Below are 112,423 nucleotides of genomic sequence, written 5' to 3'. Positions count from 1 at the left end.
CTGGAGGATGCCCTCAGGTCAAGCGCCCGTCCTCTTCACCGTGGCCACTGAACCAATGCAGCGCAGCTGTCCGGCCAATTGCGGTTCCGGACGCCGATTGGCAAAGTGACGCATGAGAGGGACCTTCATGCATACAATCGACCATTTAAAGACTTCCATCGGCGGCATCAGCGCCGCCTGCATCGCCGATCTGCGCGAGACCGAGGCCGAAGCCTTCCGCAAGGCAAGGCCGAAATCGGCAGCCAAGGTCGGCAACGGCCTGCCGGGCTTCTTCGGCGGCGTGCCGATGCACTGGATGAACGACTGGCCGACGCCGTTTCCGATCCTGGTCGACAGCGCCAGAGGCGCCACGATCACCGATATCGACGGCAACCGGCTCGACGATTTCTGCCTCGGCGACACCGGCTCGATGTTCGGCCATTCGCCGCCGCCGGTCGCCCGCGCCATCCGCCGGCAGGCCGGGCGCGGCCTGACTTACATGCTGCCTTCCGAGGATGTGCGCGCCATCGGCCCGTTGCTGCAACAGCGCTTCGGCCTGCCGTTCTGGCAGATCGCGACGACGGCGACCGATGCCAATCGCTTTGCGCTGCGCGTCGCCCGCACCATCACCGGCCGCGAAAAGATCCTGGTCTTCAACGGCTGCTATCACGGCTCGGTCGACGAGACGATGGTGCGGCTGGTCGACGGCAGACCGGCCAACCGGCCGGGACTGGCCGGCGAATTCCGCGACCTGACCCGGGCAACCGATGTCATCGAGTTCAACGATGTGCCGGCACTCGAGGCCGTGCTCCGGGATAAGGATATCGCCTGCGTCATCACCGAGCCAGTGCTGACCAATTCCTGCATGGTGCTACCCGACCCTGGCTTCCACGAGGCGCTGCGGCGTCTCACCCGCGCGGCCGGCACCCTGCTGCTGATCGACGAGACGCACACGATTTCGACCGGTCCGGGCGGCTACACCGGAAGACACGGCTTGGAGCCGGACCTGTTCGTGCTCGGCAAGCCGATCGCCGGCGGTGTGCCGGCCAGTGTGTGGGGGATGAGCGAAGACGTCGCCACCCGCTATGCCGCCTATAACAGGAGCAAGGAACCAGGCTATTCCGGCATGGGCACGACGCTCTCGGCCAATCCGCTGCAATTCGCGGCAATGCGCGCTACGCTCGAAGACGTGATGACCGACGAGAATTACAACGATATGGACCACCTGGCCCGGCGGCTCGACGCCGGGCTGACCGCCGTCATCGACCGTTACCGCCTGCCGTGGCATGTTGCCCGAGTCGGCGCCCGCGTCGAGTTCATCTGCGCGCCTGGCCCGCTGAGGAATGGCGGCGAGGCGGAAACAGCGCACGCGCCGGCGCTCGAAGCGGCTATCCATGTCGCGCTGGTCAATCGCGGCGTGCTGATCGCGCCGTTCCACAACATGATGCTGATCTCGCCGGCGACCAGCGCCACCCAGGTCAACCGCTTGATCACCGCCTTCGGCGCGGTTGCGGCAAGGCTCGCGGCATGAGACAAGCTTGCGTATGAGAGAAGCGCACAAGCAAACTCTGAACGCCATCATCGCCTCCCCTTCGGGCTCGACGCCCGCTGAGGCGCAAACCTTTCTCGACGCCTATCCCGAGATCGAAGCGTTCGACATCGTGCTGACCGACGCCAATGGCGTCGGGCGTGGCAAGATCGTGCGCCGGCACGAGTTGATGAGCATCTTCGAGGGCGGCCGGCACATGCCGATCTCGATCCTCGGCCTCGACATTACCGGCGAGGACGTGCACGAGACGGGACTGATCTGGACGACCGGCGACGGTGATCTCAGAGCATGGCCGATTCCCGGTACGCTGGTACCGCTGTTCGGCACACAGCCGCCGCGCGGCCAGGTGCTGATGGCGATGTACCATCTCGACGGTCAGCCCATGTCCTCCGACCCGCGCCTGGCGCTGGGCCGTCAGGTGCAGATACTGGCGGCCAAGGGCCTGTGTCCGGCCGGCGCCTTCGAACTCGAATTCTTCCTGCTCGCCAACGAGCGCGACGCCGACGGCAAGGTGCAACCAGCGCACGCAGTGCTCGACGGCCGACGCTCGGCCAAGACCGAGGTCTATTCCGTCGACCATCTGCACGGCATGGAGCCGCTGTTTTCCGACATCTATGCCGCGGCCAAGGTGCAAGGCATCCCGGCGGAGACGGTCATTTCCGAATATGCGCCCGGTCAATACGAGCTGACGCTGAATTATCGCCAAGATGTGATCCGCGCGGCCGACGACCTCGTCATGCTGAAGCGGCTGGTGCGGGCACAGGCGCGCCGCCACGGCGTCACCGCTTGCTTCATGGCCAAGCCGATCGAGAAATATGCCGGTTCCGGCATGCATTTCCATGTCTCGCTGCAGGACAAGGCCGGCAAGAACATCTTCGCTGAGGCCAGCGGCGAGACTTGGTCCTTGCCGCTGCTGCGCGGACTGGGCGGCCTCATCCAGACCATGGCCGAATCGATGCTGGTGTTTGCGCCGCATGCCAATTCATGGCGGCGTTTTGTTTCGCAATCCTATGCGCCGGTGGCGCCGACCTGGGGCGTCAACAACCGCTCGGTGGCATTGCGTGTGCCGGCAGGCGATGCGAAAAACCGGCGCATCGAGCACCGGCCGTCGGGCGTCGACGCCAACCCTTATCTGGTGGCGGCAACTGTGCTGGCCGGCATCACTAAGGGCCTCGACGAAGGCCTCGATCCCGGCCCCGAAACCACCGGCAATGGCTACGAATCAGCCGTGACACGGACGACAATGCCGGTGGACTGGCGCGCGGCGATCGAGGCGGCAAGGGCCTCGACATTCCTCAAAGGGGCACTGGGGGAAGACCTGCACCGGACATTCGTGGCAATCAAGCAATCCGAATATCTGCGGGTGGCGCGCACGGTCAGCGAACTGGATTATCACCTCTATCTGCACGAGGTGTGAGGCGATCGCATCGCCGGTCATTCTCCCAGCGAAAGCCTGGGGTCCGGGCTATTTGAAGGAACCTTTCCGGGGTTTCGCTCATTCCGCATCTGATCGCAGCTGCGGACAAGGCCGCATCAGCCATGATTGCCAGGATGCAGACAACTCCCGCGCCGCACCACGCCAAGGTGCAGGCAAGACGCTGGCCCAACCGTGAATTGCCTGAGACGGCGGAAGACGATGGCGCAAGCACCATTCCCGAACTCAGCGAAGTGGCGAAGGCCTGCCGTCGCTGTCCGCTGTGGCGCAACGCGACGCAGACCGTGTTCGGCGAAGGGCCTGATAAAGCCAAGGTGGTTTTCGTCGGTGAACAGCCTGGCGACCAGGAAGATCTGGCCGGCAAACCCTTCGTCGGGCCGGCCGGCAAGGTCTTCGATGCGATCCTTGACGATGCCGGTGTCGATCGGCTGAAAGTCTATGTCACCAACGCGGTCAAGCATTTCAAATTCGAGCCGCGCGGCAAGCGGCGCATCCACTCCAAGCCGAATGCCGGCGAGGTGCAGGCCTGCCGCTGGTGGCTCGACAAGGAGCTCGATCTGATCAAGCCCAATCTGGCTGTGGCGCTCGGCGCAACGGCTGCGCAGTCTCTGCTCGGCAAAGTTGTGCCGATCATGAAGATGCGCGGCGCGGTCGTGGAGCGCGAGGATGGCTTGCGTGTCTTCGTCACAATCCACCCGTCCTTTATCCTGCGCATCCGCGAGCCGGCGGACAAACAGGCCGAACGCGAGCGGTTCCTGAAGGATATGAAGGCGGTGAAGACGCTGATGGCTGCCTGAGCCTATCTGATCAATATGGCCCGGAGATCATTGACGTTCGTCCCGGTCGGGCCGGGCACGAAAAGATCGCCAATGGCATTGAATGCCGTCCAGGCATTGTTGCCGGCAAGCATCGCCTTGGCATTGACGCCTGCCGCCCGCATCCGCGAAACCGTCGAACCGTCGGCAAAGGCGCCGGCATTGTCCTCCGAACCGTCGATGCCATCGGTGTCAGCGGCCAGTGCATGGACGCCCTCCATGCCGCTGATGCCGATGGCGAAGGCGAGCAGGAATTCCGAGTTACGGCCGCCCCGGCCTTTTGACCGCAAGGTCACCGTCGTCTCGCCGCCCGACAGGATCAGCACAGGCTTCGGGAAAGGCCGGTTGCGCGTCGCCACCTCGCGCGCGATCGCGGCGTGGACACCGCCGACCTCGCGCGCCTCGCCCTCAATAGAATCGGAGAGGATGACCGCCTCGATACCTTGGCGCCTGGCTTCGGCCGCAGCCGCTTCCAGCGACACGCCGGCCGAGGCGATCAGATGCACCTCGTTGCGCGAAAAACGCGGGTCGGCGGCGCGCGGCGCATCTGCGGCCGGCGAATTGATATGCGCCATCACCGCAGCCGGCAGTTTCATGCCATAGGCGGCGATCGATGCCAGCGCCTCTTGGCGGTTGCCGGATTCGGGAACGGTCGGACCGGAAGCAACCAGCGCCGGATTGTCCCCGGGAATGTCGGAGACCACCAGCGACACCACCTTTGCCGGATAGGCAGCTGCCGCCAGCCTGCCGCCCTTGATCGTGGAAATATGCTTGCGGATGGTGTTCATGGCGGCGATCGGTGCGCCGGAGGCAAGCAGCGCCTCGTTGACGGCGATCTCGTCGGCCAGCGTCAGACTTTCGGCAGGCGACGGCAGCAGCGCCGAGCCGCCGCCTGAGATGAGCGCCACGACCAGATCGTCCGCGGTCAGGCCCTGCACCTTTTCGAGCAGCCGGCGCGAGGCTTCGAGACCGGCGGCATCCGGCACCGGGTGCGCCGCCTCGATGATCTCGATGCGCTGGCAGGTCGCGCCATAGCCGTAGCGGGTGACGACCAACCCTTCGATCGGCCCGTCCCACACCTTTTCGAAGGCCGCCGCCATCTGTGCCGAGCCTTTTCCCGCACCAATGACGATGGTGCGCCCTTTCGGCATTGCCGGCAGGTGATCCCTGATGGTCCTCTGGGGATCGGCGGCGGCGACGGCGGCATTGAAGATGGCGGTGAGGAAGGGCTTGGGATCGAGCGCGGTCATTTTGCTTCCGGCGGCAGTGCCAACTCACGCCCGTCGACGCCGAGATGGCTGCACAGCGCATCGACGACGACGCCGTGATCCTCGCGCTCCGGCAGGCCCGAGACCGCGATCACACCGATCACACCGGCGCCTTTGACCGTGACGGGAAAGCCGCCGCCGGCCAGCACGTAGTCTGATATATCGAGCCCCTCGCCCGGCTTGAAGCTGCGGTCGGGACGCTGCTGCTCCAGCACCATGCGGTAGGTGCTTTTCAGGAACCGCCGCACCACGTTGATCTTGCGCCGCGCCCAGTCCGGATTGGAAGCGCTCGAGCCTGGCATTGCCGCGTAGAACAGCGGCCGGTCGAAGGTCCTGATGTCGACGATGATCGGCAGGTCTTCGGCTAGCGCCCGGTCGCGGATCGCCGAGCCGATCTTGAAGGCGACAGCCTCGTCGAAGACGGGGAAGACAAGCGTAGCTTCCTGTTTCTTGATCAGAGCGATGTCGTCCGCAACGGCCATGTCGTTCCCCTGTCAACTTCGCTGCAGGCTTTGACCGATGGCTGCCGCCGGGTCAAGCCGGGACGTGTCGGATAGCTAAACCGCCATATCGGTCTTCATCGCCCGCCCTGCGACATAAACCTCGCGCACGGCGCGATCGTCGCCCAGCGTCTGCAGCAGAAACAGCTCCTCCGCCAGCGTGTCCGCCGTCTCCATCCGCAGCCGCATGGCCGGCGTGGCGCGGGCATCGAGGACGACGATGTCGGCATCGCTGCCTTGGTCGAGCGTGCCGATCCTTTCCACGATCGACAGCGCCTCGGCATTGCCGCGGGTGAGCTGCCAGAACGACTGGAACGGGTTGAGTTTTTCTCCGTTCAGGGCGATCGCCTTGTAGCCCTCGTCCATGGTGCGCAGCATCGAATAGTTAGTGCCGCCGCCGACATCGGTGGCGGCCGCGATCCGAAGAGCTTTGTCACGCGTGCGGTAGCGCTGATAATCGAACAGGCCCGAACCGAGGAACAGGTTCGAGGTCGGGCAGAACACGGCCACCGAGCCTGTGTCCGAAAGCGCATCCGCCTCCCGTTCCGACAGATGGATGCAGTGGCCGAACAGGCTTTTGCGCCCGAGCAGCCCGTATTGCTCGTAGACATCGGTATAGTCGTGTGCCTGCGGGTAGAGTTGCAGCGTAAAGGCAATCTCGGCGTGGTTTTCCGACAGATGCGTCTGCATGTGCAGATCAGGATGTTCGCGGCAGAGCGCGCCCGCCATCTCCAATTGCTCGGGTGAGGAGGTGATGGCGAAGCGCGGTGTGATGGCATAGTGCTGGCGCCCCTTGCCGTGCCACTCGGCGATCAGCGCCTTGCTGTCGTCATAGGCCGATTGCGGCGTGTCGAGCACGCCCTCCGGCGCGTTGCGATCCATCATCACCTTGCCGGCGACGTTGAGCATGTTGCGGTCATGCGACTCGGCGAAGAACGCTTCGGCCGATTCCCTGTGGACCGAGCAATAGGCGGCGACTGTCGTCGTGCCGTGGCGCACCATCTCGTCGAGGAACAGCCTGGCGATGCGGCGGCCATGCTGGGCGTTCTGGAATTTGGTTTCCTCGGGAAAGGTGTAAGTGTTCAGCCAGTCTAGCAGCTCGGCGCCGTAGGAAGCGATAACCTGCATCTGCGGAAAATGCGCATGCGCGTCAATGAAGCCCGGCAGCAGCAAATGCGGGCGGTGGTCGATCTTTTTTACGCCTTCATCAGCCTTTTTCTCGACGTCGGCATAGGCGCCTGCGGCAACGATCCTGCCGTCGCGGAGCAGCAGGCCGCCGTCATCCTCGTAGCGCCAGGCGGAATGGTCGTCGACGGTCTCAGGCCAGCGCAGGAAGGACAGCGTGCGGCCGCGCAGGAGCGTGCTGGTCATGCTTATTTCCCCGCCTCCTCGAACCATGCCACCAGCAGCGCCCGCTCCTTGTCGGTGATATGGGTGACGTTGGCGGGCGGCATCGCGTGGCTGCGGCCGGCCTGCAGGTAGATCTCGCGGGCTTGCTCGGCGATACCGGCGTCAGTGTCGAGCATCACACCTTTCGGCGCGTGATAGATGCCCTCGTAGGATGGCTCCTGCGCATGACACATAGAGCAGCGGCCAAGCACCGTGTCGCGCACTGCGGGAAAGTGCGCCGAGGCGACATAGACCTGTGCCGCCGAGGACGCCTTGACGTCGCCGGTCAGCACTTTCGGCACCGTTGACAGCCAGATAATGATGACGAACAGGACGGCGGCAGCCAGCCAGGTCCAGGTCGGGTTACCCTTGCGCGCATGCATGGTGTTGAAATAGTGCCGGATCAACACGCCGATGGTGAAAACCAGCGAGGCGATTACCCAGTTGAACTCGGTGCCGAACGCCAGCGGGTAGTGGTTCGACAGCATCAGGAACAGAACGGGCAGCGTCAGGTAATTGTTGTGCAGCGAGCGCTGCTTGGCGATCTTGCCGTATTTCGGGTCGGGCCTGCGGCCGGCGATCAGGTCGGCGACGACGATCTTCTGGTTCGGAATGATGACCATGAAGACATTGGCCGACATGATCGTCGCGGTGATGGCGCCAAGATGCAGGAAAGCGGCGCGGCCGGTGAACAGATGGGTAAGACCCCAGGCGATGAACACCAGCACGCCATAGAGCACCAGCATCAGGCCGGTGTCGCTCCTGCCAAGCGGCGAACGGCATAAGAGATCGTAGACCACCCAGCCAACGCCGATCGTCGCCAGCGACAGCAAGATGCCTGTAGGCACCGACATGGCAAGCACGTTGGGATCGATCAGGAAGAGGTCCGCCCCGGCATAGTAGACGACGCACAGCATGGCAAAGCCCGACAGCCAGGTGGCGTAGGATTCCCATTTGAACCAGGTCAGGTGCTCGGGCATTTCGGCCGGCGCCACCAGATATTTCTGGATGTGGTAGAAGCCGCCGCCATGCACCTGCCATTCCTCGCCGAAGGCGCCGACAGGCATGCCCGGACGCTGGCGCAAGCCAAGATCGAGCGCGACGAAATAGAAGGACGAGCCGATCCAGGCTATGCTGGTGACGACATGCAGCCAGCGCACGGCGAAACTCAGCCAGTCCCAGAAAATCGCGAAATCCATCATTGAAAGATCGTCCCTGCCGATCGGGTGACTTTACGGACTGGAGCGCAAACGGAAAGGGCCGAGCTGCACGATGACTTTCAAAAAAAATTGGAAAATACTACAGCGCCGCGCGTCCCTTGGACGCGCAAAGGACGCTGTAGCAGTTTTTATCTGGTGCATGATCCTTTCCGAAAATCGATTCCGATTTTTCGGGGTCATGCACTAGGGTTATCCCTACGCAGCCGCACGAGAGCCCTAAAGCCGCATGGCCTATCTCGACAACATCGCCGTCTTCGTCCGCGTCGTCGAGCTTGGCAATCTGTCGGCGGCGGGTCGTGACATGCGCATTTCGCCGGCGGTTGCCTCCAACCGCATCAAGGAGCTCGAGAAGCACCTTGGTGTCAGGCTGTTCAACCGCACGACGCGGCAGTTGATGCCGACCGAACACGGCACCGTGTTCTACTCCGGCGCCAAGCAGGTTCTGGAAGCCATTACCGAGGCCGAAGCCGCGGTCAGCGCCTTGTCCGGCCAGCCGCGCGGCACCATCAAGGTGACAGCGCCGCTCGGGCTTGGCCGGCGGCTGGTGGCGTCGGGAATCCCCGATTTCCACGACAAATACCCAGACATCGAGGTGCGGCTGAGGCTTTCAGACCACAATGTCGACATCATGAAGGAAGGCATCGATGTCGCCTTCCGGCTGGGCATCATCGAGGATTCCAGCCTCAGGATGCGCGGCATCATGGAGTGCGAACGGGTGCTGGTGGCGGCGCCGAAATATCTGGAGGCGCGCGGTGAGCCGACCGAGCCGCAGGAACTGATCGGCAAGAAGCACGACTGCCTGATGCTGCGCTACGCCGGCGCACGCGAATACGTCTGGACGCTGCAGACGGCCGACGGCCCGCGGAAATTCGAAGTGCACGGGCCCTATGACACCGACGATGGCGACGTGCTGACCGGCTGGGCGCTGTCCGGCCGCGGCATCATCAACAAGCCGCGCTTCGAGGTCGAGCCGTTCATCCGCGATCGGCGGCTGAAGGTGATCCTGCCAGACACCCCGCCGACACCGGTGCAGTTCGCCGCCGTCTACCCGCACAAGAAGCTGCAGGACCCGAAGGTGCGGCTGCTGCTCGACTTCATGGCCGAGCGCTGCCAACGGCTGATCAAGGATATTCTGGCAGGCAAGTGACGGCTTGCTGGACCAGCGCAACCGGTTGCCATCCCTGGAGGTGGCGGACATAGTTCTGGTAGAGCTTTCGCCTTGCAAGGACTATCGATGGGCAACGGCCCCACAATGCATCTCGCCGTTTCCTTGTTGCCGGGAAATGCTCCTTCCAACGAGCCGCCAGCCGGCGGCGCGGATTTCAACCTTCTGGCCCGGTTCGTGCAAAAAGCCGAGGCAGCCGGGCTGGACATGGTGCTGCTTGCCGATTCAGCGCCGGTTTCAGGCGGCGACGCACCAAACCGGCAACTGCCCTTCGAAGCGACGACCCTGCTGGCGGCGCTGGCGACGGTGACCAGCAGGATCGGCCTGGTCGCCGCGGCATCGACGGTCGCCCACCAGCCCTACAATCTGGCGCGCCGTTTCGCATCGCTCGACATCATCAGCCACGGCCGTGCCGGCTGGCGCGCGACGATGACGCCGGATCTGCGCGAGGCGGCCAATTTCAGCCGGCCGGAAGGGTTTTCCGGCGATGATTTTCGCCAACGCGCGGAGGAATTCATCGGTATCGTGCAAGGCTTGTGGCGAGGCTGGGATGCAGATGCCCTGCTGTTCGACAAAAGCGATGGCCGCTTCTTCGATGCCGAAAAGATGCACCTGCTCGATCACAAGGGCGAGTTTTTCTCCGTGCGCGGGCCGCTGAACGTTGCACGCTCGCCGCAGGATACGCCGGTGCTCATCATGCCAGGCCTGTCGGAGCCCGACATGGAAATCGGTGCCCGCGTCGCCGATGTCATCCTGCTGGACGAGCCATCGATCGCGGGCGCCAAGGCTGACGATCTGAAGCGCCGCGCGCTTGCGTTCGGGCGTAGCCCCGGCGCGATAAAGGTGCTGATGAACGTCGCGCCGGGTGCTGAAATGGCCGCCAGGCCGGACGTTATCGCGGACAGGCTCGAAGAGTCCTTCCGGTCGAAAAGCTGCGACGGTTTCAACATACTCATGCCGCCGCTCGAGTCTGTTCTCGACGATTTCGTCGATCACGTGCTGCCGGAGCTTCGTCGCCGCGGCCTTCTCCGGTCGGATTATCCCGGCGCGACGCTGCGCTCCCATCTCCAATTGGTCGGGGAGGAGGGGCAATGACCGCCCGTCAGATGAAGCTCGGCGCCTTTCTGTGGGCAACAGGCCACCACATTGCCGCTTGGCGCCACCCAAAAGCGCATGTCACGGCGGGCGTCGACATCGAGCATTACATCCAGCTAGCGCGGACGGCGGAGGCGGCGAAGTTCGACCTGCTGTTCTGCGAGGACGCCGCCGGCGTGCGCGAGGCCAATGTCAACATTGCCAGCCAGACGTCACGCTCGATCGGGTTCGAACCCATCAGCCTGCTTGCGGCTCTCGCGGTCCAGACCAGCCGCATCGGTCTCGTCTCCACGGCGTCAACAAGCTACAACGAGCCTTACGGGCTGGCGCGGACTTTTTTGTCGCTCGACCATCTGAGCAGCGGCCGTGCCGGCTGGAATCTCGTCACGTCCGCCAGCCACATCGAAGCCGCCAATTTCGGTTCAACCGGCCTGCGCCCCCATGCTGACCGTTATGAGCGCGCGCGTGAATTCGCTGGCGTGGTTACCGCACTCTGGCGAGGCAAGCTCGACGGGGTTTCCGGACCTGGTCACGACAGCAGAAGCTTTTCAGTGCGCGACCCGCTCGACCTGCCGCGCTCACCTCAAGGCGCACCGGTGATGGTTCAGGCGGGGGCATCGGACGAGGGCCGGGATCTCGCCGCCCGAACCGCTGATGTCGTGTTCACGGCGGCGCAGACATTCGAGGAGGCGAAGGCCTTCTACACCGATCTCAAGAGGCGTCTGGCGACCTATGGGCGCGAACCGGACGACATCAAGATCATGCCGGGCGTCGCGCCGATCGTCGCGGCAACCGAAACGGAAGCCAGGGCCAAGCATGAGGAGCTGCAAGAACTGATCCCCGACGATGTCGGCGTGGCGCTGCTTTCCAGCTATCTCAGCATTTCCGATCTATGGCGCTACCCCATAGACGGGCCGCTGCCGCAGCTGCCGGCCAGCGAAGGCATGCAGAGCCGGCAGGCGCTGGTCATCGAGCAGTCGCGCCGGGACAACCTTTCGATTCGCCAGCTTGCCCGCCATTTCGCCGGCGCGCGTGGTCACTGGCGCGTCGTCGGAACGCCTGCCCAGATCGCCGACGAGCTCGAGGCACGCTTCGAGGGCGGCGCGGCCGACGGTTTCAACGTCATGCCGTCTTACTTCCCTGGTGAGCTCGATGCATTTGCCACACTTGTCGTACCGGAGCTGCAGCGGCGCGGCCTGTTCCGCAAGGACTATGAGGGCCGTATGCTGCGCGACCATCTGGGCTTGAAACGACCGAAGTGAGCAGCAGGCTATGGAAGTTCGCCTGCACGAAAATGCAGCTCGGCGGGATACCAGCCGTCAGCCGGCAATCGCTTTGCGACGAGAGGCGGGGTGCGGAGCGGCTGGTGCGACGGCATGCGCGGCCAGCGCCGTCATGATCTCGGCCGCCGCAACTGCCGCGATCACCTGCGGGCGCTTGTCCTTGACTGCATTGCCGCCGATCGGCGAGACGAGGCGGGCAAATTCCGCCGCGCTGCCGTCCGCCGACTTCAGGAACCAGTTCCTGAATGTCGCCTTTTTGGTCTTCGAGCCGATCATGCCGACATAGGCAGCATCCCGGCGTTTCAGTGCCTCGGCGACGATCAGGAAATCCAGTGCGTGGTCGTGAGTGAGCACGATGAACGCGGCGCCAGCCGGAGCTTTGCGCACCGATGCCTCGGGCATCGGCGTCAGACAGGTTTCGACAGTGTCCGGCATACCCTCAAGCGCCTCGGCCCGCGTCTCGACAACGACGACACGTACCGGCAGCAAGGCCACCGCCGAAGCCAGCGCATGGCCGACATGGCCGCCGCCGAAGATGTAGACATGCGGCAGCTGCGCCTGCTCGGCGTCCGCCGCCGCGACCAGCTCTTGCGCCAACGCCGTGTCGACCAGCCGGATCAGCACCTCGACCCTGCCGCCGCAGCATTGCCCGATCTCCGGCCCGAGCGGGACATCGAGTGTCGTGCGCGTATCCCTCCCCCTTGAGGGGAGGGTGGCAGCGAAGCCGTCGGGTGGGGTCGCCGCGGCAGTGCTCGACGCTCTGGCCGTGCCTTCTGAGACGACCCCCTCTGGCCGCTCCGCGGCCATCTGCCCCTCAAGGGGGAAGAGAAGCAGCTGCCGCGCCTTATCGATCGCCATGAATTCGAGTTGTCCGCCGCCGATCGTGCCAAAAATCGCCGCGCCCGAGACGAGCATGAAGGCGCCTTTGTCGCGCGGGGTCGAACCTTTTGTCCCGGCCACCTCGACCAGGACGACCCGACCGGCGCCGGCAAGAAAGGCTTTCAAGCTTTGCACTTTCGAGGTCATGTTTCGCTTTCCCTACCGGGAAATATAGAGTTTTTGGCCCGGATTGCACGCCCTGTCCGAACCTGGGACCTGTTCTGGGGTGGGGTTCAAGCACCAGCCTTGGCTTCCCTCTTCAGCCGTTCGATCGCCATCAGCACCCGCTCCGGCGTCGCCGGTGGGTCGAGGCGCGGACAAATCCTGTGGTCGGCAACGCTCGCCACCGCATCCGACAGCGCATGCAGCACCGAGATGCCGAGCGGCAGAGGCGGCTCGCCGACCGCCTTGGAGCGGTGCACCGTCGGCTCGCTCGCTTCCGGCCAATCGGCCAGCCTCACGTTGAAGATCTTCGGCCGGTCCGAGGCCAAGGGGATTTTGTAGGTCGACGGCGCATGGGTGCGCAGCCGGCCCTTGTTGTCCCACCAAAGTTCCTCCGTCGTCAGCCATCCCATGCCTTGGATGAAGCCGCCTTCGACCTGGCCAAGGTCGATGGCGCGGTTCAGCGAGCGGCCGGTCTCGTGCAGGATGTCGGTGCGCTCGACGACATATTCGCCGGTCAGCGTGTCGACCGAGACTTCCGAGCACGCGGCGCCATAGGCGAAATAGTAGAAGGGGCGGCCCTCGCCCTTGTCGCGGTCCCAGTGGATTTTCGGCGTCTTGTAGAAGCCCGCCGCCGAAAGCTGGATGCGCGCCATGTAGGCCTGCCTGACGAGATCGGCGAAGGCGATCTCCTGGTTGCCGATACGCACCCGGTTGGGCAGGAACAATACCTGATCGCGCGGCACCTGGTATTTTTCGGCGGCGAAGTTGGTCAACCGCTCCTTGATCTGCCGGGCCGCGTTCTGCGCCGCCATACCATTGAGGTCGGAACCGGACGATGCGGCGGTCGCCGAGGTGTTCGGGACCTTGCCGGTCGTCGTCGCGGTGATCTTTACCTGGTCGAGGTCGATCTGGAATTCTTCCGCCACCACCTGCGCCACCTTGACGTAGAGGCCCTGCCCCATCTCGGTGCCGCCATGGTTCAGATGCACCGAACCGTCGGTGTAGACATGCACCAGCGCGCCGGCCTGGTTGTAGTGGGTGGCGGTGAACGAGATGCCGAACTTGACCGGCGTCAGCGCCAATCCACGTTTGATGAAGCGGCTGTTGGCGTTGAACGCTTCAATGGTGCGGCGACGCCTCGCATAGTCGCAACTCGCCTCCAACTCGGCGACGATGCGGTGGACGATGTTGTCCTCGACCGTCTGGTGATAGGGCGTGACGTTGCGGTCGCTGGTGCCATAAAAGTTCTTCTTGCGAATCTCGAGCGAGTCCTTGCCGACGGCAAAGGCGACCTCTTCGATGACACGCTCGGCGCCGACCATGCCTTGCGGCCCGCCGAAGCCACGGAAGGCGGTGTTCGACACGGTGTTGGTGTAGAGCGGCGCCGATTGCGCGTGCACCGCCGGCCAGAAATAGGTGTTGTCACAGTGGAACAGCGCGCGGTCGGTCACTGGTCCTGAGAGGTCCGCCGAGAAGCCGCAGCGCGCGGCGAACATGAAATCGACACCGAGAATATTGCCCTCGTCATCAAAGCCGACTTCGTAATCGACCAGAAAGTCGTGGCGCTTGCCGGTGGCGATCATGTCGTCGTCACGGTCGGGCCGGATTTTGACGGCGCGATGATGTTTCTTCGCGGCGATAGCGGCCAATACTGCAAACTGGTTGCCCTGCGTTTCCTTGCCGCCGAAAGCGCCGCCCATCCGGCGGATCTCCACCGTCACTGCATGGCTCGGCACGCCGAGCGCATGGCTGACCATGTGCTGGATTTCGCTCGGATGCTGGGTCGAGGAAAAGATGGTGACGTCCTGGTCCTCGCCCGGGATGGCCAGGGCGATATGGCCCTCGAGATAGAAATGCTCCTGGCCGCCAATGCGCATTTTTCCCTTCAGCCGGCGCGGCGCCGCTTTGATTGCAGCGGCGGCATTGCCACGCTTCAAGGTCAGCGGCGGTGTGACGAGCTTGTCCTTCCTGGCATCGAGGACGCCGATGTCGGTGACGAAAGGCAATTCCTTGTATTCGACCTTGGCCAGCCTTGTGGCGCGGCGCGCCTGCTCGCGGGTTTCGGCGATGACGCAGAAGATCGGCTGGCCGAAGAACTGCACCTTGCCGTCGGCCAGCACCGGTTCGTCGTGGCGGCCGGTCGGCGAAATGTCGTTTTCGCCCGGCACGTCACTGGCCGTCAGCACGTCGACGACACCGGGCGCTGCGCGCACCGCCGACAGGTCCATGCTGGTGATGCTGGCGTGCGTGGCCGTCGAAAGTCCGAGGCAGCCATGCAGCGTGCCTGATGGTTCCGGCATGTCATCGATATAGACGGCGGTGCCGCGGACATGCTTGTGCGCGGAATCATGGCGCTGGCCGGCGGCAACGCCACCAGCGATTTTCTGTGCCCTGAGGTTGGGAGCGTGGCGGGTCATGGCGCGCCTCTCCTCCCTTCTCCCCGTCCACGGGGAGAAGGTGGCCCGAAGGGCCGGATGAGGGGCAGCGTTGACGTTGACGAGCTTGCGAATATCGATCGAGGACGGCGACGCCCCTCATCTGCCTGCCGGCATCTTCTCCCCGGAAACGGGGAGAAGGACGCTACTCGCGATCGTTCGGCTGTTTGTTTGCCTGAGGTAATATACAAGCTCATCACGCCGCCTCGTGGCGCGATATCTGGATCGGCGCCTTGGTGCCGCTGGTCTCGGCGAAGAACCGCAACAGCAGGTTGCGCGCCGCCAGCGCCCGGTATTCGGCGCTCGCTCGCATGTCGGTCAGCGGGGTAAAGTCTTTGGCGTACTCGGCCATCGCCTTCTCGACCGTCGCCTCCGTCCAGGGCTTGCCAAGCAGCGCCTCTTCAACTGCGGCCGCCCGCTTCGGCGTTGCCGCCATGCCGCCATAGGCGATGCGGATATCCGCCACCGTGCCGTCCTTGGCCAAGGTCAGCAGGAATGCGCCAAGCGCTGCGGTGATGTCCTCGTCACGGCGCTTGGTGATCTTGTAGACGGCGAATTTCGTGTCGCTGCCCGGCACCGGGACATGCACGGCCTCGACGAACTCGCCCGGCTGCCGATCCTGCTTGCCATAGGCGATGAAGAAATCTTCGAGCGGGATCGTCCGCCGCTTGTTGCCGCGGCGCAGCGTCAACCGCGCATCCAAAGCGATCAGCGGCGGCGGCGTGTCGCCGATCGGCGAGCCGTTGGCGATGTTGCCGCCGATCGTGCCCATATTGCGCACCTGGTCGCCGCCGATGCGATCGAACAGCGGCCCGAGCGCGGGTATGCGCTTCGCCAATATTGAGAAAGCTTCGGTATAGGTGACACCAGCGCCGATCGAGATGATGCCCTTATCCTCGGAAACCGCGCAGAGCCCGTCGAGATTGCCGATGAAGATCGCCGGCGCAATCTCGCGCATATGCTTGGTCACCCATAGGCCGACATCGGTCGAACCGGCAACGATGGTAGCGCCGGGCTCCTTATCGAGCACGACGGCGAGATCGTCGGCATTGGCCGGCACGATCAGCCGCTGCTTGCCGGCGCCGATCTCGATACGCGAACCGTCCTTCATCCCTTCGAGCTTGGCCGTGATGGCCTTGCGCTCGGCCGCCAACGGGTCCTTTGCCGCCTTGCCGTAGCTGGAGATGGCGCGAGCGGCGCGGACGATCGCCTCGTAGCCGGTGCACCGGCAGAGATTGCCCTGCAGCGCCTTTTCGATGGCTGCATCCGAAGGCTCGGGCGACCGCATCCAGAGAGCGTAGAGCGACATGACAAAGCCCGGCGTGCAGAAGCCGCATTGCGAGCCGTGGAAATCGACCATCGCCTGCTGCACCGGATGCAGTTTTTCGCCGTCGCCACGCAAATGCTCGACAGTCACGACATGCGTGCCATCGAGCGAGCCGAGGAAGCGGATGCAGGCATTGACGCTTTCATAGACCAGCCGGCCGGCGGAGAGCCTCCCGACCAGCACCGTGCAGGCGCCGCAATCGCCCTCGGCGCAACCTTCCTTGGTGCCGCGCAGCGAGCGCTCGAGCCGCAGCCAGTCGAGCAAGGTCTCGTCGGGTGCAACCTTGATCAACGCAACGTGCTCGCCATTGAGGATGAAGCGTATCTCATTGCGCATCTTGAGCCCGGCCATGTCTCAACTCCCGCGATAGGTCGAATAGCCGTAGGGGGATATAAGCAGCGGCACATGATAGTGCACCGGCTCGGCCATGCCGAAGCGTATCGGCACGCTGTCGAGGAAGGCCGGTTCCGGCAACCTCAACCCCTGCCGGCGCAGATAGTCGCCGGCCGCGAAGACCAGCTCGTATTCGCCGGTGCGGAATTCCGCGTCGGCAAGCAGCGGCGCGTCACAGCGACCGTCGGCATTGGTGACCGCTGTCTTCAGATGCGTCCGCATGTCGTCGTTGATGCGGTAAAGCTCGATCGACAGGCCGGCCGCCGGCCTGCCGGTCGCGGTGTCGAGGACATGGGTCGTCAGACGTCCGCCTTCGGCTTTCGACGTTTCCGCCACTGGCTGCTCCCATTCCGGTACACTCAAACGTGCTTGACGAATTGTGCGCCAATTAAAGGCGATGCATAAGTCCCGGTCGAGCGGAGTGCTGCAAAAACACTTTCAAAATTTTCGGGGGAATGCGCAAGCAGGCCTTTCGATTATCCTGATCACACTATTCGGCAGGAGCGACAATGCGTTACGAACGAGACATGCGCGGCTACGGCGCCAATCCGCCGGATCCGAAATGGCCTGGCGGGGCGCATGTCTCGGTTCAGTTCGTCGTCAATTACGAGGAGGGCGGCGAGAACTGCGTCCTGCATGGCGACAAGGCTTCGGAAGCCTTCCTGTCCGAGATCGTCGGCGCCGCACCCTGGCCCGGCCAGCGCCATTGGAACATGGAATCGATTTACGAATATGGCGCTCGCGCCGGCTTCTGGCGATTGCTGCGCCTGTTCACCGAGGCTGAGGTGCCGGTCACCTGCTATGGCGTCGCCACAGCGCTGGCGCGTTCGCCCGACCAGGTCGCGGCGATGCAGGGGGCCGGCTGGGAGATCGCCTCGCACGGGCTGAGATGGATCGACTATCGCGACCATGCGCCGGAGGACGAGCGCCGCGACATGGAAGAGGCGATCCAGCTGCACTACGAGGTGACTGGGGCGCGGCCGACAGGCTGGTACACCGGCCGCACTTCGATCAACACCGTGCGGCTGGCGGCGGAGGAAGGCGGCTTCGACTATGTGTCGGACACCTATGACGACGAACTGCCCTACTGGTTCGAGCATGATGGGCCAAACGGATCGGCGAAGCCGCAGCTCATCATCCCCTATACGCTCGACGCCAACGACATGCGCTTCGCCACGCCGCAGGGTTTCAACTCGGGCGACCAGTTCTTCGCCTATCTCAGGGATAGTTTTGACACGCTCTATGCCGAGGGCAAGGCAGGGCGGCCGCGCATGATGAATATCGGCCTGCACTGCCGCCTTGTCGGCCGGCCGGGCCGGGTCGCGGCGCTCAAGCGCTTTGTCGACTACGTCAAATCGCACGACAAGGTATGGCTGGCGCGGCGCATCGACATAGCCAGGCACTGGCAGGAAATCCATCCGTTTCGGCCGCCGGCGCTGCGCCCGTCGAAAATGGAATTCGCGGCTTTCGTCCAGGCTTTCGGCGGCGTGTTCGAGCATTCGCCGTGGATCGCCGAGCGCGCCTACGAACTGGAACTCGGCCCAGCGCATGACAGCGCCGGCGGCCTGCACAACGCGCTGTGCCGTGTCTTTCGCGCCGCCAGCGAGGCCGAGCGGCTCTCCGTGCTCAACGCCCATCCCGACCTCGCCGGAAAACTGGCGCAGGCCAAGCGGCTGACGGCGGAATCGACGAGGGAACAGGCCTCCGCCGGGCTCGACGCGCTGACCGACAAGGAGCGCGAGCTGTTCTCGAAACTCAATGCCGCCTACGTCACTTCCTTTGGCTTTCCCTTCATTATCGCGGTGAAAGGCACGACCAAGGCGGAAATCCTGGCTGCGTTCGAGGCGCGCATCGGCAACAGCCACGACGTCGAATTCGACACCGCCTGCAAACAGGTCGAGCGCATTGCGCTGCTTCGCCTCAAGGACATGCTTCCGCAATAGGCTTGGCTTCCACAATAGGTCTTTGAAATGATGGATATGAAAATGGCCGACCGACCCTACTACGCGCCGCAAGGCGGCCACCCCGGCCAGAGTGAGCTGCTGACCGGCCGGGCCGTCTTCACCGAGGCCTATGCCGTCATTCCAAGGGGGGTGATGCAGGACATCGTCACCAGCGCCTTGCCATTCTGGGACAAGACCCGCGTCTGGGTGCTGTCGCGCCCGCTGTCGGGTTTTGCCGAGACGTTCTCGCAATACATAGTCGAGGTCGCACCCGGCGGTGGCAGCGATCGGCCGGAACCGGATGCCGGCGCCGAGGGCGCTTTGTTCGTGGTCGAGGGCGAGCTGACCGTTTTGCTGGCTAACGAGAAAAATGTCCTGCAGCCGGGTGGCTTTGCTTTCCTGCCGCCGGCCAGCGGATGGACCGTTCGCAACGAGAGCGATGAAGCTGTCCGCTTCCACTGGATCCGAAAAGCCTACGAGGCCGTTGAGGGCATAGATACGCCGCAAGGCTTCTTCGCCAACGAACAGGACATCGCGCCCACGCCGATGCCCGGCACCGACGGTCGGTGGGCGACGACGCGCTTCGTCGATCCTGAAGACATGCGCCACGACATGCATGTCACCGTCGTCACGCTCGAGCCGGGCGCGGTCATCCCCTTCGCCGAGACCCATGTCATGGAGCACGGCCTCTATGTGCTGGAAGGCAAGGCGGTCTATCGCCTCAACCAGGACTGGGTCGAGGTCGAGGCCGGCGACTATATGTGGCTGCGCGCCTTCTGCCCGCAGGCCTGCTATGCCGGCGGTCCGGGAAAATTCCGTTACCTGCTCTACAAGGACGTTAACCGCCACGCCAAGCTTGGCGGCGCCGGCGTCGCGAGACACGCGTCTTGACCCGCATCATCGCGCGGCCGCTGACCCGCGAGAACTTCGCCGAATTCGGCGACGTCATCGATATGGGCGGCGAAAACCACTACCCGATCAATGGCGGCAGAGCGGAGCGCTACCATGACCTCGCCGCCGTCGAAGCGCAGGGGCCGAATGCGCGCGTGCTGATATCCATGGTGCGTGGCACGCCTTACGAATTTCCGCTGAAGCTGACCATGGTTGAGCGTCACCCGTTCGGCAGCCAAGCTTTCATCCCGCTGTCGCCACGGCCGTTCCTGGTCATCGTTTGCCATGATGGCGACGAAGGTCCGGGCGAGCCGCACGCCTTCATCACCGCGCCTGGGCAAGGCGTCAATTACCCCCGCAATCGGTGGCACGGGGTGCTGACGCCGATCGGCGAGGCCCAGGATTTTCTCGTGGTCGACCGCGGTGGCGACGGCTCCAACCTCGAAGAGTGCCATTTCTCGCACGCTTATGGGATCCATCTTCCCGACGGGACCGCATGATGGCCGACGTCTCGCTGATCGACCGACTGCTCGACGTCATCGAGCACGACATTGTGCCGAAGACGGCCGAAGGCGTCGCCCACGGCAACAAGCTATTCGGCGCGGCGATCCTGCGGAAGAGCGACCGCTCGCTCGTGCTCGCCGAAACCAACAACGAGACGGAAAATCCGCTCTGGCATGGCGAGGTGCACTGCCTGAAGCGGTTCTATGAAATGCCGAAGGCCGAGCGCGTCGACACCAAGGACGCCATTTTTCTCGCCACGCACGAACCCTGTTCGCTCTGTCTGTCGGCGATCACCTGGACCGGCTTCGATAATTTCTACTATCTGTTCAGCCACGAGGATTCGCGCGACAGCTTCGCCATCCCGCATGACCTTAAGATCCTGAAGGAGGTCTTCACCCTCGACCCCGGCGGCTACAATGCCGAGAACGCCTACTGGAAGAGCTTTTCGATCCGCAAATTGGTGCGGTCGCTGCCCGAGGCCGAGCGCCAGCGACTGCAAACGCGGATCGGCACGATCGCCGCGCGCTACGACGAACTGTCCAATACCTACCAGGCGAGCAAAGCCGAAAACGACATTCCGCTGAGCTGACGCGGATTGACCAGCCGATTTCGTTGGCTGGCCCATGACGCATCGGCAGCGGCTCCATCATGTGGCCGCATGAAAACCGTCACTGAATTTCCCCGTAAGGTCGTCGAGTTTCCGGATATGGGGATCGTCATGCCGGATGGCTGCAGGCTGTCGGCGCGGGTGTGGATGCCAGTCGACGCTGGCGACGATCCGGTGCCGGCGATCCTCGAGCACCTGCCCTACCGCAAGCGCGACGGCACGATCTTTCGCGATCAGCTGACGCATCCCTATTTCGCCGGCCACGGCTACGCCTCGATCCGCGTCGACATGCGCGGCAATGGCGATTCCGAAGGGCTTATGGACGACGAATATTCCGAGCAGGAATTGCAAGATGCTTGCAATGTGATCGCCTGGGCAGCGGCCCAGCCCTGGTGCAACGGCAGTGTCGGCATGATGGGCATCTCCTGGGGCGGCTTCAACTGCCTGCAGACGGCAGCCAAGCAGCCGCCGGCGCTGAAGGCTGTCATCAGCCTGTGCTCGACCGTCGACCGCTATGCCGACGACATCCACTACAAGGGCGGCTGCCTGCTGATCGAGAATTTCGGCTGGGCCTCGACCATGCTGTCCTATTCATCGCGGCCGCCGGACCCGCTGCTGGCCGGCGACAACAGATGGCGCGACATGTGGCTGACCCGGCTGGAGAACCAGCCCTTCCTGGCGCCGCTGTGGCTGAAGCATCAGCACCGCGACGCCTACTGGAAGCGCGGCTCGATCTGCGAGGACTATTCAGCCATCCAAGCCGCCGTGCTGTCGATCGGCGGCTGGCATGACGGCTATCGCAACACCATTTCCCATCTCGCCGCCAATATCGAGGCGCCGGTCAAAGGCATCGTCGGCCCGTGGATCCACAAATACCCGCATTATGCCGCGCCCGAACCGCGCATCGGTTTCCTGCAGGAGGCGTTGCGATGGTGGGACCGCTGGCTAAAGGGCACCGACACCGGCGTCGAGGCCGATCCTGCCTACCGCGCCTATGTCATGGATAGCGTCCGCCCCGCGCGCTGGCATCCCGAGCGGCCGGGGCGCTGGGTCGCGGAACCGGTGTGGCCGTCGCCTGAGATCAAAACGCAGGACATCGAGTTGATCCCAGAAGGCCGCAAGCCGATCATCGTCGCTTCGCCGCAAAGCTGCGGCCTTGCCGGCGGCGAATATTTTCCCTTCACCTTCGGCCCGGAACTGCCCGGTGACCAGCGCCCCGACGATGCGCTGTCGGTGTGTTTCGACCAGCCGGTGCTCACCGAAGCGATCGACATTGTCGGCGCGCCGGAAGTGCTGGTCCGGGTTTCGTCCGACCGGTCTCAAGCGAACATCGCGATCCGGCTGTGCGATGTGCACCCCGACGGCGCTTCCGAGCTGATCTCCTACGGTGTGCTCAACCTGACGCACCGCAACTCGCACGAATTCCCGCAAGCGCTGGTGCCAGGCGAAACCGTCAGCGCGCGGGTCGTGCTCGACCAATGCGCCTACCGCGTGCCATCAGGCCACCGCCTGCGTATTGCCGTTTCGAATGCCTACTGGCCGATGATCTGGCCATCGCCGGAACCGGTCCGGCTTGGCCTGTCGGCGGCAACGCTGAAGCTGCCGTTGCGCCCGCTGGCGCAAGGCGACGAAGTCGGTTTCCCCTCACCCGAGGCAGCCGCGCCCTGGGCAACCGAAACGATCCGCGCCACCAATTCCGAACGTCATGTTGATCGCGACGAAAAGACCGGAATCGTCACGCTTTCCATCGTCGACGATTTCGGCGAGGTGCGCGATCTGGAGCATGGCCTCGCCAATGGCAGCATCGCGCGAGAGACATGGGCGATCCATCCCGACAATCCGCTGTCGGCGTCGGGCAAGACGCATTGGACGCAAACGCTGTCGCGAAATGGATGGTCGGTGCGCACCGAAACATCCGCCGAAATGCGGTCCGACGCGCAAAGCTTCATGGTTAGCGCCAGAATCGAAGCCTATGAAGGCGAAAATCTGGTTTTCGAGCGCAATTTCGAAGAGAAAGTCCCGCGCGCACTGCTTTGAGCGCTTATGCGGATTGGTCCAATTGCGACGTACGATTTACGCCACGGCATGTCGCATTCGGTCTTGCTTACGGCGTTCCCTTGCGGTCATTATTCTCCTCACAAGAAATCATAAAAAACGACCAAAAGGTCGAACCAACAGAGTGAGGAACTCAACATGTCGAACGAACTGGAATTTCTTAGCCGGCGCGTCGCATCCGGCAAACTGAGCCGTCGTGATTTTCTCGGCCGGGCGGCAGCGCTCGGCGTCACCGCGACCTTCGCCAACTCGCTGCTTTCAAGTGCGGCGCGCGCCGCGGGTCCGGTCAAGGGCGGCACGCTGAAGGCCGGTCTGGTCGGCGGCGAGTCCACCAACAGCCTCGATCCGGCCCTGTTCATGACCCAGGTGCCGTTCGCCTTCGGCAAGATGTGGGGCGAACTGATCGTCGAGTTGTCTCCGGAAGGCACTCTCGAGAACCGCATCGCCGAGGAGATCGGCGCGTCGGACGACGCCAAGACCTGGACCCTGAAGATTCGCGACGGCGTCGAATTCCACAATGGCAAGACGGTGACCGCCGAGGACGTGGCTGCCACGCTCGAACGCCATTCGGACGAGAAGGCGAAGTCGGGCGCGCTCGGCTACATGAAGGGCATCGAGAGCATCAAGGCCAGCGGTAAGGAAGTCGTGCTAACGCTGAAGGAGGCCAATGCCGACCTTCCCTATCTGCTCAGCGACTATCACCTCATCGTCCAGCCCAATGGCGGCAAGGACAAGCCCGACGCCGGCATCTCGGCCGGCCCCTACAAGATCACCACCAACGAGCCCGGCGTTCGCCATGGCGGCGAGCGCTTCGCCAACTACTGGCAGGGCGACAAGATGGGCCATGCCGACCAGATCGAGGTCATCGTCATCAACGACGCCACGGCGCGCACGGCGGCCTTGCAGGGCGGCCAGGTCAACATGATCAACCGCGTCGAGCCGAAGATCGTCGACCTGATCAAGCGTCTGCCGGGCGTCACCATCCGCAACCATTCGGGACCCGGCCACTACGTCTTCATCATGCATTGCAACACCGCGCCGTTCGACAACAACGATCTGCGCATGGCGCTGAAGCTGGCGATCGACCGCGAGGAGATGCTCGACAAGATCCTCAGAGGCTATGGCTCGCTCGGCAACGACTTTCCGATCAATGCGTCCTACCCATTGTTCTCCGACGACATCGAGCAGCGCAAATTCGATCCCGACAAGGCCAAATTCCACTACAAGAAGTCAGGCCATGACGGCGCCGTCCTGCTCAGGACGTCGGATGTCGCCTTCCCCGGCGCGGTCGATGCCGCGCAGCTCTATCAGCAGAGCGCGGCCAAGGCCGGCATCACGCTGGAAATCAAGCGTGAACCGGGCGACGGCTACTGGTCGGAAGTCTGGAACAAGCAGCCCTTCTCCGCTTCCTACTGGGGCGGCCGCTCGACGCAGGACCAGATGTATTCGACCGCTTATCTGTCGACCGCCGACTGGAACGACACGCGTTTCCTGCGTCCGGATTTCGACAAGATGGTGTTGGCGGCCCGCGCCGAGCTCGACGAGGCCAAGCGCAAGGCGATGTATCGCGACATGGCGATGCTCGTTCGCGACGAGGGCGGTCTCATCCTGCCGATGTTCAACCAGTTTATCGACGCGACGGGCGCCAAGGTCGCCGGCTGGGTCGACGATCCGCATCAGGAGCTGATGAACGGGTACGCTCTGGCAAAGTGCTGGCTCGAAGCCTGAGCCCGGCCTTGCGGATATGTCCTCACCCCTCGTGAAACTGGTGGCCCAGCGCATTGCGCTGGGTATCCTCCTGCTGTTGGCCGTATCGGTCCTGATCTTCGCCGGCACCCAAATCCTGCCCGGCGATGTCGCGCAAGCCATCCTCGGACAGTCGGCGACACCGGAATCGCTCGCCAATCTGCGCGAGCAGCTCGGCCTCAACGATCCGGCCTTAATCCGCTATTTCCGCTGGCTCGGCGGCGTCGTGACCGGCGATCTCGGCACCGCCATGTCGAGCGGGCAGGATATTGCGACGTCGATCAAGGGGCGGTTGTGGAATACGCTGTTCCTCGCCTTCTGGGCGGCAGTCGTGGCCGTGCCGCTGGCGATCATCCTCGGCCTGATTGCGGTGCGCTACCGCAATGGCTGGGTCGACAAACTGATCTCCGGACTGGCGCTTGCCTCGACGTCGTTTCCCGAATTCTTCATCGGCTACGTGCTTGTCTATTTCTTTGCCGTGAAATACCAGATCTTCCCTGGCATCTCGACGGTCTATGACGGAATGCCTTTCGGCGAACGCATGCAGGCGATCATGCTGCCGGCAGCGGCGCTGACGCTGGTGGTGCTCGCCCACATGATGCGCATGACGCGCGCCGCGATCCTCAATGTCATGCAGTCGGCTTATGTGGAAACCGCCGAGCTCAAGGGGCTTTCGGCATTCGCCGTCATCCGCAGGCATGCCTTCCCCAATGCGATTGCACCGATCATCAACGTCGTCATGCTCAACCTCGCCTACCTGATCGTCGGCGTCGTCGTGGTCGAAGTGATCTTCGTATACCCGGGCATGGGCCAATATCTCGTCGACCACGTCACCAAGCGCGACGTGCCGGTGGTGCAGGCGGTGGGCCTGATCTTCGCCGCCGTCTACATCAGCCTGAACATCTTTGCGGACATAGCGGCCATCGTCGCCAATCCGCGCCTCAGACATCCGAAATAGGGAAGCGGGCATGCTCGACATAAAACGCATCCCCATCCCCGCGCTGATCGGCCTGGTGCTGACGGCATTGTTCGTGCTGGCGGCGATCTTCGCGCCCTGGATCGCGCCGTACGGCAATGGCGAGATCGTCGGCGACGTCTGGGGCCCGATGTCGGCGACACATTGGCTGGGCACCGATAATCTGGGCCGCGACCTTCTTTCGCGCATGATCTACGGCGCCCGCATCACGCTGTTCATTGCGGTGCTGGCCACCGCGCTGTCCTTCTCGCTTGGCGCGATCCTTGGCTTCTCGGCAGCGGTTTTCGGCGGCTGGTTCGACACGCTGCTGTCGCGCCTTGTCGATCTCTTGATGTCGATCCCGACGCTGATCATGGGCCTGGTCGTGCTCTCGGTTCTGCCAACCAATCTGGTGACGCTGATCCTGGTCATGGGCATTCTCGACTCGACCCGCGTCTACCGCCTGTCGCGGGCGGTCGCCGTCGATATCAACGTTATGGATTTCGTCGAGGCGGCCAAGCTGCGCGGCGAAGGCAGCGTGTGGATCATCTTCCGCGAGATCCTGCCCAATGCGTTGTCGCCGCTGGTTTCGGAACTCGGCCTGCGCTTCATCTATGCGGTGCTGTTCCTGTCGACGCTGTCCTTCCTCGGTCTCGGCGTGCAGCCGCCTAGCGCCGATTGGGGCGGCATGGTCAAGGAAAACAAGGATGGTATCGTCTTTGGCATCGCGGCGGCACTGATCCCTGCGGCGGCGATCGCCATGCTGGCGATTTCCGTCAACCTTGTCGCCGACTGGGTGCTCAACCGCACGACAAGCCTGAAGGGAGGGCGCGGGTAATGGCTGACCAGCGAGCAAAGTCCGTGCTGCTCGATATCCGCAATCTGCGCATCGAGGCCACGGTGTTCCCGCCCGGCGAGGCGCCGAAGAACATCGTGCTGGTCCACGACGTCTCGCTGACGCTCGAGAAGGGCAAAGTGCTCGGCCTGATCGGCGAGTCCGGCGCCGGAAAGTCGACCATTGGCCTGGCGTCGATGGGCTATGGCCGCGGCGGCGTCCGCATCACCGGCGGCGAGGTCATGCTGAACGGCCGCGACATCCTTAAGGGCGGCAAGGAGGGTTTTCGCAAGCTGCGCGGCCGCGAGGTCTGCTATGTCGCGCAATCGGCTGCCGCCGCCTTCAACCCGGCGCACAGACTGATGGACCAGGTGGTCGAGGCGACGCTGCTGCATGGCACGGCGACACGGGCCGCAGCCGAAAAACGCGCCGTCGCGCTGTTCAAGAAGCTCAGCCTGCCGAACCCTGAAAGCATCGGCGAACGCTTTCCGCACCAGGTGTCCGGCGGCCAGCTGCAGCGCGTGATGACGGCGATGGCGCTGTGCTCCGAGCCCGACCTGATCGTCTTCGACGAGCCGACCACGGCGCTCGACGTGACGACGCAGATCGACGTGCTGGCGGCGATCAAGGACGCCATCCGCGACACGCATGTCGCGGCGCTCTATATCACCCATGATCTTGCCGTCGTCGCCCAGGTCTCGGACGAAATCATGGTGCTGCGACACGGTCGGCTGGTCGAATGGGGCGGCACCCGCCAGATCATCAAGGAGCCGCGCCAGGAATACACCAATGCGCTGGTCTCGGTGCATGAGATCGAGCACCAGGAGCAGAAGCCCGGCACGACGCCGTTCCTGTCGGTCAAGAACATCACCGCCGCCTATGGCCGCAGCCACATCAAGGTGCTGAAGAACGTCTCGGTCGATATCTATCCGGGCCAGACATTGGCCGTGGTCGGCGAGTCTGGCTCCGGCAAGTCGACGCTGGCGCGCGCCATCACCGGCCTTCTGCCACCCGAAGAGGGCACCGTCACCTTCGACGGACGTCCGCTCGCCAATCGGCTTGCCGATCGGCCGAAGGAGGATTTGCGCCAATTGCAGATGATCTACCAGATGGCCGACGTGGCGATGAACCCACGTCAGACCGTCGGCACCATCATCGGCCGGCCGCTCGAGTTCTATTTCGGTCTGCGTGGAAGGCAACGTGACGCCCGCGTTGCCGAGCTGCTCGACAAGATCGAAATGGGCAAGGGTTTCATCGACCGCTACCCGGCCGAGCTTTCCGGCGGCCAGAAGCAGCGCGTCTGCATCGCCCGCTCGCTCGCCGCCAAGCCGAAGCTGATCATCTGCGACGAGGTGACCTCGGCGCTCGACCCGCTGGTCGCCAATGGCATCCTGAAGCTGCTGCTCGAGCTGCAGAAGGAGGAAAACGTCGCCTATCTGTTCATCACCCACGACCTCGCGACGGTGAAGTCGATCGCCGATTCGATCGCAGTGATGTATCGCGGCGAGGTGGTGCGCTACGGCGCCAAGAGCCAGGTGCTGGCACCGCCCTTCGATGCCTATACCGATCTGTTGCTGTCCTCAGTCCCCGAAATGGAGATCGGCTGGCTGGAAAAGGCGATCAAGGGACGGCGCATGGCCAGCGCGGGGAATTAAACATCCCGGTGGCGCTGACGACAAAACTTCTGCTGATCATCCTCGACGGCGTGCCTTACCGCAACTGGCGCCGGCTGATGGGCAATCTCGAAGGCTGGGTGCAATCGGGCGAAGCGCGGATCTGGAAGATGCGCTCCGTGCTGCCATCGACTTCGGCCTGCTGCTATGCCTCGATCCACACCGGCGTGGCGCCGCAGGTGCATGGCATCTTGACCAACGAGAACCGGTTCCGCGTCGAGCAACCTGATATCTTCTCCGAAGTCAGCAAGGCCGGCGGCAAGACCGGCGCGGTCACCCATTCCTACTGGTCAGAATTCTTCCGGGCCTCTCCTTTCGATCTGGTCGAGGACATGGAGTTCGACGAGCCGGGCGGGCCGATCACCCATGGCCGGTTCCACACCATGACCGGCTACAATGCCAGGAACCAGATGACGCCGAGCGACGTCGACCTGTTCGCGACGCTGACCATGCTGACCAGACGCCACGGCATCGACTACGGCATCCTGCACACCTGCACGCTGGATTCGATGGGCCACCGCTTCGGCCACGACTGCCACGAGATGGACCATGCCGTCTATGCGATGGACGGCATGCTGGCCACCTTCCTGCCGAGGTGGCGGGAAGCCGGCTACGAGGTGATCGTCACCGCCGATCACGGCCAGACAGATCGCGGCCATCATGGCGGCCATGACGACGAGATGCAGGATTTTGCTCTGTATTACTTCGGACAGGGCAACGGGCCGGAGGCCGATACACTGCTCAACCAGCTGCAGCTTGCGCCGACTGTGCTAGCGCGCCTCGGCGTGCCGGTCCCGGCCACCATGAAGGCCAAGTCGTTTCTCGACTGAATGGGGTGCCTAGCCTGCTTGCTTACGGAGAACATGAAGCCGGGGCCGAAATGCGCAACGCCAAATGGAGGCCAGATACAGCAGTCAAAGTTCGAGACAGACCTTGCCAAAATGCTTTTGGGACTCGTAGTGCTTGAAGGCATTGGCGATCTCCTGCAGCGGAAAACCGCGGTCGATAGCAGGCTTCAAACGGTTGGCCTCTATGGCACGAATCATGTCTTCCTGGTCTGCCCTGCTGCCAATCGAGATTCCGCTGACCCTAATCTGATTGGAAAACAGGGCCGGGATCGAAACTTGTCCGGCAAAACCAGTCAAGACACCGATCAGTGCGATGTGGCCGCCCATCCTGCAAGCTGTTATCGATTGCGCCAACGTGCCGGGCCCGCCAACCCTCAATCACATGATCGACGCCGCGTCCGTCCGTCAAAACCCTTGCCTTATGGCCCCAATCCGGCACTGCCTTGTAATTGACGATAATGTCGGCTCGAAACCGCTTTAGCTTTTCCAGCTTCTCCTCCGATGAAGAGGTCGCAATAACCCGAGCGCCCGCAATTTTTGCGAATTGCAGCGCGAACAGCGATACACTTCCCGTGCCAAGGACCAGCACCGTATCACCGGGCTTTACCTGCCCGCACACCATCAGGGCTTTCCAGGCGGTGACGCCGGCACAGGTAAGCGTTGCCGCCTCCATATGCGTGAAGTCTGCCGGTGCCCTTGTGAAGGCGTGCCACGGCATGCACACATACTCGCGGGCATAGCCGTCAACATCATCTCCCAATTCGCCACTCTTATTGGCTGGCGTCGGTTCGCCGGCCAGCCAATGGGGCCAATAGGTGCTGACGACGGCATCTCCGGCCTTGAATTCTTGGACATCATCTGAGACCGCAACCACTTCTCCAGCGCCATCGGACAGCGGGATACGGCCATCGGCGCACGGTTTCTTTCCCAGCGCCACCATGCTGTCGTGGAAATTCAACGAACACGCCCGTATCCTGACAAGCAACTCACCCGGCCCTGGTTCCGGGCAATCCGTCTCGACCAGCTTGAGATTTTCCAAGCCTCCCGGCGCTTTCAGCCTAATCTGTCTCATGGAAAGCTCCTTCCGACCGCGCAAGGCTTCATGCGCCCCACCAGTCGCAATGGACGATTGAGCGCATCGAACACCGGCATCGGCGATCGATCCACGAGAATCGCGGCCGCAAAGCTGTTGTTGGTCATGACATTCGCTTCTTCAGCTGGGTTGTGGTTGCGATCGGGACCTTAGTCGCCCGGCAGCGGACCGGTGAGTTACAAAACTGTCGGGAATCCTGCGCGGCGGTGTCGTCCAATGGCGCTCCGTCCGAGGCTGAACGACTGCACCTTGCCCGACGCGCATGAGCCGCCTTGTGGCCGCCGTCACTGCGAGCCTGACGGCCGCCTTTTGCTTGGCGCCCCTGACTGAGACAGGACCCTTAAAAACCGGGAGAACGTACACTCTGGCAACCTCTCCGCTCTTCGGTTAGCTTTCAAAAATCCGGGCGGAAAGCGGTGAACCTTTTTGGGCCGATCAGCGACAGAGCAGGCAGGAGCCAGGCGGCTCGACCGGCCATGACGGCAGCGACGGAAACCGATCGCGCGCTTGTCGGCCGGGTCGCGAAGGGCGATCGTGCCGCCGTGCGGCTCCTGTTCATGCGCCACCACGCGCGGATCTACCGTTTCGTGGTGCGCCAGACGGGATCGGAAATGATGGCCGACGATATCGCCAACGAGGTGTTTCTCGAACTGTGGCGCCAGGCGCCCGGCTTCGAGGGGCGCTCGGAAGTCTCGACATGGCTGCTCGGCATCGCCCGCTTCAAGGCGCTGTCGTCGCTGCGCAAGAAAAAGGAAGACTGGATCGACGACGATGACGCGGCCCAGATCGCCGACCCCGCCGATACGCCGGAAGTCGTCACCATGAAGGAAGACAAGGGCGCCGCGTTGCGGCGCTTCGTCGATGCCTTGCCGGAAGAACACCGAACGGTGATCGACCTTGCCTATTACCACGGACAGTCGGTGACCGAGATCGGCGAGGTGCTCGGCATCCCGGTCGCCACCGTCAAGACCAGGATGTTCTACGCACGCAAGAAACTCGGCGAGGCCCTCAAGGCCGCCGGTTACGACAGGGGGTGGCCATGAGCGCCGCTGAAAAGATGTCGCGCCGCGATGAAATGGAAACGCTGCTGCCGTTCTATCTGAACGGCTCGCTTGAAGGTGCGGAGCTCGAAGCCGTCGAGGAATGGCTGGCGACCGACCCGGCAGCGCTTGCCGCACTCGGCGAGGCCGAAGCAGAATTCTCCAGCACCGCTGCATCCAATGAGGCGATCCGTCCGCCGGCCGATGCGCTCAGCCGCTTCGCCCGGGCGCTCGACGCCGAGGCCGGCCCGGTGCGCGCGCCGGCGTCGTCGTCCTGGCTGGCACAGGTGTGGGGCCGCTTCACGGCGGTTCCCGCCGCCGTCGCCTGGGCTGCGGCCGCGGCTCTGCTGGCGCTTGTTGTCGTGCAGTCGTTTGAGCAGCCCGGCGGCATGGACAGCGATTTCGAAATTGCCGGCCAGCAAGGCGATCTGGCGAAAATGCCGTTCGCGCTGGTGAAGTTCAAGCCGGATGCGAAGATGGCCGACATCGTCACTTTTCTTGGCGAACACCAGCTGAAGATTGCCGGCGGCCCGACCGCCGACGGCGTCTTCCGCCTTGGCATCCCGGCGACGACCGCAGCGGACTATGAAAAAGTGCTCGGCCTTATTGCCGCTCAGCCTTTCGCGGAGGCTGTGGTCGAGGGTAGGAAACCGGTCGATGGCGGCTAGGGCGGTCATTCGATTTGCGGCGCTGCTTGTAGCGGCGATGATGATCGCCGCCGCGCCGGCCCTGGCGCAGACAAATGACCCGAACCTCACGCAGACGGAAATCGATTGCCTCAACCGAGGGACGACGGCGGCCGACTGCGTCAAGGGCGACACAGAGGATGGCAGCGGCGAAAGGCCCGGCGCAGGTTCCGCCGCGACTGGTGCAGTGTTTCTTCCCGCGCTGATCGTCGACCTGTTCCCCAATCCGGTCGGCGACGGCCAGGCGCCGCTGCCGACGCCCGATCCACGCCGCGATCCGGCCAGCGGTGCGTTGCCGCCGCCGGTCCCGCCCGCCGGTGCGGCAGCGATACAGGCCGCCGCGGCGGGCGGTCCCATCGTTTCGCCCACCGATCTCGTCGCGGCCGAGCCGCCGCGCGCCGTCGTCGGTGATTTCGTGGCAGACGAGGTGCTGGTGACGGTGGACGGCGGCGCCGTCCAGCAGATCGCCGCCTCCTTCGGCCTCGAGGTGCGCTCGCAGCGCCAGTCTCAGCTGCTCGGCGCCACGCTGGTGCGCTTCGGCATACCCGATGGCCGCCCGGTCGGCGTCGTGCTGGCACAGCTTGCCGCCGACGGCCGCACCTTGCGGCGCGAGCCCAACCATATCTACTCGCTGCAGCAGGCAGCCACGATCGTCAATTATGCCTTCGAGCGCATCGCGCTCGATTCGAGAGAGGCCAGTGGCGAGAGTGTACGCATCGCCGTCATCGATACCGCCATAGACGATACCAATCCGGCGCTGTCCGGCGTCATCGCCGATCAGTTCGACGCCATGCCCGATGTGCCGATCGAGGCGCGCGATCATGGCACCTCGATCGACGGCCTGATCGCCGGCGTCGGCGCACTCAAAGGCATGGCGCCGGGCGCCAGGATCTACCATGCCCGCGCCTTCGAGAGCGGCAAGTCGACCATGGACATCATCCTGGCGGCGCTCGACTGGGCGGCGGAGCAGGACGTCCGCATCATCAATATGAGCTTCGTCGGCCCGAAGAACGACCTGCTCGGCGTCGCCTGCCGCAATGCACGCGCCTTGGGCATCGTGCTGGTCGCCGCCGCCGGCAACAACGGGCCGAAGGCGCCCTACGGCTACCCGGCCGCCTTCGACGGCGTCATCGCGGTGACCGCCACCGATGCCAAGGATGGGCTGATGCAGCAGGCCAATCGCGGCGCCTACGTCTTCCTCTCCGCCCCCGGCGTCGAGATGGTGGCGCCGAGCGGTGCCGGTTCGGATGTGGTCACCGGCACCTCGTTTGCCGCAGCGATCGTCACCGGCGCCATCGCCAATCTGTTGCATGCCGCTCCCGACCGTTCCGCCGACTGGGTCGAGAAAGCGCTGGCCGCCACCGCCAAGGATCTCGGCCCCAAGGGCAGGGACAATGATTTCGGCTATGGTCTGTTGGATATCAAAGCGGCCGAGGCAGCCAAGGAGTAGGGTTTGCGCTTCAAGCTTCTGTTTGAGCATTATCCCAAACCGCAGCATTTTTGGGCGACATGGAATAGGCTCAAAAGTCGTTGCCGCAGATGGCCGAGATGGGTGGTTCCCGACATCCATGTGGCCCCTAAGATAGAGCAATGCGTGAACCGGATTTCCAATTGGACGGGTGGTGCCTGGATGATGGCGAGGAATATCATCGGGCGTCGCCGAACACATTCTGGATACCCGATTCGCATGAACGAGAAGGGTTGCAACCGGGAGATCTCGCGAAACTGATCTTTCGAATTTCGGTCGATGATGAGAATGAACCCGTCGCCGTAGAGCGCATGTGGGTGCTGGTGCGTGAGCGGATCGACGGAGGCTACTTGGGTGTCCTCGATAACGATCCGTATGCAGTTGCTCAGAATGATGAGCTTTGGAGTGGGGTTGAGTTACCGTTTTCCGCCCGTGATGTGATCGATATTCGCGAACGTGACGAAAAAACCATTGCCTTGGCCGCACAAACACCGAAGAAGCGTTGGCCTCAAACGTGATTGCGGTCTTATGTCTACAACGGGTCGAACTCGGTCGCTCAGAGTGATTGGAATTTGATCCCTACGTCGGCGCGCCGGCGACCGATCCCCTGATCACCAGATCGACCGGCCAGACTTCGCCGCGGGCGCCCTCCTCCAATCCGGAAATCCGCGCCGCCAGCCGCTCGGCAATGCGCGCGCCGGCCAAACGGATCGACGAACGCGTCGTCGACAACGGCACCGAAAAATTCTCCGGCTTCAGCCAGGGGAAGACGTCGTCGTGGGCGATCAGCGAAAGGTCGCCCGGAATGGTCAGGCCGAGGTCGCGCACTGCGCGCACGACGCCGAGCGCCATGATCAGGCTGGAGCAGGCGATCGCGGTCGGCGCATCGCTCAGCTCGAGCAACCGTCTGGCGGCGCGGTAGCCGTTCTCCTCGGTCATGGCGAGGGAACAGACATGGCCTTCGCCAAGCACCAGGCCGCTTGCCGCCAGCGCCCGGCGCACGCCACGCTCGCGGTGAATGGCGAAGGTCTCGCGGTCGTCGCCGTTGATCAACGCCAGCCGCCGGTGCCCGAGCTGGACGAGCAGCCGTGCCGCTTCGTGGAAGGCGCCCTCATTGTCGATGTCGGTGAAAGGATAGTCGAAATCCAGGCCTTCGCTGCGGCCATGGACGATGAAGGGGATGCCGAGCGCGTTGACCAGCGCCACCCGCCGATCGGCCGGCCTCGGCGACGAGATATAGACGGCGTCGACCTGCCGGTTGGCGACGACGCGCCGATAGGTGGTCTCCTGGTCGTCGGCATCGGCCGGGGACAGCACCAGGTCGAGTTCGTGCGAACGGGCGTAGTCGCCGAGACCGGACAGGAACTCGACGAAATGCGGGTCGATGTCGACGGCCGTCCCGGTCGGCAAGACATAGCCGATCATCCCGGTCTTGCCGGTGGCCAGCCGGCGCGCGCTTGGGTTGGGGCGGTAGCCGTGGCGCTTGGCGGCGTCGATCACCCGCCGGCGCGTTTCCTCGTTGACTTCCGGATAGCCATTCAGCGCGCGGCTTACCGTGGTCTGCGAAAGCGCCAGCATGTGGGAGAGCTGTTTGAGGTTCACCGGAGGCCTCCAAGCCTCAAAGCGCTTTAACTATGGATCGCTTGGACCGCTACGGGCGGCGCTGCCGAATGCAAAGACCATAAGCACCGTTTCTGACCGGTTTGAAGCAAAATTTGCTGCTGCAGCGCCAAAAAAGCATGCTGCAGCGCACTTTCTTTGCTTTTTTATGACAGATACTAAATCGATTAGCCTGCCCCCTCTTGACTTATGATCGATTCAGTGGCGTGATCGAACAGACCAAAGCGCTTTGGAAGACTCTTCGAAAGGTTGCGGTTCCTTTCCGACTGAGTCACAGTCCTGCAGCGTCGGCGGACGGAATGGAGGTTTCGTCCGAGTGCTTGTGACCACTGGGAGGAATACCGATGAAGAAAATGCTTCTGCTGGGCGCCGGGTTTGTCACGCTCGCCCTAGGCGCGCCGGCGCAAGCCGAACTGAAGTTCAAGCCGGGTGAAGACCCCCGCTTCAACTGGGCGAACTACGAAGAGCTCAAGAAGGTCGACCTCAAGGGCGAGACGCTGTCGATCTTCGGACCATGGCGCGGCGAGGACGAAGCCCTCATCCGCACCGTTCTCGACTATTTCTCGGAGGCCACCGGCGCCGAGATCAAATACTCCTCGTCGGAAAATTACGAACAGCAGATCGTCATCGACACGCAGGCCGGCAGCCCGCCCAACATCGCCGTGCTGCCGCAGCCGGGCCTGATCCAGGACCTGGCGTCCAAGGGCCTGCTGACGCCGCTCGGCGACGACACCGCCAACTGGATCAAGGACAATTACGGCGCCGGCCAGTCATGGGTCGATCTCGGCACCTTCAACGACAAGGACGGCAAGCCGGGCTTCTTCGCCTTCCCGTACAAGGCCGACGTGAAATCGCTGGTCTGGTACTCGCCGGACAATTTCGAGGAAGCCGACTACGAGGTGCCGAAGACGCAGGAAGAGCTCGCCGAGCTTGAAAAGAAGATCATCGCCGACGGCGGCACACCATGGTGCATCGGGCTCGGTTCGGGCGGTGCCACCGGCTGGCCGGCGACCGACTGGGTCGAGGACATCATGCTGCGCACCCAGACGCCCGAGACTTACGACAAATGGGTGAAGAACGAGATTCCGTTCAACGACCCCGCGGTGGTCAACGCCATCGACATGTTCGGCAAGATCGCGACCGACGACAAGATGGTCGACGGCGGCGCCAAGGCAGTTGCGGCGACCGACTTCCGCGACAGCCCGAAAGGCCTCTTCTCGGTGCCGCCTAAATGCTACTTGCATCATCAGGCTTCGTTCATCCCGACCTTCTTCCCGGAAGGCACTGAGGTCGGCCAGGACGTCGACTTCTTCTACTTCCCACCTTACGCCTCCAAGCCCGACCTCGGCACCCCGGTGCTCGGCGCCGGCACGCTGGCCATGATCACCAAGGATAGCAAGAGTGCCCGCGCGTTCATCGAATTCCTGAAGATGCCGCTCGCCCATGAGATCTGGATGGCGCAGGGCGGCTTCGTGACGCCGTTCAAGTCGGCCAACAAGGACGCCTATGCCAGCGACGCGCTGAAGAAGCAGGGCGAAATCCTTGCCGAAGCCTCGACGTTTCGCTTCGACGGGTCCGATCTGATGCCGGGCAAGATCGGCGCCGGCGCCTTCTGGACCGGCATGATCGATCTCGTCGGCGGCAAGTCCGCCCAGGATGTCGCCACCGACATCCAGAAGAGCTGGGACGCGATCAAGTAGGCGGCCCGGCTGAACGTTCGGACTGCCGATCCTGAATGGATCCGGGCCTCAGTGGCCCGGATCCGACCGGCGGCCCGCGGCGCAGTAATCTTTGTTTGTGAGCACATTCCGGCATGACGCGCGACCCGCAAGAGCAGAACCCGCCTCGCATCCGGTCGCATTCCAAACAACTGAATCGGCCATGATTCCGTCGCCAAGGCCATTCTCGACTGGCGGATCATGCGCAGAGGGAGGGACCCGTGGCGGCTCAGATTTTCTCGGCCATAACAGTCATCATCGTCGGCGTCGGCGGCTGCGTCGCCTATTTCTGGGGCGCCAACAAACTGGTGGACATCATCTTCCCGTCGCGCGGCGTTGCAGGTGCTGCGGCCATCGACAATCTGCGCCGGCAGGGGATGATCCGGCCGTGGCTGTTCGTCGGCCCGGCCATGATCATCCTCACCATCTACCTGATCTACCCGGTCGTGGAGACGCTGAGGCTGTCGTTGCTCGATCGCGGTGGCGCCAATTTCGTCGGCTTCGCCAATTATGAATGGGCGTTCGGCGACCGCGAGTTCCGCAACGCCATCTTCAACAACATCATCTGGCTGGCGGTCGTGCCTGCCGCCTGTACCTTCCTCGGGCTGATCATCGCCGTCCTCACCGACAAGATCTGGTGGGGCACCATCGCCAAGAGCCTGATCTTCCTGCCGCTGGCCATCTCGTTCGTCGGCGCCAGCGTCATCTGGAAATTCATCTACGAGTATCGCGGCGCAGGCCAGACGCAGATCGGCCTGCTCAACGCCATCATCCAGTATTTCGGCGGCCAGCCTGAGGTCTGGATATCGCTGCCGTTCTGGAACAATTTCTTCCTGATGATCATCCTGATCTGGATCCAGACCGGCTTTGCCATGGTCATCCTGTCCTCTGCCTTGCGGGGTATCCCCGAAGAGACGCTGGAAGCGGCCGTCATCGACGGCGCCAATCCGTTCCAGATCTTCTGGAAGATCATGGTGCCGCAGATCTGGGGCACGATCGCCGTCGTCTGGACCACCATCACCATCCTGGTGCTGAAGGTGTTCGACATCGTGCTGACCATGACCAATGGCCAATGGAACAGCCAGGTGCTGGCCAATCTGATGTTCGACTGGATGTTCCGCGGCGGCGGCGATTTCGGCCGCGGTGCCACCATCGCCATCATCATCATGATCGCGGTCATTCCGATCATGGTCTGGAACATCCGGCAGGCGAACAAAGAGACGGGAGGACATTGAGATGGCCGTGGCGACCGGAAAGTCCTTTGCCAGCCGTTTCGGCGTCCATATCGCTGTCTTCATCTTCGTCGCGATCTGGACCGTGCCGACGCTCGGCATTCTCGTCTCGTCGCTGCGCGACAAGGATCAGATCATCGCCTCGGGCTGGTGGAACTCGTTCGCCAGTTCCACCCAGACGGAAGCGGGCCGGCTGCCACCCGCCTCGGCGCAAGTCGAGAAGGACGGCAAGTTCGTCCTCGAGGGCAACATCTTCGGCGACGATCCGGCCCGCGACATCAGCGCCTTCGGCGTCAAGTCGTCGGCGCCGACGCAATATCCTGCCGGCACAACAGCCGATCTCGGCGACGGTGAGACCCTGCAGCTCAATGCCGACGGCAGTTTCGTCATGACCTCACCGAAGGCCTTCGAGGGCGAGCGCGGCCAGCGCGTCTACTACGCCTCGTCGGCGCCGCCGAAATTCACCACCGACAATTACGATACAGTGCTGTTTTCGGAAGGCATCGGCCGCTCCTTCATGAATTCGCTGACCGTCACCATTCCGGCGACGGTCATCCCGATCCTGATCGCGGCGTTCGCGGCCTATGCACTGGCCTGGATGCGCTTTCCCGGCCGGGCGTTGCTCATCGCGGTCATCATCGGCCTCTTGGTCGTGCCGCTGCAGATGTCGCTGATCCCGCTGCTGAAGCTCTACAACGGCGTCGGCAGCTTCTTCGGCGTGCCGTCGAAAACCTATCTCGGTATCTGGCTGGCGCATACGGGCTTCGGCCTGCCTTTCGCCATCTATCTCTTGAGAAGCTACATTGCCGGCCTGCCGCGCGAAATCATGGAATCGGCGCGCATCGACGGCGCCAGCGATTTCGAGATCTTCGTCAAGATCGTGCTGCCGCTGTCGTTCCCGGTGCTTGCCTCCTTCGCCATCTTCCAGTTCCTGTGGGTGTGGAACGACCTGCTGGTCGCGATGGTTTTCCTCGGCACCGAGGGCGACCAGATCGTGCTGACCGCCAAGCTCAACGCGTTGCTCGGCTCGCGCGGCGGCGACTGGGAGATCCTGACGACATCGGCCTTCATCACCATTGTCGTGCCGCTGATCGTCTTCTTCTCGCTGCAGCGCTATTTCGTTCGCGGGCTGCTCGCCGGCTCGGTGAAAGGAGGTTGAGATCATGCAATCCGCTGTGAAGGCGACGTTGAGCCCCGACGTCGCCGTCGACCGCGACTGGTGGCGAGGTGCCGTGATCTACCAGATCTATCCGCGCAGCTACCAGGACTCCAACGGCGACGGCATCGGCGACCTCAGGGGCATCATCGGCAGGCTGCCCTATATCGCGGCGCTCGGCGTCGATGCCATCTGGATCTCGCCGTTCTTCAAGTCGCCGATGAAGGATTTCGGCTACGACGTATCCGACTATTGCGACGTCGATCCGATGTTCGGCACGCTGGCCGATTTCGATGCCCTGACCGCCGAGGCGCACAGGCTCGGGCTCAAGGTGATGATCGACGAGGTGCTGTCGCATACGGCCGACATCCATCCGTGGTTTAGGGGAAGCCGCTCGAGCCGCACCAACCCGAAGGCGGACTGGTACGTCTGGGCCGACGCCAAGCCCGACGGCACGCCACCCAACAACTGGCTGTCGATCTTCGGCGGCTCGGCCTGGCAGTGGGACACCAGCCGCCAGCAATATTACCTGCATAATTTCCTGGCCGAGCAGCCCGATCTCAACTTCCACAGCCGCGCGGTCCAGGATGCGCTGCTCGATGTCACCCGCTTCTGGCTGGAGCGCGGCGTCGACGGCTTCCGCCTCGACACCATCAATTTCTACTTCCACAGCCAGGGCCTGGAGGACAATCCGCCGCTGCCGCCCGAACAGCGCAACGACCAGACTGCTCCTTCCGTAAACCCCTACAACTACCAGGACCACCTCTACGACAAGAGCCGCCCCGAAAATCTCGGTTTCCTCGAACGCTTCCGCGCCCTGCTTGATGAATATCCGGCGACGGCGGCGGTCGGCGAAGTCGGCGATTCGCAGCGCGGGCTGGAGGTGGTGGCGGCCTACACCGCCGGCAGCAAGCGCGTGCACATGTGCTATTCGTTCGACTTCCTGGCGCCCGAAAAGATCAGCGCGGTAAAGGTGCGTTCAGTGCTGGAGGCCTTCGGCAAGGTCGCCAGCGACGGCTGGTCGTGCTGGGCCTTCTCCAACCATGACGTGATGCGCACTGCCTCGCGCTGGGCGGCCGACGAGGCCGACCGGACCGCTTATCTCAAGGTGATCTCGGCGCTGCTGATGTCGCTGCGCGGCTCGGTCTGTATCTATCAGGGCGAGGAACTTGGTCTTGGCGAAGCGGAATTGCAATTCGAGGATCTGCGGGACCCCTACGGCATCCGCTTCTGGCCGGAGTTCAAGGGCCGCGACGGCTGTCGCACGCCGATGGTCTGGAATGGCGCCGACAGCAATGGCGGCTTCTCCAAGGCAAAACCCTGGCTGCCGGTGCCCACCAAGCACCTTTCGCAAGCGGTCGATGTGCAGCAGGGCGACAACAGCTCGCTGCTCGAACATTACCGGCGCTTTCTTGCCTTCCGCCGTTTACATCCGGCGCTGGCCAAGGGCGAAATCGACTTCATCGAAAGCGAGGGCGATACGGTCGCCTTCACGCGCCGCGAGGGCAATGAGCAGATCGTCTGCGCCTTCAATCTCGGCAGCCGACCGGCCGAGGTCAATCTCGGCGGACGCTCGCTGCAGCCCTTGCCGGGGCACGGGTTTTCGGGACAGACTGTCGCCGGCTCTATCAGCCTCTGCGGCTACGGCGCCTGGTTCGGGCGTATCGACTGAATTTGCAATTCACTGGAGGGAATCATGGCCGATGTCACGCTAAGGCAAGTGAAGAAATCATACGGCAATCTCAATATTCTCCACGGCATCGACCTCGACATCAAGTCGGGCGAGTTCATCGTCTTCGTCGGCCCTTCGGGCTGTGGCAAGTCGACCTTGCTGCGGTCCATCGCCGGGCTTGAGGAAATCACCTCCGGCGAGCTCAAGATCGACGGCGAGGTGGTGAACGACGTGCCACCGTCGAAGCGCGGCATCGCCATGGTGTTCCAGTCCTATGCGCTCTATCCGCACATGACCGTCTACGACAACATGGCGTTCTCGATGAAGATCGGCAAGGAGAGCAAGGCCGAGATCGACAAGCGGGTGCGCCAGGCGGCGGAAATCCTGCAGCTGACCAAATACCTCGACCGCTTGCCCAAGGCGATGTCGGGCGGCCAGCGCCAGCGCGTCGCCATCGGCCGCGCCATCGTGCGTAACCCTAAGGTCTTCCTGTTCGACGAGCCGCTGTCGAACCTCGACGCGGCACTGCGGGTTGCCACCCGCATCGAGATCGCCAAGCTCAAGGAGTCGATGCCTGCTACAACGATGATCTACGTCACCCATGACCAGGTCGAGGCGATGACGCTGGCCGACCGCATCGTCGTGCTCAAGGAGGGCCATATCGAGCAGGTCGGCACGCCGATGGAGCTCTACAAGAGACCCGGCAATCTGTTCGTCGCCCAGTTCATCGGCTCGCCGGCCATGAACATCCTGCCCGCGACGATCGACAAATCAGGCGACCCGACCATCGTCAGTCATGTCGGCGGGCGCAAGGCGACGGTGCCGATCGCCACGCCGGCGTCAGTGAAGGGTGCTTCGGTCAGCTTCGGCGTGCGGCCGGAGGATCTGATGATCGCCACCGGCGCCGATTATCTTTTCGAGGGAACGGTGGATTATGTCGAGCAGCTCGGCGAGGTCCAGCTCGTCTATGTCGACATCGGCCGCGCCGACCTGCCGCTGGTGACCAAGCTGCCAGGCAATGTCGAAGTCAAGCGCGGCGCTGCGTTGCGGTTGAATGCCGATCCCGGCGACCTGCATATTTTCGACGCCGACGGACATTCCTTCACACTCCACATGGCGGAAGCAAAGGCAGCCTAACTACTGGATCAGGCAGTTTGGCGAAGGCAAAAACAAGAGCGGCGGGCAAGGCCCGCCGCTCTTGTGCATTGCATTCAGGTCGCTGTTAGCGGCCGAACAGGTTCCGGTCGCTGCCCTGCGGGGCGGACTTCTGTACGTCGCCCGAGGAATTGAGCAGCTTGTAAACCGGCGAGCCGGTATTGCTTACCGAAGACGTCTGCGTGTTGTCGACGTTGACGGTCGCCTGCTTGTTGATGTCGGTTCCGCCAACGTTGTCGTTGCGGGCATAGGCGCTGCCGGCAGCAATCAAAAGTGCCGCAGCGGTGAGAACGATCTTCTTCATTTCAGTAATCCTGGATTTTCGTATCCCATCAGCGCGGCGGCCGCGGTCTTTGTGAAAGACAATGCCGCCGCTGCTGTTGGGATCGACATTAGTTGTTGCCGAAGAGGTTACGGTCGCTGCCATTGACGGGCTTCTCGTCAGCCGGAACCGGATTCTGCGCCGAAGCCGAATTCTGAATCGAAGCCGTGTACGAGCCGTTGTCGACCGCAGCGGCCGGCTGGTTGGCGCCGTTCAATCCAAAGTTGTCGCTGCCGGCAAAAGCGCTGCCGGAGACAGCCAGGATGGCGGCGGTGGCAAGAATGATCTTCTTCATTTCTAGTACTCCTGAATTTTTCAGATCCCGAGCGGCGGACTGGCCGCTTTGTCTTGTTGTTTGACCATGATCTTTTCCGAAAACCGGTTTCCACTTCGGGATCATGGTCTGGGATCAGCTGTTAATTGTTGCCGAAAAGGTTGCGGTCGGCGCCCTGGTCGACGGGCTTTTCAGCGTGAGCCGACTTCTGAATGGAAGCCGTATACGAACTGTCGACCGAGGCGGTCGGCTGATTGGCGCCGTTGGACCCATAATGGTCGCTGCCAGCAAAGGCGCTGCCGGTGATGGCCAGAACGGCGACGGCAGTAAGAGCAATCTTTTTCATTTTTGGAACTCCAGTATCTTTAGTTTTCCGTCCGTCTAGCGGCGTGTCTTGAGAGGGATTCGCGTCGTTCGGACAGCGCCGATGTGGGAAGGCCATCTGGCAGATTCCAATCACGAAGTTGTTCCATGTGGACCAAGAATCTACACCTTGAAATTGTACCAGAGGCTTCTCTCGTTATTGCTTTCTGGCTTGTTTTCAAAGGTTTAAGACAAAAAGGCTAATCGACCATTTGACGGATTGCCGGACCTGCGTTCACAGCGTCATGCACGCATTGTCAACAGAAACGAACCGTTCGGTTCGATTTTAGAAGCGGCTTAAAAAGCCGGTGCTGAGTTGTTGTCGAATCGTTAACCATTTCGGCGCCATGCAATGGTCAATCCGGCACGCTTTCAGGAGCTCGCAGCAGGCGCAAATTTCATCTTCCTCAAATCCCGGTCCACAGGTTTCGCCGGCGGTGTCGCGCCGCATGGATACGATGTCGCTTTCATGCCGACAGTCAGCCGGCCGTCATGATTAGATCATGCCAACTCAGGTGCCGCTTGGTGACGACGAAGCGGAGAATTGGGAAGCCGGTCAGAACCCGGCGCTGCCCCCGCAACGGTGGTGGAGTTCAAGTCGCAACGGGAGACCACTGGGCCACAAGCCTGGGAAGGTGTCGCGATGGTCCGCAAGGACACTCCAGAGCCCGGAAACCAGCCCGAGATTTCTAGACTCGACTGATCGCGGTGGGCGGTCAAGAGGTGGATAGTGCATGCCCGGCCCTGTCGCCGGCTTGCGGCCGATCCTCCCTCCATCACCACCAGTTCAGTCTTTGGAGCGACGTGCGTCCATTTGGACGCACAAAGTACGCTCCAAGACTTTGAATTGCGCATCGTGCTTTCCGAAATCGATTCCGATTTCGGGCCGATGCGACGGCTATGAGGACAGGACATGGATGCGCGCAACGACATGCTGAGGCTCTTGCACGGCCGCAGGGAAGGCTACTCGCTCGAGCAGCCCTTCTACACCGATCCCGATTTCTTCAAGCTCGACATGGAGCTGATCTGGTATCGCGACTGGCTGTTCATCGGCCACGATTGCGAGTTGCCGAAGCCGGGCAGCTACATCACCGCGCAGATCGGCGACTATCCGGTCGTGCTGGTCCGCGACCAGCAAGGCAAGATCAACGCCTTCCACAATTCCTGCCGGCATCGCGGCAGCCGCGTCTGCAACGCCGACAAGGGTACGGCGGCGAAGCTCGTCTGTCCCTATCACCAGTGGACCTATGAGCTGGACGGCCGGCTCTTGTTCGCAAGGCAGATGGCGGACGGCTTCGACAAGAGCCAGTTCAGCCTGAAGCCGGTGGCTTGCGAAAGCATCAGTGGCTACATCTTCATCTGCCTGGCCAAGGAGCCCGCCGATTTCGCGCCGATGCGCGCCATGATCGAGCCTTACCTCCTGCCGCACCGGCTGCGCGAGGCAAAAATCGCCTTCGAATCGACCATCGTCGAGAAGGGCAACTGGAAGCTCGTCTGGGAAAACAACCGCGAGTGCTACCATTGCGCCGGCAACCATCCGGAACTGTGCAAGACATTCCCGGAAGCGCCGACCGTGACCGGCGTGCAGGGCGCCGACAGCGATCCGGAGATGCTCGCGCACTGGGCGAAATGCGAGGCGGCGGGCTTGCCGAGCAAGTTCCGCATCGATCCGGCCGGGCAGTATCGCGCCACCCGCGCGCCGCTGCTGCGCGATGCCGTCAGCTACACGATGACGGGAAGACGTGCGGTGAAGAAGATCCTCTCCGACGACGTTTCGACCGACCGTATCGGCTCGCTGCTGCTCTATCACTATCCGACGACCTGGAACCATATCCTCGGCGATCATGCGGTCACCTTCCGCGTGCTGCCGATCAGTGCCACGGAAACGGCCGTCACCACCAAATGGCTTGTCCATAAGGATGCGGTCGAAGGCGTCGATTACGACCTCGCCGAACTCACCCATGTCTGGACTGAGACCAACGACCAGGACCGCCGCATCGTCGAGGAAAACGCCTTCGGCATCCTGTCGCCGGCCTATGAGCCCGGCCCCTATTCTGAACTGCATGAGGGCGGCGTCATCCAGTTCGTCGAGTGGTACGCCTCCTTCATCGGGCCGCGCCTTGCCGAGGCCGGGCGGCCGGCGTTGCGCAGCGTCGCCTGAGCGAGGTCAAGGGGATGAATGCGATGACGGACCTCGGCCTCTACCGCCATCTCGACGAGATGGCGCCCTGGAACGACAGGCTTCAGGTGCTGGAAGTGATCGGCGTCAGCGACGAGGCGCCTGACGTGAAGACCTTCACCTTCCGCTCTGACAACCAGACCTGGTTCCGTTACAGACCGGGGCAGTTCGTGACGCTGGAACTGCCGACCACCGACGGCCCGCTGATGCGGACCTATACGCTGTCGTCCTCGCCGTCGCGGCCGTTCTCGATCGCGGTGACGGTGAAAACGCAGGCCGGCAGCCTCGGCACGCGCTGGATGTTCGACAATCTGAAACCCGGCGTTCACGTGAAGGCCTATGGGCCGGCGGGCGACTTTTCGCTGCACAGCCATCCCGCGGCCAAGTATCTGTTCATTTCGGCCGGCTCCGGCGTGACGCCGATGATGTCGATGCTGCGCTGGCTGAACGATTGCGCGCCATGGACAGATGTCGGCTTCGTCAACTGCGCGCGAAAGCCCGAGGAGATCATCTTCCGCAAGGAGCTCGAGCTGCTCGGCAGCCGCATGCCGGGCCTGACGCTCGGCTTCATGATCGAGGAGCGGTCCAGCCGCGAGGGCTGGTTCGGCCATATGGGCCGGATCGACGCGATACGGCTGCCGCTGCTGGCGCCCGATTTTCGCGAGCGCGAAATTTTCTGCTGCGGCCCCGATCCGTTCATGCGCGCGGTGCGGCAGATGCTGGAGGCGGCCGGCTTCGACATGGCCAACTATCATCAGGAAAGCTTCGCGGCCCCAGGGGTGGAGGAAATACCGGCCCCGTTCGGTTCGCCGGCAGAGGGCGGGCCGGCAAAGGGTGGGCCGGCAGAGGGCGGGGTCGAGATACCTACTGAGGCCGCAACGCCGATCCGCTTTTCGCTTTCGGATGTCGATGCCGACTGCGTTGCCGGCCAGACCGTGCTGCAGACGGCGCGCGCTTCGGGCGTACGAATTCCCGCAGCCTGCGAGTTCGGCCTGTGCGGAACCTGCAAGGTAAAAAAGGTCTCGGGCACAGTCGAGATGAGCCACAATGGCGGCATCCTCGATCACGAGATCGACGACGGCTTCATCCTTGCCTGCTGTTCGAAGCCGCTGACGGCGATCGAGATCGACGCCTAACCGGCGGGGAGCTTAAACCCCGTAGCGCTCGGTGCGGATGAGGCTTGCCGGAACGCCGGCATCGATCAGCGCCTGGGCGGCGGCCGACACGAAGGCATTCGAGCCGCAGACAAAGGCGAACCTTGGCGGCGCGGGCAGCCGCACCATCGATTGCTCGATCATCACAACGTCGATCCGCCGCGAATAGTCCGCCGGGCGCCGGGCCGGCTCGCGGGTCAGCGCCAACACCAGATCGAAGCCGTCCCGGCGATCATGGAAGTCGATCAATTCGTCGCGAAAGATCACCTCGTCCCAGATCCGTGCGGAAAACACCAACGCCGCGGGCACCGTCGATTTGCGCGCGGCACGATGGCGGATCATCGCCATCAGCGGCACCACGCCGGACCCACCACCGACCAGCAGAAGCGGGCCGCCGTCGCTGTCGGACCAGACGAAGTGGCCGCCGAGCGGTCCGCGCAGCTCGACCTCATCGCCGACCGCCGCGATATCGTGGAAGAAGGGCGAGATCTCGCCATCGTCGAGCCTTTCGATCGCCAGTTCGATCGTCTCGCCGGCGTCAGGCGCCGAGGCGATGGAGTAGGAACGGCGCGCCTGATAGCCGTCTGGCGCCGTCAGCCTAACGTCGACATGCTGCCCGGCACGATAGGCGAACGGCCGCGACGGCTTGAGGAAAAAGCTGGTGACGCGCGGCGTGCGCTTTTCGATGCGTCTGATGGTCACCGTCTGCCAGGGCGACTGCGCCGCCGGCCCGTCGCTCATGGATCGCCCGTATAGCGCTGCTCGCGCCACGGGTCGCCATAGATGTGATAGCCGCGCAGCTCCCAGAACCCGGGCTCGTCACGCTCGGTGAACTGCAGCCCGTTCAGCCATTTGGCCGACTTCCAGAAATAGAGATGCGGAACCAGCAGCCGCGCTGGGCCGCCATGGTCCGGCGTGATCGGCTTGCCTTCGTAAAGCAGTGCCACCATCGCCTTGCCGGCGGTGAGATCCTTCGTCGGCACGTTGGTGGTGTAGCCGTCGAACGACAGTGCCAGCGTGAAGCCGGTCGGCGGCTCGATGCCGGCATCCGCCAGAATATCGTCGACCAACACGCCTTGCCACGCCGTGTCGAACTTGGTCCATGCGGTGACGCAATGGATGTCGCGGGTCATCTTGGTCAAAGGCAGCGCGTTGAACTCTGTCCAGTTCCACTTCTTGATCGGCCGCGGTCCGTGCTTGAGCGTGAACGACCAGTCCTTGGTGCGCACAGGCGGCGTCGGCCCGGCCGACAGCACCGGAAACCCTTGCTCGAGATACTGCCCCGGCGGGATACGCGCATCCGTATCCGTCGGGGGCTTTCGTCCTGAAAAGAAGCCGCGGGTGACCATCGGGAAATCCATTTAAATCAGGCCGTCTGCCAGCCTTCACCAGTCTTCTCGAAGATGCTCTGGCGGGCAACCATAATTTTGGCTGCAACCTCGCGGCAATGCGCCGCTTCAGCCACTGGCGAAGGGCACGGCGACGAACATCTGCGCGTCGCCGCGTTCGACGAGCAGGAGCACGGACTTCTTGCCGGATTTCCCGGCCTGCGCCTGCGCAATCGCCTGGTCCGCCTGCCTGGCGTTCCGCACCCGGCGCCTGACTGACGGCGACGATGATGTCGCCGGGCTGCATACCGGAAGCCGAGGCTGCTTCATCAGGATTGACGCTCTCGACCAGCGCGCCGCGCTGGTTTGGCGTCAGATTCGAACCCTTCATGAAGGGGGTAGCGCCGATCTGAAACAAAAAACCCGCCTTGCGGCGGGTTGTTGGCGCGATCAGCACCATAGATAAATTGATAGCATAGTTGCCGGCACAAAGCAAGAACAAAATTGCTGACAGGGATCACGAGCTCGCATGTCTGCCTGCCGGCCATCGAAGCCTCCTATGCGCCGATCCCGTCTGTCCGCCTGAGATAGCCCCTGGCGATTTCGCGCATGCGTTTGGCGTCGAAGCTCGGGCCATGGCCGCCATGGCCGATGCGGATCGGCAGGTCGAGCAGCCGCTGCATGGTGCGGCGGTAAGCGCCCCTGTCGGAGTCCGGCAGGTCGTCGATCAGCATCGCGTCGTAGATGGCGTCACCGGCGAAGAACAGGCCGTCGGCCTCGTCGAACAGCGCGATCGAATCGGGCGAATGGCCGGGCAGATGCAGCACGCGGAATTGCCGGTCGCCGAGATCAACCAGATCGCCCTCGTCGAGTGTCCGCGTCAGCGGCGCCGGCGGAATCTTGTAATCGGCCGCTTTCCAGCCGGGCGCCGGCAGCTTCGAGACGGCGCCGTCGAGATCGTGAAACATGTGGGCGTAGGTGACCGCCTCGTCCATGCTGTCGAAATACGCGGCACTCATCCTGGGCCCGGCCCGTAGCGGGAATTCGTGCAGCGAGCCGACATGGTCGAGATGGATATGGGTGGCGACGACGAGCAGCGGCTTGCCATCAGGCGTGTCGATCTCCGGCGCCAGCGGGCGGATGCCCATGCCGGTGTCGACAAGCAGGTCGACGTCGCGGCCGTGCAGATGCCAGATGTTGGCGCGCACGAAATCATGCACGAACGGCTCGGTCAGCATCGTCGTTTGGGCGTCGACTTTCGTCTTGCTGAACCAGTCAAGCATCAGAAGAGACCCGGCATCAGGAGAGATCCGGCATCAGACGAACGGTTTTCCAACCTTATATTTTTCGGGGACCAGCCGCTTCAGATAGGCCATTCCCGCATCGGAGAGCTGGTTGACCTCAGGCAGCATGAAATCGTCGGGCATGTGACGGGTCTTGCCGGCAACGTTTTTCAGCGGCACCTTGTTCAGCACGGTTTTCTCGCCGTCATATTGCAGCGCCACCGAGCCGCCGCCCTGTTCGGCGACAGCGACCGCAAAGACGCCGGCATCAAAGGCCTCCTGTGCATCCACGGGGTTGATGGCGCCGACATAGCCGCGCGGCATGTAGCCGAGCGCATCGACCCGCGCCCGCTTGCCCGGCAATCCTTCGGCCAGGGCGCGCTCGAGGGCGGCCGGCAGGTCGCTGCCCGACAGCTTGACGTTGCCATGCGCATCGCGCTCCAGTTTCTCCGGCGGCACAAGGCTTTCGACCAGCGCCTTGCCGTCGGCGGTGCTGACGCCTTCGGAGACTGCGACGATGCAGCGCTTATGGCGATCGAGCGTGGCGCGCACGTCGTCGATGAAGGCCGCGGCCGAGAACGGTCGCTCCGGCACATAGACTAGATGCGGGCCGCTGTCGGGATCAAGCTGCCATGCGGCGGCGGCGGCGGTGAGGAAACCGGCATGCCGCCCCATGACGATGCCGACATAGATGCCGGGCAGAGCACGGAAGTCGAGGTCGACAGAGAGAAAGGCGCCGGCGACGAACTCGGCTGCCGAAATGAAGCCGGGCGTGTGGTCATTCTCCTCGAGATCGTTGTCGATGGTTTTCGGCGCATGGACGAAAGCCATCTTGCCGCCGGCGGCGTCGGTCAGGATCTGCTGCGTGCCCGACGTGTCGTTGCCGCCGATATAGATGAAGGCGTCGGCGCCGGCCTTCTTCAGGCCGTTGAGGATGATCTCGCAATAGGCGTCATCCGGCTTGTCGCGGGTCGAGCCAAGCGCGGCGCTCGGTGTTGCCGCAATCAGCCGCAGCCGATCCTCCGGAATGGCTGAGAGATCGACATAGTTGCCGTCACGAATGCCACGCACGCCATGGATCGAGCCCAGGACCTTGGCGCCGGGATGCCGCTTGCGGATTTCGAGCGCGGCGCCCACCATCGTTTGGTTGATGACGGCGGTCGGACCGCCGCCTTGCGCGATCACAAAAGTTCCGGACATGCTTCACGTCTCCCGAGCAGTGGCTTTGCAGGCACATTCGCCTGTCTTGCGAGATCACGCAACGGGAGAGTCGAGCAGCCGCGCCGGCCGCGCTATCAGGTCAGACGACGACCGGGAGATCAGACGACGACGACCGGGTTCTTCCTCGAGACGCGGCTGTAGAGGTCTATGATGTCCTGGTTGATCAGGCGAACGCAGCCCGACGACATCGCCTGGCCGATGCTCCACCATTCGGGCGAGCCGTGGATGCGGTAGCCGGTGTCCTGGCCGTTCTGGTAGATGTACAGCGCGCGCGCGCCGAGCGGGTTGTCGAGGCCGCCGGGCTGCCCGGCCTGCCATTTCACCAGTTCCGGCTTGCGGGCGATCATCTCGGCCGGCGGCCTCCAGGCCGGCCATTCCTTGCCGTACTGGATGTTGGCGCGGCCGGACCAGCGGAAGCCTTCCTTGCCGATGCCGACGCCGTAACGGATCGCGTCACCGCCGGGCTGCACCAGATAGAGCAGCCGCTCCTGAGAATGGACGACGATGGTGCCGGGCTGCTCGCCGGTCGGGTCGACGACGATCTGGCGGCGGAACTCCGGCTTGACCTGGAGGTAGGGCACTTCCGGCAGCGTGAAGCCGCCGTCGGTGACGGAGGCATACATCACACCAGGGCTGGTGATGTTCTTGTCGACGCTGATGCTCGGGCGGATGGGGGTGATCGCGCCGGTTGTGACGCCGTCGAGTTGCAGCGCCGACAGGTCGAGCGTCTGGCTGCAGCCGGCGACGCCGAGCAACGCCATGGCACCGGCGCCGGACAACACCGCGCGGCGGGAAAGCTGGTTTTCGGAAATTTCGATGTCGATGGCGTCGCCGTCGCACGGCGGCGTCAGACCTTGCGGCAACTCACGCATCTACCCAAACCCTACGCTCTCGGCGGGAAACACGGTCCCGGCCGGATAGGATGCATTTTCACCAATCATAGTTGAAAAAGCGTGAAGACATCTTGCCCTACCTTAACCTCCTGGCCGAGCCGTCGCGCCGCACATTTTCGATGCAGCCCCTTTACATCTTTGCGAGCCCGAGGATTTATCCTCTTCTTTGAGCTCAAGGAGACGAACATGTCCTTCGAAAACTGGGCCGCCTTTGCCGCCGCCTCGACGATCCTTCTTGTCATTCCCGGCCCGACCATCCTTCTGGTCGTGTCCTATGCGCTCGGCCAGGGCTGGCGCACCGCGCTGCCGATGGCGGTTGGCGTGGCGTTTGGCGATTTTACGGCGATGACGCTGTCGATGCTGGGCATCGGCGCACTGCTGGCGGCGTCGGCCACCGTGTTCACCGTGCTGAAGGTGATCGGCGCCGGCTATCTGATCTATCTCGGCGTAAAGCTGTTTCGCGCCGGTGGCACGCTCAAGGCCGAGCCGCGCCTGGACGCGGTGTCCTCGGCCAAGATGATGGCGCATGCCTGGCTGGTCACCGCGCTCAACCCGAAAAGCATCACCTTCTTCGTCGCCTTCCTGCCGCAGTTCCTCGACCGGCACGCCGATTTCTGGACGCAGATGCTGATCTTCGAAACGACCTTCCTGGCGCTCGCCTTCGCCAATGCCTTCGGCTACGCGCTGATCGCGGCAAGGGTGCGCAACGTCGTGCGTAATCCCCGGGCGATCCGCATCTTCAACCGCACCGGCGGCACGCTGCTGGTCGGCGCCGGCATCGCCACGGTGGCGATGCGCTCGGGCAATTGAGGACATGACATGGCAGTCAGGGATGCATTCGGCCTGACGTTTTCGGGTGCGACCGAGGCCGCGTTCTCGTCCTACAGCCAGGCTGTCCGGGAACTGCAATGCTTTATCGGCGATCCGGTCGCCTCGGTCGACCGCGCCATCGCCGAGGACCCCGGCTTCGTCATGGCGCATGTGTTCAAGGGCTATCTCTTCGGCCTCGCCACCGAACGCGAAGCAACGGCCGTGGCCAAAACATGCCATGAGGCGGCGCTGCCGCTTGCCGCGACGACGCGCGAGCAGGCGCATGTCGCAGCACTTGGCCATCTTGCCGCAGGACGCTGGCATGAAGCCGCTCGTCTGCTCGAGGATATCGCCATCGAGTTTCCGCTCGACGCGCTGGCGCTGCAGACCGGGCACCAGATTGATTTCTTCACCGGCAATGCCCGTATGCTGCGCGACCGCATCGGCCGCGCGCTGCCGTCGTGGCAGAGCGGCATGCCGGGATACCACGCCATACTCGGCATGCAGGCCTTCGGGCTGGAGGAGATGGGCGACTATGCGCGCGCCGAAAAGCTTGGCCGCGCAGCAGTCGACATCGAGCCGCGCGACGGCTGGGCGCAGCACGCCGTCGCTCATGTCATGGAAATGCAGAGCCGGCAAAGGGACGGCATCGCATGGATGCGCGCCAACCCGGAAGCGTGGACGCTGGAAAGCTTCCTGCAGGTGCACAATTGGTGGCATCTGGCGCTGTTCCACTACGATCTCGGCGAGACCGGCGAGGTGCTGGCGCTCTATGACGGCCCGATCTACGGCGAGCGCTCGACGCTGGCGCTTAACATGGTCGATGCCTCGGCGATCCTGTGGCGACTGCATCTCGGCGGCATCGATGTCGGCGACCGCTGGGCAGCACTTGCCGCCAACTGGGCCAAGGCCGGCGCCGGCAACTATGCCTTCAACGATGCCCATGCAATGATGGCCTTCGTCGGCGCCGGCCAAGAAGCGCCGGTTCGCACCTTGCTCGAGGCGCAGCGCGAGGCCATGCACGGCAACGACGACAACGCCGCTTTCACCCGGGATGTCGGCCATCCCCTGACGCTCGCCATCAAGGCATTCGGCGACGGCAATTATGCCGAGGCGGTACGCCTGATCCGGCCAATCCGCGCGATCGCCCACTGCTTCGGCGGCAGCCACGCGCAACGCGACGTCATCGACCTGACGCTGATCGAGGCGGCGCTGCGTTCCGGCGACCATGCGCTGGCACGGGCGCTTGCCGCGGAACGCGCGCTGGCGCGGCCGAACAGTCCGCTGTCGGCATTGTTCTCGCGGCGGGCGGCCGATTTGTCGGAGAATTGACCAGAGGCGGATCTTGTCTTAAAAACTGCCAAGTCAGATTTTTTCGAGATCCGAAAAAATTAATGGCATTGGGAGGACATCATGTATCTCGGCCTGGATCTGGGCACGTCGGGCGTCAAGGCGCTTTTGATCGATGCCGGGCAGACGATCATCGGCTCCGGCCACGCGTCGCTCGACGTGTTGCGGCCGCATCCCGGCTGGTCCGAGCAGAACCCCGCCGAGTGGATCCGCGCCTGCGAGGAAGCGATCGCGGAACTCAAGGCTTCCCATCCAGGACAGCTCGCCGCCGTCAAAGGCATAGGCCTCTCCGGCCAGATGCATGGCGCCACCTTGCTCGATGCCGGCGACCAGGTGCTGCGCGCCTGCATCCTGTGGAACGACACGCGCAGCCATGCCGAGGCGGCCAAGCTCGACGCCGATCCGCGCTTCCGCAAGCTCACCGGCAACATCGTCTTCCCCGGTTTTACCGCGCCAAAGCTGGTCTGGGTAAAGAACAACGAGCCTGATATTTTCGGCAAGGTGGCAAAAGTCTTGCTGCCGAAGGATTTCCTGCGGCTCTGGCTTTCCGGCGAACATATTTCGGAAATGTCTGACACGGCAGGCACGTCCTGGCTCGATGTCGGCAAGCGAGACTGGTCAACCGACCTGCTTTCCGCGACGTCGCTCGATGAAGGGCAGATGCCGTCGCTGGTCGAAGGCACTGAGAAGGCCGGCGCCTTGCGCAGCGAATTGGCCTCGAAATGGGGGATGCAGGCCGGCATCCCGATCGCCGGCGGCGCCGGCGACAATGCGGCCTCGGCCTGCGGCATGGGCACGGTCGCAGCCGGCCAGGCCTTCGTCTCGCTTGGCACGTCAGGCGTGCTGTTCGCCGCCAATGCGTCTTATCTGCCAAACCCGGAAAGCGCGGTGCACACGTTCTGCCACGCGCTGCCCGACACCTGGCACCAGATGGGCGTCATCCTGTCGGCAACCGATTCGCTCAACTGGCTGTCGGAGATATCAGGGAAAGGCGCCGGCGAGCTGACCGCCGAGTTCGGCGATACGCTGAAGGCGCCGACCGGCGTGTCCTTCCTGCCTTATCTCTCCGGCGAGCGCACGCCCCACAATGATTCGGCCATTCGCGGCTCGTTTACCGGGCTTGCGCATGAATCGAGCCGCGCCGTGTTGACCCAGGCCGTGCTGGAGGGCGTGGCTTTCGCCTTTCGCGACAGTCTCGAAGCCCTGGCCAAGGCCGGCACGACGCTGACACGAGTGACGGCGATCGGCGGCGGCTCGCGCTCGCGCTATTGGCTGAAGGCAATCGCCACCGCGCTCGGCCTGCCCGTCGACATCCCGGCCGATGGCGATTTCGGCGCTGCCTTCGGTGCGGCCCGGCTCGGCATGATCGCGGCGACGGGCGCCGATCCGCTCAGAGTGTGCACGGCGCCGGCCACCGATGCCACCATCGAACCGGTCGCCGCGCTAAGCAACGCCTATGCGGATGCTTATCAGCGCTACCGCTTGCTTTACGCAGCCATCAAGGCTGCGACCGCATGAGCGAGGGTTTAGCCCCCTCTGGCCTGCCGGCCATCTCCCCCTCAAGGGTATGGCTATGGCTTTTAGGCAAGCGCCCCCTCACCCGGATTGCCAACCGAATTGCGAAGAGCAATTCGGGGCAATTCGACCTCTCCCCGGGGGGAGAGGAGATCGCCGACCTTGGCGCCAGCCTCTTCTCCCCAGCGGGGAGAAGGTGGCCGCGAAGCGGCCGGATGAGGGGGCTGCCCTTGAGGGGGAGATGGCCGGCAGGCCAGAGGGGGGTGTGTCGCCCCCGCCTCGCCACGAAGTCTTCACTGTGCCGGAACCTTGTCGAGAAAGCCGGTGACGCTTTTCAGGCGGCCATTCTCGATGACACCGATGTCGGTGCCTTCGATGACGGAATCCGTTCCTTCCGGCCCGAGATTCCACGAGAAGCGGATCGTGTCGCCAAACCCGTCCGGCTTGCCCTTCAGCGAAAACCGGAAGCCGGCAAAACGTTTTTGGACACCATCGATGAGCGCGGCGACGCCATCATGGCCATCGCCCTGCATGATCGGGTCACGATAGCTGACGTCTTCGGTGAAGGTCGCCTTGAGCAAGGCAGTCCGGCGCGCGGCCTCGCTCTCGTTCCAGGCGGCGATGTAGTTTTCGGCGATCGTGTTGAGGTCGGTCATGATCTGTCTCCTTTGTTGAGTGGCTTTGACATGACCGTTTTCATCCAGCGCCAGCGCGAAACCAATTACGCCTGAGGTAATCAGGACAGAACCATGCGAGAGGACAGACAATCATGACCAGTGGCTTTTTCGGCGACATCCAGAAGATCAAATACGAGGGGCCGGATTCGACCAATCCGCTGGCCTACCGCTTCTACAATCCCGATGAAATTGTCGCCGGCAAGCGGCTGGAAGACCATCTGCGCTTTGCCGTCGCCTACTGGCATTCGTTCGCCTGGCCGGGCGGCGATCCGTTCGGCGGCCAGACTTTCGATCGGCCGTGGTTTGCTAGGGACGGCGGGGTCGACACGATGGAACTGGCCAAGCTCAAGGCCGATGTCGCCTTCGAGATGTTTGCGCTGCTCGGCACACCCTACTTCTGCTTCCACGATGCCGATGTGCGGCCGGAAGGAAAAGATTTTTCCGAAAGTGCCGCGCGCCTCGACGAGATCTCAGATTATTTTGCGACGAAGATGAAGCAGACCGGCGTCAAGCTGCTTTGGGGCACGGCGAACCTGTTCTCCAACCGCCGCTTCATGTCGGGCGCCGCCACCAATCCCGATCCGGACGTGTTTGCCTATGCGGCAGCGACGGTCAAACACTGCATCGACGTCACCAAGCGGCTGAAAGGCGAGAACTATGTGCTGTGGGGCGGCCGCGAGGGCTATGAGACGCTGCTCAACACCGACCTTGCCCGCGAGCAGGAGCAGGCCGGTCGCTTCCTCAACCTGGTCGTCGACTACAAGCACCGGATCGGCTTCAAGGGCACCATCCTGATCGAGCCGAAGCCGCAGGAGCCGACAAAGCACCAGTACGACTATGACGTCGCCACGGTCTACGGCTTCCTGAAACGCTTCGGCTTGGAGAAGGAGGTCAAGCTCAACATCGAGCAGGGCCATGCGATCCTGGCCGGCCATTCCTTCGACCATGAACTGGCGCTGGCCAATGCGCTCGGCATCTTCGGCTCGATCGACATGAACCGCAACGACTACCAGTCGGGCTGGGACACCGACCAGTTCCCCAACAACGTGCCGGAGATGGCGCTTGCCTATTACCAGGTCTTGCAGGCCGGCGGCTTCAAGTCCGGCGGCACCAATTTCGACGCCAAGCTGCGCCGGCAGTCGCTCGATCCGCAGGATCTGCTGATTGGCCATATCGGCGGCATGGATTGCTGTGCACGCGGCCTCAAGGCCGCCGCTCGCATGGTCGAGGACAAGGCGCTGTCCGCCCCGCTGGCCGAGCGCTATGCCGGCTGGAACTCCGCCGAGGCCAAGGCGATGCTTGCCGGCAAGCGGACGCTGGAGGAGATCGCCGAGCGCGTCGTCAAGAAGAAGATCGAGCCGCAGCCGAGATCCGGCCGCCAGGAACTGCTCGAGAATATCGTCAACCGGTACGTCTGAGGTGTCGCACCGGCGGGTCTTTGACCGATCCGCCGGCCCGGAACAGCTTTGCGCGAAGGCGGAACCGATGACAAGGTTTTGCCTCGCACCGCCCCTCAATCGCCTCGCTCTTGCCTTCAAACAGCCGTCACGAATCCGGTATAGTGTGGTTCGTGGCGGGAACAGAAAGAAGGAGGCGAAACGATATGCAGCACGAACGCGAAATCGACGCCCTGCTCTCATCTGGCGAGGGATCGATCATCGACCGGCTGATGGCGCTGCCGCATCCGAAACATGGTGCGCGGAGTGCAAACGAATGGGATCGCGCGGTCGCCAGCCGTTTTGAGACCCATCTTGCGAGACAGATGCGCTCGCAGATCGACGGCAAAAGCGACCGCAAGGACGCTGCCTAATCCCGACTATCCCCTACGCAGCCTGACCGGCGCTTCGCCGAAAGCTCTGGAAAACGCCCTGGAAAATGCCGCGGCGGACGAGAACCCTGTTCGCCCGGCAATGTCGGCCATGGCCACGCGCGTGTCGACCACCAGCCGGCGCGCCGCACCCAGCCGCAGCCTGAGATAATAAGCGCCCGGCGTCTCGCCGATCGACTTGCGAAAGATGCTTTCCAGCGTTCGCGCCGTCACCCCGGCGCGCTTCGCCACCGCGGCGATGGTCAGCGGCTGGTCGACATGCGCTTCCATCAGCCGGATGGCTTGCGCCAGCCGCGGATCGTAGCCGTCGAGGCGGCCGAGCGAGACCAGCGGCTGCGCGTCGGTCGCCGCCCGCGCCTGGTCGTAGATGAAGACACTTGCCACATCGAGCGCGACGGCCATGCCGAGCCGCGTGCGGATCAGATGCAGCATCAGGTCGAAGGTCGGCGAGGCGCCGCCGGAGGTGAAGACCGGCCCGTCGATGACGTAGCGGTCGGGGCGTACATCGACGCCGGGAAAGGCCGACGAAAAATCCTCCATGTCCTCCCAATGGGTGGTGGCGCTGCGCCCTTCCAGCAGGCCGGCGCGGGCCACAAGCCAGGTGCCGGCTTCGACGCCGCCGCAGGCGCGTGCGGCGCGCCCCGCACGGCGCAGGCCGGCAAGCAGGGCCGACGTGGCATAGTTCTGCGTGCCGAACCCGGCGACGACGACAAGCATATCGGTTGTATCCGCCGCGTCGAAGCGGCCGCTGACCGCAACCGGCAGGCCGCATGTGGTGATTGGTGCTTCGCCGGTCACCGAAACCAGCCTGAAATCGAACAGCGTCTCGCCGGCAATACGGTTGGCGGCGCGCAGCGGATCGACGGTCGAAGCGACGCACATGATCGACGAACCGGAAAACACAAGCAGCGTCACCTTGAGCGGCGAGCGCTCGGCGCGAAAGATCGAAGGCTTTTCGTTTTTGATCATATGGTCTTCGTAAAACGCAAAACAGTTTCCGGCAAGTCAGGCATTGTTGCCATCTGTTCGATCGGGCCCATTTGGGGCCATGTTGGTAGGGACGTCTGTGCCGATTGGGAGAGTCTGATGCCGCTTGCAATGAACCGTGAGGTTTTCATTACCTGTGCCGTGACCGGGTCCGGCAGCTCGCAAGACCGCAGCCCGTATGTGCCGCGTTCACCCAAGCAGATCGCCGATTCGGCCATCGATGCGGCAAAGGCGGGTGCGGCGATCGTCCACTGCCACGTGCGCGATCCCGAAACCGGCAAGCCGCGCCGCGACGTGCAGCTTTATCGCGAGGTAACCGAGCGCATCCGCGCGGCAGACGTCGACGTGGTGCTGAACCTGACCGCCGGCATGGGCGGCGATATGGTGTTCGGTTCGCCGGAAAACCCGCTGCCGCTGAACGAGAAAGCCACCGATATGGGTGGCGCCACCAACCGTGTGGAACATGTGCGCCAGTGCCTGCCGGAGATCTGCACGCTCGACTGCGGGACGATGAATTTCGCCGAAGCCGACTATGTCATGACCAACACGCCCGGCATGCTGCGCGCCATGGGCGCAATGATGACGGCGCTCGGCGTCAAGCCGGAGATCGAGGCCTTCGACACCGGCCATCTGTGGTTTGCCAAGCAGTTGGTCGAGGAAAAGGTACTGGATCCGGACGCGCTCGTGCAATTGTGCATGGGCGTGCCATGGGGCGCGCCTGATGATCTCAACACCTTCATGGCCATGGTCAACAACGTGCCGTCGAACTGGAATTGGTCGGCGTTTTCTATCGGCCGCAACCAGATGGCCTACGCCGCCGCCGCGGTGCTGGCCGGCGGCAATGTCCGCGTCGGGCTCGAGGACAATCTCTGGCTCGACAAGGGCGTGCTGGCGACCAATGCGCAGCTGGTCGAGCGGGCGGTCAGCATCGTGTCGAACATGGGCGCAAGGGTCATCGGCCCGGATGAGGTGCGCAAGAAGCTCAACCTGACGAAGCGCGCGCCGCTTTGAACAAGCAATCGGTAGGGAGGAGCCGCCGATGAAGACCGTGAAATTCACCGCAATGAAGGACGGCGACCGCGACGATTACGCCTTCCTCACCGAGCACGAGATCGACTATGTGGCGAAGACCGGCGAACGGCTGCTTGACGCGCTTGTCCAACTCGACGAAGGCCTGTCCGGCTATAAGATCACCCGGCTCGGTTATTCGCTGCAGGCGGCGACGCGCGCATGGCGCGACGGCGCCGACACCGACTGGCTCGCCTGCGCGTTGCTGCACGACATCGGCGACATCTACGCACCGTACAATCGCGACGAATATGCAGCTTCGATCCTAAAACCTTTCGTGCGCGAGCAGTGCACCTGGGTGGTGGAAAAGCACGGCGACTTCCAGCGCCTCTATTATGCCCACTATCTCGGCGGCAATCCCCATGCGCGCGACCGTTTCGCCGGCCACCTTTATTTCGACGATTGCGACCAGTTCTGTGAGCGCTGGGATCAGTCGAGCTTCGATCCGGATTACGTGACGTTGCCGATCGACTTCTTCCGGTCCTTCGTGCTCGAAGTGTTCGCGCGCAGAGCCTATGACGCCACAGTGATCCGTGCCGGCGAACGCGTGCCCCTCATCGATTCCAAAGTAGCCAGGACAAGAACCGGAGCCTCCGCATGAGCATCATCACCAAGGCGGCCGCCATCGGCGGCGGCGTCATCGGCGCCGGCTGGGTCGCGCGCCTGCTCTTGAACGGCATCGACGTGTCGATCTTCGATCCCGATCCTGACGCCGCGCGCAAGGTCGGCGAAGTGATGAAAGGCGCGCGCCGCGCCTACAAGCAGATGCTGCCCGGTGGCCTGCCAAAAGAGGGCAAACTGACCTTTGCCAAGACCATCGCCGATGCCGTCACCGACGCCGATTTCATCCAGGAAAGCGTGCCTGAAAGGCTCGACCTGAAACACCGCGTGCTGGCCGAGATCGACCTTTATGCGCCGGCCAACGCCATTGTCGGCTCCTCGACCTCCGGCATCAAGCCGACCGACATGCAGGTGGCGATGAAGAAGCATCCCGAGCGGCTGGTCGTAGGCCATCCGTTCAACCCGGTCTATCTCTTGCCGTTGGTCGAGATCGTCGGCGGCGAACAGACCTTCCCCGAGGCGATCGAGGTCGCCAAGGAGATGTACGCCTCGATCGGCATGAAGCCGGTCGTGATCCGCAAGGAGATCGAGGCCTTTGTCGGCGACCGCCTGCTGGAGGCGGCATGGCGCGAGGCGCTGTGGCTGATAAAAGACGGCATCTGCACGGTCGAGGAACTCGACGACATCATGCGCTATGGCTTCGGCTTGCGCTGGGCGCAGATGGGCATGTTCCAGGTCTATCGCGTCGCCGGCGGCGAGGCCGGCATGCGCCATTTCATGGCGCAGTTTGGGCCATGCCTGAAATGGCCATGGACCAAGCTGATGGATGTGCCGGAGTTCAACGACGAGCTGGTCGACCTGATCGCCACCCAGTCGGACGACCAGGCACATGGCCTGTCGATCCGTGAGCTCGAAAAGATCCGCGACGACAATCTGGTCGCGATCATGGAGGCGCTGTCGAAGCAGAACAAAGGCAAGGGTTGGGGCGCCGGCGCCTTGCACAAGGACTATACGAAGCAGCTCGCCAAGCTTGCGGCGAAGAAGCCCGCTACTTCCAAGGCGGCCGAAAAGGCCAAGGCTGAAAAGCCGAAGAAAAACAAGAAAGGCTGAGGCCATGGATTTTGGTCTTTCGGAAGAACAGAAACTCATCGTCGAGACGACGCGCGCCTTCGTCGAGAACGAGCTCTATCCGCATGAGCGCGAGGTCGAGCGCACCGGCGTACTGCGCCGCGAACTGATCGAGGAGATCAAGGCCAAGGCAATCGAAGCCGGGCTCTATGCCGCCAACATGCCAACGGAAGTCGGCGGCGCCGGGCTCGATACGGTGACCTGGCTGCTTTACGAAAAAGAGCTCGGCCGCGCCAATTACGCGCTGCATTGGACCTGCGTGGCGCGGCCTTCCAACATCCTTCTGGCCGGCACGCCGGAGCAGCGCGAGAAATATCTCTATCCCTGCATTCGCGGCGAGAAATGGGATTGCCTGGCGATGACCGAGCCGGGCGCCGGCTCCGATCTGCGCGGCATGAAGGCGACCGCCGTGCAGGATGGCGACGACTGGGTGCTGAACGGCACCAAGCATTTCATCAGCCATGCCGACCTCGCCGATTTCGCCATCGTCTTCATGGCCTCGAGCGAAGAGGAGACGCCGCGTGGAAAACGCAAGAAGATCACCGCCTTCTTCGTCGACAAGGGCACCAAGGGTTTTACGGTGCGTGACGGCTACCGCAACGTCTCGCACCGCGGCTACACCAATGCCATCCTCGAATTCGACGATTGCCGGCTGCCCGGAGCCCAGATTCTCGGCGAGGTCCACAAGGGTTTCGACGTCGCCAATTCGTGGCTTGGCGCAACCCGCCTGCAGGTCGGTGCGACCTGTCTCGGCCGGGCCGAGCGGGCGCTTGGTCACGCCGTCGAATATGCCGCGCAGCGCCAGCAGTTCGGCCAGCAGATCGGCAAGTTCCAGGGCGTGTCGTTCAAGCTCGCCGACATGGCGACCGAACTGAAGGCCGCCGACCTGATGGTGTTCGAAGCCGGCTGGAAGTACGATCAGGGCACCGTCACCGATCAGGACATGGCCATGGCCAAGCTGAAGGCCACCGAAATGCTTGCCTTCGTCGCCGACGAGGCGATCCAGATCCATGGCGGCATGGGGCTGATGGACGATCTGCCGCTGGAGCGCATCTGGCGCGACGCCCGCGTCGAGCGCATCTGGGAAGGCACTTCGGAAATCCAGCGCCACATCATTTCACGGGCGCTGCTGCGCCCGTTCGGGGGCTGAACGATGCACAGGCTTGAACGTCTTCTGCGCCCGCGAACGATCGGCGTGTTCGGCGGCGCGCAGGCCGCCGCCGTCGTCGCGCAGTCGATCAAGATGGGCTTCGCCGGCGATATCTGGCCGGTGCACCCGACCAAGGAGGAGGTCGCCGGGCGGAAAGCCTATCGTTCGGTGGCCGACCTGCCTGCGGCGCCCGACGCTGCCTTTGTCGGCGTCAACCGGCATCTGACCATCGAGGTGGTCAAGGCGCTGGCCGAACGCGGCGCCGGCGGCGCCGTCTGCTTTGCCGCCGGCTTCCTCGAGACCGAGGCCTATGACGAGGACGGCGAACGGCTGCAGGCCGACCTGGTCGCTGCGGCGGGCCAGATGCCGATCATCGGACCGAACTGCTACGGCCTGATCAACTATGCCGACGGCGCGCTTTTGTGGCCCGATCAGCACGGCGGCATCAGGCTGGCCGAGGGCGGCTGCGGCGTCGCCATCATCACCCAGTCGTCGAACATCGCCATCAACTTGACGATGCAGAAGCGCGGCCTGCCGATCGCCTTTCTGATGACTGCCGGCAACCAGGCGCAGACCGGCCTTTCCGAAATGGCGCTCGGCCTGATCGAGGACGACCGCGTCACTTCGCTCGGCCTGCACATCGAGGCCTTCGATTCGGTAGCCGGGTTCGAAAGGCTGGCTGCACGTGCGCGGGAGCTGAAGAAACCGATCATCGCCATGAAGGTCGGCCGCTCCGAGCAGGCGCGGCAGGCGACGGTGTCGCACACTGCATCGCTGGCCGGGTCGGATGCCGCCTCGGGCGCCTTCCTGAAGCGGCTCGGCATCGCCCGCGTCGATTCGATCCCGGCCTTCATCGAGGCGCTCAAGCTGCTGCACGTCACCGGCCCCCTGCCCGGCTATCGGCTGTCGTCGATGAGCTGTTCGGGCGGCGAGGCGTCTGTGATGGCCGACAGCGCCGAAGGCCGCTGGGTGAACTTTCCGGCGTTGACCGATACGCACCGCGCCCACGTCAAATCGACGCTCGGGCCGCTGGTTGCGGTGGCCAACCCGCTCGACTACCACACATTCATCTGGAACAACGAGCCGGCGATGACCGCCACCTTCACCGCCATGGTGTCGGGCGGTTTCGATCTCAATATGCTGGTGCTCGATTTCCCGCGCCCCGACCGCTGCTCGGACACCGACTGGTGGGCGACGCTGCGTGCCTTCGAATCGGCGCTGAAGACCAACAAGGCGCAGGGCGCGATCGTCTCGTCGCTGCCGGAGAACCTGCCCGAGGAATACACCGCCGGCCTGATGGCACGCGGCATGGTGCCGTTGTTCGGCATTTCCGAAGCCATGGACGCCGCCCAGGCGGCAGCCTTCATCGGCTGGGCCTGGCGCGAGCCGCAGGCGCAGCCGATCGACACCTCCGCTTCCGGGGCGCCGGCCGGCGACCATGTCACGCCTGATGAGGCCGAGGCGAAAGCGCGGCTGATCGAGGCTGGGCTTCCCGTGCCGAGGGGCGAACGCGCCGGCAATGCGGTCGAGGCGGTCATCTCCTCGATGGCGCTCGGCTTTCCGGTGGCGATGAAGGCTTTGGGCGTCACCCACAAATCCGAGCTCGGCGCGGTGCGGCTCAACCTCAGGGATGCCGAATCCGTCAGCACCGCCGCCCATGATCTCGATGCGCTCGGCACCGGCCTCTATGTCGAGCGCATGGTGCGCGACGGCGTCGCTGAGCTGCTCGTCGGCTTCACCCGCGACCCGATGTTCGGCGCGGTGATGACGCTCGGCACCGGCGGCGTGCTGGTCGAGCTGCTGCGCGACAGCGTCACGCTGATGCTGCCGGCGACACGCGACGACATCGAGGCGTCGCTGCGCGGGCTCAAATTGTTCCCGCTGCTCGAAGGCTATCGCGGCCGGCCCAAAGCCGATGTCGCGGCGGCCATCGAGGCGATATCAGGCATTGCCGCCTTCGTGCAGCAAAATGCGGGCGAGATAGAGGAGCTCGATATCAACCCGCTGATCGTCTGCGCGCAAGGCAAAGGTGCCTGGATCGCCGACGCGCTGCTGGTGCTGGGAGAGAACAAAAATGTCTGACGTCATCACCACCCGCCGCGAGGGCACGATCCTCGAAGTCGTGCTCGACCGGCCCAAGGCCAATGCCATCGACCTGAAAACGTCGCGGCTGATGGGCGAGACGTTCAAGGCGTTCCGCGACGATCCGGATCTGCGAGTCGCCATCGTCAAGACCGCCGGCGACAAGTTCTTCTGCGCCGGCTGGGACCTCAAGGCCGCGGCCGGTGGCGATGCGGTCGACGGCGACTATGGCGTCGGCGGGTTCGGCGGACTGCAGGAATTGCGCGACCTCAACAAGCCGGTGATCGCCTGCGTCAACGGCATGGCGGTCGGCGGCGGCTTCGAGCTGGCGCTGTCCTGCGACCTCATCTACGCGTCGGATCATTCCTCCTTCGCGCTGCCGGAAATTCGTGCCGGCACGCTGGCCGACGCGGCAACGATCAAGCTGCCGAAGCGCATCCCCTATCATGTCGCCATGGACCTTTTGCTCACCGGCCGCTGGATGGATGTCGCAGAGGCGCATCGCTGGGGACTGGTCAATGAGGTGCTGTCCAAGGACAGGCTCGAGGACCGCGTCTGGGAGATCGCACGGCTGCTGGCCGGCGGGCCGCCGCTGGTCTTCGCCGCGATCAAGGAGACGGCGCGTGTCGCCGAATCGCTCACCTTCCAGGACGCTATGAACCGGGTGACGCGCCGCCAATTGCCGACGGTTGACGCACTGTACGGCTCGGAAGACAATCTCGAGGGCTTTCGCGCCTTTGCCGAAAAGCGCGACCCGGTGTGGAAGGGGAAGTGATACTGCGGAGATGATGGCGATCCTTCCCACCCCCCTCTGGCCTGCCGGCCATCTCCCCCGCAAGGGGGGAGATTGGCAGCTTCGGCCCATCCGCCCTTCCTGCCGCGCTGGAGATTGGCGAAAGCCGATGCGACATCCAATCTCCCCCCTTGCGGGGGAGATGTCCGGCAGGACAGAGGGGGGTGTCCAGGCGCTGTCATCAAAATCCGGTCAGCGCCCATGACCGACTACAAAAAACTCATCGACGCCGAGACCTGGGCTTTTATCGAGCGGACCAATTCCTACTATCCGCCGGACACGATCGACACCACGATCGATCAGCAGCGCGACATCTACGACCGCATGTGCCGGGAGTTCTCTGCCGGCTATCCCCAAGGCGTTACGGCGGAGACCACCGCCATTGCCACGCCCTCGCATCCCATCCCGATCCGCGTCTACCGCACCCCGGCGCCGGAAGCGGCGGCGGTGGTGCTTTATTTCCACGGCGGCGGCTTTATCCTCGGCGGGCTCGACAGCCATGACGACGTCTGTGCCGAGCTTTGCAGCCGCACCGGCTATGAAGTGGTTTCGGTCGACTACCGGCTGGCGCCGGAACATCTTCACCCGGCCGGATTCGACGATGCCATCAGCGCCTTCGAATGGGCGGCGACGACCTACAAGCGCCCGATCCTGCTTTGCGGCGACAGCGCCGGCGGCAATCTTGCCGCTGCGGTCAGCCATGCGACGCGCGGCCATGCACGACGGCCGATCGGCCAAGTGTTGATCTATCCCGGGCTCGGCGGCGACCGCTCGCAAGGCTCTTATGTGACCCATGCCGAGGCGCCGATGCTGACCGTGCGCGACCTCGATTTCTACACGAATATCAGGACCGGCGGCGAGGACCGCACCGGCGATCTCACGCTGTCGCCGCTGGCCGACGCCGATTTCGCCAATTTACCGCCGACCGTGCTGATCACCGCGCAATGCGACCCGCTGTCGTCAGATGGCGAGGCCTATCGCGACCGCGTCGTTGCGGCAGACGGCCACGCCTTCTGGTTCGAGGAGCCGGGGCTGGTGCATGGTTATCTCAGAGCCCGGCATACGGTCGGCCGTGCGCGCTCAAGCTTTACCCGCATCGTCGACGCGGTGGCGGTTTTGGGAAGGCGCGAGTGGATCTGGTGAGGGGTCTACCGCCCCCCCCGTGACGCCGCGCGGCCGGCGCTGCGGCCCGGAAAAGATGCAGCCGCCGAGAAACGTGCCTTCCAGCGCCGCGTACCATGAGCGAATCGACAAGGAAGATGCCGCCGAGCGACTGGCCCGGCTCCTGGTCGACGACGACGATCTTCTAGCCGGCCTCGGCAGTTCCGCCGCGGCGACGAGGCCGGCAAGGCCGGCGCCGACAATGATCACACCGGCATCGTCAGCCATTCTCTCCTCCCCGGGCGCTCCTCCCCGGCTTTGGCGATTTTGTCAGACCGTCTCCCAGCCTTCCTTCTCGCCGGCGCGGAAGATGGCGTCGATGACCTTCTGGTTGAGCACCGATTCCTCCAGCGTAAAGACGCGGTCAGTGCCGCCCTGTGCCGCCCGCACGAACGCCTCGACCTCCAGCCGGTATTGCTGCATCCCGGGGAAGCGGAACACTTGCGCCTCGCTATGGTTCTGGTTGTGCAGCTCGACGCGATGGTGGTCATAGATTCCGGCGTTGAACGGCGAAAGCACCTCGATGAAACCCTTCTCGCCGTGGAATACCATCACCTGCCGCGCCGCCATCTGCGTCGACAGATAGAACGACAATTCGAAGTCGCCGAAATCGGCGCGGATCGAAGAATAGATGTCGGTGCCGAACGTCTTGTCGCGCTCGATCGTCGCCTGGACGCGCAGCGGCTCCTTGCCCGTCGAAAAGCGCGTCGACACCGTCGGGTAGACGCCGATGTCGGGCAGCGCGCCTCCGCCGAGGTCGAGCTGGTTGCGCATGTTCTTGGGATCGACATTGTAGTAGGAAAACGCGCCCTGCACATGGCGCAGCCGGCCGATGGCGCCGTTGGCGATCAGCTCGCGAACCTTGATCCACTGCGGGTGGTAGACGACCATGAAGGCTTCGCAGACGAGCACTTTTTTGGCGTCGCGCAGCTTGATCAGCGGCGGAATGTCCTTGGCATCGAGCGCCAGCGGCTTCTCGACCAGAACATGCTTGCCGGCTTCGATCGCCTTGGCGGTCCATTCGACATGCTGCGCGGTCGGCAGCGGGATGTAGACGCCGTCGACGTCCCTGGATGCGAGCAGCTCGCTATAGGAACCGAAGGCATGGGGCGCGCCGAAACGGTCGGCCAGGGCGCGGGCTTTCGACAGGTCGCGGCTGGCGATCGCCGACAGTACACCGTTCTCCGCCTCGACCATTGCAGGCAAAAGATGCTCGCGGCCGATCTTGGCCGTCGACAAAACACCCCATCGGAACATCAGGCTTCTCCCTCTTTAGATTGCAGTCGTCAGATTGCAGGCGTCGAGGTTTGCCTGAAATCGGCAAAAAAGCCAATGAGAAGCATGGCAGCGAGCAAGGCGATCGTCTGCGGCGTGTTCGGATGCCGGCGCTGCCCCATAGCTTCTCTCCCCCGCTCTCGCGGGGGCGAGGAAGAACCGCTCAGCCCCTTCTACCTGTAAGCGTCATGTCGAAGTCGACGACGTTCGAATAGATCGGAGTGCCGACATCCATGCCGTAGCGCGACCGCAGCACCTTGCCGGTGACATGGAATTTTATCGTGCCTGCCTTGAGACCGGCGAGTTCGGCCGTGAACTTTTCCGAAAAAGTCTTGCCGCGCGCCGTCAGCCGACCGGTGACGAGGGCTGACGTCTCGCCGATGCGTCTCACGCTGGTCGAGCGGAACTGGATTTCCGGGTTGTTGGCGGCGTCGAACACCGCGTCGGAGCGAAGGAAGGCGTCGACGCGGCTCTGGCCGGTGCCGACGCTTTCGGGAAAGATGGTGATATTGACACGGGAGCGTCCGACATCGCTGTTGTCGATGCGGATCGAGCCCTTGAAGCGGGCGAAGGCGCCGGCGAGCCCGCCGCCGCCGGCCTTGCCGACCGAGAAACGGATGCTGGAGCCGGCCGGGCTGATCGTGTAGCTGCCGGCAGCGTCGCTGAGTGCTACCGCCGCGAAAACAGGCATGGCAAGGCACGTGGCGACCGCTGCAAATCCGAAGATGCGCGCAACCATGGGCGTGATCCTTTTCCTGCAGGCAACGCTTCTCTAGCGCCCTCGCCCTATCAACGAATGAGCCGCCTGCTCTATTCCGCGCTGTGATCCGACGAAGGCCTGATCATGCGCGTCAGCACCGCGTCCTTAAGCCAGAAATGATGGCGCAGCGCCGCGACAATATGCAGGGCGACAAGCCCGATGCCGGCATAGGCAAGGTACCAATGCGCCGAGGTCCAGAAGCTTTCCGCCGTGTCCGATTCCGCGAGTGGCAGGTCCGGCATGACGAACAGGTTGAACGGCACGCTCGGTATCTCCAGCATCGACACTGATACCAGTGCCCAGCCGGACAGAGGCAGCGCAAGCTGAAACACGTAGAGCGCAAAATGGACGAGCGGCGCCACGCGGCGCTCTAACGGCCCGACCGAGCGCGGCAGCGCCGGCACCGCATTGCCGAGCCGCCAGGCAATGCGCAGGATCACCAGCCCGAGCACCAGAAAACCCAGGGATTTGTGCAGCTGGATCAGCTCGAAGGCGGTGCGCTGGCTGGACACCCGCATCATAACAAAGCCGAGCACGAACTGGCCGATGAAGATCGCCGCGATCAGCCAGTGGAGGACGATCGCCGCCCAGCCGTAGCGGGTCGTGCTGTTTGTGATCCATGCCGGCATGGGAAGTGAACGAATGCCGGGCCCGCCTTCTTCCATCCTCCCCTGGAGGGTCGCGCAGCAAATGCCGCCAAAGCAGCTTTTGCGAAGCGGGGTCTCGTAGCGCGCTACCCCCACCCCGGCTCGCAGCCTCCGCTTCGCTCCGACCGCGAGCCGACCCTCCCAACAAGGGGGAGGGTGGCTTACCCGCTCATCTTGAAGAAATTGACGAAGGCTCGCAGCGCCGGCCGCATCTGGCGGCGGCTCGGATAGTAGACGAAGAAACCGTCGAAGGGCGGGCACCATTCCTCCAGCACGCGAATGAGCTTGCCGGCGGCAATGGCATCGCGAACATAATCCTCGAACAGGAAGGCAAGGCCGGCGCCGTCGACCGCCGCATTGGCGATCAGATGGTCTTCGTCGAGGATCAATGGTCCTTGCACCGCCATCTCGATCTCCTCGCCGTCCTTCTCGAATTCCCAGCGGTAGAGGATGCCGCTGGAGAAGCGGAAGCGTAGGCAACGGTGACCGGCAAGATCGTGCGGATGGCGCGGCCTGGGCATGGTCGCGAAATAGGATGGCGCGCCGACGACGGCGCCGCGAAGGTTTGGACCGATGCGCACAGCGATCATGTCGCGCTGCAGGCTCTCGCCGAGACGGACGCCGGCGTCGAAGCCGCCTTCGACCACATCGGTGAAGCGATCCTCGATGACGATCTCCAGCACGATGTCGGGATAGGCCGATGCAAAGGCGCCGAGCCGCGGCGTCAGCGCCAGGTGGGCTGCGGTGCGCGGCACGGTCAGCCGGAGATTGCCAGCCGGCCGGTCGCGCGCCTCAAGCGCCGATTCCAGGGCGAGATCGATCTCCGACAGCGCCGGCCTCAGCCGCTCGAGCAGCTGCGCGCCTTCCTCGGTCGGGGCGACGCTGCGCGTGCTGCGCGCCAGGAGCCGCACGCCAAGACGCGCCTCCAGGCTGGAAACCGCGTGGCTGACCGCCGATGGCGCGATGGCGAGCTCCTTGGCCGCGCCGCGAAAGCTGCCGCACTGGGCGACGGTAGCCAGCACTGCAAGTTGGGAAAGATGAGTTCGCTTCATTGATCTATTTCTTGGAACAGCCCGTGCAAATGAGAGCCGATTATCGAACGCGGTGCAAGGCGCTATCTCTGCCGCATCACAACAAGGAGACGCGTGATGCAAACCCGCAAGCTTGGAAATGAACTTGACGTCTATCCGGTCGGCCTCGGCTGCATGGGGATGAGCTTCGGCTATGGCGGCCAGCCGGAGGTGGACGCGATCGCCACACTGCGCCGCGCCGTCGATATCGGCGTCAATTTCTTCGACACGGCCGAGGTCTATGGCCCGTACGAGAATGAGATCCTGCTCGGCAAGGCGTTGAAGCCGGTGCGCGACCAAGTGACGATTGCGACGAAATTCGGCTTCAAGATTCTCGAAGAAGGCAACGGCGTCGAGCGCATGGCGGGTGTCGACAGCCGCCCCGAACACGTCAGGACGGTGGCCGAAGCGTCATTGAAGCGGCTGGGCGTCGAGGTGATTGACCTGTACTACCAGCATCGCGTCGACCCGAATGTGCCGATCGAGGATACGGTCGGCGCCATGGCCGAGCTGGTGCGCGAGGGCAAGGTGCGCGCGCTTGGCCTGTCGGAGGCGAGTGCGGCGACCATCCGCCGGGCGCATGCGGTGCATCCGATATCAGCCGTGCAGAGCGAATATTCGCTGTGGAGCCGCGATCCGGAAGAAGAGGTGTTTGCCGCCTGCCGCGAGCTCGGCATCGGCTTTGTCCCCTACAGCCCGCTCGGCCGCGGCCTGCTGACCGGCACGATCGCCAAGCCCGAGGCTCTCGGCGCCGACGACTGGCGGCGTGGACTACCGCGCTTCCAGGCCGACGCCATGGCGGCCAATGCGGCTGTTATCGCGACGCTGGAGACAATGGCGGCGGACAAGGGCGTGACGCCGGCGCAAATGGCGCTCGCCTGGGTGCTGCATCAGGGCGACTTCATCGTGCCGATCCCCGGCGCGCGAAAAATCCGACATCTGGAACAGAATGCGGCAGCGGCACAGATTGCGCTGAGCCAGGCGGAAGTGGCGGCGATTGGCGACGCCCTGTCGCCGGAGAAGGTGGTCGGCAAGCGCTACACCGAAGAGCTGCTGGCGCTGGTCAACGGGTGAACGGTGATCGACGGAGTAATCGAAACGGGGCGTTTCGGCGCCCCTTTTCGAGCGCCGCGCGATGCAAAAATAATTGCGAGATGTGGGCGCGAGACACCCCCCTCTGTCCTGCCAACTTCCGCGGAGATAGGCTCACCACGGCACAGCAGTGATCGCCATGTGCCCGCAGCCGTCACGCCCGTAGCACGCCACCGGTCTGCTTGTGCACATTCTCGACGATGCGCTTTGCCAGCGCCTCAAAATCCTCGTCGGTCAGCGTCTTTTCGACCGGCTGGATCGACACTTCGATGGCGATCGATTTCCTGGCTGCGCCGAGTGCGGCACCTTCGAAAACATCGAAGACCGAGACGTTGGTGATCAGTTTCCTGTCGGCGGCAAGTGCGGCGCGGGTCAGTGTGCCGGCTTCGACCGCCTTGTCGACGACGAAGGCGAAATCGCGCTTGACCGCCTGGAAGGCGGACAGTTCCAGTCTCGGCTTGGTCCGCGTCGGCTTGGCCTTCGGCTCGGGCACGGCATCGACGAAAACCTCGAAGCCGCAGAGCGGCCCGGAGACGTCCAATTCCTCAAGCGTCTTCGGGTGGAATTCGCCGAACGTGCCGAGAACGACTTTAGGCCCGAGCTTGATCGTGCCGGAACGGCCGGGATGATACCAGGCCGGGCCGCCGGCCTCGATCTGCAGCCGCTCGACCGGCGCGCCGCAGGCTTCGAGTGCTGCGATCGCGTCGGCTTTGGCGTCGAACACGCCGACCGAACCGGCATTGCCGGCCCAATGACGGCCGGAACCGTCGAGCTTCGCCGTGCCGCGCCGCACGCCGGCGGCGACGCGCCGCTGCTGGTCGGCGGCATCGCCCTCATACGTGCCGGAGACTTCGAACAGCGCGACATCGCCGATGCCCTTGTCGGCATTGCGCTGCGCGGCGGCGATCAGGCCCGGCAGCAGCGACGGCCGCATGTCGGACATGTCGGCGGCGATCGGGTTGGCGAGCTTGAGTGCTGTCTGGCCGCCGCCGAACAGTTCGGCATGTTTTGCCGGAATGAACGACCAGGTGACCGCCTCCATCATGCCGCGCACCGCCAGCGCCCGCTTGGCGGCGCGGGTGCGGACCTGCAAGACAGTCAGGATCTTGGCGTTGACGGCATCATGCGCGCCGAGCGGCTGCGGTGCGATATTGTCGACGCCATGTATGCGCATGACTTCCTCGACCAGATCGGCCTTGCCGTCGACATCCGGCCGCCAGGACGGAACCGCCACATTGATGACATCGCCCGCGCCTTCCGGCTTGAAGCCGAGGCGGGCAAGAATGTCGAGGCTTGTCGAGCGCGGTACCTCGATGCCGGTCAGCCGCTTCACTTCCGACAGTGGGAAGGACACGATCTTGGGTTTGTGGCCGCCATAGCCGGCCACCTCGATTTCGGTCGGCGTCCCACCGCAGAAATCCAGCACCAGCTTGGTCGCCAGCTCCACGCCGGGAACCATGAATTCCGGGTCGACGCCGCGCTCGAACCGGTAACGCGCATCGCTGATGATGCCGAGCGTGCGGCCGGTGCGCGCGGTGGTGATCGGATCCCAAAGTGCCGATTCGATCAGCACGTCGGTGGTGTTCTCGTCGCAGCCGGAATGCTCGCCGCCCATGATGCCAGCGATCGATTCGACGCCGTCCTCGTCTGCTATCACGCACATATCAGGCGTCAGCATGTATTCGCGGCCGTCGAGCGCCAGCACCTTTTCGCCATCGCGCGCCCGGCGCACGGTAAGGTTGCCGACGACCTTGCTGGCGTCGAACACATGCAAGGGCCGGCCGCGATCGAAGGTGACGAAATTGGTGATGTCGACCAGCGCGCTGATCGGCCGAAGCCCAATGGCGATCAGCCGCTGCTGCAGCCATTTCGGCGACGGACCGTTCGTCACGCCTTTCACCAATCTCAGGGCGAAGCCGGGGCAGAGCTCCGGGGCTTCGATCGTAACCTTCACCGGGCACATGCCGCTGCCGGCATGCGGCATGATCGCGCCGCCGACGAGGCGGCCGAGCCCGCTCGCCGCCAGATCTCTGGCGATGCCGTACACGCTGGTCGCATCCGGCCGGTTCGGCGTCAGGTTGATCTCGATCAACGGGTCGTCGAGATGCGCATAGGCGGCGAAGCTGGTGCCGACCGGCGCATCCTCCGGCAGGTCGATGATGCCGTCATGCTCTTCCGAAAGTTCCAGCTCGCGCTCGGAGCACATCATGCCGTGGCTTTCGACGCCCCTGATCTTGCCGACCGCTAGTGTCACGTCGATCCCGGGAATATAGGTGCCGGGTGCTGCAAAGGCGCCGACCAGGCCAGCGCGGGCATTGGGTGCACCGCAGACGACCTGCACTGGGGCCTTGCCGTCGCCGGTATCGACCGTCAGCACGCGCAGCCGGTCGGCATCGGGATGCTGCTCCGCCGTCAGCACCCTGGCGATGACGAAGGGTTTTAGGCTCGATCTGTCGTCGACATGCTCGACTTCGAGGCCGATCGAGGTCAGCCGCTCGACGATCTCGGCCAGCGAGGCGTCGGTCTCGAGGTGATCCTTGAGCCAGGAGAGGGTGAGTTTCATGACTGGGTTCCGTCTGATGGTCTGGGCACGCTGGTCTTCAGATGGCGCGGCAGCGCGTCGGGCATGTGCAGGAAGGGAAGCTGCTCGCGCACATGGGCGTGGTGCGTCGGCTTGAAAAAAGCCGGCATGTCCATGGCGCCGAGCATGAAATAAATGTGGTCGGCCAGCCGCTCGTCGACATAGGCGATCGGCGAGCCGCAGATGCCGCAAAAGGAGCGCGTCACCGGGCCATTCTCGAACATCTTTAGCGCCTTGCCCGCAAAGGCGACCTGCTCGGTCAGGAAGCCGACGAAAGCCGACACCGGCGCGCCGCTGGCCCGCCGGCAATCGCCGCAATGGCAATAGCTGACATGGTGCGGTTCGGCCGAAGCCTCGAACCGCACGGCGCCGCAGCGGCAGCCGCCGGTGTGGGCCGCTGTCATGCGCTCAAGCCCCCGAATAGCGTCGGCATGTCGAGCGGCCGGAAACCGTAATGCGACAGCCAGCGCACATCGGCGTCGAAGAAGGCGCGCAGGTCCGGCATGCCGTATTTCAGCATGGCGATGCGATCGATGCCCATGCCCCAGGCAAAGCCCTGATATTCGTCGGGATCGAGCCCGCCATATCTCAGCACATTGGGGTGGACCATGCCGCAGCCGAGGATCTCCATCCAGTCGGAGCCTTCGCCGAAGCGCACCTCGCCCGGCCGCGAACGGTCGCACTGGATGTCGACCTCCATGCTTGGTTCGGTGAACGGGAAGAAGCTCGGCCGGAAGCGCATCTTGACCTGCGGCACCTCGAAGAAGGCCTTGCAGAACTCCTCCAGCACCCATTTCATGTTGGCGACATTGGCTGATCTGTCGATCACCAGCCCCTCGACCTGATGGAACATCGGTGAGTGCGTGGCATCGGAATCCTGCCGGTAGGTTTTTCCGGGAATGACGATGCGGATCGGCGGCTTCTGCAACTCCATGGTGCGGATCTGCACCGGCGAGGTGTGGGTGCGCAAAAGCTTGCGCTCGCCCTTCTCGTCCGGCTGGAAGAAGAAGGTGTCGTGCATCTCGCGCGCCGGATGGCCTTCCGGGAAATTCAGCGCGGTGAAATTGTAATAATCGGTCTCGATATCGGGACCTTCGGCGATGGCAAAGCCAAGGTCGCCGAAAATCGCGGCAATCTCGTCGCTGACCTGGCTGATCGGATGGATGCGGCCACGCTCGGCCGGCGATTGCCGCACCGGCAACGTGACGTCGACCTTTTCCGCCGCGAGCCGTGCGGCGATCGCCACGTCCTTCAGCTCGGCGCGGCGCGCGGTAAGCGCCTCGGTGATGCGGTTCTTGAGGCCGTTGACCTCGGGGCCAAAAATTTGACGCTGTTCCTGCGACATCCCTCCCAGCGATTTCAACAACTCCGAGACCGAGCCTTTTTTGCCCAGCGCCGAGATGCGAACGGCTTCGATCTCGTGCTCATCCGCCGCACCCGCAATCTCCGCCATCAACGCAGTTTCGAGGGTGTCGATATTCCGGTCGTTTAAAGTGATGTTCATCGCAGCTACCAGTTCAAAGATTAAGTCATCGCTGACTTACATCGCGTCACAAAGAAAAACCCGCGCCAGCCCTGCCAGCGCGGGTTTCCCAAATCAAGTGTCGAAGTGCTTGGGAAGGCGCTGGTTAGGCTACAGCGCTTTCAAAAGCGTTCGGCGTGGTGTTCTTGAGGTATTCGAGCGCGACCTTGGCCTTGGCCACGAGGGCGGCAAATGCCTGCGGCTCGTGGATGGCCATGTCCGACAGGATCTTGCGATCAATCTCGATACCGGCCTTGTTGAGACCGTCGATGAAGCGGCCATAGGTCAGGCCATGCTCGTGGGTCGCGGCATTGATGCGCTGGATCCACAGAGCGCGGAACGAACGCTTGCGGTTCTTGCGGTCGCGGTAGGCATACTGCAGCGACTTTTCCACCGCCTGCTTGGCGATGCGAATGGTGTTCTTGCGGCGGCCATAAAAACCCTTGGCGGCTTTCAGGACCTTCTTGTGCTTGGCGTGCGAGGTGACGCCTCTTTTTACGCGTGCCATGTCATGATCTCCTTAAAACGTTGTCCAGACCGAATGCCTCAGAGGCCGTTCGGCAGAAAATTCTTGATGACCTTCTTGCCATCCGGTTCAGCCAGAACCATCGTGCCGCGGGCATTTCGAATGAACTTGTTGGAACGCTTGATCATGCCGTGACGCTTGCCGGCCGCAGCCGACAGGACTTTACCCGTACCTGTGATCTTGAACCGCTTTTTGGCGGCTGACTTGGTCTTCATCTTGGGCATTTTGCTACTCCGTTATGTGCGCATCATCGCGCTTTTTGTTCGCTTCAGGCCGACCAAAGCCCGAAAAGCAAATGAAACCGCCACGGCATGCCCTGCCGGGCGGTTTTTGGGAACGGCGGTGCTATACGTCAAAGCGGGCCGGCGCGCAACACCTGCAAGGATGCGACGCTCTGTCCAGTGTCAGGTATTCCCATGACCTTATCCGAACTGGAGGTCAGCGCAGCAAAACCGGTTCCCACTTTGGCCGTCGCACACCTTCGGTTCGGGATCTTGCCTATGGGAGACGAAAAAGCACCGGCAGTATGCCCGATAGTTGGGCGCCGTCGATCGATTCGAAAAACGGCAGGGCAACGAGGAATACCAGTCCGTCCAGCAGCGTCGTCCGCAGCAGGCGCGGCTTGAAGCTGCCGGTATCGCCTTCCTGATACAGCGAAAGCTTCGGGAAGAAGCGCGGCACCCGCGCCATATAGGCCTGGAATGGAGTACCGAAGGCCTCCTTCAGGAACTTCTCTTCGCGCAGGATGACGACATGAAAGGCGGCGGCGCAAACCACCGCGAAGCCGGCCGCCGCAGTGATTGAGCCCATCTGCGCGCCGACGCCGGCGGCAGCTATCGAGGAGAAGACATAGAGCGGATTGCGGGTGATCGAATAGGGTCCGCCGGTAACCACTTGGGAGGATTTGCGTCCGCCGATATAGAGCGTCGACCACAAGCGCCCGACAATGCCGAGAAAGATCAGCAGAACGCCGACCATTTCGATCGTTTCGTGCGGCACGCTTTCGGGAGGAAAAGTAGACTGGCCAAACAGCAGCGCTGCGAACATGACGACGACGAGGGCGGCAAGCACCATCCTGCGCGCGTGCTGATATCTGCTCAGCGCACGCCTGGCCTGCGCTTGCTCGGCCCGTGCCGATTTGACTTCATTGAGCATGTCGGGAATCCGATCGTCGAGGAACTTCGCCGGCGATCGCAGCTTCTGGCCAAGAAAACAGGCGTCCCGCCGATCGCCGGGACGCCTTGCAAGATGATTCAGGCGAATTTAATGCATGTCGCCCAAAAGCCTGCCCACGGGCTTCACCCGAGGTGCGCAGCGGTTTTGGGACAACGACGCGCGAGGAAAAGAAGCGAGAAGGCGGGTAGCATGTCGCCTCCTTTGCCTGCCCATCCCGCTCAATACAGCCAGAAGAGGACGGGAATTACCCCGCTTTCCTGTCCGGACTCGATGAGTTCGAAAAACGGTATGGAAGCCACGAACATCAAGCCGTCGCGCAGCGTATGATTGAAGATGCGCGGTGTGAAGGTGACTTCGGCCTGATCGCGATAAAGCCGGGGATTGGGAAAAAACCGCGGCACCCGTGCGATGTAGTCCTTGTACGGCGCCCCGAGCACGGTGGTCAAATGCCGTTCCTCGCGCAGCGTGACGATGTAGAACGCGGCCGCGCACAAAACCGCCGACGCCACCGAGACGATCACGCTGCCGGTCTGGGCGCCGATGCCGGCGGCCGCTACGGTGGAGAAAAAATACAGCGGGTTGCGCATCACCGAATATGGGCCGGTAGCAACCACTTCGGCCGACTTGCGGCCGCCGATATAGAGGATCGACCAGAGCCGGCCGCCGATCCCGATCAGTATCAGGGCGATCCCGTACTGCCCCTCTATGCGTTCGTGGCCTAGTTCATCGTGCGTGGAGCCGCCGAAGATCAGCAAAGCGCAAAAAGCTCCGATCAGCAGCGCCAGCAGGACGCGCCGGCGCCGCTGATAGCGGCCCATTTCGTCGAACGACTTTTCAATCGGAGAACGTGCCGCAGCGGCCATGGGACAATCCTTTCGCCGCGAGGACCGGCAACCAGAATCCTTGTCGCTGCACCTTGCGGAGAAATCATGGCGAAGACAAAAACAACAAAAGGCCGCCGAAGCGGCCTTTGCTTTTGACGGGATCGCTTTAGCGGGGCGCCAGCACCATCATCATCTGGCGGCCTTCGAGCTTTGGTTCGGCTTCGACCTTGGCGATCGGCGCCACTTCCTCGCGAACCTTGTTCAGAAGCTGCATGCCGAGTTCCATATGCGCCATTTCGCGGCCGCGAAAGCGCAATGTCAGCTTGACCTTGTCACCTTCCTCGAAAAACCGCCGGACCGCTTTCATCTTGGTCTCGTAATCATGGCTGTCGATGTTCGGGCGCATCTTGATCTCCTTGATCTCGATGACCTTCTGGTTCTTGCGCGCCTCAGCCGCCTTCTTCTGGTTGGCGTATTTCAGCTTGCCGAGATCGAGAATTTTTACGACGGGCGGCACTGCGTTGGGCGATATCTCGACCAGATCGAGCCCAGCCTCTTCGGCGAGCAGCAATGCGTCGTTGATGGAGACATCGCCATGGTTGTGGCCTTCGGCGTCGATAAGTTGGACCCGGGGAACCCGGATGTCACGGTTGGAGCGCGGGCCCTCCTTGGTGGGCGCCGTTGCTTTGAAAGGTCTGCGAATGGTCGTGGTCTCCTTGAGCCGTTTCGTTCAGGGTTTTCAATTCAGATTGCGAACGCGCCAATGTGGTGAGCGCGCGGCCGGAGTCAATAGCACAGCGTTCACAGGAAATCACCTGTTCCCTGACTTCAGCCTGTACCAAACGAAGAAAGTTGCCGAGCACTTTTCGTTGAACCGCCAGCTGTGTCAAAAGACCTGCGTGAGGAGTGAGCCATGATCGCACCGGTTTTTCTCGACGTCGACGGAACCAGCATCGCTGTCAGGCGCGCTGCGGGTGCCGCGCCAGGCATTGTCTGGCTCGGCGGCTACAAGTCGGACATGCTGGGCACCAAAGCCGAGAAGCTGGCGGAATGGGCGAGCGGACAAGGCCGGGCATTCCTGCGCCACGACTATTCCGGCCATGGCGAATCGGACGGCGCCTTTGCCGATGGCACCGTCTCGAAATGGCTTTCGCAAAGCCTCGCCGTCTTCCACCATTTCACCCTAGGCAGGCAGATCCTGGTGGGCTCCTCGATGGGCGCATGGATAGCGCTACGCATGGTCCAGGAATTGCGCCAGGAATTGCACAAGTCGCACGAGAACCGCATCGCCGGCCTGGTGCTTCTGGCGCCGGCGGCGGATTTCACCGCAGAGCTGGTCGAGCCGGCGCTGACCAAAGCGCAGAAGCGCGATCTTGCCAAAAAGGGTTATTTCGAGGAGCCGTCGGACTATTCGGCCGAGCCTTACATCTACACCCGTGCGCTGATCGAGGACGGCCGCAACAACCTGACAATGAACGGGCCGATCGACACCCACTGCCCCGTCCACATATTGCAAGGGCTGGCCGATGCAGACGTGCCGCCGAGCCATGCGCTGAAACTGGTCGGCCTGCTGCCGGCCGACGACGTCACGCTGTCGCTGATCCCCGACGGCGACCACCGCCTGTCGCGGCCTCAGGATCTAGACATGCTGGTGCGGGCGGTCGACGCCATGGTGCGGCAGGCATGCTAAGAGACATGCGCATTCGTCGCGGCCGGCTGCAGCCCTCCTGGAATCCTGCCCTGTCTGCCGGCGGACGCGGATGTCGTCAGAGGGATACGTGCTGCAACTAAAAAGCATTCAGCCGTTGCGGAATGTGTAAGCATATCCGTTGATGGCTGGAGCACCGCCGAGGTGGGCGTAGAGCACCTTGGATCCCTTGGGAAAATAACCCTTCCTCACGAGATCGATCGTGCCCTGCATGGATTTTCCCTCGTAAACCGGATCCGTGATCATGCCTTCGAGGCGCGCGCAGAGACGGATTGCTTCCTTCGTCTCCTGAGAGGGGACGCCGTAGACCGGGTAGGCATAATCCTCGATCAGGACGACATCATCCTCATTGAGCTCCTTGCCGAGTTCGACCAGCGTCGCGGTGTTCTGCGCAATGTTGAGTACCTGCGCCTTGGTCTGCGCCGGGGTGCAGGATGCGTCGATGCCGATCACGTTGCGTTCGCGGCCGTCCTTGGCGAAGCCGACCAGCATGCCAGCATGAGTTGAACCGGTGACGGTACAAACGACGATGTAGTCGAAGGCAAAGCCGAGTTCCTTCTCCTGCGCGCGGACCTCCTCGGCGAAGCCGACATAACCCAGGCCGCCATATTTATGCACCGAAGCCCCGGCCGGAATCGGATAAGGCTTGCCACCCTTCGCCTTCACATCCGCGATCGCCTGCTCCCAGCTTTCCCTAATTCCGATATCGAAGCCCTCATCGACCATCTGGACATCAGCGCCCATAATCCGGCTCAAAAGGATGTTGCCGACGCGATCGTAGATGGCATCTTCATGGGGTACCCAGCTTTCCTGCACGAGGCGGCATTTCATGCCGATCTTCGCCGCGACGGCCGCCACCATGCGCGTATGGTTGGATTGAACGCCGCCGATCGAGACCAGCGTGTCGGCGTTTGAGGCGATCGCGTCCGGGATGATGTATTCGAGCTTGCGCAATTTGTTGCCGCCGAAGGCGAGGCCGGAATTGCAATCCTCTCGCTTGGCGTAGAGATCGACCTTCCCGCCGAGGTGAGCGCCGAGCCGCTCCAGTTTCTCGATATGGGTCGGCCCGAAGGTGAGCGGATAGCGTTCGAATTTCTCGAGCATGAGAGTGCCCTCTCTTGTTCCTGTTCATTGCGATGTGATGCGGTGAACACTACCATCTTTGCCTTGAAAGGTGCTCTCAAAGATCGGACCTGAAATGTCCGAGGCATCGCCTAACAGCGCGGAATTGTCATATAGCTTCAATTTTCAACTCCAATATCGGAAGAATCTTCCATGCGAGCACCGCTCGACCGGATCGACCTGAAAATGTTGCGCCTGCTCCAGGACAACGGACGACTGACCAATGCAGAGCTGGCGCAGTCGGTCGCTGTCAGCCCGGCGACGTGCCACCGCCGCACGCAGCGCTTGTTCGATGAAGGCTTCATCAGCCATGTCAGGGCGGTGGTGATACCGCAGAAAGTCGACAGAGGCGCGCTGGTGATGGTTGGCGTCGTCCTCGACCGCTCGACCCCGGAGAGTTTCGCGGATTTCGAGACGGCCGTCGCGAAACTGAAATTCATCCTCGATTGCCATCTGGTGGCGGGCGACTTCGACTATTTTCTGAAGATCAGGGTCGGCGACATGGCGGATTTCAACCGAATTCACGGAGACCAGTTGATCGCATTGCCCGGCGTTCGCCAGACGAGAACCTTCTTCGTGATGAAAGAGGTCGTCGATAACGCACCCCTGGATTTTTGAAACGGACATCCGAAGCATCAAGTCAATGCACCGGCGCCGGACTTTCGCTGCAGAACCGTCGGCCACCTTGCTTGCCGGCCTGGTCGTTCTTTCCCTTGAAACGCTCAAAAAGCGATAATCATTTCAGATGTTTGTCCGGTTTTGGCTGTGACTGTCTTGAATAGCCGTTTTTCCCTTCCCATTTCGATTCCACGCAGCCGGGATTGGCTGTCTCCAACTGAAGGATTGGGAGAAAATGAACACATCTGCATTGATCCGTCCGGCCTGGACACCGGCGACCATCGCACTGATGGTGATCGGCTTTATGGTGTTCTGGCCGCTCGGCCTCGCCATGCTCGCCTACATCATCTGGGGCGACCGGCTTGAAGGCTTCAAGCGCGACGTCAACCGTGCCACCGACGGCATCTTCGCCGGCTGCCGCCGCGGTTCTGACAGAGCGGCGCGCTGGGGCTACGGCTCCGCCCGCACCGGCAACGTCGCGTTCGACGACTGGCGCGAAAAGGAACTTGAGCGGCTCAATGAAGAGCGCCACAAGCTCGACGAGATGTTGAGCGAGTTCGATGAATATGCCAGGGAATTGCGTCGCGCCAAGGACCAGGAAGAGTTCGACCGCTTCATGGCGAACCGCAACAAGTCGACGTCGCCTACAACAGGTGGATCGACCGGCTCGACGGGGACCGGCAAACGCGGTGGCAAACCCACGCCAGGCCTACTGGACGAGTAAGAGCCTTGCCCCGATAAATAATCAAAAACGGCGTCGCGTCAGCGGCGCCGTTTCTTTTTTGTTCTATTCGTTTTCCTCGAATCACGTATCGTCCCGCCATGTCATTCGGCTTCCTCCGCAACCTGACCAAACCCAGGCCCGCCCCCGTCGTGGAGCGGGAGCATTGTGTTGCCGGCCGCACGCTGCCACTCAAGATCGTCGAGAGCGACCGCGCGCGGCGCCTGACGCTGCGGATCGATTCCGGCGGCCGCGGCTTGCGCATCACCGTGCCGCCGGGCCTGCGCCGTGGCGAGGTGGAAAAATTCCTCGACCGCCATCAGGACTGGCTGGAACAGCGGCTGGCCAAGGTGCCCAACCGCCCGCAGGTGCGGCCCGGCATCAAAATACCGGTGCGCGGCGTGCCGCATCGCATTGTTCATGAGCCCTCGAAACGCGGTACCGTCACGCTGTCGTGCGACGAACGCGGTCCGCTGATGATCGTGCATGGCGAGCGCGTGCACCTGCCGCGCCGCATCGCCGATTTCCTCAAGCGCGAGGCCAAGCGCGAGATCGAGCGGTTGGTGGTCAGGCACACCGGGACGATCGGCAAGCGCGCCAAGGCGATCCGCTTCAAGGACACGTCGAGCCGCTGGGGCTCGTGCACTTCCGACGGCAATTTGTCCTTCTCCTGGCGCATCATGATGGCGCCATCGCCTGTTATAAACTACCTCGTCGCGCATGAGGTGGCGCATCTCAAGGAGATGAACCACGGCCCGAAATTCTGGAAATTGTGCGAGCAGCTTTGCCCGGACACCGAGCGCTGCAAGGACTGGCTCAAGCGCAATGGCGGCGCGCTGCAAGCGATCATGTTCGATTAGATCGCCCGATCAATCGTCGTTGGCGGCGTTGAGCTCTTCAGGACGCAAGCCTTCGTCGGTATGGCGCGGCCATGGCAAGAAATTCTTCTCGAAGGCGTCGTTGCTGAAATAGTCGAGCGCGCGGTGTGCCTCGGCGCCGTTGAAGGCGGCCTTGTCCATCAGATGAGCGATGACCTCGCGGGCCTGCGCGACCTTCTGCCTGAGTTGGGCGACGGTTTCGTCTGCCATGCTTGTGTGCTCCCGCCTGTACTATCTTAAGTAAGGTAGCGCGTTCCGCGCTGGTGGCAAACAGGATGCTTTTTCTCGACTCTTTTGCCGTTTCGTGCCAATCCCGCGCCATGGCGCTCGACATCAAGATATGCGGACTGAAGACTGACAAGGCATTGGCCGCGGCATTGGCCGGCGGCGCCAGCCATGTCGGCTTTATTTTCTTTGCCAAAAGCCCGCGCTATATCGAGCCGGCGGAAGCCGGCCGCTTGCGCGAAGCGGCGACCGGCAAGGCCAAGACGGTTGCCGTGACGGTCGACGCCGGTGATGCGTTCCTGGACGAAATCGTCGAAAAAATGCAGCCCGACATGCTGCAGCTGCATGGCTCGGAAACGCCGGAGCGGGTGGCCGAGATCAAGGCCCGCTATGGCCTGCCGGTGATGAAGGCGCTGCCGGTCAGCGAGGCTGCCGACCTGGAGCGGATAAGACCCTTCGTCGGCATTGCCGACCGTTTCCTGTTCGACGCCAAGCCGCCGAAGGGTTCGGAACTGCCGGGCGGCAACGGCATTGCCTTCGACTGGCGCGTTCTGGCCGGCCTTGACGCAGGCGTCGATTACATGCTTTCCGGTGGGCTCAACGCCGCCAATATCGGCGATGCCTTTCGGCTTGCCAACCCGCCCGGACTAGACATTTCCTCGGGCGTGGAAAGCGCGCCAGGCGTCAAGGACCCGGCGCTGATCGAACAGTTTTTCCGGGCCGTCAGAGCCGCGCGGGATACCCGCGCAGCCTGAAGGATAGAACCCGGAGCATGTCTCGGAAAATAGGAAACCGGTTTTCCGACAAGGACAAGCTCCAACCAAGAAGTAGGAGATCGGCGATGAACAAGCCGGCGATACCCAATTCCTTCCGCACCGGACCCGACGAGCAGGGCATGTTCGGCATCTTCGGCGGTCGTTTCGTTGCCGAAACGTTGATGCCGCTGATCCTCGACCTCGAGCGGCACTGGAACGAGGTCAAGGACGATCCGGATTTCAAGGCCGAACTGACTGACCTTTCAACCCACTATGCCGGGCGGCCGTCGAAGCTTTATTTCGCCGAAGGCCTGACCAGGCATCTTCGCGAGGTTTCCTCGGCGAAGGGTCTTGGGGGCGGCGCAAAGGTCTATTTCAAGCGCGAGGATTTGAACCACACCGGCTCGCACAAGATCAACAACTGCCTCGGCCAGATCCTGCTGGCCAAGCGCATGGGCAAGAAGCGTATCATCGCCGAGACCGGCGCCGGCCAGCATGGCGTGGCGTCGGCCACCGTGGCGGCGCGTTTCGGCTTCCCGTGTGTCGTCTATATGGGCGCCACCGACGTCGCCCGGCAAAGCCCGAACGTCTTCCGGATGAAGCTGCTCGGTGCCGAGGTGCGGCCGGTGACCGCCGGCCACGGTACGCTGAAGGACGCCATGAACGAAGCTCTTCGGGATTGGGTGACCAATGTCGAGGACACCTATTACCTGATCGGCACGGCCGCCGGCCCGCACCCCTATCCGGAGATGGTGCGCGACTTCCAGTCGGTGATCGGCATTGAGGCGCGCGCCCAGATCCTCGAACAGGAAGGCCGGCTGCCGGACACCATCATCGCCGCCGTCGGCGGCGGCTCGAACGCCATCGGCCTTTTTCACCCGTTCCTCGACGACCGCAGCGTAAAGATCATCGGCATCGAGGCCGGTGGCCGCGGCCTCGACGGCATCGAGCATTGCGCCTCGATGAGTGCCGGCGCGCCCGGCGTGCTGCACGGCAACCGCACCTATCTTCTGCAGAACGCCGACGGGCAGATCATGGACGGGCATTCGATCTCGGCCGGCCTCGACTATCCGGGCGTCGGGCCGGAGCATTCCTGGCTGCGCGACTCGGGCCGCGTCGACTATGTGCCTGTTCTCGATGACGAGGCGCTCGAGGCGTTCCAGCTGACGACGCGCGTCGAAGGCATCATTCCGGCGCTCGAATCCGCCCATGCCATTGCGCATGCGGTGAAGGTCGTGCCCGCCATGGACAAGGACCAGATCGTCATCGTCAACCTGTCCGGCCGCGGCGACAAGGATGTGCATACGGTGGCCAATATGCTGGGCATGGAGATCTGATCATGACCACCCGCATCGACCGACGCATGGCCAAGCTGAAGGCCGAAGGCCGCCCGGCGCTCGTCACCTATTTCATGAGCGGCGACCCGGACTACGACACCGCTTTGTCGATCATGAAGGCGCTGCCCAAAGCGGGCGCCGACATCATCGAAATGGGCATGCCGTTTTCTGATCCGATGGCGGACGGCCCGGCGATCCAGGCGGCCGGCCTGCGCGCGCTGAAAGGCGGCCAGACGCTGGTCAAGACGCTGAAGATGGCTTCGGAATTTCGCGCTACCGACAATGAAACGCCGATCGTTTTGATGGGCTACTACAATCCGATCTACATTCACGGCGTCGACCGCTTTCTCAGGGATGCGCTGGCCAGCGGCATCGACGGGCTGATCGTCGTCGACCTGCCGCCGGAAATGGATGAGGAATTGTGCATTCCGGCGCTGAAGGCCGGCATTAATTTCATCCGGCTGGCGACGCCGACCACCGACGACAAGCGCCTGCCCAAGGTGCTGCAGAACACCTCCGGCTTCGTCTATTACGTGTCGATGACCGGCATCACCGGCTCGGCGCTTGCCGACACCGGCAAGGTGGCGGCGGCGGTCAGGCGCATCAAGAGCCATACCGACCTGCCGGTCTGCGTCGGCTTCGGCGTCAAGACCGCCGAGCAGGCGCGCATCATCGGAGCGTCGGCCGACGGCGTCGTCGTCGGCACCGCGATCGTCAATGCCGTCGCCAATGTTCTGGGGCCGAAGGGCGAAAAGACCGCCGACCCGGCCGAGGCGGTCGCCACGTTGGTCAGCGGGCTTTCGCAAGGCGTGCGCGCAGCCCGCCTTGCTGCCGCCGAATAACTGTCCTACCTCTTCGTCAGGACAGGAGCCGAAGCGATGAACTGGATCACCAACTACGTTCGCCCGAAGATCAATTCGATGCTCGGCCGGCGCACCGACATGCCTGAGAATCTCTGGATCAAGGATCCGGAGACCGGCGAGATGGTCTTCCACAAGGATCTGGAGCAGAACCAGTTCGTCATCCCGTCCTCCGGCCATCACATGAAGATCTCGGCCAAGGAGCGGCTGAGATTCTTCTTCGACGACGGCAAGTACGAGATGCTCGAAAACCCCAAGGTGGTGCAGGATCCGCTGAAATTCCGCGACGAGAAGCGCTACACCGACCGGCTGAAGGACGCCAAGGCCAAGACCGGGCTGGAGGACGCGATCATCAATGCGCTGGGGACCGTCGAGGGCCTGCCGGTGGTGGTGACTGTGCAGGACTTCGCCTTCATGGGTGGCTCGCTCGGCATGGCCGCCGGCGACGCCATCATTCGTGGCTTCGAGGTCGCAGTGCAACGCAAGCGGCCGCTGATCCTGTTCGCGGCATCCGGTGGCGCGCGCATGCAGGAAGGCATCCTGTCGCTCATGCAATTGCCGAGAACCACGATCGGCGTCGATCGACTGAAGGAGGCCGGTCTTCCCTATATTGTCGTCCTGACCAACCCGACCACCGGCGGCGTCACCGCCTCTTACGCCATGCTGGGCGACGTGCACATCGCAGAGCCCGGCGCGCTGATCGGCTTTGCCGGGCCGCGCGTCATCGAGCAGACCATCAGGGAAAAGCTGCCCGACGGCTTCCAGCGCTCCGAGTATCTGATGGAGCACGGCATAGTCGATATGGTGGTGTCGCGGCTGGAGATGCGCCAGACGATCGCTCGGCTCCTGAAAATGCTGCTCAAGCTGCCGGAAGAAGAAAAGCCGCTGGAGCCGGAAATCCTGCCGCCGATGGCGCTGCCGGGGGAAGCACGCCCGCAAGCCTGACGCGACATCCGTCGTCGCGAATCGCGATTGCGCGCCATCTGTGGCGCTGTAGCATCTTGATTTCGCGCATGATCCTTTCCGAAAATCGATTTTCGATTTTCGGGGTCATGCGCTAGGATTCTCCCATGACCACGCTTGCTGCCGACCGCGAAATCGAAAGCCTGATGTCGCTTCATCCGAAGGGCTTCGATCTTTCGCTCGACCGCATTTCGCGGCTGCTGGAGCGGCTTGGCAATCCGCAGGACCATCTGCCGCCGGTCATCCACATCGCCGGCACCAACGGCAAGGGCTCCTGCGCCGCGTTTTCGCGGGCGCTGCTCGAAGCGACCGGCCACCGCGTCCATGTCCACACATCGCCACATCTGGTGAACTGGCATGAGCGCTACCGGCTGGCCGCCGATGGCGGCGGCAGGCTGGTCGAGGACAAGGTCTTCGCCGACGCCATCGCCCGCGTCGCCAAAGCCAATGAAGGCCAGAAGATCACCGTCTTCGAAATCCTCACCGCCGTCACCTTTCTGCTGTTTTCCGAACATCCGGCAGATGCCGTCATCATCGAGGTCGGTCTCGGCGGCCGCTTCGACGCCACCAATGTCATCAGCGAGCCGGCGGTGTCGGTGATCATGCCGGTCTCGCTCGACCACGAATCCTATCTCGGCGACCGTGTCGAACTGATCGCCGCCGAAAAGGCCGGCATCATCAAAGCCGGTTGCCCGGTGGTCATCGGCGCGCAGGAAAGCGAGACGGCGCTGCAGGTGCTTATCGAAACCGCCGAGCGGCTCGACTGTCCCGCCTTCGTCTATGGCCAGGATTTCCTCGCCCTCGAGGAAAACGGCCGGATGGTCTATCAGGACGAAGACGGGCTGATGGACCTGTCGCCACCGCGCCTGCCCGGGCGCCACCAGTTCGCCAATGCGGCGGCGGCGATTGCGGCGGTCAAGGCGGCGGGCTTCGAGATCAGCCATCGCGTCGCCGACAAGGCGATGGCCAATGTCACCTGGCCGGGGCGGATGCAAAAATTGCCGCAAGGCAGGCTGACGGAACTGGCGCCAAAGGGCGCCGACATCTGGCTCGACGGCGGCCACAATCCAGGCGCCGGCGTGGTCGTCGCCGAGGCATTGGCCGAGCAGGAGGAAAAAAACCCGCGGCCGCTGTTTCTGATTTCCGGCATGATCAACACCAAGGACCAGAGCGGCTATTTCCGCGCCTTCAAGGGCCTGGTGCGGCATGTCTACACGGTGCCAGTGAGCCTCAGCGAGGCCAGCGTGCCGAATGACGAACTGGCGATCCGCGCCGTCGAGGCCGGCCTGTCGGCCGAACCGGTGAGCTCCGTCGCCAATGCGCTGATGCTGCTGCGCGACACGTGGGACGGACCGCCGCCGCGCATCCTGATCAGCGGCTCGCTCTATCTGGCCGGCGCGGTGCTGGCCGAAAACGGCACGCCGCCGGTTTGAGGCGCGTGTTCACCAGGGCACGATGACGCCGGACTTCGTCAGATCACCGCGAGGAGCCAGTCATGATCAAGGTAAAGCAGCTCGCTCACGTTTGCATCTTCGCGGATGACCTCGAAGCGACGCGAAGCTTCTATCGGGACGTCCTCGGCATGGACACCCAGTTCAACTTCCTGCGCGACGGCAAGATTTTTGGTTTCTACCTCAATTGCGGCAGCCGCAGCCACATCGAGGTGTTCCAGAAAGATGGGGCCAGCTATAGCGACTTGAACCAGATCAACCACTTCTGCCTCGAAGTGGAAGACATTGACGCCGCGATCGCCCATGTAAGGTCGAAAGGCGTTGATATCACTTCAAAGAAACACGCGTGCGATGATACCTACCAGGCATGGGTTCGCGGTCCTAACGACGTGAAGATAGAACTGTTTGAATATACCGAGAAAAGTGCACAGTTCGTCGGAGGCGATCGTATCGCGGATTGGTAACCGCGCCTCCAGCCTACGGCGGGCCTGAGCCGCTTTAGGGTGTGTTGATATTCAGGTGATGCCGGCCTGCAAATGGCGGCTTCCTGCGCTTCCGGTGCTCACGTACCCAAAAGTACGCTCCGCCCCGGTTCTCGGAACCCACCATTTTCGACTCGGCCTGACCTGAATCTCAACACACCCTAGTGTCCTGATCGCGTAATTCGTGCGATTATTGCGTTGATTCGATTGAAGATGCAATGCATGGCACGAGTTGCTGCAACCATCGACTTGAGCGCTGATGAACGCAAGGAGCTTGAAGGTCTGTCGCGCCGGCGGCGAACGGCGCAAGGTCTGGCGCAGCGGGCAGAGATTGTTTTGTTGGCGGCCGAGGGGCTTGAGAACAAGGTGATCGCGCAGCGCGTCGGGGCGGTTGAGAACACGGTCGGCAAGTGGCGACGCCGCTTTGCCCAAGATCGGCTGGTTGGCCTCTAGGATGAGCCGCGGCCGGGTCGGCCACGAGAGATCGGCGATGATGCGATTGCCGAGACGATCCGCCTGACACTGGAGGCGACACCACGCGAAGCCACGCATTGGAGCCTGCGCTCGATGGCGCGCGCGGTCGACCATGCGCCATCGACGATCCATCGGATATGGAAAGCCTTCGGCCTTCAGCCGCACCGCGCAGAAAGCTTCAAGTTGTCGAGCGATCCTTTGTTTGTCGAGAAGGTGCGCGACATCGTCGGCCTCTACATGGCACCGCCCGAACACGCGCTGGTCCTGTGCGTGGACGAGAAGAGCCAGATCCAGGCGCTCGATCGCACCCAACCGGTGCTGCCGATGCGGCCCGGCCAGATCGAGCGGCGCAGCCATGATTACAAGCGCCACGGCGTGACGTCGCTGTTCGCAGCGCTCGATATCGCCACCGGACGCATCATCGGCAAATGCTATCCGCGCCACCGCTCTACGGAGTTCCGCCGCTTCCTCGACGAGATCGAAGCGGCGGTTCCTGAAGATCTCGACATTCATTTGGTCATGGACAACTACGCCACGCACAAGACGCAACCCATCCGCAACTGGTTCGCCAAGCGACCCCGCTGGCACGTCCACCTAACACCCACCAGCGCGTCCTGGATCAATCAGGTCGAGCGCTTCTTCGCCGATCTCACTGACAAGCAGATCAGGCGCGGCGTTCACCGCTCAACCGGAGAACTCGAAGCCGCCATCCACGCCTACATCGATGCTGTCAACGCCGACCCGAAGCCCTTCAGATGGACAAAGTCCGCTGCCGACATTCTCGCCTCGATCGAACGCTTCTGCCTCGCAACCCTCAAAACTGGCGACCAACAGGCTAAAATCGTCAGAACTTCGGAATCAGGACACTAGGTGAATTACTTCAGCTCGATCTCGATGAAGGCATATTCGCCCTCATTGGCATTGATGACGTCATGCTCCACGCCCTCCTTGCGGAAATAGGGCGCCCCCTTCTTCATTTCGGCGAAGGATTCGCCGTCCTTGGTCAGGAGCTTGAGCTTGCCGTCCATCAGCGGCACGATGACATAATCGTGGCCATGACGGTGCCAGCCGGTGTTGTCGCCTGGGGCGAAGCGGTATTCGGTGACGATGACGCGCTCATTGTCGATGAAGACGGTGGCCTTGGCGGATCCGGTCATGTCGTTCTCCTGCTTTAAGCCAGACAAGAGCATGAGGCGGCAAGTGGCGAGTGCCAGGGCGGACCAGCGCATGACCCAGAAAATCGGATTCGATTTTCTGGGTCATGCGCAAGATCAAGTGCTGGAGATGACGCCACGAAAAAGCCCGGCGCGAGGCCGGGCTTGTCTGCGAAATTTCAGCCGGTTCAGGCGAGATTGCCGTTGATCCAGTGCGACAGCGCCGTCTTCGGCGCGGCGCCGACCTTCATGTCGGCCATTTCGCCGCCCTTGAAGATCATCAGCGTCGGGATCGAGCGCACGCCGAACTGCGCGGCCAGCTCGGGATTCTCGTCGATGTTGAGCTTGGCGATCTTGACCTTGCTGCCGAGTTCGACAGCGATGTCTTCCAGCGCCGGCGCGATCATCTTACACGGGCCGCACCATTCCGCCCAGAAGTCGACCACGACCGGCTCCTTGGCATCAAGTACGTCGGTCTGGAAATTGCTCTTGTCGACCTTGACGGTGGCCATGCGAAAATCCTTTCGAGAGTTATTGTCGCACCAAATGTGGTGGTGGTCGCGCCCTTCTTCAAGCAATTGTTGTGTCACGCTCGCGTGAGTCGGGCAAGGGCGTCGTCCATGACCGCTAGCGGCAGCTCGATCAATCGCGGCGCTTCAGTGAACAGCAGCGCCGCCGAGACCTCATGCTCGGGATAAAGCGGCTGGAGCAGCGCGCGATAGAGCGCGAGCTGCAGGACATAGGCCGGTGGGACGTCCGACAGGGTTGCAGGCGCCGGCCGGTTGGTCTTGTAGTCGACGATCGACACCTTGCCTGATGTGACCGCCAGCCGGTCGATCTTGCCGGAGATCGAGCGCAGCTTGCCCTTGACCTCCAGGCTGCCCATGATCGCGACTTCGGCGCGTGAATTCGACGCAAACAGCTGATCGAAACGGCTGTCGGCAAGGATCGCCGCCACCGAGGCCAAGGCCTTGTCGCGCTTGGTTTCAGGCCATTGCGCGCCGGCGCGCCTGAGATAGCGTTCCGCGGCATCGCGGCGTTCCGCCTCCGCAATGCCGGGCAGCATCTGCAGCAATTTGTGCAGCGCCAGCCCTCGCATTACGGCAAAGCCAGGCTCCGCCTCGGTGTCCAGCACCGGCGAGCCGGTGTCGATCACCGCTTGCTTGGCCTCGTCGATCAGCGCCGAGGCGCCGGACGGCGACAGCGGTCGCGGCAGGTCCTCGAAGGGCGGCAAGGGCTGGAACAGGGTGTTTGGCAACGGCTCCAACTGTTGCGCCTGCCGCGCCTCTTCGGTGGCCGCGTGTGCGACCGGCGGCAGTTTTGTCGCGTGAAAGCGATGCACGGTCTCGCCGGTGGCCGGGTGCTGCCGCTCCGTGCTTTCGGGGGCGCCGACCAGCGCGCGACTGACGATCGAATGCCAGGTGCCGGCGTTCGGCGCCCGCTTGCCGTGATAGCCGCAGACAATCAGCCGGTCCTCGGCACGAGTCATGCCGACATAGAGCAGCCGGCGGTATTCGTCGTCGGCCAATTCGCGGGCGCGGACCGAAGCGGCCCGCGAAAATCCATTGGCGACATCGCTGGCCGAGCGCCAGAGATAGCCCTTGCCGTCCCAATGGTCGCCCGAGCCATCGAACGGCATCAGCCTTGGCAGATGCTGGTCGCTGAACGGGGCGGAACCGCCATCGACCAGGAACACGACAGGCGCCTCCAGGCCCTTGGCGGCATGCACGGTCATGACGCGAACCTCGTCGCGGGTCTGGTCCATTTCGCGTTTGATCTCGGGGCCGGCATTTTCCAGCGTCGACAGGAAGGATTCCAGTCCTGGCAGGCCGCTCCGCTCCTCGGCCAGGCAGAAGCTCAGGAACTCGTCGAGGATGTCGCCGGCCTCCGGCCCGAGCCGCGCGATCATTTTCTTGCGCAGGCCGTCGCGGCCGAGAGCCCCGGCATAGAATTCGAATACCGGCTTGAATGCGGCTTCATCAGACCATGTGTCGAGTTGGGCAACGATTGCGGCCAAGGCGGCGCTTTCGCCGGCTTGCTGCCTGAGCGAAGCGATCAACGAGAGGCCTGACGGCCGCTCGCCGGCGAGCGCGAAAAGCATCTCTTCCGAAACATCGAAAACCGGGCTGCGCAGCACGGCGGCAAGCGACAGATCGTCCTCAGGCTGGATGAGAAAATGGCCGAGCGCGATCAGGTCCTTAACCGCGATATGACCGGGCAGGCTGAGCCGGTCGGCGCCTGCGACCGGTATGCCGCGGCGCTTCAGCGCGCGTGTCAGCGCATGGACGAAGCGATCGCGCTTGCGCACCAGCACCAGCACGTCGCCGGGCCGAAGCTTCTTGCCGCGGCCTTCGACGATCTCGCCGGCGCCGATCCAGCCGGCAACGGTCGCCGCCACGTTTTCGGCAACACGCACCGCCGGCGCATGGGCGTGGTCGACGGCTTGCGTCCAGTCGTCGGGCTCGTCGACGACGTCGGCACCGATCGACGGCCAGACCTCGACATAGCCCGGCGCATCGGTGCGGATCGCCTTGTGGTTCAGCGGGTCGGGATCGTGGCTGATGCCGCGCCGCACGACCGGGTCGGCAAAGACACGGTCCACCGCCGCAAGCACGTCGTCGGTCGAGCGGAAAGACCAGGTCAGCTTGAGATCGGCGAAGGCGGCATTGGCGTCGCGCACCTTTCCGGAAAACAGCAGCCTTGAGTCGGCGAAGGAGTCGGGCGCTGCTCCTTGAAAGGAATAGATCGACTGCTTTTCATCGCCGACGGCAAACACCGTGCGGTGGACCGTGTCGCGCGCGCCGAGCCCGGCAAAGAATTCCTCGGCCAGCCGCTTCACCACCGCCCACTGGTCGGGACTGGTGTCCTGCGCCTCGTCGAGCAGGATATGGTCGATGCCCTGGTCGAGCTTGTATTGCACCCAAGGGCCGGCGTCGGGCCGCGCCAGAAGATCGACCGTTCGGGTAATGAGGTCATTGAAGTCGAGAAAGCCACGGGCACGCTTCAAGTGCTCGTACCGGGCGATCAGCCAGTCGGCGATGGTCAGCGCGGCACGTGTGCCCTCCAGCATCCTGAACAAGGCCAGCCGGTCGGAGATTTCGAGGATGGCATCGGCCGCTAAGAGATAGCGCTCGGCAAGATCCGGCAGCCGGTCGAGCAACGCCTTCTTGAACGTCTTTGCTGGCTCATAAGGCTCGCCATCCGCCCGCAGGAAGGCTTTTGCCAGCAATTGCAGCCGGCGAACCGGATCATTCTCGGCGAAGGCAAGTTGGGCGTAGGGCAGCAAATTGTTCAACACCATACGGGCATCGGCGGCCTCGGCAGCGCCGGCAAAGGTGATGAAATAGTCCGGCAGGAAGCCCGGCAGCGGCCAGACGGACGCCGCCAGGCTTTCGGCGGTCTGGCCGGAGCGAAACTTGAACTCGTCGAACAGCGCCCGGAAGCCATCGCCGCCGGCCGCGCTGATGAAGGCGCGCAAGCCGTCGCGCTTGCGCACGATCTCGGCCAGCAATGCGTCGAGCCCATGTTCGCCGCCGCGCTCCAGAATGGTGGCGAAAGCCTCGGCCAGCCCCGCATCGCCGGCCGCCGTGCCCGAGATCATGTCGCGGCGGGCGGCGGCGAAGAGCGACGCCTCCATCTGCGGATCGAGCATTTCGAAATGAGCCGGTATGTTGGCTTCCAGCGGAAACTGCTGCAGCACCGATTCGCAGAAGGCGTGGATGGTCTGGATCTTCAGCCCGCCCGGTGTCTCCAGCGCCTCGGCGAACAGCCGGCGCGCGCGGCGCAGGGTTTCGCGATCGGGCTGGCGACCGTCCAGCGCTTCTATCCTTGCCGCCAGTTCGACGTCGCCAAGCGCTGTCCATTCCGACAATGTCGAAAACACCCGGTTCGACATGTTGGCGGCGGCGGCGCGGGTATAGGTCAGGCACAGGATCTTCGACGGATCGGTGCCACGCAGCAGAAGACGGATGACGCGCTGGGCCAGCACATGGGTCTTGCCCGATCCGGCATTGGCCGACACCCAGGCGGAATTTTGCGGGTCGGAGGCGCTTGCCTGGCTGGCGGCGGTATCGGTCGGGATGGGATAGGCCTTCTTCATGCCTCCCCTCCGTCGTCGTCGGCGTCGCCGCCAGCAGACCATTCGAGCACCCGGGCGAGATGGTCGTAGTCGCCATCGGTCTCGCCCTCACGGAACGGCAGCGCCCGCGACAAATAGCCGGTCGTCGGGTCGGCATAGTGGATCAGCAGTTTTTCGAGCCGCGCCCAGGCCTCCTCGGCAAGATCGGTGGCAGTTCGCGGCTTGCGGTTGTATTCGAGGATGGATTCCTCGAATACCTCGCCATTCGGCTTCAGCCTGATGAAGGCCAGCTGCGACGGCTCGCGCGCGCCAAGCCCCTTGAAGGCGCCGCGCCTGAGCAGCGCGCCCTCGAGCGCCAGTTGCGGCGAAAGCAGCGTATGGGCCTGCGCCTTCGACGGCGACGAGCCGGTCTTGTAGTCCAGGATGTCGGCCATGCCGCCGGCCAGGAGATCGACGCGATCGGCATAGCCGGACAGCGTCACGCCGGACTGGCCGACGCCGGTTTTTTCGGCGCGCTCCTCCGCGTGGCGCCGTGTCACGGCGAAGGCGCGGCCGCGCTCCCATTCGACGATGCCGGCGGCGAGCTTTTCGAAGCGCGGCCACCACACCGCCTCGACATCGGAAGGAAGGGGCGCCTCGGCAAAGCATGCGCGGCCGGCGGCGATGAGAGCGTCCAGCGCCTCCGGCACAAGCGGATCGGCCACGGTCCGCGAAAAAAGATGCAGGATGGCGTGGAACAGCGTACCGCGCTCGGCGGCGCCCGGATCGCGGATGACGGGATCGAGCGGCATCAGGCCGAGGATCCTCCTGGCATAGACCGCGTAAGGGTCGCGGCGCAGCGTCTCGATTTCGGTGACGGAGAAATGCTGAGGCCGCACAGTCAGCGGCGGCTTCGGCTGCGGTCGCGGCGCGAAGTCTCTTCTTTCGCCGGCATCGAGCGCACGGGCCCAGGACAGGAATTCATCGCCACGCCGGCGAAGCACCGCCGCATGGTCCTTGCCGATGAAGGTCAGGAGGCGCTGCAGCCAGCGCGACGGCACCGCCGGCGCGTCGCCCGAGCGGGCGGAGCGCGCCAGCACCACGTTCTTCGCGCCCATCGCCATCTGGAAATCATGGGCGGCCAAGCCGATGCGCCGTTCGGGCGGTTCGAGATCGATGCCGGTCTTCATCAGCCGCGACATGAAGCGGTCGCTTTCCGGCTTGCGCGGCCACACGCCCTCGTTGAGCCCGCCAATGACCAGCGTGTCGACGTTCTGCAACCGGGCTTCCAGCGCACCCCAGATGGCGATGTTCCTGTCGGTGCCTTGTGCCGGCTTGACGGTTTCGGGCGCGATCAGCGCCTCCATCACGTCAGGCCATTCGTCCGCCGCGAAGGAGAACGACGCCGAGGCAGCGACCAGCCCGCGCAAGAGCTCGGCGAGCTTTTCACCGGCGTCGCCGGCATAGAGCTCGCTCAGGCTGCCATCCGCGGTGCGGCCAAGACTTTCGAGCGCGACGACACTGGCGCGGGTCAATTCGGCAAGATCGGTTTCGGCTTGACTGCGAAAGGCGATCAGCGGCGCCAGCGCGGCGGCAAGCTGGATGAGCAATTCGCGGGCGCCCTCGATGTTTCGCACAGTCAGGCGGGAAAACCAGAACGGCGCGCGGGCATCGCCCAGGCTGGTGAGACGGATCTCGAAGAGCTCAGGCAGCGATGCAATGTCGGGGCGGCCGGTGCCGCCGCGCAGCGCCACCAGTTCGATGATCTCCGCCGCATGACGGACGCTTGCGCGTTCCAGGCCGAGGCCAAGCAGCGGGTGCTTGAGCAGCGACAGCAGGGCGACCGGATCGCCGGGCCGGAACGCGGCCTGAAGCGCCAGCCTGAGCAGGCCAGCGGCAGGCGTGTTGATGAGCGGGGTGCCGCCCGAATCGTCGGCGACGACACCAAACCGCAAGAGCTCGACTGAGACGCGCCGCGCCAGGGCGCGGTCGCCGGTGACGAGTGCGGCGCGCTGGCCGGGCTGTTCGACGGCTCGTTTGAGCGCGACGGCGATCGCCACAGCTTCGTCGCGCTCGCCGGCGGCTTCGAGAAGCGTCACGTCGGCGAAGGCGTCGGTGATATCGCCGGCCGTAAAGCGGGCGCGCGTCTCGGCCCACAGCTCAGTGGTTTCGGCAGGCCGCAGCGCCTCGCCGACAAGTGCGGCGCGCAACGTGAGCGGCGTTTCGGCAACGGCGATCTCCTCGACATCGCCGCGCAGCACGCCGATCTTGCCGATCAGTTTTGCCAGGCCGTATTGCGGATGGCCGAGCAAGGCCGGCCGCGCGCCGGGCGCCGCAATTGCCTGGAATGACGGCTCATCCAGCATCAGGTCGAGGCCGGGCAGCACGACCGCGCCGCTGGGCAGACCGGCGATCACCGCAAGCAGTTCGGCGGTGGCGGGAATAGACCCGGTGGAGCCGGCGGCGATCACCGGTCCGGCCGGCGGATTGCGCTTCAGCCGTGCTGCTTCCAGCCTTATCAGCGCATTGCGATGCGCGGCCGGGTTGGAGCGATTGCGTTCCTCGAGGAGGTTGGGCCAGTTTTCGGTGACGATGCTCAGGAAATCGAGCGTCACTTGCCACCAGCCGGCGAGGTTGCCGGTCACCAGATCGGCGAGCTTGGTCCAGTCCGTACCTTCCGTCTCGATCTCGTCCATCAGCCGGGTCAGGTCGCGCGCCAGCCAGATGGCGTCGGCGGCGGAGGCCGGCACGACGATCTCTTCGTCGAAAAGTGCCGCGACATGCGCCGGCAGGCGGCGTTTCCAGGCGCGGACCAGCGGCGCCAGCAGCAGCAGGCGCTCGATCGCGGCGATCGGCGGTGCGAGCTCGATGGCGGCCGACGCGTCGGCCCCGAATGAAGCTTCGTCCTCGTCGAACTCGCCGAGCGGGCGGATGACCGGCAGGATCGCCGAGCGGCCGCCCAGACGGTCGACGAATACGCCGCGCAGCGCCCGTGCGGCGCGGCGCGTCGGCACGTAGATGGTGGCGTCGGCCAGCTCCAGCGGGTCGCCATCGAAGCGGAAACCGGAAATGAGGCGCCCTGACAGCAGGGCCTCGGCCAGCGTCGGCAGAAACGGCGCTCCGGGCGGGATCGAGAAAACGCGGCGGGAGCCGCTCATTTCAGCTCGGTGAGAGCGCTGGTCAACTCGGTAAGAGTGCCGGGCGACTCAGCAAGAGCGGTGGCAACGACCGCTTCCGCAAGCGGAATGGCGTCGGGCGTGCCGACGGTGATCCAATGGCCGTGCATCACCATGCCGTACAGGCGGCCGGCTGCGATGGCCGCATCGAAATAGGCGTTGAGGGAGTGTGGGCCGGCCGGCGCATCCTTGAAAAGCTTTGGGTGGACGATCGCTGCACCGGCATAGATCAGGCCTGTCGGGTCGCCTTTCGAACGCCGCAAGGCGCCGGACGGCAACATCAGGAAATCGGAGCCGCCGCTGTGTCCGGTTGCTGACTGGGGGTCCGCGAGCATCAGCAGAATATCCATTTTCGCCGCGTCCCATGAAAGGGCGAGGCGGGCAAGGTTGGGCACGCCGCTATCGATCCAGAAGGTGTCGGCATTGACGATGTAAAAGGGAGCCCCTCCCAGTTCCGGCAAAGCATGGACGATACCGCCGGCGGAATCGAGCAGTCTTTCGCTTTCGTCGGAAATGACGACGCGCGGCGCGCGGCGCGCGGCGACGTGGGCGACGATCTGCTCGGGAAAATAATGGACGTTGACCATGGCCTTGTCGACGCCGGCACGAGCCAGGCTGTCCAGACTCCAGTCGAGCAATGTCTTGCCTGATATCTTGACCAGCGGTTTCGGCATTGTGTCGGTGATTGGCCGCATGCGCTTTCCGAGCCCGGCGGCAAGCACCATTGCGGTTTTGAGGCGTGTCGTCACAGCGACCGTTCCTCCAGTAGGCCGTGGGCGGTATAGAAATCCCGCAAGCTGGCCAGCCCGGGATGCGCCAGCGCCCGCCGGAGATAATCGCGAATGCGCGGCAGGTGTTTCAGATAATAGGGCTTGCCGTCGCGCTTTTCGAGCCGGACGAAAATGCCGAGAATCTTCGAATTGCGCTGCGCCGCCATCGTCGCATAGGTCTCGACGAATTCGTCTTCGTTAAAAACGCCAGCCTTATGGCGCGCGGCGATATAGGCATCGAGCGTCCGCCGCTCGATCTCAGGCGAAATCGTAGCGCGGGCATCCATGGCCAGCGAGGCGAGATCGTAGGCCGAAGGGCCGATCAGCGCGTCCTGGACATCGACGATGCCGAGGCGATCGTGACCGGTACGCTCGCCGCGCCAGATGATGTTGGGCGAATGAAAGTCGCGCAGCATGAGCGTGTATTCGCGTCCCTCCAACCGGTCGAGAACCGCATTCCATTCTTTTGAATAGCCGACGCGCAAGGCATCACTTGCCGGGCCGCCTGACATCGCCGGCACATACCAGTCGAGCAGCAATTCGGCTTCGATCATCATGGCGTCGCGGTCGAAAGGCGGCACGTCGTGAAAGACACCGGGCGCGGCCTCGATGCGATCGGGCCATGCCTTGCCGTGCATCATGGCAAGCAGTTCGGCCGCTGCTGCGTAGCGCTCCGCCACCGGCTGCCCGTGCTGGCCGAGAAATCCCTCCGAGCCCAGATGCTCGACCAGCAGAAAGCCTTGGTCCAGATCCTGCGCGTGGATTTCCGGGGCGCTGACGCCACCGGCCCGCAACGCCCGGTCGATGGCAACGAAGGCCGAGACCGATTGCGCAGTGTGGGCGATCACCGCATAAGGCTTGCCGTCGCGGACCGGCGGCCCGAGCACCAGCCGCGGCGAGTTCATCAGCACGCGCGGCGGCAGGCCGGCCAGCGAGACGATCTCATAGGAGCGGGCCGAGGCGTCGCCGATAAAATAGCGTCTTTGCGCTTCACCCCAGCCAGCTCTTTCGAGAAACTCGCGCATGGCCAGCGATCGCGTCGCTCGCTCGACTGCAGCGCCTTGTCCCGACAATCTCGCCATGCGTCCGTCGTCCTGATGGACCAGTTCGATCAGAACCGAAGTCTTTGGCAAATAGGCCTCTGCCCGTTCCGGCCATTCGACCAGGGCAGCGCCTTGCGCCAGCGCCTCGTCGAAACCCAGTTCGTCCAGTTCGGACGCCGAGGACAGGCGATAGAGGTCGAAATGATGGACGGGAACACGCGCCTCATAGCTCTGGACGAGCGTGAAGGTCGGGCTCGGCACGTCGAGACCGGCATCGTCGGTCATTGCCCTGATCAGCGCCCGCGCCAAACTCGACTTGCCGGCGCCGAGATCGCCTTTGAGCGCCAGCACATCGCCGGGGCGCAGCGACATGGCCAGATCCTCGCCCAGCCTTGCGGTCGCAGCCTCGTCGGCGAGAAAACGCTCCACCACCACGCCTGTCATCGAGCGCGCTACTCGGCCGCCGCGCGGATGCCGGACGGCGTATCCGGAAAGGCACAAATGACGGTGGTGCCCTTGTCCTTGCCGGTCTCAATGCGGACGCTGCCGCCATGCAGCTCGACAAAGCTCTTGACGATCGACAGACCGAGGCCGGCGCCGCGCCGGCGGCCGCCATTGGTGCGCGGTTCGAAACGCCGGAACACCGAATCGAGCAGGTCGGGCGGCATGCCGGGACCATCGTCGTGAACGGAGAATTCCACGCCTTCGGCAAGTGAGCGACAGGCGAGCGTGATGGTGCTCGCCTCCGGAGCGTAGTTCGCGGCATTGCTCAGCAGATTGTAGAGGATCTGGCGGATGCGGATTTCATCGCCGTGGAACGTCTTTGGCGCGGTGGCCGCGTCGATCTTGAGCCTGATCGCATGCTCCTCCAGCCGGTCGGCAACAAGCTCGGCGGCGGCGGCGATGGTCCGGTCGACGTGAACTTCGGAGATGTCGAGCTCCATGATGCCGGCATCCACGGTTGCCAGGTCGAGGATGTCGTTGACGATGGTGAGCAGGACCGCGGAAGACGAGCCGACATGCTCGACATATTCGCGCTGCTTCTGGCTCAATGGCCCGGTCGACGGCAGCGAAAGAAGCTCGGTGAAGCCGATGATGTTGGTCAGCGGCGAGCGCAATTCGTAGGAGACGTGCTGCACGAACTCGTTCTTGAGCTGGTCGGATTTTTCCAGCGCCTCGTTCTTGTCCTTCAGCGCACGCTCGACATTGACGCTGTCGGTGACGTCGACGAAGGTCATCATCACCTGCCCGTTTGGCAGCGGGATCATCGCGTAGCGCAGTACGGTGCCGTTGTTCAGCTCGGTCTGGCCGTGGCGGTCGCGGCGCTCGTCGTCGAAACCGGTGATGGCGGCAACGAACCCGCGCCAGGGGCTGTCGGCGGCGCGCCGGTCGCACAGATCGCGGATCGTGGAGACGTGAACGTTGGGCTTGGCGGCGTCAGCGTCCAGCCCCCAAAGTGCTGCGAATGCCGGGTTCGACAATCTGAGCCTGCCGTCCGGGCCGAACACGGCCACGCCTTCGGCAAGATTGTCGAGCGTCTCGCCCTGGACCCGCACCGCGGTCTGATAGCGGCTTTCAAGGTCCATCTTCTCGGTCAGGTTCTCGAATACCCAGGTCACGCCGCCCTTGGGCTGCGGATTGGCGACGACGCGGATGGTCTTGCCGTCCGGCAGATGCCACCAATGTTCCTGCGACTCGACCGCGCGATAGGCGCCAAGCAGGCTTTCCTTCCAGCGCCGCCATTCGGGCTGCTCGGCGATCTTGCCTTCGCTGCGCAGCCGATCGAGCAATAAGGCGTTGTCGGGAGCGCTGTGCAGGAAGCCGCTGTCGAGACCCCATAGTTTCTGGAACGCCTGGTTGAAAAACCGTAGCTTTTCGTCGGTATCGAAAATCGCCACGGCGGTGTTGAGCTGATCGAGCGTGTCGGCGTGGCTCCGCACGGTCCGCTCATATTCGTTACGGATGGTTTCGATGGCGCTGGTGTCGCAGGCAAGACCCGCCGAGCCGTCGGCGCCAGCGAAGTCGGTCACGGCGAACATGCGGCGGTCGCCTTCGATCACGGTGGAAAGCGCCTGCTCGAAGACGGGACGCGACTTGTGCTGCGCAGCGATTGCTTCGCGCGCCTGGCCACCCAGGAATTCCTTCGCGTCGCGAACCGCAGCTTCGGCGTTTTCCGCCTCGACCGCCTTGGCATAGGCGCGGTTGACCCATTTCAGCCGCCCGTTCGCCGTGCGCAGCCATGCTGGCATGCTGAGTGCGTTGAGAAGGCCGAGCATGGTGTCATAGTCGGCGGCGAGACGCTGGTTCTCGATTTTCAGCCTGGCCTCGCTTCGCTGCGTTTCTGAAAGCGAGACGAAGCGGACGACCACGTGTGCTGCGCTCTTGCGCCCGTGCACTTCGAGCGGCGCACCGGCCTGCGATTCGATGACGAGATCGAACGGTTTCGCCTTTTCCCGCAGTCCCGCCACGGCATTTTCGAGCGCCGCCGCTGAGCGCGGCATCAGCCAACGGCCGAAGGCCAGGAAGGCGGCACGGTCTTCCGGAGCGCCGCTTTCAACCGGCAATGTCCCGACGAGCTCGGGTTTTTTGTTTTCCGAGGCCCATACGACGACACGCTGGCCGCGCAGGTTGAGCAGCGCCTCGGAGCGCTGCAGCGCAGCGTTGACGTCGGCCAGGCGGGCTCTGAGTTCGACATTCTGCGCCGAGGTGCGCGCCCGTTCGCGGATCAGGAAAATGGCCGAGACAAGTGCGGCACCCATGACGCCGACAAACATCGCGAGTTGCATGACCTCGACCGTGCTGACCGACAGCCCGGCTTTGGACGCAGCAGCGGGTCCAGCATGTGCCGAAAGGCCAAGCAGCGGACCGACGAGCGCGGAAGAAGCAAGCAATTTTCCGACGCGGCTGCCAGCGCGCCATAAGAGGCTTCCGCCTCTGGCAGCGGAACCCATGGTCACCGAATCGTTGTGGCCGCCGGAAACGGCCTGTCCCGCGCAAGGCGGGTAATCCCCCGGCATGTCCTGGTCCTCTTCGCCGCCTGAATGCAAGACCGCCCTGATGCGGGTGTCGGCCCTCGTCCCCGGACCCGCGAATCAGCACCATAGCGCTTGCGCGAATCGGCGTGAAGAATCAATCAGCGCAAAAATAAAGCCGGGCGAAAAGTCAATCGCCCGGCATCAATATCTAGTGGTAATTTCCGCTGTGGTTAATAGCGGTAGTGTTCCGGCTTGAACGGTCCCTGCGGGGTCACGCCGATATAGGCGGCCTGTTCGCCGGACAGTTCGGTAAGCCGGGCGCCGAGCTTGTCGAGATGCAGGCGCGCGACCTTTTCATCGAGATGCTTCGGCAGCACATAGACCTGGTTCTGATACTGGCCGGGCTTGGTGTACAGCTCGATCTGGGCCAGCACCTGGTTGGTGAAGGATGCCGACATGACGAAGCTCGGGTGGCCGGTGGCGTTGCCGAGATTGAGCAGGCGACCTTCGGACAAAAGGATCATCCGCTTGCCGTCCGGGAAGGTGATCATGTCGACCTGCGGCTTGATGTTGGTCCACTTCAGGTTGCGCAGCGACGCCACCTGGATCTCGTTATCGAAGTGGCCGATATTGCCGACGATCACCATGTCCTTCATCGCCCGCATGTGATCGATGGTGACGACATCCTTGTTGCCGGTGGTGGTGATGATGATGTCGGCGGTCGGGGCGGCATCTTCGAGCGTGACGACTTCGAAGCCGTCCATCGCCGCCTGCAATGCGCAGATCGGATCGACCTCGGTGACCTTGACGCGGGCGCCGGCGCCCTTGAGCGACGCCGAAGAACCCTTGCCGACGTCGCCATAGCCGCAGACGACCGCAACCTTGCCGGCCATCATCGTGTCGGTGCCGCGGCGAATGCCGTCGACCAGCGATTCCTTGCAGCCATATTTGTTGTCGAATTTCGACTTGGTCACGCTATCGTTGACGTTGATCGCCGGGAACGGCAGCAGGCCCTTCTTCTGCAACTGATAGAGCCGGTTGACGCCGGTGGTGGTCTCTTCGGTGACGCCGCGGATCGCTTCCTTCTGCTTGGTGAAGAAACCGGGCGATGCCGCCATACGCTTCTTGATCTGGGCAAACAGGATTTCTTCCTCCTCGCTGCCCGGATTGGAGAGCACATCCTCGCCGGCTTCGGCACGCGCGCCGATCAGGATGTACATGGTGGCGTCGCCGCCATCGTCGAGGATCATGTTGGAGGTGCCGCCATCGGCCCACTGGAAGATCTTGTCGGTGTAGACCCAGTAGTCCTCGAGCGTCTCGCCCTTGACGGCGAAGACCGGAATGCCGGCCTCGGCGATGGCCGCGGCCGCATGGTCCTGGGTCGAGAAGATGTTGCAGGAGGCCCAGCGGATATCGGCGCCGAGCGCCTTCAGCGTTTCGATCAGCACCGCCGTCTGGATGGTCATGTGCAGCGAACCGGTGATGCGCGCGCCCTTGAGCGGCTGCGCTTTGCCGAATTCTTCGCGGCAGGCCATCAGGCCCGGCATTTCGGTTTCGGCGATCTCGATCTCCTTGCGGCCCCAGCCGGCAAGCGAGATGTCGGCGACCACATAGTCCTTGCTACCCGTCATGGCAGTGCTCCGATCAAGAATTGTTTTCGGGATGCGCCCGCGCCGGAAGGCGCGTCGATGGGCGCGAGTTGCCGGCCTGACTAGCAGATCGTCGGTCGGACGACAATGGGATATAAAGAAATCTTTATCCGTGCATGTCTTCGAGGCGCCTCGGCCCGAAACCGGAATCGATTTTCGGAAGCACGATGCCCAAAGGACGCGCGGTGCTCTGGGCGTCAGGACTCCTCGCCGAAGCGGGAGGCGACCAGTTGCTCCAGTGCGTCGATCACCTGCTCGGCCTCCGGGCCGCTGGCGGTGACGCGGATCGAAAAGCCGGGGCTCGCCGCCAGCATCATGAGGCCCATGATCGAGGTGCCGCCAACCGTGACGCCGTCCTTCTCGACCTGGACGGAGGCGTCGAAGCCGCTGGCGACCTGAACGAACTTCGCCGAGGCGCGGGCATGCAGGCCACGCTGGTTGACGATTGGAAATTCCCGGACGATGTGACCCTTCTTGGCCGACAGCGCGTTCATTTGCTGCTCAGCAGCTGGCTGGCGACATTGATGTATTTGCGGCCGGCCGCCTGCGCCTCGTCCAGCGCTGCGCTCATATTGTCGCCCTTGCGAATGCTGGACAGCTTGATCAGCATCGGCAGGTTCATGCCGGCAATGACTTCGGTACGACCGGATTCCATCACCGAAATGGCGAGATTGGAAGGCGTGCCGCCGAACATATCGGTCAAAACGATGACGCCCGCCCCGGTGTCGACACGGGCAACGGCATCGACGATGTCGCTGCGGCGCTGCTCCATATCGTCATCAGCGCCGATCGCCACGGTCTCGAAACTGTCTTGTGGCCCGACGACGTGTTCCACGGCATGGCGGAATTCGGCGGCCAGTTGACCGTGCGTTACAAGCACGAGTCCGATCATTCTTTGGTGGCTCCCGTCATCGCCGCTTCATAGGCGTTTCATGCTCGCCGGCTATTTCAGGCGGCGGGAGCGCTATCTTGTCGACGCGAGGCGCGTTGACAAGCCCAAAATTGCACCGGCCCAGGCCATTTTGACGCATTGCAGCAAAAAACCGGGAACCGGATTATACGAAAGGCGCAATTGGCAGCCGCGCCATCATGGCCAGCAAGGCGGAGGAGACGTTGCGTTCGGCAAAATCGATTCGTGGCACCAGAACGCCCGCGATCGGTTCACTGACATCTTCCTGGAAGCGGGGCATCTCGCTTGCCGGCACCAGCCGGACATGAAGGTCGATCACGCCGCCGGGCTCGAACGACAATGGCCGCGGACCGAATCCGGGCACCTCGGCGAGGCCGGCGATAGGAGCGGGCACCCGACAGACCAGCCGCCCCGCGTGATCGGCGGCGAGGAGCCTGTCGTCACCGATCAGCCGCGAAAACAATCCATGCCGGCGACAATGATCGACGAGGGCGAGAGCCAGCGTCGTCTTGCCCGAGCCGGACGGTCCCGTGATAAGGACACCACGCTCGCCGATCAGGATCGCCGTGCCGTGAATGTTCTCAGCCTGCACAGTCGGATCAGGCATGATCTTGTCCGAAACCCGGTCCCCACTTTTCGCTGCCGCGGACCCTTTTTTCGGGATCATGCTTTTTGGTTTACGCATGATCTTGTTCCGAAAACCGGTGCCCACTTTTTGGATCATGCTTTTTGGTTTACGCATGATCTCGTCCGAAAACCGGTTCCCACTTTTTCGGGATCATGCGTCAGCCTTCGGCCGGCAGTGTCACGACGAAGCGCGCGCCCTTGATCTCGCCGGGTTTGGTGCCCGGGATGTTCTCGGCGGTCAGCGTGCCGCCATGGGCTTCGACGATCTGCCTGCTGATCGACAGGCCGAGGCCTGAATTCTGGCCGAACGCTTCGCCGGCCGGCCGGTCGGTGTAGAAGCGTTCGAAGATGCGGTCGATGTTGTCGGCCCTTATACCGGGACCATTGTCGTCGACGGTGATGATGTTGACCTTGCCGGCGCGCGCCAGAGATATGGCAATGTGGCCGCGCTCTTCAGGAACGAAGGAGCGGGCATTCTCGATCAGATTGGTGATGACCTGGCCGATCCTCAGATCATGACCGGCGACGAAGTAGCCTTTGACGCCCTGCGGCAGTTTGGAGACCTTGAACTCGATCTCGACCGTCTTCTTGTTGCGCGTCGCCGTGCGCGAAACGTCGACCAGATCCGTGATGAATTTCTTGAGATCCACGGTTCCTGCGTCTTCCCGCGCGAGCTCGGCGTCAAGACGGGAGGCGTCGGAAATGTCGGTGATGAGACGGTCCAGCCGCCTGACGTCGTGCTGGATGATCTCCATCAGCCGGCCGCGCGAGGTGTCGTTCTTGGCCAGCGGCAGGGTCTCCACCGCGCTGCGCAGCGAGGTCAGCGGGTTCTTCAATTCGTGCGAGACATCAGCCGCGAAACTTTCGATCGCCTCGATGCGGGCGTAGAGCGCATTGGTCATGTCGCGCACGGCGATCGACAGATTGCCGATCTCGTCCTGCCGGTCGGAGAAATCAGGGATTTCCTCGCGATTCTTGACGCCGCGCCGCACCCTGACCGCCGCCGCCGACAGCCGGCGCAGCGGGTTGGCGATGGTCGAGGCGAGCAGCATCGACAGGATGGCGGTGACAAGGGCGGCGATGCCGAAGACGCGCAGGATCGCCTTGCGCTCGGCCGCGACGATCTTGTCGATGTCGCCGCCTTCCGTCGACAGCATCAGCACGCCGAGGACGGCGCGGAAGCGCTGGATCGGCACGGCGACCGAAACAATCTGCTCGCCCTGTTCGGAGATCCGCACGATGGTCGACGGGCTGCCGGTAAGCGCCTTGACCACCTCCGGAAATGCAGCGCCGTTGCCGCCCGGCTGTTCATGGTAGACCGGCAGCGCGGTGTTGCGGAAGAAGTCGAAGACAAATTTCTGGATACGTTCCAGAAGATCGGGCTCTTCCTTGTCGGTCGGCGGCAGGTCGTAGCGAAGGATCTGGCCGCGCGAATAAAGATGGCGCGAATCGAGCAGTAGATTGGCGTCGCGGTCATAGATGCGGGCGCGCGTCCGCGTCGGCGAAATCAACCGCCTGAGCACCGGCGCGACGCGCTCCGGATTGATCGGGAAATCCAGATTGTCGAGCTGATCGGAGCCGGGGCCTAGGCTTTCGCCGGCCTGCAGTTCCAGCAGTTTTTCCGGATCGATGCTGATCGAATCGGTCTCAACCGTCGCCGATGCCGCGATCGCGCCGGCGATGATCTCGCCCTGGGTCATCAGGCTCTCGACGCGGGCATCGATCAGCCCGTCGCGAAACGTGTTGAGGTAGAGAATGCCGGTGACCAGGACGGCCAGGCCGGCGAGGTTGAGGAAGAGAATGCGCCGCGTCAGGCTGGAAAAGATATGGTGGCCGAGGAAGCGGCGCATCGGCACCGTGATTCTCGACAGGAATGCCGGCAGAATCCGCGACGGGCGCCGGGCGCCCGTCCGTCTCACTCTCTCTACGTCCACTGCCATCGAATAGCAGCCCCCGCTCAGTCCTGGTTTTGATGCATGTCGTTGTCCCAAAACCGGGACCACTTTTGGGCGACATGCATCAATTCATGCTTCGCGGAACCGATATCCGACTCCGTAAAGGGTTTCGATCATCTCAAAGTCATCATCGACGGCCTTGAACTTCTTGCGAAGCCGCTTGATGTGACTGTCAATGGTGCGGTCATCGACATAGACCTGCTCATCATAGGCCGAATCCATCAGCGCATCACGGCTTTTTACCACACCGGGACGCTGGGCCAGAGAATGCAGGATCAGAAACTCGGTGACGGTAAGCGTCACCGGCTCGCCCTTCCAGGTGCAGGTGTGACGCTCCTGGTCCATGACAAGTTGGCCGCGCTCGAGCGAACGGGCCTGCTGGTTGGGCGTCTTGGCCGACGCTTCGCGGGCGCTGGCACGGCGCAGCACGGCGCGAACCCGCTCGACCAGAAGACGCTGCGAGAAGGGTTTACGGATGAAGTCATCGGCACCCATCTTGAGGCCGAAAAGCTCATCGATCTCGTCGTCCTTGGACGTCAGGAAGATCACCGGCAGGTCGGATTTCTGGCGCATCCGGCGCAGAAGCTCCATGCCGTCCATGCGCGGCATCTTGATGTCGAGGATGGCGAGGTTCGGCGGGCGCGCCGCCAGGCCTTCCAGCGCCGACGCCCCATCCGTGTAGGTTTCGACTCGATATCCCTCCGATTCCAGGGCGATCGACACCGACGTCAGAATGTTGCGGTCGTCGTCGACAAGCGCGATTGTTGCCATTTCAAGTGGCTCCCTCATGAGCTGTCCCTTCTTTGGTCGAGAAGGGGCTTTTGCAGGACAAATTAGGTACAAAATGTGGCACAGGCTTCGTCCGCTGTCACGAGCGGCATGCCGGCGGCCACGATTTCACCTCAACATGGATTGGACTGTTAAGACCGCCAATCCTGTGGGCAACCACCTGACTTTTTGCACATATAAACGATTTAAACAACTTTCAAAATATTTAAATCGATTAATTATTTGATATCATTTGGCTTTTCTGGTTCTCACCGTTACAGTCTCCTTGGTGGGGGCTCCGGAAATTCGCCGGCCAGGATGCTGCAAATCGAAGAAGGAACCCCTCATGTCGGAAGCCGGCAAACGCAATCCCGCATGGGCGATCGATCGGATTGGCCTAACGACTACGGGCGCGGTGCGCTATAATTTCGGGGAGGCCGTCCTTTACGAGGAAGCGGTCCGCCGCGGCGAGGCCCGGCTCACCGCGCATGGCGCGCTCGTCGCCGAGACCGGGCAGCACACCGGCCGCTCGCCCAAGGACAAATTCGTCGTGCGCGACGAGACCACAGGGCCGCATGTATGGTGGGACAACAACAAGGCGATTTCCCCCACCCAGTTCGACACGCTGCTCGCCGATTTTCGCATCCATGCGGCGGACAAGGACCTTTATGTGCAGGACCTGGTCGGCGGCGCTGACGAGGACTTGAAGCTGACGACCAGGGTCGTCACGGAGCTTGCCTGGCACTCCTTGTTTATCCGCAATCTGCTCATTCGCCCGGAAGCCGCCGAGCTCGAGCATTTCGTGCCTGACATGACGATCATCGACCTGCCGTCGTTCCGCGCCGATCCGGTTCGCCACGGCACCCGCACCGAAACGGTGATCGCCGTCGATCTCTCGCGCATGATCGTGCTGATTGGCGGCACCTCCTATGCCGGCGAAATGAAGAAGTCGGTATTCACCGTGCTCAACTATCTGTTGCCGGCGAAGGGCGTGATGCCGATGCATTGCTCGGCCAATGAAGGCACCGGCGGAGATGCGGCGATCTTCTTCGGCCTCTCGGGAACCGGCAAGACGACGCTGTCGGCCGATCCGTCGCGCACGCTGGTCGGCGACGACGAGCACGGCTGGGGTCCGCATGGCATCTTCAATTTCGAAGGCGGCTGCTATGCCAAGACGATAAAGCTTTCGGCCGAAGCCGAGCCGGAGATCTTCGCCACCACCCAACGCTTCGGCACGGTGCTGGAGAATGTGGTGCTCGATGCGGGCCGCGTCCCGGATTTCGACGACGGCAGTCTCACTGAAAACACGCGCTGCGCCTACCCGCTCCACTTCATCCCCAACGCCAGCAAGACGGGCCGCGCCGGTCACCCGAAAAACATCATCATGCTGACCGCCGACGCATTCGGCGTGATGCCGCCCATCGCCCGGCTGACCCCGGCGCAGGCGATGTATCATTTCCTCTCCGGCTATACCGCCAAGGTGGCTGGGACAGAAAAGGGCGTCACCGAACCCGAAGCGACGTTTTCGACCTGTTTCGGCGCGCCGTTCATGCCGCGCCATCCGTCGGAATACGGCAATCTGCTGCGCGAGCTGATCGCTCATCACGGAGTCGATTGCTGGCTGGTCAACACCGGCTGGACCGGCGGCGCCTACGGCACCGGCAAGCGGATGCCGATCAAGGCGACGCGGGCGCTGCTTGCCGCGGCGCTCGACGGCTCGCTGAAAGGGGCCGATTTCCGCACCGACGCCAATTTTGGTTTCGATGTGCCGGTGGCGGTTGCGGGCGTCGACAGCGCCATTCTCGATCCGAGATCGACCTGGGCCGATACCTCAGCCTATGACCTGCAGGCGGCGAGGCTGGTCGGCATGTTTGCCATCAATTTCGAAAAATTCGAACCTCATGTCGACGCCATTGTGCTCGGCGCCGCGCCGCGCATGCGCGAAGCCGCGGAATAATCGCCGGCTGGGTACCCTGCGCATCAAGGCCCGACCCGGGGGATCGGGCCTTTTCTTTTTTCGTCCGCCGCGCCATGACTGCGGCATGAACGCCGACGACAAGATCATCATTGCCGACGATGCGGTGATCCATCCGGATGACCTGCACGAGGACTTCATCCGCTCGTCCGGCCCTGGCGGCCAGAACGTCAACAAGGTGGCGACGGCGGTGCAATTGCGCTTCGATGCGGCGAATGCGCCGGGCCTGTCGGAGCGCGTCCGCGAGCGAACCATAAAGCTGGCCGGCCAGCGCGCCACCAAGGACGGCGTCATCGTCATCGAGGCCGGGCGCTTCCGCACGCAAGAGCAGAACCGAGCGGACGCCCGGGCGCGGCTTGCGGAACTGGTTGCCAAGGCCGCCGAACCGCCGCCACCGCCGCGCAAAAAGACGAGGCCGTCGAAAGGCGCGGTCGAAAGGCGGCTGAAGACCAAGGCTGGGCGCGGCACAATCAAGAAACTGCGCGGCCGGGTGGCCGACGATTAGAGCGACGTGCGATAGGCGACATCGATTGCGCGGTCGAGACGGCTTCCAATTCAAGGTTGCAGGTGGCAAGTTCGCTATTCGCCACAGCAAGGGAGACCACAGATGGGCATGTTTGATTTCGTCAAGGGCGTCGGCAAGAAGCTCGGATTCGGCGACGATGAGCCGGAGCCGACCGCCGATACGCTGAAGAAAGAACTCGATTCGCACGCGCTCGGCACCGACAATGTGGAAGTCGACGTAAAAGGCGATACGGCTGTGCTGAAAGGCGTAGTCAAGGATCAGTCGATCTTCGAAAAGGCGGTTATCGCCGTCGGCAACACGCTCGGCGTGTCCAAGGTGCAGGCGGATGAGTTGCAGGTCGCCGCCCCCGAATCCGGCACACCCGCTGCCCCGGCCAAGGAACCGACCTTCTATACGGTCAAGAAAGGCGACAACCTCTGGAAGATCGCCGAAAAGAGCTACGGCAAGGGCAAGGGTGCGAAGAACACGATCATTTTCGAGGCCAACAAGCCGATGCTGACCCATCCGGACAAGATCTATCCGGGGCAGGTCCTGCGTGTCCCGGATCTCGATCAGGCCTGACCAGTTCGGGCCAGATCGGCAACAGCAATCGACAATGGCGGCTTTCGGGTCGCCGTTTTCATTTGATGGTGGCATTCTGGTTGTTTGCAGACCAACGGATCAAGCGACCATGCTCGTCCTGCCCAAAGGCGTCCGCCACATGCCCGGCTATCTGTCCCGTGCAGTGCAGGAAGCGCTGGTCGAGGATGTGAGACGGGTCGTGCAGGAGGCCCCCCTGTTCGTGCCGGCCATGCCGCGCACCGGCAAGGAGATGAGCGTGCGCATGACCAATTGCGGTTCGCTCGGCTGGGTGACCGATAAGGAGCGCGGCTATCGCTACCAGCCGACGCACCCGGTGACCGGAACGCCCTGGCCGCCGATCCCCGACGTGCTGCTGCAGCTGTGGCGGGACGTGTCTGCCTATCCGCATCCGCCGGAGGCTTGCCTGGTCAATTTCTATTCGCCGGACGCGAAGATGGGCCTTCATCAAGACCGCGACGAGATCGATTTCTCCGCGCCGGTCGTTTCCGTTTCCCTGGGCGACGATTGCCTGTTCAGGGTCGGCCAGAGCACGCGCGAAGGCGGCACCAAATCGTTCAAGCTGAAAAGCGGCGACATCGTCGTGCTTGGTGGCGAAGGCCGCCTCTGTTTTCACGGCGTCGACCGTATTTATCCGTCGACCTCGGCACTGCTGAAGAATGGCGGACGGATCAATCTTACGCTGAGGCGGGTGACCTATCCTGGTTAGGACGGCGGACCTTCAAGTCGCGCCGTATTAAGCATCGGATTTTCGTAAAACCGGCACCCGCTTTGGGTCATGGTCCAGGCCCGCCGCTGAACCGCCGGAAAAGATCCAGCGTTCGAGAACGACAAAGTTGACCACGGGAATGAGAATGCAAGTGAGCAGTATCGGAACTGCGACCGGCAGGCCGAACTGCCCGACGAGGAGCAGCGGAAGAAGATAGGCGATGGCAAGGCCGAATCCGGTCAGCACGGCGAAACGCGGCGCTTCGAATTGATGCGAGCCGGCCGACATGAACGTGAAAAACTTGTGGCCGAGATAGGAGAATATTGCTGCGGCCACGTAGGCGGCGACCGAGGCTGTGGCCGGCGACAGGTATGTTGACCCGGCACTGGTGAAGAGGCTGGCACAAAGCGCGTAGAGCACTGTGGCCGCAAGTCCCACAGAGGTGAATTTGAGAAGCCGGCGCAGAGCAAGTGTTCCGCGCCAGGCGGAAATGTCAGGCCGGCGCATTGCAGGCATATTGATCACCGGCTCCCGACAAATGCTCTGGAATTGGCAATCGAAC

General features: G+C 63.3%; 106 protein-coding genes, 2 pseudogenes and 1 riboswitch. Of the genes and pseudogenes, 55 read left to right on the top strand and 53 right to left on the bottom strand.

The genetic code is table 11. The features are described from left to right. The first annotated feature begins 127 nt into the window (after positions 1-127). The 3 genes from AC0L3N_RS00810 to AC0L3N_RS00800 all read left to right on the top strand — a co-directional run bounded on the left by AC0L3N_RS00810 (position 128) and on the right by AC0L3N_RS00800 (position 3,760). Entirely contained in the window at positions 128-1,510 is a 1,383-nt protein-coding gene (locus tag AC0L3N_RS00810; RefSeq protein WP_123146326.1) for an aspartate aminotransferase family protein, read from the top strand. A 13-nt stretch (positions 1,511-1,523) separates the two neighbouring features. Further along, the gene (locus AC0L3N_RS00805) at positions 1,524-2,945 is read left to right on the top strand and encodes a glutamine synthetase family protein (protein ID WP_473545258.1); all 1,422 of its coding nucleotides are present in this window, start codon (positions 1,524-1,526) and stop codon (positions 2,943-2,945) included. Between the two features lie 89 nt (positions 2,946-3,034). After that, positions 3,035-3,760: a UdgX family uracil-DNA binding protein gene (locus tag AC0L3N_RS00800; RefSeq protein WP_280178803.1), complete on the top strand. Its 726-nt coding sequence runs from the start codon at positions 3,035-3,037 to the stop codon at positions 3,758-3,760. A gap of 2 nt (positions 3,761-3,762) precedes the next feature. Here the strand turns inward: AC0L3N_RS00800 and AC0L3N_RS00795 are convergent, their stop codons facing one another. From AC0L3N_RS00795 to AC0L3N_RS00780, 4 genes are all read right to left on the bottom strand, one after another. Then, on the bottom strand, positions 3,763-5,028 hold the full coding sequence (locus AC0L3N_RS00795; RefSeq protein WP_473544888.1) for a glycerate kinase type-2 family protein: 1,266 nt from the start codon (positions 5,026-5,028) through the stop codon (positions 3,763-3,765). Beyond that, entirely contained in the window at positions 5,025-5,528 is a 504-nt protein-coding gene (locus AC0L3N_RS00790) for a heme-degrading domain-containing protein (protein ID WP_473544887.1), read from the bottom strand. The genes AC0L3N_RS00795 and AC0L3N_RS00790 overlap by 4 nt, the downstream gene beginning before the upstream one ends. A 75-nt stretch (positions 5,529-5,603) precedes the next feature. After that, a complete protein-coding gene (gene guaD / locus AC0L3N_RS00785; RefSeq protein WP_473544885.1) occupies positions 5,604-6,917 on the bottom strand; it encodes a guanine deaminase in 1,314 nt (437 codons plus the stop codon). A 2-nt stretch (positions 6,918-6,919) separates the two neighbouring features. Continuing rightward, positions 6,920-8,137 (bottom strand): urate hydroxylase PuuD, encoded by a 1,218-nt coding sequence (locus tag AC0L3N_RS00780; protein WP_473544883.1) that lies wholly within the window; start codon positions 8,135-8,137, stop codon positions 6,920-6,922. A 244-nt stretch (positions 8,138-8,381) separates the two neighbouring features. Here AC0L3N_RS00780 and AC0L3N_RS00775 point away from each other — a divergent pair, with 244 nt between their 5' ends. The 3 genes from AC0L3N_RS00775 (at position 8,382) to AC0L3N_RS00765 (ending at position 11,677) form a co-directional block, all read left to right on the top strand. Further along, positions 8,382-9,302, top strand: coding sequence for a LysR family transcriptional regulator (locus AC0L3N_RS00775; protein WP_095493920.1), 921 nt, complete (start codon positions 8,382-8,384; stop codon positions 9,300-9,302). 87 nt (positions 9,303-9,389) lie between these two features. Beyond that, entirely contained in the window at positions 9,390-10,415 is a 1,026-nt protein-coding gene (locus tag AC0L3N_RS00770; RefSeq protein WP_473544881.1) for an LLM class flavin-dependent oxidoreductase, read from the top strand. Further along, positions 10,412-11,677: an LLM class flavin-dependent oxidoreductase gene (locus AC0L3N_RS00765; protein ID WP_473544879.1), complete on the top strand. Its 1,266-nt coding sequence runs from the start codon at positions 10,412-10,414 to the stop codon at positions 11,675-11,677. The genes AC0L3N_RS00770 and AC0L3N_RS00765 overlap by 4 nt, the downstream gene beginning before the upstream one ends. 57 nt (positions 11,678-11,734) lie before the next feature. Here AC0L3N_RS00765 and xdhC read toward each other — a convergent pair whose 3' ends face one another. The 4 genes from xdhC to uraH form a co-directional block, all read right to left on the bottom strand. Further along, the gene (xdhC, locus tag AC0L3N_RS00760; protein WP_473544877.1) at positions 11,735-12,724 is read right to left on the bottom strand and encodes a xanthine dehydrogenase accessory protein XdhC; all 990 of its coding nucleotides are present in this window, start codon (positions 12,722-12,724) and stop codon (positions 11,735-11,737) included. A gap of 86 nt (positions 12,725-12,810) precedes the next feature. Next, on the bottom strand, positions 12,811-15,159 hold the full coding sequence (xdhB, locus tag AC0L3N_RS00755) for a xanthine dehydrogenase molybdopterin binding subunit (RefSeq protein WP_473544875.1): 2,349 nt from the start codon (positions 15,157-15,159) through the stop codon (positions 12,811-12,813). A 214-nt stretch (positions 15,160-15,373) separates the two neighbouring features. Further along, positions 15,374-16,855 (bottom strand): xanthine dehydrogenase small subunit, encoded by a 1,482-nt coding sequence (gene xdhA / locus AC0L3N_RS00750; protein WP_473544873.1) that lies wholly within the window; start codon positions 16,853-16,855, stop codon positions 15,374-15,376. 3 nt (positions 16,856-16,858) lie between these two features. Further along, entirely contained in the window at positions 16,859-17,233 is a 375-nt protein-coding gene (uraH, locus tag AC0L3N_RS00745) for a hydroxyisourate hydrolase (protein ID WP_095493926.1), read from the bottom strand. A gap of 173 nt (positions 17,234-17,406) precedes the next feature. On the opposite strand from uraH, the gene puuE reads away from it, so the two are divergent. The 10 genes from puuE to AC0L3N_RS00695 all read left to right on the top strand — a co-directional run bounded on the left by puuE (position 17,407) and on the right by AC0L3N_RS00695 (position 28,936). Then, on the top strand, positions 17,407-18,840 hold the full coding sequence (puuE, locus tag AC0L3N_RS00740) for an allantoinase PuuE (RefSeq protein ID WP_473544871.1): 1,434 nt from the start codon (positions 17,407-17,409) through the stop codon (positions 18,838-18,840). A 42-nt stretch (positions 18,841-18,882) separates the two neighbouring features. After that, positions 18,883-19,731 carry a bifunctional allantoicase/(S)-ureidoglycine aminohydrolase gene (locus tag AC0L3N_RS00735; RefSeq protein WP_473544869.1) on the top strand — a complete coding sequence of 283 codons (849 nt, stop codon included), beginning with the start codon at positions 18,883-18,885 and terminating at the stop codon, positions 19,729-19,731. Continuing rightward, positions 19,728-20,231 (top strand): ureidoglycolate lyase, encoded by a 504-nt coding sequence (locus AC0L3N_RS00730; protein WP_473544867.1) that lies wholly within the window; start codon positions 19,728-19,730, stop codon positions 20,229-20,231. The genes AC0L3N_RS00735 and AC0L3N_RS00730 overlap by 4 nt, the downstream gene beginning before the upstream one ends. After that, complete coding sequence (locus AC0L3N_RS00725) at positions 20,231-20,824, top strand: nucleoside deaminase (protein ID WP_473544865.1); 594 nt, start codon at positions 20,231-20,233, stop codon at positions 20,822-20,824. Before AC0L3N_RS00730 ends, AC0L3N_RS00725 begins: the two co-directional genes overlap by 1 nt. Before the next feature lie 69 nt (positions 20,825-20,893). Next, positions 20,894-22,879, top strand: a complete 1,986-nt coding sequence (locus tag AC0L3N_RS00720; protein WP_473544863.1) for a CocE/NonD family hydrolase — start codon at positions 20,894-20,896, stop codon at positions 22,877-22,879. A gap of 156 nt (positions 22,880-23,035) precedes the next feature. Next, the gene (locus AC0L3N_RS00715; protein ID WP_473526217.1) at positions 23,036-24,625 is read left to right on the top strand and encodes an ABC transporter substrate-binding protein; all 1,590 of its coding nucleotides are present in this window, start codon (positions 23,036-23,038) and stop codon (positions 24,623-24,625) included. Between the two features lie 16 nt (positions 24,626-24,641). Continuing rightward, positions 24,642-25,601, top strand: coding sequence for an ABC transporter permease (locus tag AC0L3N_RS00710; RefSeq protein WP_473544861.1), 960 nt, complete (start codon positions 24,642-24,644; stop codon positions 25,599-25,601). Positions 25,602-25,611: 10 nt separating this feature from the next. Next, positions 25,612-26,436 carry an ABC transporter permease gene (locus AC0L3N_RS00705; RefSeq protein WP_254024184.1) on the top strand — a complete coding sequence of 275 codons (825 nt, stop codon included), beginning with the start codon at positions 25,612-25,614 and terminating at the stop codon, positions 26,434-26,436. Then, a complete protein-coding gene (locus tag AC0L3N_RS00700; RefSeq protein WP_473544859.1) occupies positions 26,436-28,088 on the top strand; it encodes an ABC transporter ATP-binding protein in 1,653 nt (550 codons plus the stop codon). Before AC0L3N_RS00705 ends, AC0L3N_RS00700 begins: the two co-directional genes overlap by 1 nt. An 8-nt stretch (positions 28,089-28,096) precedes the next feature. Further along, positions 28,097-28,936, top strand: coding sequence for an alkaline phosphatase family protein (locus AC0L3N_RS00695; RefSeq protein WP_473544857.1), 840 nt, complete (start codon positions 28,097-28,099; stop codon positions 28,934-28,936). A gap of 84 nt (positions 28,937-29,020) precedes the next feature. Here AC0L3N_RS00695 and AC0L3N_RS00690 read toward each other — a convergent pair whose 3' ends face one another. The 3 genes from AC0L3N_RS00690 to AC0L3N_RS00680 are packed head-to-tail and all read right to left on the bottom strand — an operon-like array spanning position 29,021 to position 30,154. Beyond that, positions 29,021-29,281 carry a zinc-binding dehydrogenase gene (locus tag AC0L3N_RS00690; RefSeq protein ID WP_473544855.1) on the bottom strand — a complete coding sequence of 87 codons (261 nt, stop codon included), beginning with the start codon at positions 29,279-29,281 and terminating at the stop codon, positions 29,021-29,023. Continuing rightward, positions 29,196-30,026 (bottom strand): zinc-dependent alcohol dehydrogenase family protein, encoded by an 831-nt coding sequence (locus AC0L3N_RS00685; protein ID WP_473544853.1) that lies wholly within the window; start codon positions 30,024-30,026, stop codon positions 29,196-29,198. The genes AC0L3N_RS00690 and AC0L3N_RS00685 overlap by 86 nt, the downstream gene beginning before the upstream one ends. Next, positions 30,023-30,154 (bottom strand): hypothetical protein, encoded by a 132-nt coding sequence (locus AC0L3N_RS00680; RefSeq protein ID WP_473544851.1) that lies wholly within the window; start codon positions 30,152-30,154, stop codon positions 30,023-30,025. The genes AC0L3N_RS00685 and AC0L3N_RS00680 overlap by 4 nt, the downstream gene beginning before the upstream one ends. A 369-nt stretch (positions 30,155-30,523) precedes the next feature. Between AC0L3N_RS00680 and AC0L3N_RS00675 the strand changes: the two genes are divergently transcribed. The 4 genes from AC0L3N_RS00675 (at position 30,524) to AC0L3N_RS00660 (ending at position 33,759) form a co-directional block, all read left to right on the top strand. Beyond that, entirely contained in the window at positions 30,524-31,090 is a 567-nt protein-coding gene (locus tag AC0L3N_RS00675; protein ID WP_473544849.1) for a sigma-70 family RNA polymerase sigma factor, read from the top strand. Beyond that, positions 31,087-31,755, top strand: a complete 669-nt coding sequence (locus tag AC0L3N_RS00670) for an anti-sigma factor (protein WP_473544847.1) — start codon at positions 31,087-31,089, stop codon at positions 31,753-31,755. Before AC0L3N_RS00675 ends, AC0L3N_RS00670 begins: the two co-directional genes overlap by 4 nt. Beyond that, positions 31,745-33,223, top strand: a complete 1,479-nt coding sequence (locus AC0L3N_RS00665) for a S8 family serine peptidase (RefSeq protein WP_473544846.1) — start codon at positions 31,745-31,747, stop codon at positions 33,221-33,223. Before AC0L3N_RS00670 ends, AC0L3N_RS00665 begins: the two co-directional genes overlap by 11 nt. A 140-nt stretch (positions 33,224-33,363) precedes the next feature. Continuing rightward, entirely contained in the window at positions 33,364-33,759 is a 396-nt protein-coding gene (locus AC0L3N_RS00660) for a DUF2314 domain-containing protein (RefSeq protein WP_123146300.1), read from the top strand. 61 nt (positions 33,760-33,820) lie between these two features. Here the strand turns inward: AC0L3N_RS00660 and AC0L3N_RS00655 are convergent, their stop codons facing one another. Next, complete coding sequence (locus AC0L3N_RS00655; RefSeq protein WP_473484357.1) at positions 33,821-34,843, bottom strand: substrate-binding domain-containing protein; 1,023 nt, start codon at positions 34,841-34,843, stop codon at positions 33,821-33,823. A gap of 362 nt (positions 34,844-35,205) precedes the next feature. Here AC0L3N_RS00655 and AC0L3N_RS00650 point away from each other — a divergent pair, with 362 nt between their 5' ends. The 5 genes from AC0L3N_RS00650 (at position 35,206) to AC0L3N_RS00630 (ending at position 41,776) form a co-directional block, all read left to right on the top strand. After that, a complete protein-coding gene (locus tag AC0L3N_RS00650; RefSeq protein ID WP_473544844.1) occupies positions 35,206-36,561 on the top strand; it encodes an ABC transporter substrate-binding protein in 1,356 nt (451 codons plus the stop codon). 239 nt (positions 36,562-36,800) lie between these two features. Next, entirely contained in the window at positions 36,801-37,814 is a 1,014-nt protein-coding gene (locus tag AC0L3N_RS00645) for a carbohydrate ABC transporter permease (RefSeq protein ID WP_473544842.1), read from the top strand. A gap of 1 nt (position 37,815) precedes the next feature. Continuing rightward, positions 37,816-38,970, top strand: coding sequence for a carbohydrate ABC transporter permease (locus AC0L3N_RS00640; RefSeq protein WP_473544840.1), 1,155 nt, complete (start codon positions 37,816-37,818; stop codon positions 38,968-38,970). A gap of 4 nt (positions 38,971-38,974) precedes the next feature. After that, entirely contained in the window at positions 38,975-40,639 is a 1,665-nt protein-coding gene (bglA, locus tag AC0L3N_RS00635; RefSeq protein WP_473544838.1) for a beta-galactosidase BglA, read from the top strand. 24 nt (positions 40,640-40,663) lie between these two features. Then, the gene (locus tag AC0L3N_RS00630; RefSeq protein ID WP_473544836.1) at positions 40,664-41,776 is read left to right on the top strand and encodes an ABC transporter ATP-binding protein; all 1,113 of its coding nucleotides are present in this window, start codon (positions 40,664-40,666) and stop codon (positions 41,774-41,776) included. Positions 41,777-41,861: 85 nt separating this feature from the next. Here AC0L3N_RS00630 and AC0L3N_RS00625 read toward each other — a convergent pair whose 3' ends face one another. From AC0L3N_RS00625 to AC0L3N_RS00615, 3 genes are all read right to left on the bottom strand, one after another. Continuing rightward, positions 41,862-42,098 (bottom strand): DUF680 domain-containing protein, encoded by a 237-nt coding sequence (locus tag AC0L3N_RS00625; protein WP_123146293.1) that lies wholly within the window; start codon positions 42,096-42,098, stop codon positions 41,862-41,864. Between the two features lie 88 nt (positions 42,099-42,186). Next, positions 42,187-42,411 (bottom strand): DUF680 domain-containing protein, encoded by a 225-nt coding sequence (locus AC0L3N_RS00620; protein WP_123146292.1) that lies wholly within the window; start codon positions 42,409-42,411, stop codon positions 42,187-42,189. A 121-nt stretch (positions 42,412-42,532) separates the two neighbouring features. Continuing rightward, on the bottom strand, positions 42,533-42,736 hold the full coding sequence (locus AC0L3N_RS00615; protein ID WP_123146291.1) for a DUF680 domain-containing protein: 204 nt from the start codon (positions 42,734-42,736) through the stop codon (positions 42,533-42,535). Positions 42,737-43,249: 513 nt separating this feature from the next. After that, positions 43,250-43,451, top strand: a riboswitch (cobalamin riboswitch). A gap of 215 nt (positions 43,452-43,666) precedes the next feature. Here AC0L3N_RS00615 and AC0L3N_RS00610 point away from each other — a divergent pair. Beyond that, the gene (locus AC0L3N_RS00610; protein ID WP_473544833.1) at positions 43,667-44,914 is read left to right on the top strand and encodes an aromatic ring-hydroxylating oxygenase subunit alpha; all 1,248 of its coding nucleotides are present in this window, start codon (positions 43,667-43,669) and stop codon (positions 44,912-44,914) included. A 23-nt stretch (positions 44,915-44,937) separates the two neighbouring features. Then, entirely contained in the window at positions 44,938-46,068 is a 1,131-nt protein-coding gene (locus AC0L3N_RS00605) for an FAD-binding oxidoreductase (protein ID WP_473544832.1), read from the top strand. Between the two features lie 12 nt (positions 46,069-46,080). Here the strand turns inward: AC0L3N_RS00605 and AC0L3N_RS00600 are convergent, their stop codons facing one another. From AC0L3N_RS00600 to AC0L3N_RS00570, 7 genes are all read right to left on the bottom strand, one after another. Beyond that, a complete protein-coding gene (locus AC0L3N_RS00600) occupies positions 46,081-46,827 on the bottom strand; it encodes an FAD-binding oxidoreductase (protein ID WP_473544830.1) in 747 nt (248 codons plus the stop codon). Further along, complete coding sequence (locus AC0L3N_RS00595; protein ID WP_473544828.1) at positions 46,824-47,435, bottom strand: molybdopterin-dependent oxidoreductase; 612 nt, start codon at positions 47,433-47,435, stop codon at positions 46,824-46,826. Before AC0L3N_RS00595 ends, AC0L3N_RS00600 begins: the two co-directional genes overlap by 4 nt. Before the next feature lie 108 nt (positions 47,436-47,543). Continuing rightward, complete coding sequence (locus AC0L3N_RS00590) at positions 47,544-47,744, bottom strand: hypothetical protein (RefSeq protein WP_473544826.1); 201 nt, start codon at positions 47,742-47,744, stop codon at positions 47,544-47,546. Further along, complete coding sequence (locus AC0L3N_RS00585; RefSeq protein ID WP_473544824.1) at positions 47,744-47,962, bottom strand: hypothetical protein; 219 nt, start codon at positions 47,960-47,962, stop codon at positions 47,744-47,746. The genes AC0L3N_RS00590 and AC0L3N_RS00585 overlap by 1 nt, the downstream gene beginning before the upstream one ends. Positions 47,963-47,971: 9 nt before the next feature. Continuing rightward, positions 47,972-48,697 (bottom strand): MBL fold metallo-hydrolase, encoded by a 726-nt coding sequence (locus AC0L3N_RS00580; protein WP_473544822.1) that lies wholly within the window; start codon positions 48,695-48,697, stop codon positions 47,972-47,974. 33 nt (positions 48,698-48,730) lie between these two features. Beyond that, the gene (locus AC0L3N_RS00575) at positions 48,731-49,897 is read right to left on the bottom strand and encodes a diphosphate--fructose-6-phosphate 1-phosphotransferase (RefSeq protein ID WP_473544820.1); all 1,167 of its coding nucleotides are present in this window, start codon (positions 49,895-49,897) and stop codon (positions 48,731-48,733) included. 119 nt (positions 49,898-50,016) lie between these two features. Then, positions 50,017-50,790: a L,D-transpeptidase gene (locus AC0L3N_RS00570; RefSeq protein ID WP_473544818.1), complete on the bottom strand. Its 774-nt coding sequence runs from the start codon at positions 50,788-50,790 to the stop codon at positions 50,017-50,019. Between the two features lie 207 nt (positions 50,791-50,997). On the opposite strand from AC0L3N_RS00570, the gene AC0L3N_RS00565 reads away from it, so the two are divergent. The 3 genes from AC0L3N_RS00565 (at position 50,998) to xylB (ending at position 54,489) form a co-directional block, all read left to right on the top strand. Then, positions 50,998-51,621, top strand: a complete 624-nt coding sequence (locus AC0L3N_RS00565) for a LysE family translocator (protein ID WP_473544816.1) — start codon at positions 50,998-51,000, stop codon at positions 51,619-51,621. A gap of 9 nt (positions 51,622-51,630) precedes the next feature. Then, positions 51,631-52,953, top strand: a complete 1,323-nt coding sequence (locus AC0L3N_RS00560; RefSeq protein ID WP_473544814.1) for a tetratricopeptide repeat protein — start codon at positions 51,631-51,633, stop codon at positions 52,951-52,953. 81 nt (positions 52,954-53,034) lie between these two features. Then, complete coding sequence (xylB, locus tag AC0L3N_RS00555) at positions 53,035-54,489, top strand: xylulokinase (RefSeq protein ID WP_473544812.1); 1,455 nt, start codon at positions 53,035-53,037, stop codon at positions 54,487-54,489. A gap of 290 nt (positions 54,490-54,779) precedes the next feature. Here the strand turns inward: xylB and AC0L3N_RS00550 are convergent, their stop codons facing one another. Beyond that, positions 54,780-55,142, bottom strand: coding sequence for a nuclear transport factor 2 family protein (locus AC0L3N_RS00550; RefSeq protein WP_473544810.1), 363 nt, complete (start codon positions 55,140-55,142; stop codon positions 54,780-54,782). Positions 55,143-55,255: 113 nt separating this feature from the next. Between AC0L3N_RS00550 and xylA the strand changes: the two genes are divergently transcribed. Both xylA and AC0L3N_RS00540 read left to right on the top strand, forming a co-directional pair. Continuing rightward, positions 55,256-56,581 carry a xylose isomerase gene (gene xylA, locus AC0L3N_RS00545; RefSeq protein ID WP_473544808.1) on the top strand — a complete coding sequence of 442 codons (1,326 nt, stop codon included), beginning with the start codon at positions 55,256-55,258 and terminating at the stop codon, positions 56,579-56,581. Positions 56,582-56,766: 185 nt separating this feature from the next. Beyond that, entirely contained in the window at positions 56,767-56,973 is a 207-nt protein-coding gene (locus tag AC0L3N_RS00540; protein ID WP_292405524.1) for a hypothetical protein, read from the top strand. Positions 56,974-56,979: 6 nt separating this feature from the next. On the opposite strand, the gene AC0L3N_RS00535 is transcribed toward AC0L3N_RS00540, so the two are convergent. Beyond that, positions 56,980-57,960 (bottom strand): GlxA family transcriptional regulator, encoded by a 981-nt coding sequence (locus AC0L3N_RS00535; RefSeq protein WP_473544806.1) that lies wholly within the window; start codon positions 57,958-57,960, stop codon positions 56,980-56,982. A 117-nt stretch (positions 57,961-58,077) separates the two neighbouring features. Here AC0L3N_RS00535 and bcoG point away from each other — a divergent pair, with 117 nt between their 5' ends. From bcoG to AC0L3N_RS00500, 7 genes are all read left to right on the top strand, one after another. Beyond that, entirely contained in the window at positions 58,078-58,989 is a 912-nt protein-coding gene (gene bcoG, locus AC0L3N_RS00530; RefSeq protein ID WP_473544804.1) for a 3-dehydrocarnitine:acetyl-CoA trimethylamine transferase BcoG, read from the top strand. 28 nt (positions 58,990-59,017) lie between these two features. Beyond that, a complete protein-coding gene (locus AC0L3N_RS00525) occupies positions 59,018-59,647 on the top strand; it encodes an HD domain-containing protein (protein ID WP_473544802.1) in 630 nt (209 codons plus the stop codon). Beyond that, a complete protein-coding gene (locus AC0L3N_RS00520; RefSeq protein ID WP_473544800.1) occupies positions 59,644-60,717 on the top strand; it encodes a 3-hydroxyacyl-CoA dehydrogenase NAD-binding domain-containing protein in 1,074 nt (357 codons plus the stop codon). The genes AC0L3N_RS00525 and AC0L3N_RS00520 overlap by 4 nt, the downstream gene beginning before the upstream one ends. Before the next feature lie 4 nt (positions 60,718-60,721). Next, positions 60,722-61,885, top strand: coding sequence for an acyl-CoA dehydrogenase family protein (locus AC0L3N_RS00515; RefSeq protein ID WP_473544798.1), 1,164 nt, complete (start codon positions 60,722-60,724; stop codon positions 61,883-61,885). Positions 61,886-61,888: 3 nt separating this feature from the next. Then, entirely contained in the window at positions 61,889-63,967 is a 2,079-nt protein-coding gene (locus AC0L3N_RS00510; RefSeq protein ID WP_473544796.1) for an acetate--CoA ligase family protein, read from the top strand. Beyond that, the gene (locus tag AC0L3N_RS00505; protein ID WP_473544794.1) at positions 63,960-64,742 is read left to right on the top strand and encodes a carnitinyl-CoA dehydratase; all 783 of its coding nucleotides are present in this window, start codon (positions 63,960-63,962) and stop codon (positions 64,740-64,742) included. Before AC0L3N_RS00510 ends, AC0L3N_RS00505 begins: the two co-directional genes overlap by 8 nt. Before the next feature lie 219 nt (positions 64,743-64,961). After that, positions 64,962-65,903 (top strand): alpha/beta hydrolase, encoded by a 942-nt coding sequence (locus AC0L3N_RS00500; protein WP_473544792.1) that lies wholly within the window; start codon positions 64,962-64,964, stop codon positions 65,901-65,903. Between the two features lie 100 nt (positions 65,904-66,003). Here AC0L3N_RS00500 and AC0L3N_RS00495 read toward each other — a convergent pair. The 5 genes and pseudogenes from AC0L3N_RS00495 to AC0L3N_RS00475 form a co-directional block, all read right to left on the bottom strand. Continuing rightward, a pseudogene (locus AC0L3N_RS00495) lies at positions 66,004-66,149 on the bottom strand (FAD-binding protein); the annotation flags it as partial. A 42-nt stretch (positions 66,150-66,191) separates the two neighbouring features. Beyond that, positions 66,192-67,178, bottom strand: a complete 987-nt coding sequence (locus tag AC0L3N_RS00490) for a Gfo/Idh/MocA family protein (protein WP_192361188.1) — start codon at positions 67,176-67,178, stop codon at positions 66,192-66,194. Positions 67,179-67,359: 181 nt separating this feature from the next. After that, complete coding sequence (locus tag AC0L3N_RS00485; RefSeq protein WP_473544790.1) at positions 67,360-67,935, bottom strand: YceI family protein; 576 nt, start codon at positions 67,933-67,935, stop codon at positions 67,360-67,362. 71 nt (positions 67,936-68,006) lie between these two features. Further along, on the bottom strand, positions 68,007-68,585 hold the full coding sequence (locus AC0L3N_RS00480) for a cytochrome b (RefSeq protein WP_123146269.1): 579 nt from the start codon (positions 68,583-68,585) through the stop codon (positions 68,007-68,009). Positions 68,586-68,764: 179 nt separating this feature from the next. Next, entirely contained in the window at positions 68,765-69,655 is an 891-nt protein-coding gene (locus AC0L3N_RS00475; RefSeq protein ID WP_473544788.1) for a LysR family transcriptional regulator, read from the bottom strand. 96 nt (positions 69,656-69,751) lie between these two features. On the opposite strand from AC0L3N_RS00475, the gene AC0L3N_RS00470 reads away from it, so the two are divergent. Next, the gene (locus tag AC0L3N_RS00470) at positions 69,752-70,747 is read left to right on the top strand and encodes an aldo/keto reductase (RefSeq protein WP_473544786.1); all 996 of its coding nucleotides are present in this window, start codon (positions 69,752-69,754) and stop codon (positions 70,745-70,747) included. Positions 70,748-70,919: 172 nt separating this feature from the next. Here the strand turns inward: AC0L3N_RS00470 and pheT are convergent, their stop codons facing one another. From pheT to infC, 8 genes are all read right to left on the bottom strand, one after another. Continuing rightward, positions 70,920-73,328, bottom strand: coding sequence for a phenylalanine--tRNA ligase subunit beta (gene pheT / locus AC0L3N_RS00465; protein ID WP_473544784.1), 2,409 nt, complete (start codon positions 73,326-73,328; stop codon positions 70,920-70,922). Further along, the gene (locus tag AC0L3N_RS00460; RefSeq protein WP_473544782.1) at positions 73,325-73,750 is read right to left on the bottom strand and encodes a GFA family protein; all 426 of its coding nucleotides are present in this window, start codon (positions 73,748-73,750) and stop codon (positions 73,325-73,327) included. Before AC0L3N_RS00460 ends, pheT begins: the two co-directional genes overlap by 4 nt. After that, the gene (gene pheS / locus AC0L3N_RS00455; RefSeq protein ID WP_473544780.1) at positions 73,747-74,850 is read right to left on the bottom strand and encodes a phenylalanine--tRNA ligase subunit alpha; all 1,104 of its coding nucleotides are present in this window, start codon (positions 74,848-74,850) and stop codon (positions 73,747-73,749) included. Before pheS ends, AC0L3N_RS00460 begins: the two co-directional genes overlap by 4 nt. A gap of 124 nt (positions 74,851-74,974) precedes the next feature. Then, positions 74,975-75,376 (bottom strand): 50S ribosomal protein L20, encoded by a 402-nt coding sequence (gene rplT / locus AC0L3N_RS00450; RefSeq protein WP_006201247.1) that lies wholly within the window; start codon positions 75,374-75,376, stop codon positions 74,975-74,977. A 38-nt stretch (positions 75,377-75,414) separates the two neighbouring features. Then, positions 75,415-75,618: a 50S ribosomal protein L35 gene (rpmI, locus tag AC0L3N_RS00445; protein ID WP_006201248.1), complete on the bottom strand. Its 204-nt coding sequence runs from the start codon at positions 75,616-75,618 to the stop codon at positions 75,415-75,417. Positions 75,619-75,892: 274 nt separating this feature from the next. Further along, positions 75,893-76,549: a methyltransferase family protein gene (locus AC0L3N_RS00440; RefSeq protein ID WP_473544778.1), complete on the bottom strand. Its 657-nt coding sequence runs from the start codon at positions 76,547-76,549 to the stop codon at positions 75,893-75,895. 239 nt (positions 76,550-76,788) lie between these two features. After that, entirely contained in the window at positions 76,789-77,433 is a 645-nt protein-coding gene (locus tag AC0L3N_RS00435; protein WP_123146263.1) for a methyltransferase family protein, read from the bottom strand. Positions 77,434-77,560: 127 nt separating this feature from the next. After that, positions 77,561-78,097: a translation initiation factor IF-3 gene (infC, locus tag AC0L3N_RS00430; protein WP_077374810.1), complete on the bottom strand. Its 537-nt coding sequence runs from the start codon at positions 78,095-78,097 to the stop codon at positions 77,561-77,563. A 210-nt stretch (positions 78,098-78,307) separates the two neighbouring features. Here infC and AC0L3N_RS00425 point away from each other — a divergent pair, with 210 nt between their 5' ends. Next, positions 78,308-79,084 (top strand): alpha/beta hydrolase, encoded by a 777-nt coding sequence (locus AC0L3N_RS00425; protein WP_473544776.1) that lies wholly within the window; start codon positions 78,308-78,310, stop codon positions 79,082-79,084. Between the two features lie 108 nt (positions 79,085-79,192). On the opposite strand, the gene AC0L3N_RS00420 is transcribed toward AC0L3N_RS00425, so the two are convergent. Further along, complete coding sequence (locus tag AC0L3N_RS00420) at positions 79,193-80,206, bottom strand: 1-aminocyclopropane-1-carboxylate deaminase (protein ID WP_123146261.1); 1,014 nt, start codon at positions 80,204-80,206, stop codon at positions 79,193-79,195. 171 nt (positions 80,207-80,377) lie between these two features. On the opposite strand from AC0L3N_RS00420, the gene AC0L3N_RS00415 reads away from it, so the two are divergent. The 3 genes from AC0L3N_RS00415 (at position 80,378) to AC0L3N_RS00405 (ending at position 82,423) form a co-directional block, all read left to right on the top strand. Then, a complete protein-coding gene (locus AC0L3N_RS00415) occupies positions 80,378-80,842 on the top strand; it encodes an Lrp/AsnC family transcriptional regulator (protein ID WP_473544774.1) in 465 nt (154 codons plus the stop codon). A 235-nt stretch (positions 80,843-81,077) separates the two neighbouring features. After that, entirely contained in the window at positions 81,078-81,566 is a 489-nt protein-coding gene (locus AC0L3N_RS00410) for a DUF2852 domain-containing protein (protein WP_473544772.1), read from the top strand. Positions 81,567-81,664: 98 nt separating this feature from the next. Further along, positions 81,665-82,423, top strand: a complete 759-nt coding sequence (locus AC0L3N_RS00405; protein WP_123146258.1) for a M48 family metallopeptidase — start codon at positions 81,665-81,667, stop codon at positions 82,421-82,423. 9 nt (positions 82,424-82,432) lie between these two features. On the opposite strand, the gene AC0L3N_RS00400 is transcribed toward AC0L3N_RS00405, so the two are convergent. After that, on the bottom strand, positions 82,433-82,651 hold the full coding sequence (locus tag AC0L3N_RS00400) for a hypothetical protein (protein ID WP_077374793.1): 219 nt from the start codon (positions 82,649-82,651) through the stop codon (positions 82,433-82,435). A 110-nt stretch (positions 82,652-82,761) separates the two neighbouring features. Between AC0L3N_RS00400 and AC0L3N_RS00395 the strand changes: the two genes are divergently transcribed. From AC0L3N_RS00395 to AC0L3N_RS00365, 7 genes and pseudogenes are all read left to right on the top strand, one after another. Then, complete coding sequence (locus AC0L3N_RS00395) at positions 82,762-83,421, top strand: phosphoribosylanthranilate isomerase (RefSeq protein ID WP_123146257.1); 660 nt, start codon at positions 82,762-82,764, stop codon at positions 83,419-83,421. Positions 83,422-83,507: 86 nt separating this feature from the next. Then, the gene (gene trpB, locus AC0L3N_RS00390) at positions 83,508-84,758 is read left to right on the top strand and encodes a tryptophan synthase subunit beta (RefSeq protein WP_473544769.1); all 1,251 of its coding nucleotides are present in this window, start codon (positions 83,508-83,510) and stop codon (positions 84,756-84,758) included. 2 nt (positions 84,759-84,760) lie between these two features. Then, positions 84,761-85,600, top strand: a complete 840-nt coding sequence (trpA, locus tag AC0L3N_RS00385; RefSeq protein ID WP_473544767.1) for a tryptophan synthase subunit alpha — start codon at positions 84,761-84,763, stop codon at positions 85,598-85,600. Between the two features lie 36 nt (positions 85,601-85,636). Continuing rightward, positions 85,637-86,563: an acetyl-CoA carboxylase, carboxyltransferase subunit beta gene (gene accD / locus AC0L3N_RS00380; protein WP_473544765.1), complete on the top strand. Its 927-nt coding sequence runs from the start codon at positions 85,637-85,639 to the stop codon at positions 86,561-86,563. Between the two features lie 125 nt (positions 86,564-86,688). Further along, positions 86,689-88,014: a bifunctional folylpolyglutamate synthase/dihydrofolate synthase gene (locus tag AC0L3N_RS00375; RefSeq protein ID WP_473544763.1), complete on the top strand. Its 1,326-nt coding sequence runs from the start codon at positions 86,689-86,691 to the stop codon at positions 88,012-88,014. A gap of 62 nt (positions 88,015-88,076) precedes the next feature. Then, positions 88,077-88,496: a VOC family protein gene (locus AC0L3N_RS00370; protein ID WP_473544762.1), complete on the top strand. Its 420-nt coding sequence runs from the start codon at positions 88,077-88,079 to the stop codon at positions 88,494-88,496. A gap of 240 nt (positions 88,497-88,736) precedes the next feature. After that, a pseudogene (locus tag AC0L3N_RS00365) lies at positions 88,737-89,858 on the top strand (IS630 family transposase). Positions 89,859-89,863: 5 nt separating this feature from the next. Here AC0L3N_RS00365 and AC0L3N_RS00360 read toward each other — a convergent pair. The 13 genes from AC0L3N_RS00360 to AC0L3N_RS00300 form a co-directional block, all read right to left on the bottom strand. Beyond that, positions 89,864-90,145 carry a cupin domain-containing protein gene (locus tag AC0L3N_RS00360; protein WP_065011517.1) on the bottom strand — a complete coding sequence of 94 codons (282 nt, stop codon included), beginning with the start codon at positions 90,143-90,145 and terminating at the stop codon, positions 89,864-89,866. 185 nt (positions 90,146-90,330) lie between these two features. Continuing rightward, positions 90,331-90,654 carry a thioredoxin gene (gene trxA / locus AC0L3N_RS00355; RefSeq protein WP_123146251.1) on the bottom strand — a complete coding sequence of 108 codons (324 nt, stop codon included), beginning with the start codon at positions 90,652-90,654 and terminating at the stop codon, positions 90,331-90,333. 74 nt (positions 90,655-90,728) lie between these two features. After that, the gene (gene addA / locus AC0L3N_RS00350; RefSeq protein ID WP_473544760.1) at positions 90,729-94,241 is read right to left on the bottom strand and encodes a double-strand break repair helicase AddA; all 3,513 of its coding nucleotides are present in this window, start codon (positions 94,239-94,241) and stop codon (positions 90,729-90,731) included. After that, positions 94,238-97,357, bottom strand: coding sequence for a double-strand break repair protein AddB (gene addB, locus AC0L3N_RS00345; protein WP_473544758.1), 3,120 nt, complete (start codon positions 97,355-97,357; stop codon positions 94,238-94,240). Before addB ends, addA begins: the two co-directional genes overlap by 4 nt. Further along, positions 97,354-98,100 carry a nucleotidyltransferase family protein gene (locus AC0L3N_RS00340; RefSeq protein WP_473545255.1) on the bottom strand — a complete coding sequence of 249 codons (747 nt, stop codon included), beginning with the start codon at positions 98,098-98,100 and terminating at the stop codon, positions 97,354-97,356. Before AC0L3N_RS00340 ends, addB begins: the two co-directional genes overlap by 4 nt. A gap of 20 nt (positions 98,101-98,120) precedes the next feature. Then, positions 98,121-99,632 (bottom strand): tRNA (adenosine(37)-N6)-threonylcarbamoyltransferase complex ATPase subunit type 1 TsaE, encoded by a 1,512-nt coding sequence (gene tsaE / locus AC0L3N_RS00335; RefSeq protein WP_473544756.1) that lies wholly within the window; start codon positions 99,630-99,632, stop codon positions 98,121-98,123. Positions 99,633-99,640: 8 nt separating this feature from the next. Then, positions 99,641-102,205 carry a sensor histidine kinase gene (locus tag AC0L3N_RS00330; protein WP_123146247.1) on the bottom strand — a complete coding sequence of 855 codons (2,565 nt, stop codon included), beginning with the start codon at positions 102,203-102,205 and terminating at the stop codon, positions 99,641-99,643. A 188-nt stretch (positions 102,206-102,393) separates the two neighbouring features. Further along, entirely contained in the window at positions 102,394-103,794 is a 1,401-nt protein-coding gene (ahcY, locus tag AC0L3N_RS00325) for an adenosylhomocysteinase (protein WP_473544754.1), read from the bottom strand. Between the two features lie 215 nt (positions 103,795-104,009). Continuing rightward, entirely contained in the window at positions 104,010-104,306 is a 297-nt protein-coding gene (locus tag AC0L3N_RS00320) for an HPr family phosphocarrier protein (RefSeq protein ID WP_473544752.1), read from the bottom strand. Continuing rightward, a complete protein-coding gene (locus AC0L3N_RS00315; protein WP_029347440.1) occupies positions 104,303-104,704 on the bottom strand; it encodes a PTS sugar transporter subunit IIA in 402 nt (133 codons plus the stop codon). Before AC0L3N_RS00315 ends, AC0L3N_RS00320 begins: the two co-directional genes overlap by 4 nt. Before the next feature lie 163 nt (positions 104,705-104,867). Continuing rightward, entirely contained in the window at positions 104,868-105,329 is a 462-nt protein-coding gene (locus AC0L3N_RS00310) for an HPr kinase/phosphorylase (RefSeq protein WP_473544750.1), read from the bottom strand. A 178-nt stretch (positions 105,330-105,507) separates the two neighbouring features. Further along, on the bottom strand, positions 105,508-107,289 hold the full coding sequence (locus AC0L3N_RS00305; protein ID WP_473544749.1) for a stimulus-sensing domain-containing protein: 1,782 nt from the start codon (positions 107,287-107,289) through the stop codon (positions 105,508-105,510). 84 nt (positions 107,290-107,373) lie between these two features. Next, positions 107,374-108,075 (bottom strand): response regulator transcription factor, encoded by a 702-nt coding sequence (locus tag AC0L3N_RS00300; protein ID WP_023796909.1) that lies wholly within the window; start codon positions 108,073-108,075, stop codon positions 107,374-107,376. A 343-nt stretch (positions 108,076-108,418) separates the two neighbouring features. Here AC0L3N_RS00300 and AC0L3N_RS00295 point away from each other — a divergent pair, with 343 nt between their 5' ends. The 4 genes from AC0L3N_RS00295 to AC0L3N_RS00280 all read left to right on the top strand — a co-directional run bounded on the left by AC0L3N_RS00295 (position 108,419) and on the right by AC0L3N_RS00280 (position 111,861). Further along, the gene (locus AC0L3N_RS00295; protein WP_123146242.1) at positions 108,419-110,029 is read left to right on the top strand and encodes a phosphoenolpyruvate carboxykinase; all 1,611 of its coding nucleotides are present in this window, start codon (positions 108,419-108,421) and stop codon (positions 110,027-110,029) included. Positions 110,030-110,114: 85 nt separating this feature from the next. Further along, positions 110,115-110,552, top strand: coding sequence for an alternative ribosome rescue aminoacyl-tRNA hydrolase ArfB (arfB, locus tag AC0L3N_RS00290; RefSeq protein ID WP_123146241.1), 438 nt, complete (start codon positions 110,115-110,117; stop codon positions 110,550-110,552). Between the two features lie 102 nt (positions 110,553-110,654). After that, positions 110,655-111,134 carry a peptidoglycan-binding protein LysM gene (gene lysM, locus AC0L3N_RS00285; protein ID WP_473544746.1) on the top strand — a complete coding sequence of 160 codons (480 nt, stop codon included), beginning with the start codon at positions 110,655-110,657 and terminating at the stop codon, positions 111,132-111,134. Between the two features lie 109 nt (positions 111,135-111,243). Continuing rightward, positions 111,244-111,861 carry an alpha-ketoglutarate-dependent dioxygenase AlkB gene (locus AC0L3N_RS00280; RefSeq protein WP_473544744.1) on the top strand — a complete coding sequence of 206 codons (618 nt, stop codon included), beginning with the start codon at positions 111,244-111,246 and terminating at the stop codon, positions 111,859-111,861. A gap of 27 nt (positions 111,862-111,888) precedes the next feature. Here AC0L3N_RS00280 and AC0L3N_RS00275 read toward each other — a convergent pair whose 3' ends face one another. Next, the gene (locus AC0L3N_RS00275; RefSeq protein WP_244602607.1) at positions 111,889-112,377 is read right to left on the bottom strand and encodes a GtrA family protein; all 489 of its coding nucleotides are present in this window, start codon (positions 112,375-112,377) and stop codon (positions 111,889-111,891) included. Positions 112,378-112,423 lie beyond the last annotated feature (46 nt).

The organism is Mesorhizobium sp. WSM4807, from assembly GCF_055811615.1.
The sequence above is the reverse complement of the archived record's forward strand: the minus strand, read 5'-3'. Positions and strand labels throughout refer to the sequence as shown.

Excerpts from the sequence above, each read along its gene's own strand:
- AC0L3N_RS00810 (WP_123146326.1), top strand. The coding sequence starts at position 128 with ATGCATACAATCGACCATTTAAAGACTTCCATCGGCGGCATCAGCGCC.
- AC0L3N_RS00805 (WP_473545258.1), top strand. The coding sequence starts at position 1,524 with ATGAGAGAAGCGCACAAGCAAACTCTGAACGCCATCATCGCCTCCCCT.
- AC0L3N_RS00795 (WP_473544888.1), bottom strand. The coding sequence starts at position 5,028 with ATGACCGCGCTCGATCCCAAGCCCTTCCTCACCGCCATCTTCAATGCC.
- AC0L3N_RS00790 (WP_473544887.1), bottom strand. The coding sequence starts at position 5,528 with ATGGCCGTTGCGGACGACATCGCTCTGATCAAGAAACAGGAAGCTACG.
- guaD (WP_473544885.1), bottom strand. The coding sequence starts at position 6,917 with ATGACCAGCACGCTCCTGCGCGGCCGCACGCTGTCCTTCCTGCGCTGG.
- AC0L3N_RS00780 (WP_473544883.1), bottom strand. The coding sequence starts at position 8,137 with ATGATGGATTTCGCGATTTTCTGGGACTGGCTGAGTTTCGCCGTGCGC.
- AC0L3N_RS00775 (WP_095493920.1), top strand. The coding sequence starts at position 8,382 with ATGGCCTATCTCGACAACATCGCCGTCTTCGTCCGCGTCGTCGAGCTT.
- AC0L3N_RS00770 (WP_473544881.1), top strand. The coding sequence starts at position 9,390 with ATGGGCAACGGCCCCACAATGCATCTCGCCGTTTCCTTGTTGCCGGGA.
- AC0L3N_RS00765 (WP_473544879.1), top strand. The coding sequence starts at position 10,412 with ATGACCGCCCGTCAGATGAAGCTCGGCGCCTTTCTGTGGGCAACAGGC.
- xdhC (WP_473544877.1), bottom strand. The coding sequence starts at position 12,724 with ATGACCTCGAAAGTGCAAAGCTTGAAAGCCTTTCTTGCCGGCGCCGGT.
- xdhB (WP_473544875.1), bottom strand. The coding sequence starts at position 15,159 with ATGACCCGCCACGCTCCCAACCTCAGGGCACAGAAAATCGCTGGTGGC.
- xdhA (WP_473544873.1), bottom strand. The coding sequence starts at position 16,855 with ATGGCCGGGCTCAAGATGCGCAATGAGATACGCTTCATCCTCAATGGC.
- puuE (WP_473544871.1), top strand. The coding sequence starts at position 17,407 with ATGCGTTACGAACGAGACATGCGCGGCTACGGCGCCAATCCGCCGGAT.
- AC0L3N_RS00735 (WP_473544869.1), top strand. The coding sequence starts at position 18,883 with ATGGCCGACCGACCCTACTACGCGCCGCAAGGCGGCCACCCCGGCCAG.
- AC0L3N_RS00725 (WP_473544865.1), top strand. The coding sequence starts at position 20,231 with ATGGCCGACGTCTCGCTGATCGACCGACTGCTCGACGTCATCGAGCAC.
- AC0L3N_RS00720 (WP_473544863.1), top strand. The coding sequence starts at position 20,894 with ATGAAAACCGTCACTGAATTTCCCCGTAAGGTCGTCGAGTTTCCGGAT.
- AC0L3N_RS00715 (WP_473526217.1), top strand. The coding sequence starts at position 23,036 with ATGTCGAACGAACTGGAATTTCTTAGCCGGCGCGTCGCATCCGGCAAA.
- AC0L3N_RS00710 (WP_473544861.1), top strand. The coding sequence starts at position 24,642 with ATGTCCTCACCCCTCGTGAAACTGGTGGCCCAGCGCATTGCGCTGGGT.
- AC0L3N_RS00705 (WP_254024184.1), top strand. The coding sequence starts at position 25,612 with ATGCTCGACATAAAACGCATCCCCATCCCCGCGCTGATCGGCCTGGTG.
- AC0L3N_RS00700 (WP_473544859.1), top strand. The coding sequence starts at position 26,436 with ATGGCTGACCAGCGAGCAAAGTCCGTGCTGCTCGATATCCGCAATCTG.
- AC0L3N_RS00690 (WP_473544855.1), bottom strand. The coding sequence starts at position 29,281 with ATGGGCGGCCACATCGCACTGATCGGTGTCTTGACTGGTTTTGCCGGA.
- AC0L3N_RS00685 (WP_473544853.1), bottom strand. The coding sequence starts at position 30,026 with ATGAGACAGATTAGGCTGAAAGCGCCGGGAGGCTTGGAAAATCTCAAG.
- AC0L3N_RS00680 (WP_473544851.1), bottom strand. The coding sequence starts at position 30,154 with ATGACCAACAACAGCTTTGCGGCCGCGATTCTCGTGGATCGATCGCCG.
- AC0L3N_RS00675 (WP_473544849.1), top strand. The coding sequence starts at position 30,524 with ATGACGGCAGCGACGGAAACCGATCGCGCGCTTGTCGGCCGGGTCGCG.
- AC0L3N_RS00670 (WP_473544847.1), top strand. The coding sequence starts at position 31,087 with ATGAGCGCCGCTGAAAAGATGTCGCGCCGCGATGAAATGGAAACGCTG.
- AC0L3N_RS00665 (WP_473544846.1), top strand. The coding sequence starts at position 31,745 with ATGGCGGCTAGGGCGGTCATTCGATTTGCGGCGCTGCTTGTAGCGGCG.
- AC0L3N_RS00660 (WP_123146300.1), top strand. The coding sequence starts at position 33,364 with ATGCGTGAACCGGATTTCCAATTGGACGGGTGGTGCCTGGATGATGGC.
- AC0L3N_RS00650 (WP_473544844.1), top strand. The coding sequence starts at position 35,206 with ATGAAGAAAATGCTTCTGCTGGGCGCCGGGTTTGTCACGCTCGCCCTA.
- AC0L3N_RS00640 (WP_473544840.1), top strand. The coding sequence starts at position 37,816 with ATGGCCGTGGCGACCGGAAAGTCCTTTGCCAGCCGTTTCGGCGTCCAT.
- bglA (WP_473544838.1), top strand. The coding sequence starts at position 38,975 with ATGCAATCCGCTGTGAAGGCGACGTTGAGCCCCGACGTCGCCGTCGAC.
- AC0L3N_RS00630 (WP_473544836.1), top strand. The coding sequence starts at position 40,664 with ATGGCCGATGTCACGCTAAGGCAAGTGAAGAAATCATACGGCAATCTC.
- AC0L3N_RS00625 (WP_123146293.1), bottom strand. The coding sequence starts at position 42,098 with ATGAAGAAGATCGTTCTCACCGCTGCGGCACTTTTGATTGCTGCCGGC.
- AC0L3N_RS00620 (WP_123146292.1), bottom strand. The coding sequence starts at position 42,411 with ATGAAGAAGATCATTCTTGCCACCGCCGCCATCCTGGCTGTCTCCGGC.
- AC0L3N_RS00615 (WP_123146291.1), bottom strand. The coding sequence starts at position 42,736 with ATGAAAAAGATTGCTCTTACTGCCGTCGCCGTTCTGGCCATCACCGGC.
- AC0L3N_RS00610 (WP_473544833.1), top strand. The coding sequence starts at position 43,667 with ATGGATGCGCGCAACGACATGCTGAGGCTCTTGCACGGCCGCAGGGAA.
- AC0L3N_RS00605 (WP_473544832.1), top strand. The coding sequence starts at position 44,938 with ATGACGGACCTCGGCCTCTACCGCCATCTCGACGAGATGGCGCCCTGG.
- AC0L3N_RS00600 (WP_473544830.1), bottom strand. The coding sequence starts at position 46,827 with ATGAGCGACGGGCCGGCGGCGCAGTCGCCCTGGCAGACGGTGACCATC.
- AC0L3N_RS00595 (WP_473544828.1), bottom strand. The coding sequence starts at position 47,435 with ATGGTCACCCGCGGCTTCTTTTCAGGACGAAAGCCCCCGACGGATACG.
- AC0L3N_RS00590 (WP_473544826.1), bottom strand. The coding sequence starts at position 47,744 with ATGAAGCAGCCTCGGCTTCCGGTATGCAGCCCGGCGACATCATCGTCG.
- AC0L3N_RS00585 (WP_473544824.1), bottom strand. The coding sequence starts at position 47,962 with ATGGCCGGCAGGCAGACATGCGAGCTCGTGATCCCTGTCAGCAATTTT.
- AC0L3N_RS00580 (WP_473544822.1), bottom strand. The coding sequence starts at position 48,697 with ATGCTTGACTGGTTCAGCAAGACGAAAGTCGACGCCCAAACGACGATG.
- AC0L3N_RS00575 (WP_473544820.1), bottom strand. The coding sequence starts at position 49,897 with ATGTCCGGAACTTTTGTGATCGCGCAAGGCGGCGGTCCGACCGCCGTC.
- AC0L3N_RS00570 (WP_473544818.1), bottom strand. The coding sequence starts at position 50,790 with ATGCGTGAGTTGCCGCAAGGTCTGACGCCGCCGTGCGACGGCGACGCC.
- AC0L3N_RS00565 (WP_473544816.1), top strand. The coding sequence starts at position 50,998 with ATGTCCTTCGAAAACTGGGCCGCCTTTGCCGCCGCCTCGACGATCCTT.
- AC0L3N_RS00560 (WP_473544814.1), top strand. The coding sequence starts at position 51,631 with ATGGCAGTCAGGGATGCATTCGGCCTGACGTTTTCGGGTGCGACCGAG.
- xylB (WP_473544812.1), top strand. The coding sequence starts at position 53,035 with ATGTATCTCGGCCTGGATCTGGGCACGTCGGGCGTCAAGGCGCTTTTG.
- AC0L3N_RS00550 (WP_473544810.1), bottom strand. The coding sequence starts at position 55,142 with ATGACCGACCTCAACACGATCGCCGAAAACTACATCGCCGCCTGGAAC.
- xylA (WP_473544808.1), top strand. The coding sequence starts at position 55,256 with ATGACCAGTGGCTTTTTCGGCGACATCCAGAAGATCAAATACGAGGGG.
- AC0L3N_RS00540 (WP_292405524.1), top strand. The coding sequence starts at position 56,767 with ATGCAGCACGAACGCGAAATCGACGCCCTGCTCTCATCTGGCGAGGGA.
- AC0L3N_RS00535 (WP_473544806.1), bottom strand. The coding sequence starts at position 57,960 with ATGATCAAAAACGAAAAGCCTTCGATCTTTCGCGCCGAGCGCTCGCCG.
- bcoG (WP_473544804.1), top strand. The coding sequence starts at position 58,078 with ATGCCGCTTGCAATGAACCGTGAGGTTTTCATTACCTGTGCCGTGACC.
- AC0L3N_RS00525 (WP_473544802.1), top strand. The coding sequence starts at position 59,018 with ATGAAGACCGTGAAATTCACCGCAATGAAGGACGGCGACCGCGACGAT.
- AC0L3N_RS00520 (WP_473544800.1), top strand. The coding sequence starts at position 59,644 with ATGAGCATCATCACCAAGGCGGCCGCCATCGGCGGCGGCGTCATCGGC.
- AC0L3N_RS00515 (WP_473544798.1), top strand. The coding sequence starts at position 60,722 with ATGGATTTTGGTCTTTCGGAAGAACAGAAACTCATCGTCGAGACGACG.
- AC0L3N_RS00510 (WP_473544796.1), top strand. The coding sequence starts at position 61,889 with ATGCACAGGCTTGAACGTCTTCTGCGCCCGCGAACGATCGGCGTGTTC.
- AC0L3N_RS00505 (WP_473544794.1), top strand. The coding sequence starts at position 63,960 with ATGTCTGACGTCATCACCACCCGCCGCGAGGGCACGATCCTCGAAGTC.
- AC0L3N_RS00500 (WP_473544792.1), top strand. The coding sequence starts at position 64,962 with ATGACCGACTACAAAAAACTCATCGACGCCGAGACCTGGGCTTTTATC.
- AC0L3N_RS00490 (WP_192361188.1), bottom strand. The coding sequence starts at position 67,178 with ATGTTCCGATGGGGTGTTTTGTCGACGGCCAAGATCGGCCGCGAGCAT.
- AC0L3N_RS00485 (WP_473544790.1), bottom strand. The coding sequence starts at position 67,935 with ATGGTTGCGCGCATCTTCGGATTTGCAGCGGTCGCCACGTGCCTTGCC.
- AC0L3N_RS00480 (WP_123146269.1), bottom strand. The coding sequence starts at position 68,585 with ATGCCGGCATGGATCACAAACAGCACGACCCGCTACGGCTGGGCGGCG.
- AC0L3N_RS00475 (WP_473544788.1), bottom strand. The coding sequence starts at position 69,655 with ATGAAGCGAACTCATCTTTCCCAACTTGCAGTGCTGGCTACCGTCGCC.
- AC0L3N_RS00470 (WP_473544786.1), top strand. The coding sequence starts at position 69,752 with ATGCAAACCCGCAAGCTTGGAAATGAACTTGACGTCTATCCGGTCGGC.
- pheT (WP_473544784.1), bottom strand. The coding sequence starts at position 73,328 with ATGAAACTCACCCTCTCCTGGCTCAAGGATCACCTCGAGACCGACGCC.
- AC0L3N_RS00460 (WP_473544782.1), bottom strand. The coding sequence starts at position 73,750 with ATGACAGCGGCCCACACCGGCGGCTGCCGCTGCGGCGCCGTGCGGTTC.
- pheS (WP_473544780.1), bottom strand. The coding sequence starts at position 74,850 with ATGAACATCACTTTAAACGACCGGAATATCGACACCCTCGAAACTGCG.
- rplT (WP_006201247.1), bottom strand. The coding sequence starts at position 75,376 with ATGGCACGCGTAAAAAGAGGCGTCACCTCGCACGCCAAGCACAAGAAG.
- rpmI (WP_006201248.1), bottom strand. The coding sequence starts at position 75,618 with ATGCCCAAGATGAAGACCAAGTCAGCCGCCAAAAAGCGGTTCAAGATC.
- AC0L3N_RS00440 (WP_473544778.1), bottom strand. The coding sequence starts at position 76,549 with ATGCTCAATGAAGTCAAATCGGCACGGGCCGAGCAAGCGCAGGCCAGG.
- AC0L3N_RS00435 (WP_123146263.1), bottom strand. The coding sequence starts at position 77,433 with ATGGCCGCTGCGGCACGTTCTCCGATTGAAAAGTCGTTCGACGAAATG.
- AC0L3N_RS00425 (WP_473544776.1), top strand. The coding sequence starts at position 78,308 with ATGATCGCACCGGTTTTTCTCGACGTCGACGGAACCAGCATCGCTGTC.
- AC0L3N_RS00420 (WP_123146261.1), bottom strand. The coding sequence starts at position 80,206 with ATGCTCGAGAAATTCGAACGCTATCCGCTCACCTTCGGGCCGACCCAT.
- AC0L3N_RS00415 (WP_473544774.1), top strand. The coding sequence starts at position 80,378 with ATGCGAGCACCGCTCGACCGGATCGACCTGAAAATGTTGCGCCTGCTC.
- AC0L3N_RS00410 (WP_473544772.1), top strand. The coding sequence starts at position 81,078 with ATGAACACATCTGCATTGATCCGTCCGGCCTGGACACCGGCGACCATC.
- AC0L3N_RS00405 (WP_123146258.1), top strand. The coding sequence starts at position 81,665 with ATGTCATTCGGCTTCCTCCGCAACCTGACCAAACCCAGGCCCGCCCCC.
- AC0L3N_RS00400 (WP_077374793.1), bottom strand. The coding sequence starts at position 82,651 with ATGGCAGACGAAACCGTCGCCCAACTCAGGCAGAAGGTCGCGCAGGCC.
- AC0L3N_RS00395 (WP_123146257.1), top strand. The coding sequence starts at position 82,762 with ATGGCGCTCGACATCAAGATATGCGGACTGAAGACTGACAAGGCATTG.
- trpB (WP_473544769.1), top strand. The coding sequence starts at position 83,508 with ATGAACAAGCCGGCGATACCCAATTCCTTCCGCACCGGACCCGACGAG.
- trpA (WP_473544767.1), top strand. The coding sequence starts at position 84,761 with ATGACCACCCGCATCGACCGACGCATGGCCAAGCTGAAGGCCGAAGGC.
- accD (WP_473544765.1), top strand. The coding sequence starts at position 85,637 with ATGAACTGGATCACCAACTACGTTCGCCCGAAGATCAATTCGATGCTC.
- AC0L3N_RS00375 (WP_473544763.1), top strand. The coding sequence starts at position 86,689 with ATGACCACGCTTGCTGCCGACCGCGAAATCGAAAGCCTGATGTCGCTT.
- AC0L3N_RS00370 (WP_473544762.1), top strand. The coding sequence starts at position 88,077 with ATGATCAAGGTAAAGCAGCTCGCTCACGTTTGCATCTTCGCGGATGAC.
- AC0L3N_RS00360 (WP_065011517.1), bottom strand. The coding sequence starts at position 90,145 with ATGACCGGATCCGCCAAGGCCACCGTCTTCATCGACAATGAGCGCGTC.
- trxA (WP_123146251.1), bottom strand. The coding sequence starts at position 90,654 with ATGGCCACCGTCAAGGTCGACAAGAGCAATTTCCAGACCGACGTACTT.
- addA (WP_473544760.1), bottom strand. The coding sequence starts at position 94,241 with ATGAAGAAGGCCTATCCCATCCCGACCGATACCGCCGCCAGCCAGGCA.
- addB (WP_473544758.1), bottom strand. The coding sequence starts at position 97,357 with ATGAGCGGCTCCCGCCGCGTTTTCTCGATCCCGCCCGGAGCGCCGTTT.
- AC0L3N_RS00340 (WP_473545255.1), bottom strand. The coding sequence starts at position 98,100 with ATGGTGCTTGCCGCCGGGCTCGGAAAGCGCATGCGGCCAATCACCGAC.
- tsaE (WP_473544756.1), bottom strand. The coding sequence starts at position 99,632 with ATGACAGGCGTGGTGGTGGAGCGTTTTCTCGCCGACGAGGCTGCGACC.
- AC0L3N_RS00330 (WP_123146247.1), bottom strand. The coding sequence starts at position 102,205 with ATGCCGGGGGATTACCCGCCTTGCGCGGGACAGGCCGTTTCCGGCGGC.
- ahcY (WP_473544754.1), bottom strand. The coding sequence starts at position 103,794 with ATGACGGGTAGCAAGGACTATGTGGTCGCCGACATCTCGCTTGCCGGC.
- AC0L3N_RS00320 (WP_473544752.1), bottom strand. The coding sequence starts at position 104,306 with ATGAACGCGCTGTCGGCCAAGAAGGGTCACATCGTCCGGGAATTTCCA.
- AC0L3N_RS00315 (WP_029347440.1), bottom strand. The coding sequence starts at position 104,704 with ATGATCGGACTCGTGCTTGTAACGCACGGTCAACTGGCCGCCGAATTC.
- AC0L3N_RS00310 (WP_473544750.1), bottom strand. The coding sequence starts at position 105,329 with ATGCCTGATCCGACTGTGCAGGCTGAGAACATTCACGGCACGGCGATC.
- AC0L3N_RS00305 (WP_473544749.1), bottom strand. The coding sequence starts at position 107,289 with ATGGCAGTGGACGTAGAGAGAGTGAGACGGACGGGCGCCCGGCGCCCG.
- AC0L3N_RS00300 (WP_023796909.1), bottom strand. The coding sequence starts at position 108,075 with ATGGCAACAATCGCGCTTGTCGACGACGACCGCAACATTCTGACGTCG.
- AC0L3N_RS00295 (WP_123146242.1), top strand. The coding sequence starts at position 108,419 with ATGTCGGAAGCCGGCAAACGCAATCCCGCATGGGCGATCGATCGGATT.
- arfB (WP_123146241.1), top strand. The coding sequence starts at position 110,115 with ATGAACGCCGACGACAAGATCATCATTGCCGACGATGCGGTGATCCAT.
- lysM (WP_473544746.1), top strand. The coding sequence starts at position 110,655 with ATGGGCATGTTTGATTTCGTCAAGGGCGTCGGCAAGAAGCTCGGATTC.
- AC0L3N_RS00280 (WP_473544744.1), top strand. The coding sequence starts at position 111,244 with ATGCTCGTCCTGCCCAAAGGCGTCCGCCACATGCCCGGCTATCTGTCC.
- AC0L3N_RS00275 (WP_244602607.1), bottom strand. The coding sequence starts at position 112,377 with ATGCCTGCAATGCGCCGGCCTGACATTTCCGCCTGGCGCGGAACACTT.